This window comes from Sphingobium wenxiniae (genome assembly GCF_007830065.1).
GTDB classification, from domain to species: Bacteria; Pseudomonadota; Alphaproteobacteria; order Sphingomonadales; family Sphingomonadaceae; genus Sphingobium; species Sphingobium wenxiniae.
The window spans coordinates 56,746-172,088 of sequence record NZ_VLKK01000001.1 but is presented as its reverse complement, the minus strand read 5'-3'; the positions used below and the strand labels follow the sequence as shown (position 1 = coordinate 172,088).

The 115,343-nt window shown below is 64.1% G+C and carries 93 protein-coding genes and 2 tRNA genes (1 of these 95 running past the window's edge); 51 read left to right on the top strand and 44 right to left on the bottom strand.

Translation table 11 applies throughout. The features are described from left to right. Together dprA and topA are read left to right on the top strand one after the other, a co-directional pair. A protein-coding gene (gene dprA / locus IQ35_RS00750) for a DNA-processing protein DprA (protein WP_145071606.1) crosses the window boundary here: on the top strand, nucleotides 1–145 show its 3' end. Its footprint begins 938 nt before the window's first position; only the last 145 of its 1,083 coding nucleotides appear in the window; its start codon lies off the left edge, out of view; it ends in the stop codon at nucleotides 143–145. Between the two features lie 129 nt (nucleotides 146–274). Then, a complete protein-coding gene (gene topA, locus IQ35_RS00745) occupies nucleotides 275–2,839 on the top strand; it encodes a type I DNA topoisomerase (protein ID WP_145071603.1) in 2,565 nt (854 codons plus the stop codon). 116 nt (nucleotides 2,840–2,955) lie between these two features. Here topA and era read toward each other — a convergent pair whose 3' ends face one another. The 3 genes from era to lepB all read right to left on the bottom strand — a co-directional run bounded on the left by era (nucleotide 2,956) and on the right by lepB (nucleotide 5,430). Further along, nucleotides 2,956–3,864 carry a GTPase Era gene (era, locus tag IQ35_RS00740; RefSeq protein ID WP_021246508.1) on the bottom strand — a complete coding sequence of 303 codons (909 nt, stop codon included), beginning with the start codon at nucleotides 3,862–3,864 and terminating at the stop codon, nucleotides 2,956–2,958. A gap of 73 nt (nucleotides 3,865–3,937) precedes the next feature. Beyond that, nucleotides 3,938–4,633: a ribonuclease III gene (gene rnc, locus IQ35_RS00735; protein ID WP_145071857.1), complete on the bottom strand. Its 696-nt coding sequence runs from the start codon at nucleotides 4,631–4,633 to the stop codon at nucleotides 3,938–3,940. Next, on the bottom strand, nucleotides 4,606–5,430 hold the full coding sequence (gene lepB / locus IQ35_RS00730) for a signal peptidase I (RefSeq protein WP_021246510.1): 825 nt from the start codon (nucleotides 5,428–5,430) through the stop codon (nucleotides 4,606–4,608). Before lepB ends, rnc begins: the two co-directional genes overlap by 28 nt. A gap of 176 nt (nucleotides 5,431–5,606) precedes the next feature. Here lepB and pgi point away from each other — a divergent pair, with 176 nt between their 5' ends. Continuing rightward, nucleotides 5,607–7,112: a glucose-6-phosphate isomerase gene (gene pgi, locus IQ35_RS00725; RefSeq protein WP_021246511.1), complete on the top strand. Its 1,506-nt coding sequence runs from the start codon at nucleotides 5,607–5,609 to the stop codon at nucleotides 7,110–7,112. Between the two features lie 236 nt (nucleotides 7,113–7,348). Then, nucleotides 7,349–8,695, top strand: coding sequence for a glutathione-disulfide reductase (gene gor, locus IQ35_RS00720; protein ID WP_021246512.1), 1,347 nt, complete (start codon nucleotides 7,349–7,351; stop codon nucleotides 8,693–8,695). 2 nt (nucleotides 8,696–8,697) lie between these two features. On the opposite strand, the gene IQ35_RS00715 is transcribed toward gor, so the two are convergent. Next, nucleotides 8,698–9,408, bottom strand: a complete 711-nt coding sequence (locus IQ35_RS00715; protein WP_021246513.1) for a 2OG-Fe dioxygenase family protein — start codon at nucleotides 9,406–9,408, stop codon at nucleotides 8,698–8,700. Nucleotides 9,409–9,467: 59 nt separating this feature from the next. After that, nucleotides 9,468–10,883 carry a helix-turn-helix domain-containing protein gene (locus IQ35_RS00710; protein ID WP_021246514.1) on the bottom strand — a complete coding sequence of 472 codons (1,416 nt, stop codon included), beginning with the start codon at nucleotides 10,881–10,883 and terminating at the stop codon, nucleotides 9,468–9,470. A gap of 123 nt (nucleotides 10,884–11,006) precedes the next feature. On the opposite strand from IQ35_RS00710, the gene IQ35_RS00705 reads away from it, so the two are divergent. The 7 genes from IQ35_RS00705 (at nucleotide 11,007) to alr (ending at nucleotide 20,767) form a co-directional block, all read left to right on the top strand. Next, a complete protein-coding gene (locus IQ35_RS00705) occupies nucleotides 11,007–12,539 on the top strand; it encodes an acyl-CoA carboxylase subunit beta (protein ID WP_021246515.1) in 1,533 nt (510 codons plus the stop codon). A gap of 45 nt (nucleotides 12,540–12,584) precedes the next feature. After that, complete coding sequence (bktB, locus tag IQ35_RS00700) at nucleotides 12,585–13,775, top strand: beta-ketothiolase BktB (RefSeq protein WP_145071601.1); 1,191 nt, start codon at nucleotides 12,585–12,587, stop codon at nucleotides 13,773–13,775. Then, entirely contained in the window at nucleotides 13,772–14,209 is a 438-nt protein-coding gene (gene mce, locus IQ35_RS00695) for a methylmalonyl-CoA epimerase (protein WP_145071599.1), read from the top strand. Before bktB ends, mce begins: the two co-directional genes overlap by 4 nt. Nucleotides 14,210–14,256: 47 nt before the next feature. Further along, nucleotides 14,257–16,410, top strand: a complete 2,154-nt coding sequence (scpA, locus tag IQ35_RS00690) for a methylmalonyl-CoA mutase (protein ID WP_145071597.1) — start codon at nucleotides 14,257–14,259, stop codon at nucleotides 16,408–16,410. A 5-nt stretch (nucleotides 16,411–16,415) separates the two neighbouring features. After that, nucleotides 16,416–17,408, top strand: coding sequence for a biotin synthase BioB (gene bioB / locus IQ35_RS00685; protein WP_031292003.1), 993 nt, complete (start codon nucleotides 16,416–16,418; stop codon nucleotides 17,406–17,408). 187 nt (nucleotides 17,409–17,595) lie between these two features. Continuing rightward, complete coding sequence (locus tag IQ35_RS00680) at nucleotides 17,596–19,581, top strand: acetyl-CoA carboxylase biotin carboxylase subunit (protein WP_021246520.1); 1,986 nt, start codon at nucleotides 17,596–17,598, stop codon at nucleotides 19,579–19,581. Between the two features lie 139 nt (nucleotides 19,582–19,720). Further along, nucleotides 19,721–20,767, top strand: a complete 1,047-nt coding sequence (gene alr / locus IQ35_RS00675) for an alanine racemase (RefSeq protein ID WP_145071595.1) — start codon at nucleotides 19,721–19,723, stop codon at nucleotides 20,765–20,767. Nucleotides 20,768–20,817: 50 nt separating this feature from the next. Here alr and IQ35_RS00670 read toward each other — a convergent pair whose 3' ends face one another. Beyond that, nucleotides 20,818–21,990: an acetyl-CoA C-acetyltransferase gene (locus tag IQ35_RS00670; RefSeq protein ID WP_031292004.1), complete on the bottom strand. Its 1,173-nt coding sequence runs from the start codon at nucleotides 21,988–21,990 to the stop codon at nucleotides 20,818–20,820. 61 nt (nucleotides 21,991–22,051) lie between these two features. After that, nucleotides 22,052–23,140, bottom strand: a complete 1,089-nt coding sequence (locus IQ35_RS00665) for an alpha/beta hydrolase (protein ID WP_242003262.1) — start codon at nucleotides 23,138–23,140, stop codon at nucleotides 22,052–22,054. Here IQ35_RS00665 and phaR point away from each other — a divergent pair. Together phaR and proS are read left to right on the top strand one after the other, a co-directional pair. Beyond that, on the top strand, nucleotides 23,139–23,705 hold the full coding sequence (gene phaR, locus IQ35_RS00660) for a polyhydroxyalkanoate synthesis repressor PhaR (protein WP_145071593.1): 567 nt from the start codon (nucleotides 23,139–23,141) through the stop codon (nucleotides 23,703–23,705). The genes IQ35_RS00665 and phaR overlap by 2 nt on opposite strands. A gap of 95 nt (nucleotides 23,706–23,800) precedes the next feature. Further along, the gene (gene proS, locus IQ35_RS00655) at nucleotides 23,801–25,327 is read left to right on the top strand and encodes a proline--tRNA ligase (protein ID WP_031292007.1); all 1,527 of its coding nucleotides are present in this window, start codon (nucleotides 23,801–23,803) and stop codon (nucleotides 25,325–25,327) included. A gap of 38 nt (nucleotides 25,328–25,365) precedes the next feature. On the opposite strand, the gene ligD is transcribed toward proS, so the two are convergent. The 12 genes from ligD to IQ35_RS21355 form a co-directional block, all read right to left on the bottom strand. After that, entirely contained in the window at nucleotides 25,366–27,867 is a 2,502-nt protein-coding gene (ligD, locus tag IQ35_RS00650) for a DNA ligase D (RefSeq protein WP_145071591.1), read from the bottom strand. Beyond that, a complete protein-coding gene (locus IQ35_RS00645) occupies nucleotides 27,867–28,346 on the bottom strand; it encodes an MgtC/SapB family protein (protein WP_031292008.1) in 480 nt (159 codons plus the stop codon). Before IQ35_RS00645 ends, ligD begins: the two co-directional genes overlap by 1 nt. A gap of 106 nt (nucleotides 28,347–28,452) precedes the next feature. Then, nucleotides 28,453–29,856, bottom strand: coding sequence for a CapA family protein (locus tag IQ35_RS00640; RefSeq protein ID WP_242003261.1), 1,404 nt, complete (start codon nucleotides 29,854–29,856; stop codon nucleotides 28,453–28,455). Nucleotides 29,857–29,950: 94 nt separating this feature from the next. Further along, entirely contained in the window at nucleotides 29,951–31,465 is a 1,515-nt protein-coding gene (locus IQ35_RS00635) for a sensor histidine kinase (RefSeq protein WP_021246529.1), read from the bottom strand. Between the two features lie 3 nt (nucleotides 31,466–31,468). Continuing rightward, nucleotides 31,469–32,134 (bottom strand): response regulator, encoded by a 666-nt coding sequence (locus tag IQ35_RS00630; RefSeq protein WP_145071855.1) that lies wholly within the window; start codon nucleotides 32,132–32,134, stop codon nucleotides 31,469–31,471. A gap of 157 nt (nucleotides 32,135–32,291) precedes the next feature. Beyond that, complete coding sequence (locus IQ35_RS00625; protein ID WP_021246531.1) at nucleotides 32,292–35,003, bottom strand: TonB-dependent receptor domain-containing protein; 2,712 nt, start codon at nucleotides 35,001–35,003, stop codon at nucleotides 32,292–32,294. An 18-nt stretch (nucleotides 35,004–35,021) separates the two neighbouring features. Then, complete coding sequence (locus IQ35_RS00620; protein WP_021246532.1) at nucleotides 35,022–36,707, bottom strand: serine hydrolase domain-containing protein; 1,686 nt, start codon at nucleotides 36,705–36,707, stop codon at nucleotides 35,022–35,024. Between the two features lie 173 nt (nucleotides 36,708–36,880). After that, a complete protein-coding gene (locus IQ35_RS00615; RefSeq protein WP_021246533.1) occupies nucleotides 36,881–38,254 on the bottom strand; it encodes an efflux transporter outer membrane subunit in 1,374 nt (457 codons plus the stop codon). Then, nucleotides 38,254–39,429, bottom strand: coding sequence for an HlyD family secretion protein (locus IQ35_RS00610; RefSeq protein WP_242003260.1), 1,176 nt, complete (start codon nucleotides 39,427–39,429; stop codon nucleotides 38,254–38,256). Before IQ35_RS00610 ends, IQ35_RS00615 begins: the two co-directional genes overlap by 1 nt. Beyond that, the gene (locus IQ35_RS00605) at nucleotides 39,426–41,102 is read right to left on the bottom strand and encodes an MFS transporter (RefSeq protein ID WP_242003259.1); all 1,677 of its coding nucleotides are present in this window, start codon (nucleotides 41,100–41,102) and stop codon (nucleotides 39,426–39,428) included. The genes IQ35_RS00610 and IQ35_RS00605 overlap by 4 nt, the downstream gene beginning before the upstream one ends. Nucleotides 41,103–41,338: 236 nt before the next feature. Continuing rightward, entirely contained in the window at nucleotides 41,339–42,733 is a 1,395-nt protein-coding gene (locus tag IQ35_RS21360) for a TonB-dependent receptor (RefSeq protein WP_242003258.1), read from the bottom strand. Then, nucleotides 42,720–43,493: a TonB-dependent receptor plug domain-containing protein gene (locus IQ35_RS21355; RefSeq protein ID WP_242003257.1), complete on the bottom strand. Its 774-nt coding sequence runs from the start codon at nucleotides 43,491–43,493 to the stop codon at nucleotides 42,720–42,722. Before IQ35_RS21355 ends, IQ35_RS21360 begins: the two co-directional genes overlap by 14 nt. Nucleotides 43,494–43,568: 75 nt before the next feature. On the opposite strand from IQ35_RS21355, the gene IQ35_RS00595 reads away from it, so the two are divergent. Both IQ35_RS00595 and IQ35_RS00590 read left to right on the top strand, forming a co-directional pair. Further along, entirely contained in the window at nucleotides 43,569–44,099 is a 531-nt protein-coding gene (locus IQ35_RS00595; protein WP_145071587.1) for a hypothetical protein, read from the top strand. After that, nucleotides 44,096–45,076 (top strand): cytochrome-c peroxidase, encoded by a 981-nt coding sequence (locus IQ35_RS00590; RefSeq protein WP_184204852.1) that lies wholly within the window; start codon nucleotides 44,096–44,098, stop codon nucleotides 45,074–45,076. The genes IQ35_RS00595 and IQ35_RS00590 overlap by 4 nt, the downstream gene beginning before the upstream one ends. Here IQ35_RS00590 and IQ35_RS00585 read toward each other — a convergent pair. Next, entirely contained in the window at nucleotides 45,071–45,457 is a 387-nt protein-coding gene (locus IQ35_RS00585) for a winged helix-turn-helix domain-containing protein (RefSeq protein ID WP_031292019.1), read from the bottom strand. The two genes, IQ35_RS00590 and IQ35_RS00585, sit on opposite strands and share 6 nt — an antisense overlap. 135 nt (nucleotides 45,458–45,592) lie before the next feature. Here IQ35_RS00585 and IQ35_RS00580 point away from each other — a divergent pair, with 135 nt between their 5' ends. The 3 genes from IQ35_RS00580 to IQ35_RS00570 all read left to right on the top strand — a co-directional run bounded on the left by IQ35_RS00580 (nucleotide 45,593) and on the right by IQ35_RS00570 (nucleotide 50,858). Further along, complete coding sequence (locus IQ35_RS00580) at nucleotides 45,593–48,010, top strand: hypothetical protein (RefSeq protein ID WP_145071585.1); 2,418 nt, start codon at nucleotides 45,593–45,595, stop codon at nucleotides 48,008–48,010. A 137-nt stretch (nucleotides 48,011–48,147) separates the two neighbouring features. Beyond that, the gene (locus IQ35_RS00575) at nucleotides 48,148–49,905 is read left to right on the top strand and encodes a copper resistance system multicopper oxidase (RefSeq protein WP_145071583.1); all 1,758 of its coding nucleotides are present in this window, start codon (nucleotides 48,148–48,150) and stop codon (nucleotides 49,903–49,905) included. Continuing rightward, nucleotides 49,902–50,858 carry a copper resistance protein B gene (locus IQ35_RS00570; protein ID WP_145071581.1) on the top strand — a complete coding sequence of 319 codons (957 nt, stop codon included), beginning with the start codon at nucleotides 49,902–49,904 and terminating at the stop codon, nucleotides 50,856–50,858. The genes IQ35_RS00575 and IQ35_RS00570 overlap by 4 nt, the downstream gene beginning before the upstream one ends. A gap of 81 nt (nucleotides 50,859–50,939) precedes the next feature. On the opposite strand, the gene IQ35_RS00565 is transcribed toward IQ35_RS00570, so the two are convergent. Beyond that, the gene (locus IQ35_RS00565; RefSeq protein WP_199739892.1) at nucleotides 50,940–52,160 is read right to left on the bottom strand and encodes an MFS transporter; all 1,221 of its coding nucleotides are present in this window, start codon (nucleotides 52,158–52,160) and stop codon (nucleotides 50,940–50,942) included. Between the two features lie 368 nt (nucleotides 52,161–52,528). Next, nucleotides 52,529–53,131: a hypothetical protein gene (locus tag IQ35_RS00560; RefSeq protein ID WP_145071577.1), complete on the bottom strand. Its 603-nt coding sequence runs from the start codon at nucleotides 53,129–53,131 to the stop codon at nucleotides 52,529–52,531. Nucleotides 53,132–53,795: 664 nt separating this feature from the next. Here IQ35_RS00560 and IQ35_RS00555 point away from each other — a divergent pair. Then, a complete protein-coding gene (locus IQ35_RS00555) occupies nucleotides 53,796–54,596 on the top strand; it encodes a pseudouridine synthase (RefSeq protein WP_145071575.1) in 801 nt (266 codons plus the stop codon). Here IQ35_RS00555 and IQ35_RS00550 read toward each other — a convergent pair. Next, complete coding sequence (locus tag IQ35_RS00550) at nucleotides 54,505–55,305, bottom strand: spermine/spermidine synthase domain-containing protein (protein ID WP_145071851.1); 801 nt, start codon at nucleotides 55,303–55,305, stop codon at nucleotides 54,505–54,507. The genes IQ35_RS00555 and IQ35_RS00550 overlap by 92 nt on opposite strands. 327 nt (nucleotides 55,306–55,632) lie before the next feature. Between IQ35_RS00550 and IQ35_RS00545 the strand changes: the two genes are divergently transcribed. Beyond that, nucleotides 55,633–56,643, top strand: a complete 1,011-nt coding sequence (locus IQ35_RS00545; protein ID WP_242003256.1) for a rod shape-determining protein — start codon at nucleotides 55,633–55,635, stop codon at nucleotides 56,641–56,643. Between the two features lie 65 nt (nucleotides 56,644–56,708). On the opposite strand, the gene gdhA is transcribed toward IQ35_RS00545, so the two are convergent. Continuing rightward, entirely contained in the window at nucleotides 56,709–58,058 is a 1,350-nt protein-coding gene (gdhA, locus tag IQ35_RS00540; RefSeq protein ID WP_145071573.1) for an NADP-specific glutamate dehydrogenase, read from the bottom strand. 58 nt (nucleotides 58,059–58,116) lie between these two features. Then, a complete protein-coding gene (gene rnk / locus IQ35_RS00535) occupies nucleotides 58,117–58,530 on the bottom strand; it encodes a nucleoside diphosphate kinase regulator (protein WP_145071571.1) in 414 nt (137 codons plus the stop codon). Between the two features lie 460 nt (nucleotides 58,531–58,990). On the opposite strand from rnk, the gene IQ35_RS00530 reads away from it, so the two are divergent. The 6 genes from IQ35_RS00530 (at nucleotide 58,991) to IQ35_RS00505 (ending at nucleotide 66,407) form a co-directional block, all read left to right on the top strand. Beyond that, nucleotides 58,991–61,345 (top strand): membrane-bound PQQ-dependent dehydrogenase, glucose/quinate/shikimate family, encoded by a 2,355-nt coding sequence (locus IQ35_RS00530; protein ID WP_199739891.1) that lies wholly within the window; start codon nucleotides 58,991–58,993, stop codon nucleotides 61,343–61,345. 80 nt (nucleotides 61,346–61,425) lie between these two features. Then, a complete protein-coding gene (locus IQ35_RS00525; RefSeq protein ID WP_199739890.1) occupies nucleotides 61,426–61,683 on the top strand; it encodes a SemiSWEET family transporter in 258 nt (85 codons plus the stop codon). Between the two features lie 44 nt (nucleotides 61,684–61,727). Then, nucleotides 61,728–63,080 carry a TolC family protein gene (locus IQ35_RS00520; protein WP_242003255.1) on the top strand — a complete coding sequence of 451 codons (1,353 nt, stop codon included), beginning with the start codon at nucleotides 61,728–61,730 and terminating at the stop codon, nucleotides 63,078–63,080. Then, the gene (locus tag IQ35_RS00515) at nucleotides 63,077–64,108 is read left to right on the top strand and encodes an HlyD family secretion protein (RefSeq protein ID WP_021246555.1); all 1,032 of its coding nucleotides are present in this window, start codon (nucleotides 63,077–63,079) and stop codon (nucleotides 64,106–64,108) included. The genes IQ35_RS00520 and IQ35_RS00515 overlap by 4 nt, the downstream gene beginning before the upstream one ends. Continuing rightward, nucleotides 64,105–65,292 (top strand): ABC transporter permease, encoded by a 1,188-nt coding sequence (locus IQ35_RS00510; RefSeq protein ID WP_242003254.1) that lies wholly within the window; start codon nucleotides 64,105–64,107, stop codon nucleotides 65,290–65,292. The genes IQ35_RS00515 and IQ35_RS00510 overlap by 4 nt, the downstream gene beginning before the upstream one ends. Continuing rightward, complete coding sequence (locus IQ35_RS00505) at nucleotides 65,289–66,407, top strand: ABC transporter permease (RefSeq protein ID WP_021246557.1); 1,119 nt, start codon at nucleotides 65,289–65,291, stop codon at nucleotides 66,405–66,407. The genes IQ35_RS00510 and IQ35_RS00505 overlap by 4 nt, the downstream gene beginning before the upstream one ends. Here the strand turns inward: IQ35_RS00505 and IQ35_RS00500 are convergent. The 4 genes from IQ35_RS00500 to IQ35_RS00485 all read right to left on the bottom strand — a co-directional run bounded on the left by IQ35_RS00500 (nucleotide 66,391) and on the right by IQ35_RS00485 (nucleotide 69,638). Continuing rightward, a complete protein-coding gene (locus IQ35_RS00500; RefSeq protein ID WP_145071848.1) occupies nucleotides 66,391–67,911 on the bottom strand; it encodes an ABC1 kinase family protein in 1,521 nt (506 codons plus the stop codon). The two genes, IQ35_RS00505 and IQ35_RS00500, sit on opposite strands and share 17 nt — an antisense overlap. 158 nt (nucleotides 67,912–68,069) lie before the next feature. Then, on the bottom strand, nucleotides 68,070–68,657 hold the full coding sequence (locus IQ35_RS00495) for a Dps family protein (RefSeq protein WP_145071562.1): 588 nt from the start codon (nucleotides 68,655–68,657) through the stop codon (nucleotides 68,070–68,072). Nucleotides 68,658–69,123: 466 nt separating this feature from the next. Then, a tRNA-Pro gene (locus tag IQ35_RS00490) sits at nucleotides 69,124–69,200 on the bottom strand. Nucleotides 69,201–69,434: 234 nt separating this feature from the next. Further along, a complete protein-coding gene (locus IQ35_RS00485; RefSeq protein ID WP_145071560.1) occupies nucleotides 69,435–69,638 on the bottom strand; it encodes a hypothetical protein in 204 nt (67 codons plus the stop codon). Nucleotides 69,639–70,010: 372 nt separating this feature from the next. Between IQ35_RS00485 and ettA the strand changes: the two genes are divergently transcribed. Continuing rightward, nucleotides 70,011–71,690: an energy-dependent translational throttle protein EttA gene (gene ettA / locus IQ35_RS00480; RefSeq protein WP_021246561.1), complete on the top strand. Its 1,680-nt coding sequence runs from the start codon at nucleotides 70,011–70,013 to the stop codon at nucleotides 71,688–71,690. A 124-nt stretch (nucleotides 71,691–71,814) separates the two neighbouring features. Here the strand turns inward: ettA and IQ35_RS00475 are convergent, their stop codons facing one another. The 3 genes from IQ35_RS00475 to IQ35_RS00465 are packed head-to-tail and all read right to left on the bottom strand — an operon-like array spanning nucleotide 71,815 to nucleotide 73,498. Then, nucleotides 71,815–72,096, bottom strand: coding sequence for an acylphosphatase (locus tag IQ35_RS00475; protein WP_021246565.1), 282 nt, complete (start codon nucleotides 72,094–72,096; stop codon nucleotides 71,815–71,817). Further along, complete coding sequence (locus IQ35_RS00470; protein WP_145071558.1) at nucleotides 72,093–72,845, bottom strand: NYN domain-containing protein; 753 nt, start codon at nucleotides 72,843–72,845, stop codon at nucleotides 72,093–72,095. The genes IQ35_RS00475 and IQ35_RS00470 overlap by 4 nt, the downstream gene beginning before the upstream one ends. Then, nucleotides 72,845–73,498: a carbonic anhydrase gene (locus tag IQ35_RS00465; RefSeq protein WP_021246567.1), complete on the bottom strand. Its 654-nt coding sequence runs from the start codon at nucleotides 73,496–73,498 to the stop codon at nucleotides 72,845–72,847. Before IQ35_RS00465 ends, IQ35_RS00470 begins: the two co-directional genes overlap by 1 nt. Before the next feature lie 65 nt (nucleotides 73,499–73,563). Between IQ35_RS00465 and lipA the strand changes: the two genes are divergently transcribed. Both lipA and IQ35_RS00455 read left to right on the top strand, forming a co-directional pair. Then, nucleotides 73,564–74,499, top strand: coding sequence for a lipoyl synthase (gene lipA / locus IQ35_RS00460; RefSeq protein WP_040603215.1), 936 nt, complete (start codon nucleotides 73,564–73,566; stop codon nucleotides 74,497–74,499). A gap of 4 nt (nucleotides 74,500–74,503) precedes the next feature. Continuing rightward, nucleotides 74,504–74,980 (top strand): type II toxin-antitoxin system RatA family toxin, encoded by a 477-nt coding sequence (locus tag IQ35_RS00455; RefSeq protein ID WP_021246569.1) that lies wholly within the window; start codon nucleotides 74,504–74,506, stop codon nucleotides 74,978–74,980. Here IQ35_RS00455 and IQ35_RS00450 read toward each other — a convergent pair. Both IQ35_RS00450 and IQ35_RS00445 read right to left on the bottom strand, forming a co-directional pair. Then, complete coding sequence (locus IQ35_RS00450) at nucleotides 74,926–75,444, bottom strand: CinA family protein (protein WP_021246570.1); 519 nt, start codon at nucleotides 75,442–75,444, stop codon at nucleotides 74,926–74,928. The genes IQ35_RS00455 and IQ35_RS00450 overlap by 55 nt on opposite strands. Before the next feature lie 5 nt (nucleotides 75,445–75,449). Next, entirely contained in the window at nucleotides 75,450–76,637 is a 1,188-nt protein-coding gene (locus IQ35_RS00445; RefSeq protein WP_145071556.1) for a bifunctional 2-C-methyl-D-erythritol 4-phosphate cytidylyltransferase/2-C-methyl-D-erythritol 2,4-cyclodiphosphate synthase, read from the bottom strand. 90 nt (nucleotides 76,638–76,727) lie between these two features. Between IQ35_RS00445 and dusB the strand changes: the two genes are divergently transcribed. The 7 genes from dusB (at nucleotide 76,728) to hflX (ending at nucleotide 85,994) form a co-directional block, all read left to right on the top strand. Further along, a complete protein-coding gene (dusB, locus tag IQ35_RS00440) occupies nucleotides 76,728–77,747 on the top strand; it encodes a tRNA dihydrouridine synthase DusB (protein ID WP_031292049.1) in 1,020 nt (339 codons plus the stop codon). 2 nt (nucleotides 77,748–77,749) lie between these two features. Further along, nucleotides 77,750–78,850, top strand: coding sequence for a two-component system sensor histidine kinase NtrB (locus IQ35_RS00435; RefSeq protein ID WP_145071847.1), 1,101 nt, complete (start codon nucleotides 77,750–77,752; stop codon nucleotides 78,848–78,850). Then, the gene (ntrC, locus tag IQ35_RS00430; RefSeq protein ID WP_021246574.1) at nucleotides 78,850–80,289 is read left to right on the top strand and encodes a nitrogen regulation protein NR(I); all 1,440 of its coding nucleotides are present in this window, start codon (nucleotides 78,850–78,852) and stop codon (nucleotides 80,287–80,289) included. The genes IQ35_RS00435 and ntrC overlap by 1 nt, the downstream gene beginning before the upstream one ends. Before the next feature lie 99 nt (nucleotides 80,290–80,388). Beyond that, nucleotides 80,389–82,644 carry a sensor histidine kinase gene (locus tag IQ35_RS00425; protein ID WP_145071554.1) on the top strand — a complete coding sequence of 752 codons (2,256 nt, stop codon included), beginning with the start codon at nucleotides 80,389–80,391 and terminating at the stop codon, nucleotides 82,642–82,644. After that, on the top strand, nucleotides 82,634–84,007 hold the full coding sequence (gene ntrX / locus IQ35_RS00420; RefSeq protein ID WP_021246576.1) for a nitrogen assimilation response regulator NtrX: 1,374 nt from the start codon (nucleotides 82,634–82,636) through the stop codon (nucleotides 84,005–84,007). Before IQ35_RS00425 ends, ntrX begins: the two co-directional genes overlap by 11 nt. A 134-nt stretch (nucleotides 84,008–84,141) precedes the next feature. Beyond that, a complete protein-coding gene (gene hfq / locus IQ35_RS00415; RefSeq protein ID WP_145071552.1) occupies nucleotides 84,142–84,618 on the top strand; it encodes an RNA chaperone Hfq in 477 nt (158 codons plus the stop codon). Between the two features lie 53 nt (nucleotides 84,619–84,671). Then, nucleotides 84,672–85,994: a GTPase HflX gene (hflX, locus tag IQ35_RS00410; RefSeq protein ID WP_145071550.1), complete on the top strand. Its 1,323-nt coding sequence runs from the start codon at nucleotides 84,672–84,674 to the stop codon at nucleotides 85,992–85,994. Here hflX and mazG read toward each other — a convergent pair. From mazG to IQ35_RS00385, 5 genes are all read right to left on the bottom strand, one after another. Further along, the gene (gene mazG / locus IQ35_RS00405) at nucleotides 85,991–86,773 is read right to left on the bottom strand and encodes a nucleoside triphosphate pyrophosphohydrolase (RefSeq protein ID WP_021246579.1); all 783 of its coding nucleotides are present in this window, start codon (nucleotides 86,771–86,773) and stop codon (nucleotides 85,991–85,993) included. The two genes, hflX and mazG, sit on opposite strands and share 4 nt — an antisense overlap. 86 nt (nucleotides 86,774–86,859) lie before the next feature. Beyond that, on the bottom strand, nucleotides 86,860–87,501 hold the full coding sequence (locus IQ35_RS00400) for a DUF2238 domain-containing protein (protein ID WP_031292053.1): 642 nt from the start codon (nucleotides 87,499–87,501) through the stop codon (nucleotides 86,860–86,862). A gap of 11 nt (nucleotides 87,502–87,512) precedes the next feature. After that, nucleotides 87,513–88,538 carry an aspartate-semialdehyde dehydrogenase gene (locus tag IQ35_RS00395; RefSeq protein WP_021246581.1) on the bottom strand — a complete coding sequence of 342 codons (1,026 nt, stop codon included), beginning with the start codon at nucleotides 88,536–88,538 and terminating at the stop codon, nucleotides 87,513–87,515. A 284-nt stretch (nucleotides 88,539–88,822) separates the two neighbouring features. Continuing rightward, nucleotides 88,823–91,045: a S9 family peptidase gene (locus IQ35_RS00390; RefSeq protein ID WP_021246582.1), complete on the bottom strand. Its 2,223-nt coding sequence runs from the start codon at nucleotides 91,043–91,045 to the stop codon at nucleotides 88,823–88,825. 117 nt (nucleotides 91,046–91,162) lie between these two features. Continuing rightward, nucleotides 91,163–91,237 (bottom strand) — tRNA-Val (locus tag IQ35_RS00385). A 135-nt stretch (nucleotides 91,238–91,372) separates the two neighbouring features. On the opposite strand from IQ35_RS00385, the gene IQ35_RS00380 reads away from it, so the two are divergent. After that, nucleotides 91,373–91,501, top strand: coding sequence for an entericidin A/B family lipoprotein (locus IQ35_RS00380; protein WP_021246583.1), 129 nt, complete (start codon nucleotides 91,373–91,375; stop codon nucleotides 91,499–91,501). A gap of 33 nt (nucleotides 91,502–91,534) precedes the next feature. Here the strand turns inward: IQ35_RS00380 and IQ35_RS00375 are convergent, their stop codons facing one another. Further along, nucleotides 91,535–91,723 (bottom strand): hypothetical protein, encoded by a 189-nt coding sequence (locus IQ35_RS00375; protein ID WP_021246584.1) that lies wholly within the window; start codon nucleotides 91,721–91,723, stop codon nucleotides 91,535–91,537. 174 nt (nucleotides 91,724–91,897) lie between these two features. On the opposite strand from IQ35_RS00375, the gene hslV reads away from it, so the two are divergent. From hslV to IQ35_RS00350, 5 genes are read left to right on the top strand one after another with little or no spacing between them, the layout of a single operon-like run. After that, on the top strand, nucleotides 91,898–92,440 hold the full coding sequence (gene hslV, locus IQ35_RS00370) for an ATP-dependent protease subunit HslV (protein ID WP_031292055.1): 543 nt from the start codon (nucleotides 91,898–91,900) through the stop codon (nucleotides 92,438–92,440). A gap of 44 nt (nucleotides 92,441–92,484) precedes the next feature. After that, nucleotides 92,485–93,786, top strand: coding sequence for an ATP-dependent protease ATPase subunit HslU (hslU, locus tag IQ35_RS00365; RefSeq protein ID WP_145071548.1), 1,302 nt, complete (start codon nucleotides 92,485–92,487; stop codon nucleotides 93,784–93,786). A 53-nt stretch (nucleotides 93,787–93,839) separates the two neighbouring features. After that, nucleotides 93,840–94,580: an alpha/beta fold hydrolase gene (locus IQ35_RS00360; RefSeq protein ID WP_145071846.1), complete on the top strand. Its 741-nt coding sequence runs from the start codon at nucleotides 93,840–93,842 to the stop codon at nucleotides 94,578–94,580. A gap of 59 nt (nucleotides 94,581–94,639) precedes the next feature. Continuing rightward, entirely contained in the window at nucleotides 94,640–96,454 is a 1,815-nt protein-coding gene (locus IQ35_RS00355; protein WP_145071546.1) for a M2 family metallopeptidase, read from the top strand. 32 nt (nucleotides 96,455–96,486) lie between these two features. Beyond that, nucleotides 96,487–97,635: a GGDEF domain-containing protein gene (locus IQ35_RS00350; RefSeq protein ID WP_145071544.1), complete on the top strand. Its 1,149-nt coding sequence runs from the start codon at nucleotides 96,487–96,489 to the stop codon at nucleotides 97,633–97,635. Between the two features lie 12 nt (nucleotides 97,636–97,647). Here IQ35_RS00350 and IQ35_RS00345 read toward each other — a convergent pair whose 3' ends face one another. Both IQ35_RS00345 and IQ35_RS00340 read right to left on the bottom strand, forming a co-directional pair. Beyond that, on the bottom strand, nucleotides 97,648–99,102 hold the full coding sequence (locus IQ35_RS00345) for an AMP nucleosidase (RefSeq protein ID WP_021246590.1): 1,455 nt from the start codon (nucleotides 99,100–99,102) through the stop codon (nucleotides 97,648–97,650). A 22-nt stretch (nucleotides 99,103–99,124) separates the two neighbouring features. Further along, nucleotides 99,125–99,607 (bottom strand): peroxiredoxin, encoded by a 483-nt coding sequence (locus tag IQ35_RS00340; RefSeq protein ID WP_145071542.1) that lies wholly within the window; start codon nucleotides 99,605–99,607, stop codon nucleotides 99,125–99,127. 167 nt (nucleotides 99,608–99,774) lie between these two features. Between IQ35_RS00340 and IQ35_RS00335 the strand changes: the two genes are divergently transcribed. The 9 genes from IQ35_RS00335 to trxA all read left to right on the top strand — a co-directional run bounded on the left by IQ35_RS00335 (nucleotide 99,775) and on the right by trxA (nucleotide 113,260). Further along, complete coding sequence (locus IQ35_RS00335) at nucleotides 99,775–100,335, top strand: YqgE/AlgH family protein (protein WP_021246592.1); 561 nt, start codon at nucleotides 99,775–99,777, stop codon at nucleotides 100,333–100,335. A 128-nt stretch (nucleotides 100,336–100,463) separates the two neighbouring features. Continuing rightward, the gene (gene ahcY / locus IQ35_RS00330; RefSeq protein ID WP_021246593.1) at nucleotides 100,464–101,873 is read left to right on the top strand and encodes an adenosylhomocysteinase; all 1,410 of its coding nucleotides are present in this window, start codon (nucleotides 100,464–100,466) and stop codon (nucleotides 101,871–101,873) included. Nucleotides 101,874–102,024: 151 nt separating this feature from the next. Further along, a complete protein-coding gene (locus IQ35_RS00325; protein ID WP_021246594.1) occupies nucleotides 102,025–104,373 on the top strand; it encodes a sensor histidine kinase in 2,349 nt (782 codons plus the stop codon). After that, a complete protein-coding gene (gene tsaE / locus IQ35_RS00320; RefSeq protein WP_021246595.1) occupies nucleotides 104,366–104,824 on the top strand; it encodes a tRNA (adenosine(37)-N6)-threonylcarbamoyltransferase complex ATPase subunit type 1 TsaE in 459 nt (152 codons plus the stop codon). Before IQ35_RS00325 ends, tsaE begins: the two co-directional genes overlap by 8 nt. Next, nucleotides 104,821–105,807, top strand: coding sequence for an aminoglycoside phosphotransferase family protein (locus tag IQ35_RS00315; protein ID WP_021246596.1), 987 nt, complete (start codon nucleotides 104,821–104,823; stop codon nucleotides 105,805–105,807). Before tsaE ends, IQ35_RS00315 begins: the two co-directional genes overlap by 4 nt. Further along, nucleotides 105,804–106,514 carry a nucleotidyltransferase family protein gene (locus IQ35_RS00310; protein WP_145071538.1) on the top strand — a complete coding sequence of 237 codons (711 nt, stop codon included), beginning with the start codon at nucleotides 105,804–105,806 and terminating at the stop codon, nucleotides 106,512–106,514. Before IQ35_RS00315 ends, IQ35_RS00310 begins: the two co-directional genes overlap by 4 nt. Then, a complete protein-coding gene (gene addB, locus IQ35_RS00305; RefSeq protein ID WP_145071536.1) occupies nucleotides 106,507–109,482 on the top strand; it encodes a double-strand break repair protein AddB in 2,976 nt (991 codons plus the stop codon). The genes IQ35_RS00310 and addB overlap by 8 nt, the downstream gene beginning before the upstream one ends. Next, nucleotides 109,463–112,873, top strand: a complete 3,411-nt coding sequence (gene addA / locus IQ35_RS00300; RefSeq protein WP_145071534.1) for a double-strand break repair helicase AddA — start codon at nucleotides 109,463–109,465, stop codon at nucleotides 112,871–112,873. The genes addB and addA overlap by 20 nt, the downstream gene beginning before the upstream one ends. A 66-nt stretch (nucleotides 112,874–112,939) precedes the next feature. Then, nucleotides 112,940–113,260, top strand: a complete 321-nt coding sequence (trxA, locus tag IQ35_RS00295; protein ID WP_021246601.1) for a thioredoxin TrxA — start codon at nucleotides 112,940–112,942, stop codon at nucleotides 113,258–113,260. Between the two features lie 43 nt (nucleotides 113,261–113,303). On the opposite strand, the gene IQ35_RS00290 is transcribed toward trxA, so the two are convergent. Both IQ35_RS00290 and argJ read right to left on the bottom strand, forming a co-directional pair. Continuing rightward, entirely contained in the window at nucleotides 113,304–114,101 is a 798-nt protein-coding gene (locus IQ35_RS00290) for an inositol monophosphatase family protein (RefSeq protein ID WP_021246602.1), read from the bottom strand. Further along, a complete protein-coding gene (argJ, locus tag IQ35_RS00285; protein ID WP_145071532.1) occupies nucleotides 114,101–115,327 on the bottom strand; it encodes a bifunctional glutamate N-acetyltransferase/amino-acid acetyltransferase ArgJ in 1,227 nt (408 codons plus the stop codon). Before argJ ends, IQ35_RS00290 begins: the two co-directional genes overlap by 1 nt. Nucleotides 115,328–115,343: the final 16 nt, after the last annotated feature.

Below are 115,343 nucleotides of genomic sequence, written 5' to 3'. Positions count from 1 at the left end.
TCTGCTCGGCTCCGCGCCCGCGCCGGTGGATGAGATCGTGCGGCTGTCCGGTCTTGGCTCTGCGCTGGTGCAGACCGTGCTGCTGGAACTGGAACTGGCCGACCGTTTGGATCGTCATGCGGGCGGGCGCGTCAGCCTGCGTTGAACGTCCATGGAAGAAAGTCTTGCTGGCGCTTGAGCGACTTACCACTTAATCACCGCACCGCTTGACGCCAGCCGTCAGCGCCTTCCAGACTCGCGCGTACGTGTGAGAATATCCAGAACCGGGGCCTGAATGCAGCTAGTTATCGTCGAATCGCCCGCCAAGGCGAAGACAATCGAGAAATATCTGGGCGGCGATTTCCATGTGCTCGCCAGCTATGGTCATATCCGCGATCTGCCGGCCAAGGACGGCTCGGTGGACCCCGACGCCGGCTTTGCGATGAGCTGGGAAAATTATGGCGACAAGGGCAAGCAGCTCAAGGCCATCACCGATGAGGCCAAGAAAGCCGATCGCCTGATCCTGGCTACTGACCCCGATCGCGAGGGCGAAGCGATAAGCTGGCATGTCCAGGAAGTGCTGCGCGCGAAAAAGGCGCTTCCCGCGAAGGTCGACCGCGTCACCTTCAACGCGATCACCAAGCAGGCGGTGACGGAGGCCATGGCGCATCCCCGCGCGCTGGACGAGGATCTGATCGACGCTTACCGGGCGCGGCGGGCGCTCGACTATCTGGTGGGTTTCACGCTGTCGCCGGTGCTGTGGCGCAAGCTGCCGGGGGCAAAATCGGCGGGGCGTGTGCAATCGGTGGCGCTGCGTCTGGTGGTGGACCGCGAGCGCGAGATCGAGAGTTTCACCCCGCAGGAATATTGGTCCGTCGCCGCGGAGATGGAGCAGGGCGGACAAGGCTTCATCGCGCGCCTCGTCCGCTGGCGCGGCGAGAAGATCGATCGCCTGACCATCGGCAAGGAAGGCGACGCCATGGCCGCGAAGGCGGACGTGGAGGCAGGCCGCTTCACGGTCGAGAAGGTCGAGACGAAGCCGCTCACCCGTAATCCTCCGCCGCCTTTCACCACCTCGACCCTCCAGCAGGAAGCCGCGCGCAAGCTGGGCTTTTCCGCGAGCCACACGATGCGGATCGCGCAGCAGCTCTATGAGGACGGCGCGATCACCTATATGCGGACCGACGGCGTGCAGATGGACGGCAGCGCCATCTCCGCAGCGCGCAAGGCCATAGCGGAGCGCTATGACGGGGGATATCTGCCCGAAAAGCCGCGCCAATATCAGACCAAGGCCAAGAATGCGCAGGAAGCGCACGAAGCCATCCGTCCGACCGATTTCGGGCGGGACAAGGCGGGCGGCGGGGATCATGCGCGGCTTTACGACCTGATTTTCAAGCGCGCGCTGGCGAGCCAGATGGCATCGGCGCGGATGGAGCGCACGACCATCGACCTGCTCGACGGCACCGGCCAGCACGGGCTGCGCGCGACCGGGCAGGTGGTGATCTTCCCCGGTTTCCTCGCGCTCTATGAGGAAGGCCGCGACGATAGCGAGGATGAGGACGGCAAGCTCTTGCCCCGCATGGCGGCGGGCGATGCCCCGGCCAAGAAGAAAGTGACGGCGGAGCAGCATTTCACCCAGCCTCCGCCGCGCTATTCCGAAGCGAGCCTTGTGAAGAAGCTGGAGGAACTGGGGATCGGGCGGCCGTCCACCTATGCCTCGACGCTTCAGGTGCTCAAGGACCGCGACTATGTGCGGGTGGAGAAGAACCGCTTCTTCGCCGAGGAAAGCGGGCGGCTGGTGACGGCGTTCCTTGAGCGCTTCTTCGAGCGCTATGTCTCCTATGACTTCACGGCGGGCCTTGAGGACGAGCTGGACGAGATTTCCGGCGGCCGCGCCCAGTGGCAGGCGGTGCTGGAAGCCTTCTGGCGCGACTTCAAGCCCAAGACCGCCGAGGTCATGGAGCAGAAGCCGTCCGACATCACGGCGGAACTGGACAAGTTCCTCGAACCCATGCTCTTCCCCCCGAAGGCGGACGGCAGTAACCCGCGCGCCTGCCCGATGTGCGGCGACGGGCAATTGTCGCTGCGCGGTGGGCGTTTCGGCGCGTTCATTGCCTGCTCCAACTATCCGGAGTGCAAATATACGCGGAAGTTCGGCCAGCCCGGCGGCGCCGATGGCGGCCAGGATACGGGACCCGAAGTGCTGGGCCAGCACCCCGAAACCGGGCAGGATATCGTCAGGAAATCGGGCCGATTCGGTCCCTATATCGAAATGGGCGTGGGGAAGGAGGCGAAGCGCGGGTCGATCCCCAAGGACTTGCCGGATGGCGAACTGACGCTCGACTGGGCGGTGAAGCTGCTGAGCCTGCCTCGGGAAATCGGGATGCATCCCGAAACGGGCAAGCCCATCGTCGCCAATATCGGCCGCTTTGGTCCCTATTTGCTGCATGACGGCAAATATGGCCGCCTCTCCTCCACCGCCGAGATTTTCGAGGTCGGCATGAACAGCGCGGTCGCCAAGCTGGCAGACGCTGCCAATCGCGGCGGGCGTTCGGCGGGCGGGCGCGAGCCGCTCAAGGTGCTGGGCAAGCACCCGCGCACCGAGGCGGAGATCAAGCTGATGGCGGGCCGCTATGGCCCTTATGTCACGGACGGCACCACCAACGCCACCTTGCCCAAGACGATCGAGCAGGACGCCCTGACGCTGGAGGAGGCCGCGCAACTGATCGACGCGCGCGCGGCGGCGGCTCCGGCGAAGAAGGGCAGGAAGGCGGCTCCCAAAAAGGCGGCGGCCAAGAAAGCTCCGGTGAAGAAGGCGCCTGCAAAGAAAGCAACCGCGAAGAAGGCCGCGGCTGAATAATCATGCTCGGCGGGATCGCGCCCGGATCGATCCCGCCGCCATCATTGCTTCCCGTGTCCGACAAGCCCGCCGCGCCCTGACATGGTCGATGAGACTGGTTCCGCAGGTCCGGAAATTCAATCGACCCAGTCCAGCCCGATATCCCGGTAAATCCCGCGATCTTCCTCCCAATCCTCCTTCACCTTGACGTGGAGGTAGAGGTGGACCCGGCAGCCCAGCAGGGCGGACAACTCGGCCCGTGCCTTCGACCCGATTTCCTTGAGCCGCTGCCCGCCCTTGCCCAGCACGATGGCCCGCTGGGTGGGACGGCCGACGAGTATCTGCTGGTGGATTTCCACCGATCCATCCTCGCGCTCGGTATATTTCTCCGTATCGACGGCGGCTGCATAGGGCAATTCGGCGTGGAGCTGGTGATAGAGCTGCTCGCGTGTGATTTCGGCGGCCATCATGCGGTCGGTGGCGTCGGAAACCTGATCCTCCGGGAAGTGCCATGGCCCTTCCGGCATCGCGGCGGCGAAAGCGGACTTGAGTTCGGGCAGGCCGTCCCCGGTCGCGGCGCTGACGAAGAAAATCTCCTCGAAGCCCAGCGCGTCGTTCAGCTTCTGGGTATGGACCAGCAGCTTGTCCTTCGCGGCGATGTCGACCTTGTTGAGGATCAGCCATTTGCGTTCCGACCGGGCGGATAGGGCTTCGATGATCGGTTCGACCTTCGGTCCCAGTCCCGCCTTGCCATCGACGATCAGCGCGATCAGGTCCGCCCCCTGCGCGCCGCCCCATGCCGCCTGCACCATGGCGCGGTCCAGCCGCCGCCTGGGCTGGAAGATGCCGGGCGTGTCGACCAGCACGATCTGCGCGTCGCCCTCTATCGCGACGCCCATGACGCGGGTGCGGGTGGTCTGCGCCTTGGGACTGGTGATCGCCACCTTCTGCCCCACCAGCGCGTTGACGAGCGTGGACTTGCCCGCATTGGGAGCGCCAACAATGGCAACCACGCCGCAGCGCTGGTTATTGAGGTCAACCGTCAATCAAAACTCCATTCATCCGCATGTCGGCGCGGCTGTTTCTGCTTAATCCAAAAATTGCGACGACGACAGGCTTTCAGCCCATCAGCTTTTCCAGCAGCGCCTTTGCAGCGGCGGTTTCCGCCTCCTGCTTCGATCCGCCCGTGGCGCTCGCCTCGCCCGCGCCCTTGATCGAGACGGTGACGGTGAAGCGCAGCGCATGATGCGGGCCGGATCGGTCAGTCATCACATATTCGGGCGGCTTGCGCCGGTTGGCGGCGGCCCATTCCTGGAGCGTGGACTTGGGATGGCGGGGCGCGCTGGTCTGCGTGTCGACCCGGTTGCCCCAGAGCCGCCGCACCAGCGTGCGCGCTTCGTCCAGCCCGCCTTCCAGATAGAGCGCGCCGATCAGCGCCTCCATCACGTCGCCCAGCACATTGTCGCTGTCGTTCGCGCCGTCGTCGCGCGCCTGTTTGCCCAGCACGAGATGGGTGGGCACGCCCGCCCCACGCGCGATCTCGGCACAGGTTTCCCCGGACACCAGCGCATTGAACCGGCGGGATAGTTTCCCTTCCGGCTCGTCTGAAAAGCGGTCATAGAGCCATTCGGAAATCAGCAGCCCCAGCACCCGGTCGCCCAGGAACTCCAGCCGTTCATAATTGGCGGCATTGGCGCTGCCATGGGTCAGCGCCTGTCGAAACCGCCCCTCATCGCGCGGCGCGCGCCCAATGAGGGCGCTCAGCCACGCCGCCGTGTCGGGCTTGGTCAAAAGCCTTCCCCGATCCGGCTCCATCGTGCGGCGGTGAACCAGGTCCACGGCAGGAACCAGTTGGCGCTGCCGTCGGTCGAGAAGACGGAGATCATCGCCTTGCCCACCAGATTTTCCTCCGGGACCAGGCCGATGCCGCCGCCGTCGACCGCCGGAAAGCGGCTGTCGGCGCTACGGTCGCGATTGTCGCCCATCATGAACAGATGGCCTTCGGGCACGACCACCGTATCGCGATCGTCGGCCGCGCCATCGGGCACGAGATCCAGCACATTATAGCTTTTCCCGTTGGGCAGCGTCTCGCGATATTGCGGATAGCGGCACTGGCGTCCGCCGCCGGGCGCGGCTTCCTCGAATGTCGGGCGATAGCAGGGGGAGGGGCTGCCCTCCTTCTGCGCCGCGTCCACCATATTGGGCGTGACGGGGATCACCAGATCGGCGACACGCTTCTTCGGTATGGCCTGTCCGTTCAGGTAGACCGTGCCGCCGCGCACGGAAATCATGTCGCCGGGCAGGCCGATCACGCGCTTGATATAATCATTCTTCTGGCTGGGCGGCGCCTTGAACACCGCCACGTCGCCGCGTTCCGGCGTCGAGGCGAAGATGCGGCCGGGGATCAGCGGCACGCCGAAAGGCAGGGAATAGCGCGAATAGCCATAGGGCCATTTCGCCACCAGCAGGTAATCGCCGATCAGCAGGCGCGGCTGCATCGATTCCGATGGAATATTGAACGGCGAAACGATGAAGCTCCGCAGGACAAAGACGAACACCGCCAGCTTTGCGAGAAACCAGAGGAAATCCCGCGTTTCGGATTTTGCGCTCATGCTCGTTCGATGTGTCCCTTCGTGATGCCGGCAAAGCGGCCTGTCGCGGCTTTTGCGGGCTTGAATGAGCCGCGTCAAGCACGGGCACCGATGCAAATGGTCCCGTCTTTGACTAAAGAGGGAAAGAATCGACAGGCGCCGCGTCGGTATCGCCAACGTCACAAGAGGATTTCCCCATGCCGTCTCCTGCACAGGCCGCCATCGCGCGCCTTCCGCAAGCTGACCTCAAGTCCATCTTCACGGCCGATCCCGACCGGCTGTCCCGCTTCGTGCTGACGCAGGGGCCGATCCGGTTCGACTGGTCGAAGACGCATCTGACGGACGATCTGATGGATGCCTTCCTGACGCTGGCGCAGGAGCGGGATTTCACCGGCTGGCGCGAGGCATTGTTCGCCGGAAAGCCCGTCAACAACAGCGAAGGCCGCGCCGCCGAGCATCCCGCCGAGCGGGGCCAGGGCAATGCCGACAGCGTCGCGCGGGCGCGGATGTTCCATGCCCGGATGCGCGCCCTGATCGACGCCATAGAGGCGGAGGCGCTGGGTCCGATCCGCCATATCCTGCATATCGGGATCGGCGGTTCCGCGCTGGGACCCGACCTGATCGTCGATGCGCTGGGCGGCGACGGTCTGCGCTATGATGTCGCCATCGTCTCCAATGTGGATGGCACCGCGCTGGAGCGGGCGATCAGCAGCTTCGATCCGCACACGACATTGATCGCCATCGCGTCCAAGACCTTCACCACGACCGAAACCATGCTGAACGCGGCGAGCGCGATCAACTGGATGGTGGAAGCGGGCGTGGACGACCCCTATGGCCGTGTCGTGGCGCTGACCGCTTCGCCGGACAAGGCGATAGAATGGGGCGTCGACGAAACGCGCATCCTGCCTTTCTCCGAAAGCGTGGGCGGGCGCTATTCGCTCTGGTCCTCCATCGGTTTCCCGGCGGCGCTAGCACTGGGATGGGACGCCTTCGAAAGCCTGCTGGAAGGCGCGGCCGCCATGGATCGGCATTTCCGCCTCTCCGCCCCGCATGAGAATGCGCCGCTGATCGCTGCCTTCGCCGACCAATATTATACGCGGGTGATGGGTTGCCAGACCCGCGCGCTGTTCGCCTATGACGAGCGGCTGCGGCTGCTCCCCTCCTATCTCCAGCAGCTCGAGATGGAGAGCAACGGCAAGAGCGTCACGCGGGAAGGCGATCCGGTGGATGGTCCCACCGCGCCGATCACCTGGGGCGGCGTGGGGACAGACGCGCAACATGCCGTGTTCCAGCTTCTCCACCAGGGCACGATCCTGACGCCGGTCGAGTTCGTCGCCTCGATCGAGCCGGGCCATGCGCTCGATCCGGCGCATCACCGGGCGCTGCTGGTCAACTGCTTTGCGCAGGGAGCGGCGCTGATGCGCGGGCGCGACAATCCCGACGATCCCGCGCGGGCCTATCCAGGCAATCGCCCCTCCACGACCATTCTGATGGAGGACGTGACGCCGGAGGCGCTGGGCGCGCTCATCGCCTTTTACGAGCATCGCACATTCGCCAATGCCGTGCTGATGGGCATCAACCCTTTCGACCAGTTCGGCGTGGAGCTGGGCAAGGAAATCGCCAAATCCATCGAGGCGGATGGGCCGAAGGGTTTCGATCCGTCCACCATGGCGCTGATCGGCATCGCTTTGGGCGGCGGGTAGGGATTGCGGCGGGCTGATTGCGGCCGTTTTTCGCCATTCAATGTCCGTCATCCCAGCGAAAGCTGGGATTTCACTTAGGCTAGGTCGTGCCTACGAAGAAAAGAGATGCCCGCTTTCGTCGGCCTGGCGGAAGAAGGGAGGCTGCAACGTCCGCCTTCCACCCACAGCCACATAAAAGCTGTTTGTAACTCCGCCGGGGTGCCGTCATATGCGCGGCATACCCAGTGGAGGCTTGCATGAGCGACTATGATTTCGACCTTTTCGTCATTGGCGCGGGATCGGGCGGCGTGCGCGCCTCGCGGGTCGCCGCCGGTCATGGCGCGAAGGTCGCGGTGGCGGAGGAATATCGGGTCGGGGGCACCTGCGTCATCCGGGGCTGCGTGCCCAAGAAGCTGCTCGTCTATGGTGCGCATTTCGCCGAAGACTTGAAGGATGCGCGCCGTTTCGGCTGGAATGTGCCCGATTGCGGCTTCGAATGGCCGACGCTGCGCGACAATGTGCTGGCCGAAGTGGATCGGCTGGAGGGGCTATACAAGAACACGCTCGACAGCCATCAGGTCGAACTGATCCCCGAACGCGCCGCCATCACCGGCCCGCATTCGGTGCACCTCGCCAGCGGGCGCGAAGTCACGGCGAAACATATCCTGATCGCCACCGGCGCTTGGCCGGTCGTCCCGGAAATCGAAGGGGCGGAGCATGGCATCACCTCCAACGAAATGTTCCATCTGGAGGCGTGCCCCAGGCGTCTCGCCATCGTCGGCGGCGGCTATATCGCCAATGAGTTCGCGGGCATCTTCCACCAGTTCGGCAGTCAGGTGACGCTGGTAAACCGCTCCTCGACGCTGCTGCGCGGCTATGACGAAAGCGTCCGCGACCGGCTGATGCAGATTTCCATGGGGAAGGGCATCCAGTTCCGCTTCAACGCGCAGTTGGACAAGATCGAAAAGATGGATGACGGCACCCTCTGCGTCCATTTCAAGGACGGCGATCCGATCCCTTGCGATGTCGTTTTGTTCGCGGCCGGGCGACGGCCCCATACCGATGGGCTTGGCCTCGAAAATGCGGGCGTGGAAGTCAACGAAAAGGGCGCGATCAAGGTCGACGATCATAGCCGTACCAGTTGCGAGAGCATCTATGCGGTGGGCGACGTGACCGATCGGTTGCAACTCACCCCCGTCGCCATTCGCGAAGGCCATGCCTTTGCCGACACCGTGTTCGGCGGCAACCCTCGCACGGTCGATTATGACTGCGTGCCCTCCGCCGTGTTCAGCGATCCGCCGCTCGCGGGCGTGGGCCTGACCGAGGCGCAGGCGAAGAACAAGCTCGGCACGGTCAAGGTCTACACATCCGACTTCCGCCCGATGAAGAATGTGCTGGCGGGCCGGGAGGAAAGGGCGCTCTACAAGATGGTGGTGGACGCCACCACCGACCGCGTCGTCGGCCTCCACATGATCGGTCCCGATGCGCCCGAAATCCTGCAAGCCGCGGCCATCGCGGTCAAGGCGGGCCTTACCAAGCAGCAGTTCGACGATACGGTCGCCCTCCACCCAAGCATGGCAGAGGAGCTGGTGCTGCTGAAATAGGCTTATTCCGCCGCGAACGTCACGACCAGGGCATCCCGCCAGGCGGGCCGTTCGGGATCGACGGCATGGATTTCCGTGACGCCGTGCAGGATGCGGCGATCGTCGATCAGCACCGCGTCGCCCGGCAGGGCCAGCGTGAACTCGCCCAGCCCGGTTCCGTCCGGCGCGCCGATACGGGTAACGCCCTCGCGTACATTGCGGCGTTCGATCAGCATCACGAAGACCCAGTCTACGCCGTCCCGATGCAATCCTTCGGGCGTGGGCCTGCCTGTCTCATCCTTGCCGGTTTCGATACGGAACTGATGCGCCTCGACATGCCAGGACGGCGCGCCGCGCTCCGCAAATGCCCGCGCGCACAGCGCGAAGACGGCCTGCATCACGGCGCCGTCCGCCGTTGCGTCCGCTACTGGATCGAACCAGCGCTGCACGTCGCCGTTCAGCGGATTATAATCGCGGCTCTGGAAATGCGGCTGATGCGGCTTGCGGATGAAGACTCCGTCCTCGCAGCGGAAAGCCGCGTGACGGCGGCGGCGGTAGCGCCCTCCGTCCGCCATGTAGAGATCGGAGCCAAGATCGTTCCAGCTTGCCGCGAAACTCTCCCATGCATCCGACGCGACATTCAGCAGCGCCAGCGTCTGGGCGCTCTCCAGCCGCGCGTAGCCCCGTTCCGCAAGGTCATCGCGCAGGTCGGGAAGGGCGGCGTCATATGTCATCGCATCCCCTTTTAGGAAAGCCGATCCCCGCCTGGCAGGGCCAATTGGATCAAACTGGCTCAACCGATCCAGTAGGGCACGATCTGCCGGTTGTCGGGATCGACATGGATCGGCCGGTCGGCGGGCGGGAACGCGCGCTGGTCGCAGCTTTGGCGCGGGCAGAGGCGGCAGGTGATGCCGATGGGCGTCGCCGCGCCCTCGTCCTCCAGCCGCAGGCCGTCCGCATAGACGAAGTTCGCCGCATGGGCGACTTCGCATCCCAGCACCACGGCATAGCGGCGCGGCGTTCGGGCGTAGCTGCCGGACGGCTTCACCAGCCCCTTGGCCATGGACACATAGCGCACCCCGTCCGGCGTTTCGCCAAGCTGCACGTTGATGCGGTCTGGAATGGCGACTGCCTCATGCACGTTCCATAGCGGGCAGGCCCCGCCGAAGCGCGCGAATTGCAGCCGGGTGGCGCTGTGGCGCTTCGTGATATTCCCCGCCATGTCGACCCGGCAGAAAAAGAAGGGAATGCCGCGCAGCCCCGGCCTTTGCAGCGTCGAGAGGCGATGGCATGCCTGTTCGAAACTGACGCCGAAGCGCCGCGCCAGCTTGTCGATATCGTGCCGGCTTTCCCGCGCCGCCTCCCGGAACGGAGCATAGGGCATCAGCAATGCGCCCGCCGCATAATTGCCCAGGCCGACGGCCAGCAGCCGGTCCGCGCCCGCCACGGACAGGGCGGCCTTCGCCACTATGTCCGCGATCAGCGTCTGCCCCTCCAGGATCATCAACTGATGGCCCAACATGAACTTGCGGCTTTCGGTGGGCAGGGCGGCGTTGACGAACAGCCGCCTGTCGTTCGCGCTATAGGTGCGAAGCGATGAGTCCGGCGTGTCGGCGATCAGCGTTTCGATACCGTGCCGCCGCGCCAGCGCTTCCACCAGCATCCCTTCGTCCAGCGCCTGCCCCGCGGTGAAGCTGGCGGCCATATCCTCCGCCAGGCAATCGAGCGGATGGACGTAATTGCCCGCCTCATGGAACCAGTCGCGCGCCGCTTCCCATGGCAGGCGGGCTTGCACGGCATGATCGTTGGCGATGGCCTCCTCGATCATGTTGATCCGCTCATTGGCGCGCATATGGGCGTTGTAGAGATCGACATAGCGGGCTGCGAATTCGGGGAATTGGAGATGAAGCTTCTCGATCCGCTCCGGCTCCAGCAATGCGCCCGGCAATTCGGGGTGCGCCAGGGCGAAGGTGAACGCGCCCAGAAGCTGCTCCTCCTCCCGGCTGTCGAAACTCGCCCAGTCGGTCGGGAAGGCGCTGGCGAGTGCTGCCTTCACCTTGGCGGTGAGCGGCCGGTCGTCATTCTCCAACTGGCTAAGATAGGATACGGAAATCCCAAGCGCCTGCGCCATGGCGGCCTGGTCCATGCGATGATCGATCCGAAGCTGACGGAGCCTCTGACCGGCGAAGATGCGATTGCCGCGTGCCATGCTGCTCCGCATAATTTGCAAAGTCGTGATTTGCAAATTAGCAAATTTACATTTGCGAAAAAGCGCCAAAGGCTGGAAAGGGGCAGGCATACCCGTCCGTACCGACTGGAGAGATGCCTTATTATGTCCAAGCTCGCCATCATCGAACAGCTTGAAGCGAAGCGCGAAGCCGCCCGCCTCGGCGGCGGCCAGCGCCGCATCGACGCCCAGCACGCCAAGGGCAAGCTGACCGCGCGCGAGAGGCTGGAGGTGCTGCTGGACGAGGACAGCTTCGAAGAACTCGACATGTATGTCGAACATAACTGCGTCGATTTCGGCATGGATGAGCAGCATATTCCGGGCGATGGCGTCGTCACCGGCTCCGGCACCATCAACGGCCGGCTGGTCTATGTCTTCAGCCAGGACTTCACCGTTTACGGCGGGGCGCTATCCGAACGGCACGCGACCAAGATCTGCAAGATCATGGACATGGCGCTGAAGGTCGGCGCACCGGTCATCGGCCTCAACGATTCCGGCGGCGCGCGTATTCAGGAAGGCGTCGCCAGCCTCGCGGGCTATGCCGAGGTGTTCCAGCGCAATGTGCTGGCATCGGGCGTCGTGCCGCAGATCAGCGTCATCATGGGGCCGTGCGCGGGCGGCGCGGTCTATTCGCCCGCCATGACCGACTTCATCTTCATGGTGAAGGATTCAAGCTTCATGTTCGTGACGGGTCCCGACGTCGTGAAGACCGTCACCAACGAAGTCGTGACGCAGGAGGAACTGGGCGGGGCCGTGGCCCATACCACCAAGTCGGGCGTCGCCGACGTGGCGTTCGAGAACGATCTGGAAGCGCTGCTGTCGGTGCGCGATTTCGTGGATTTCCTGCCCGCCTCCAACCGCGAGCCTGTGCCGGAGCGCCCCAGCGCGGACCCCTGGGACCGGGCCGACGAAAGTCTCGATACGCTGGTTCCGGCTAACGCCAACCAGCCCTATGACATGCATGAATTGATCCGAAAGGTCGTGGACGAAGGCGACTTCTTTGAAGTGCAGCCCGCCCACGCGGGCAATATCCTCTGCGGTTTCGGCCGGATCGAAGGGCGGACCGTCGGCATCGTCGCCAATCAGCCGATGGTGCTGGCGGGGGTGCTGGACATCAACTCGTCCAAGAAGGCGGCCCGTTTCGTCCGCTTCTGCGACGCGTTCGAGATTCCCATCGTCACCTTCGTCGATGTGCCGGGCTTCCTGCCGGGCACCGCGCAGGAGCATAACGGCATCATCAAGCATGGCGCGAAGCTGCTCTTCGCCTATGCCGAAGCGACCGTGCCAAAGATCACCGTCATCACGCGCAAGGCCTATGGCGGGGCCTATGACGTCATGTCCTCCAAGCATCTGCGCGGCGACCTCAACTATGCCTGGCCGACCGCCGAGATCGCGGTGATGGGCGCGAAGGGCGCGGTCGAGATCATCTTTCGCGGCAAGACTCCCGAAGAGATCGCCGAGCGCACCAAGGAATATGAGGACCGCTTCGCCAATCCCTTCGTCGCCGCGAGCAAGGGCTTCATCGATGAGGTGATCCAGCCCCATTCCACCCGCAAGCGCATCGCGCTCGGCCTCCGCAAGCTCCGCAACAAGAGCCTGGAGAACCCCTGGAAGAAGCACGACAATATTCCGCTCTGACATATCGGTCAGGTGACGGATCGTTAAAGCAAAAAGGTATTGGTCATGGACGATCGGGACATTTTCATTGTCGGCGCGGCGCGCACCGCGATCGGTGATTTCGGAGGGGCGCTCAAGGATGTACAGCCCGACGAGCTGGGCCGCATCGTTGCGGTCGCCGCCATGGAACGGGCGGCCGTCGCGCCCGCCGATGTACAGCACGTCGTTATAGGACAGGTCATCCAGAGCGGCCCGCGCGATGCCTATATCGCGCGCGTCATCGGCGTGAACGCCGGTATTCCCGTTGAAGCGCCCGCGCTGACGCTCAATCGTTTGTGCGGATCGGGGTTGCAGGCGATCATTTCCGCCGCGCAGACGCTGAAGCTGGGCGAGGCCGATATCGCCCTGGCAGGCGGCACGGAAAGCATGAGCAATTCCCCGCATGTGGTGAAAGCCGCCCGCTTCGGCACCAAGATGGGCGACATCAAGATGATCGACGCCATGCTGGAGGTGCTTTCGGACCCGTTCGAGCATTTCCACATGGGCATCACCGCCGAGAATGTGGCTGAGAAATATCAGGTTTCCCGCGCCGCACAGGATGCGCTTGCGGTCGAAGGGCATAGCCGTGCCGCAAGAGCCATTGTGGAAGGCCGCTTCAAGGAACAGATCGTGCCGGTGGAAGTGAAGAGCCGCAAGGGCGTCGTCACTTTCGATACGGACGAGCATGTCCGCGCCGACGCCAGCCTGGAGGAGATGGCGAAGCTCAAGCCTGCCTTCCGGAAGGAGGGCGGCACCGTGACACCCGGCAACGCATCCGGCATCAACGATGGCGCGGGCGCCGTCGTGGTGGCAAGCGGTAAGGCGGTGGCGGAAAAGGGCTTGAAGCCGCTTGCGCGCATCCTGGGATGGGGCCATGCGGGCGTCGATCCGCGGATCATGGGCGTCGGGCCGATCAAGGCGGTCCCCATCGCTCTGGAGCGGGCTGGTGTGACGCTTGATCAGATCGACGTGATCGAGGCCAATGAGGCTTTTGCCGCGCAGGCCTGCGCCGTCGCCAAGGAACTGGGCTTCGATCCGGAAAAGGTCAATCCCAATGGCAGCGGCATCGCGCTGGGTCATCCGGTCGGCGCGACCGGCGCGATCCTGACGGTTAAGACGGCCTATGAACTCAAGCGCACGGGCGGTAAATATGGCCTTATCACCATGTGCATTGGCGGCGGTCAGGGGATCGCCATGGTCATCGAGAATGTGGCATGAAACTCGGACGGCTTAACCATATCGGCATTGCGACCCCCTCGCTGGAGGCCAGCATCGTTTATTATCGCGACGTGATGGGCGCGACGAAGATCCACGAATCTTTCGATATGCCTTCGCAGGGCGTGAAGGTCTGCTTCGTTGACACGCCGGGCGAAAATGGCACCAATGGCACACAGATCGAGCTGATCGAACCGCTGGGCGAAAACAGCCCCATTCACGGCTTCATCGCCAAGAACCCGGCGGGCGGACAGCATCATATGTGCTACGAAGTGCCCGATATCCATGAGGCGAAGGCATGGTTTGAAGGTCTGGGCAAGAAGGTGCTGGGTGAACCCCGCATCGGCGCGCATGGCACGCTGATCTTCTTCGTCCATCCCAAGGACATGAACGGTGTCCTGACCGAAATCATGGAAACGCCCAAAGAGGCGCACTGAACGGAATGAACGTCTCTCGACTGCACTCGGGACGAACGGAGATTGAAGTGACCGACAAGCCGACGCTGGATCAATGGGCCGCCGCCGCGACCAAGGAAGTGAAGGGCAAGGACCTTACCTGGCACACGCCGGAAGGGATCGACGTCAAGCCGCTTTACACGGCGCAGGATGTGCAGGTCGATCCGGGCTTTCCCGGCTTTGCGCCCTTCACCCGCGGCGTGAAGGCATCCATGTATGCGGGGCGTCCGTGGACCATCCGCCAATATGCGGGCTTTTCGACCGCCGAGGAATCCAACGCCTTCTATCGCCGCAACCTGGCGGCGGGGCAGAAGGGGCTTTCGGTCGCCTTCGACCTTGCCACCCATCGGGGATATGACAGCGACCATCCGCGCGTCGTGGGCGACGTGGGTAAGGCGGGCGTGGCGATCGACAGCGTCGAGGACATGAAGATCCTGTTCGACGGCATTCCGCTCGACCAGATGTCGGTCTCCATGACCATGAACGGTGCGGTCATCCCGATCCTCTCCTTCTTCATCGTGGCGGGCGAGGAGCAGGGCGTCGACCGCAAGCTGCTCGACGGGACCATTCAGAACGACATTCTGAAAGAGTTCATGGTCCGCAACACCTATATCTACCCGCCCGAACCCTCGATGCGGATCATCTCCGATATTTTCGGCTATACCAGCCGCGAGATGCCGAAATTCAACAGCATCTCCATCTCCGGCTATCACATGCAGGAAGCCGGTGCGACGCAGGTGCAGGAACTGGCCTTCACCATCGCGGACGGCATGGAATATGTGAAATATGGCGTGGCGTCGGGCCTCGACATCGACAAGTTCGCGGGACGGCTGAGCTTCTTCTTCGCCATCGGCATGAACTTCTTCATGGAAGTGGCGAAGCTGCGCGCCGCACGCGTCCTGTGGCACCGCGCCATGACGAAGCTGGGCGCGCAGGACGAGCGCTCCAAGATGCTGCGCACCCACTGCCAGACCAGCGGCGTGTCGCTGACCGAGCAGGACCCCTATAACAACGTCATGCGCACCACCATCGAGGCGATGGCCGCGATGCTGGGCGGCACCCAGTCGCTGCACACCAACGCGCTGGACGAAGCCATCGCGCTGCCGACGGATTTTTCGGCGCGCATCGCCCGTAATACGCAGATCATCATCCAGGAAGAGACGGGCATGTGCAATGTCGTCGATCCGTTGGGTGGCAGCTATTATGTCGAAGCGCTGACGCAGGAACTGGTCGACCGCGCGCAGGAGATCATCGACCGCGTCCAGAGCGAAGGCGGCATGGCCAAGGCGGTCGCGGCCGGCTGGCCCAAGGCGATGATCGAGGAAGCCGCCGCCGCCCGTCAGGCCCGCGTGGACCGGGGCGAGGACGTGATCGTCGGCGTCAACAAATATCGCCTTGCCAATGAAGACCTGCTTGAAACGCTGGAGGTCGACAACACCAAGGTCCGCGAAGCGCAGATCGCCCGCATCAACAAGATGAAGGCGGAGCGCGACGAGGCGAAGTGTCAGGCGGCTCTGGACGCCCTTCGTAAGGGCGCGGCCAGCCCGGCGAGCATCGAGAACAACCTGCTCGCGCTGGCGGTGGAGGCGGCACGCGCCCGCGCGACGCTGGGTGAAATCAGCTCCGCGATGGAGGAGAGATTCGACCGCTACGGCACCGTGCCGACGCCGGTGAAGGGCGTCTATGCCGCGCCTTACAAGGACGACAGCCGCTGGAAACAGGTTCTTGACGGTGTGCAGGCCGTCGAGCGGCGCCTTGGTCGCAAGCCGAAGATCCTTATCGCCAAGATGGGGCAGGACGGCCACGACCGGGGCGCCAATATCATCGCTTCCGCCTTCGGGGACATGGGTTTCGACGTCGTGTCGGGACCATTGTTCCAGACGCCGGAGGAAACCGTCGTGCTGGCGCTGGATAGCGGCGTGGACGTGGTCGGCGCATCGTCGCTCGCCGCCGGGCACAAGACGCTGATCCCCGACCTCATCCGCCAGCTTCGCGAAGCCGGGCGCAACGACATCAAGGTGATCGCGGGCGGGGTCATTCCGCCGCAGGATTATGACTATCTCCGTGACGCGGGCGTGCAGGGGATTTATGGCCCAGGCTCCAACGTCGTGGAATGCGCCGCCGATGTGCTGCGCCTTCTCGGCCACAACATGCCCCCGGCGGGGCTGGAGGAAGCCGCTTGAACCAGATGACGCCCCGCACCGACTGGACGCGCGACGAAATCGCCGCGCTGTTCGACCTGCCCTTCAACGACCTGATGTTCGAGGCGCAGTCGATCCACCGCGCGAACTTCCCGCGCAACGAGGTGCAGCTTTCGACCCTGTTGTCGATCAAGACCGGCGGTTGCCCCGAAGACTGCGGCTATTGCAGCCAGTCGACCGAAGCGGAAAGCGGCCTCAAGGCCACCAAGCTGATGGACGTGCAGGCTGTGCTCCAGGCGGCGGCGCAGGCCAAGGATCATGGGTCGGGCCGTTTCTGCATGGGCGCGGCATGGCGCAATCCCAAGGAACGGGACATGCCCAAGCTGGTCGAGATGGTGAAGGGCGTCCGTGCGATGGGCATGGAAACCTGCATGACGCTCGGCATGTTGAGCGAGGGGCAGGCCAGGCAACTCGCGGATGCGGGCCTCGATTATTATAACCACAATATCGATACCTCGCCGGAAAACTACGCCAACGTCATCACCACCCGGACCTTCGAGGACCGGATCGAGACGCTGGAAAATGTGCGTTCGGCGGGCATCAACGTGTGTTGCGGCGGCATCGTGGGCATGGGCGAGACGCGGAGCGACCGCATCGGTTTCCTCCACGCGCTTGCCACCATGCCGCATCCGGAAAGCGTGCCGATCAACGCGCTGGTGCCGGTCGCTGGCACGGTGCTGGGCGATATGCTCAAGGACACGCCGCTCGCGAAGATCGATGAGGTCGAGTTCGTCCGCACCGTGGCCGTGGCGCGGATCGTCATGCCGCAGTCCATGGTGCGCCTGAGCGCGGGCCGCGAGAGCATGAGCGAAGCCTGTCAGGCGCTCTGCTTCATGGCGGGCGCGAACAGCATCTTCACGGGCGACAAGCTACTGACGGCGGCCAATGCCGGGGACGACAAGGATGCGACGCTGCTGGGCAAGCTGGGGCTGACGCCGATGATGGCGCAGCCGCACGGGCATCTGGAGGCGGCGGAATAATATTTCCCTTCTTCGGTCATGCTGAACTTGTTTCAGCATCCATTGTGCCTTTCCGGCCTTTGGTTCGAGAGGAGAGATGGGCCCTGAACTGAAAGTCGGCGCAAGCCAAACATGTTCAGGGTGACGGTCGCGAGGGAACAGGATAGCCCGCAAGGGCGAGAAGAATAGGACTGGGCAAGGACTAAAGATGGCAATCACCAAGATCCTGATCGCGAACCGTGGCGAAATCGCGTGCCGCGTGATCCGCACCGCGCAGAAGATGGGCATCAAGACCGTGGCGGTCTATTCCGATGCCGATGCGCGCAGCCCCCATGTGCTGATGGCGGATGAAGCCGTGCACCTCGGCCCGCCGCCCGCCGCCCAGTCTTATCTGCTCGCGGACAAGATCATCGAGGCGTGCAAGGCGACCGGCGCCGATGCGGTTCACCCCGGCTATGGCTTCCTGTCGGAGCGCGAGAGCTTCCGCAAGGCGTTGGATGCAGAGGGCATCATCTTCGTCGGCCCGCCCGCCAACGCCATCGCCGCGATGGGCGACAAGATCGAATCCAAGAAGCTGGCGATGGAAGCGGGCGTCAATGTCGTCCCCGGCTATGTCGGCGTGATCGAGGATACCGAACATGCGGTGAAGATCTCCAACGAGATCGGCTATCCGGTGATGATGAAGGCGTCGGCCGGCGGCGGCGGCAAGGGGATGCGCCTTGCCTATTCCGAGCAGGACGTCCGCGAAGGCTTCGAGGCGACCAAGCGCGAGGGGCTGAACAGCTTCGGCGACGATCGCGTGTTCATCGAGAAGTTCATCGAAAGCCCGCGCCACATCGAAATCCAGATCCTGGGCGACCAGCACGGCAATATCGTCTACCTCAACGAGCGCGAATGCTCGATCCAGCGCCGCCACCAGAAGGTGGTGGAGGAAGCGCCTTCGCCCTTCGTATCCCCCGAAATGCGCAAGAAGATGGGCGAGCAGTGCGTCGCCCTGGCGCGCGCGGTCGGCTATTTCAGCGCGGGCACGGTGGAACTGATCGTGTCGGGCGCGGACAAGACGGGGGACGGTTTCTACTTCCTCGAAATGAACACCCGTTTGCAGGTCGAGCATCCTGTGACCGAAGAGATCACCGGCCTCGATCTGGTCGAGCAGATGATCCGCGTCGCCAATGGCGAGGAACTCTCCTTCCGTCAGGAGGATGTGAAGATCAACGGCTGGGCCATCGAAAACCGCGTCTATGCCGAAGATCCCTATCGTGGCTTCCTGCCCTCGACGGGTCGTCTGATCCGTTACACGCCGCCCGAAACCGGCGATGGCGTGCGCGTCGACGACGGCGTGCAGGAAGGCGGTGAGGTCAGCATGTTCTACGACCCGATGATCGCCAAGCTGATCACCTGGGCGCCGACGCGCCTGGAAGCCATCGACAAGCAGATCGTGGCGCTCGACCGCTTCGAGATCGAAGGGCCAGGCCATAATATCGATTTCCTGTCGGCGCTGATGCAGCATGAACGCTTCCGTTCGGGGGACATCACGACCGGCTTCATCGCGCAGGAATATCCGGAAGGTTTCGAAGGCGCGCCGGCGTCGGAGGAACTGCTTCGCAAGCTGGCGGCTATCGGCGCGTTCGCCGCCATGGCACAGGCCGACCGCGCCCGCCGCATCGATGGCCAGCTCGGCAAGAAGCTGAAGGCTCCGACCGGCTGGCAGGTCAGGATCGGGGAAGCGATCCATGATGTCGTCATCATGGGCGACGACGTGACCGTCGACGGCGAGCCGCTGGACATGAGCCTTGAATATACGCCCGGCGACCGCCTGATCGAGGCGGAGTTCGGCGATGAGCCGCTTTCGGTCAAGATCGCGCCGGTGCGCGCAGGCTTCGTGCTGACCGCGCATGGCGCGAGCCACAAGCTGCGTATCCTGCCCGCTCACGCCGCGCCTTATGCGAAGCACATGATCGAGAAGATTCCGCCCGATCTTTCGAGGTTCCTCATCTGCCCGATGCCGGGCCTGCTGGTGGCGCTCAATGTGAAGGAAGGCGACAAGGTCGAAATCGGCCAGCCGCTCGCGGTGATCGAGGCGATGAAGATGGAGAACATCCTGCGCGCGCAAAAGGCGGGCGTGGTGAAGAGCGTCTCGGCGGCGCAGGGCGAAAGCCTGCCGGTCGACGCGATCATTCTGGAACTGGAATAGCCGTTTTGCAGGACATGGGCGAGAACAGGTCTTGCGCCTGTTCCTGCCTTGGCCGCCCGGATATCCGTTGAAACGCGCGGAAAGAAACTCGATGCCTGAACGCTCGACCTGAGAGTGGGATGGGTCTATCGGCGGAGCCATGCGTTCCTTTCCCGCTCCGCTCCGCTTGCGCCTCGATAGCGATGCGCTGGTTTCGAACTGGCAATGGCTTGCAAGGCAAAGCGGCGCGGCCGCCTGTGGCGCCGCGATCAAGGCGGACGGCTATGGTCTGGGCGCTCGCGAGGTCATGCGCCGCTTGATAGCCGCGGGTTGCAGGGATTTCTTCGTCTCGAACTGGCATGAAGCGGAGCAACTGGAAACCCTGCTGGAAACGGGGACCTGCCTGTCGGTCCTGCATGGGGTGCGTGAAGAAGACATGCCCCATGCCCGGATTTCGCGCGCCATGCCTGTATTATGCTCGCCCGGCCAGATCGAACGATGGAAAGCCGCTGGCGGGGGCGAATGTCACGTCATGGTCGATACCGGCATGAACCGCCTGGGAATCGACTGGCGGGATGACGTCGCCGCGCTGGTCGAAGGACTGCCGATCGATACCCTGTTCAGCCATCTGGCCTCGGCGGACGAGGACACGCCGTTAAACGCGCTTCAACGCGAACGCTTCCTCGCGATCAAGGCCAGGGTCGCAGCCCGGCGCTATAGTCTCGCCAACAGCGCAGGCATTTGCCTGGGCCGCGATTATGCCTTCGATCTGACGCGTCCGGGAATCGCGCTCTATGGCGGCATCGTGCACGATCTGGCCGCCCGCCATATCCGTCAGGTGGTGTTTCCCGAAGCGCAGGTGCTGCAACGCCGCCGTGTCATCGCCGGCGACACCATCGGCTATAATGCAACCTTCCGCGCGCCCGCCGATATGGATATAGCGATATTGAACCTTGGTTATGCGGACGGATATTTGCGCAGCTTTTCCGGCTGCGGCGCGGTATTCGTGGAAGGTGAGAGGCTGCCGCTCGTCGGGCGCATCTCCATGGACTTGCTGGCGGTCGACGTGACAGGCAAGCCGGGCATCGGCGAAGGGCAATGGCTGGGCATCGATTATGCGTTATCGCGGGCCGCCGCCGCATCGGGCCTGTCGCAATATGAACTTCTCACCGGCCTTGGAAATCGTTTCGATCGAATCTGGGTATAAGGAAGGCCGCCGATCCATCGACCGGCGGCCGCATCTCCGACGCTGAAAAATCAGCGCTCGATGCACATGGCGACGCCCATGCCGCCGCCGACACACAATGTTGCCAGACCCTTTTTGGCGTCGCGCTTCTGCATTTCATAAAGCAGCGTGGTGAGCACGCGCGCGCCGGAAGCGCCTATCGGGTGGCCGAGGGCGATGGCCCCGCCATTGACGTTCACCTTCGCCGGATCCCAGCCCAGCTCCTGTCCCACGGCCAGGGACTGAGCGGCGAAAGCCTCATTGGCCTCGATCAGATCGATGTCGTCCAGCGACCAGCCGGCCTTCTCCAGCGCGATGCGGGTGGCCGGGGCGGGGCCTATGCCCATGATCGCCGGGTCCACGCCGCAGGTGGCGAAGGAGGCGATGCGTCCCAGCACCGGCGCAGTGCGCCTGGCTGCTTCCGTCCCGCTCATGACGACCAATGCCGCTGCGCCGTCGTTGATGCCGCTGGCGTTGCCGGCGGTGACGGTGCCGTCCTTCTTGAAGGCGGGCTTCAATGCCTGCATCGCCTCCAGCGTCGCGCCGGTGCGGATATATTCGTCGCTGTCGACCACCACATCGCCTTTGCGGCCCTTGATCGTGACGGGCGCGATTTCGTCCTTGAAGCGACCGGCTGCGCGCGCGGCCTCCGCCTTGTTCTGGCTCGCGACGGCGAACTGATCCTGCGCATCGCGGGAAATCTGGTATTTTTCGGCCAGGTTTTCAGCGGTTACGCCCATATGGTAATTGTGGAACGCGTCGGTCAGGCCGTCGAGGATCATGGTATCGACCAGCGACAAGGCGCCCATCTTGACGCCGTTGCGCAGATTTTGCGCATGAGGCGCCATGGACATATTTTCCTGACCGCCCGCGATCATGATGCGGGCGTCGCCGGCCTTGATCGCCTGCGCCGCCAGCGCCACGGCGCGCAGGCCCGAACCGCAAAGCTGATTAAGCCCGATGGCGGTCCGTTCGACCGGAATACCAGCGTTGACCGCCGCCTGCCGGGCGGGATTCTGTCCTTGTCCGGCAGTCAGTATCTGGCCCAGTATGACTTCGTCCACGTCTCCGGGCGAGACACCCGCCTGCGCCAGGGCGGCGACGATTGCCGTCCTGCCCAGTTCGTGCGCGGGCGTGTTGGCATACGCGCCCAGGAAACTCCCGACGGCGGTTCGCTTGGCTGCGGTGATGACGATGTCTGACACGTTCACATCCTTGTATTGGGAAATCCTTAGGCCGATCGGCCCCTAGCGCGTCCGCATATCATTATCCGCCATGTCCCGAAAGCCACCGGGATAAAGGATTCCATAGCAGGTCCGGTGCCCGACGCCCTACGATCATCCCCACATGCCCCATTTGCAGGGTCCGGCCTTCCGCAAGCCTTGGCGCGGCGGCCGCCGGAACGATCCGGTCCGTGGCGGAACGAATGGACAAGCCGGGACAGCGCAGGGATTCGATCTGCACGGCGCGGCCCCGCACCGTCCATTTCCCCGATCCGCTGATATTCCCGTGATAGAATGCCTCGAAGAGGTCGCGTCCCGCGGCAAAGGTCAAGTGCGCGCCGCCATTCGCCCAATCTTCCACCGCGAGGAAGGCGCGCTCATCGTCCGTTCCGTGCGGCGTGTCGGCAAAGGCCGCGAATTTCCGGATGGTTCGCGCGGGATCGAGGGCCCAGAAACCCGATTGAAGAACTTCCATCGGAACATAGCCAAGACGCTGGCATGTCGCCTTCGCGCCCCTCCATAGGCCGATGATCTGATCGAGGTCGGCTTGCGGGAAACCATCGAAATGCCAGGGGGCGGCGATGGTTGCGATGGCCCGCACCGGGTGCAGCATAGCCGCGCCCAGCGCCAGGCTGCCTCCAAGGCAATAGCCGACGAGGAGCGGGGGAGCGGGGAGCGCCGCCAGCATCGGAACCAGTCGCTCCGCTACATGGCCGTCCAGGCCGAGCGTCGAATCTTCTGCCGCAGGCGTTCCCCAGTCGACCAGATAGGCGTCATGTCCTTGTGCGGCCATGTGGCGCAGCATCGATCGGCTTTCCGATAGGTCGAGCACGGTGGGCGGATTGATGAGCGATGGCACGAAGACGACGGGATTACGCCCGCTCGCCTTGCCGTAACGCAGCAATCGGGCGTTTCCCGCCGCAGCAAAAACGGGGGCGGAAGGGGGCGGGTCGGGCCGCTCCGCCCACTGATATTTTTTCAGGCCTTCAAAAGCGCGGCGGCGCAATTCCGGGTCGCCCTCTGTTTCCCGCCATAAAATATCCAGGAAAAGCGGCAAGGGGCGGGGGCCATGTTGCGGCGCGGCATTGGCTTGTGCTAATGCGGAATGAGCAGGTGTGGGAGAGATGTCCATGGCGAAGTCCAAGACGGCAAACGAATCCGAGCCGGTGATTATCAAGAAATATGCTAACCGGCGGCTCTATAATACGGAAACATCGAGCTATATCACGCTCGATCTGTTGTCGCAGATGACTCGCGAGGGGCGCGAGTTCGTGGTGGTCGATGCAAAGACCGGCGAAGACATCACGCACAATGTCCTGACCCAGATCATCATGGAGGAAGAGCAGCGCGGCAAGAACATGCTGCCCGTCAACTTCCTGCGCCAGTTGATCGCGATGTATGGCGATTCCATGCAGTCGATGGTGCCGCAATATCTGGAGGCGTCCATGGATGCGTTCCGCAAGAACCAGCAGCAATTCCGGGAAGCGATGAAAGGCGCTTTCGGCGGCGGCCCCTTCGCGGAGATCGCCAAGCGGAACATGCAGATGTTCGAGGCCGCGGCCAGCGCCTTTGGCGGGAGCGTCGCTTCGCCGGCGGCGGCGGAGCCTGCGCGATCCGACGAAAGCAAGGATGACGAGATCGCCGACCTCAAGGCGCAGCTGGCGGCGCTCAACGCCAAGATCGACAAGCTGGGCTAAAGAGTCCCGCCCGCTCGCTTCGGGGGTCGACAGAGGCCGTGCGCGTGCCCTATGGCGCGCCATCATCCGCACTCAGGCAGCCTAAGGTCGACCCCGTGAAACACGCCCTTTCCGTAACCCGTGAACAGGATTTCGCCGCCTGGTATCAGGCGGTCATATCCGAAGCCGACATGGCCGAGGAAAGCGGCGTGCGCGGCTGCATGGTCATCCGCCCGTGGGGTTATGGAATCTGGGAACGCATCCAGAAGCTGCTGGACGACCGGATCAAGGCGACGGGCCACGAAAACTGCTATTTCCCGCTGTTCATTCCGCTTTCCTATTTCGAGAAGGAAGCGGAACATGTGGACGGCTTCGCCAAGGAAATGGCTGTCGTCACCCATCACCGCCTGATCCAGAAGGACGGCAAGCTGGTGCCGGACCCCGAAGCGAAGCTGGAAGAGCCGCTGGTGGTGCGTCCGACGTCCGAAACCGTGATCGGCGCGGCCTTTTCCCGCTGGGTGCAGAGCTGGCGCGACCTGCCCGTGCTCATCAACCAATGGGCCAATGTCGTGCGTTGGGAAATGCGGACGCGCATGTTCCTGCGCACCAGCGAGTTCCTTTGGCAGGAAGGACATACCGCCCATGCCACCGTCGATGAAGCGATGGACGAGACGATGAAGATGCTGGAAGTCTACCGCAGCTTTGCCGAGGAATGTGTCGCGCTTCCGGTCATCGCGGGCGAAAAGCCGGAGAATGAGCGCTTTCCCGGCGCGGTCGCGACTTATTCCATCGAAGCGATGATGCAGGACGGGAAGGCGCTTCAGGCCGGCACGTCGCATTTCCTGGGCACGACCTTCAGCCGGGCGCAGAACATCAAGTTCCAGAACGCCGAAGGGCAGCAGGAACTGGCGCAGACGACAAGCTGGGGCATGTCTACGCGCATGATCGGCGGACTCATCATGGTGCATGGCGACGACGATGGCCTGCGTGTCCCTCCGCGTGTCGCGCCTCACCAGATCGTCGTGGTGCCGATGCTGCGCGACACGGAGGAGGATGCCGCCATTCTCGACTATTGCTCGGCGCTGGTCGGCGCGCTGAACGGACAGGACGTGTTCCGCGAGCCGGTCCGCGCGCTGCTCGACAGGCGGCCTGCAAAGGCGGCCAACAAGCGCTGGGGCTGGATCAAGAAGGGCGCGCCGATCGTGATCGAGGTCGGCGGCCGCGATGTCGCCGGGGGGAATGTATCGGTATTGCGGCGCGACCGGCTCTATCGCGAGGATGGAAAGCTCGATAGTCGGATCATTGCCAAGGACGATTTCCTCGCGCAGGCCACGACAATGCTGGAGGGCGTCCAGCAGGCGCTTTTCGAGCAGGCACATGCCCGGCTGCACGACAATATCGACCGGACGATTGCGTCCCTGGATGATCTCAAGTCCCTTTTCGCAGCCAGTTCAAAGCCGGGCTGGGCGCTGGTGCAGTGGAGCAAGCCCACGGGCGCGGCGCTTGATAAGGTCGTGGAATGGCTGAAGGGGGAAAAGCTGACCCTCCGCAACATTCCCCTGGATGTGGAAGCCGCGGACGGGGCGTGCATCTTTACCGGGCAAGCCGCGGTGGAACGGGTTCTGGTGGGGCGCTCTTATTAAGCGGCGCATCAGATTGAGTCCCCTGACGCGAAGATGCTTTATATCGCCGGCAGTTTCTGGGCGGCAAAGCCCCAGCCTTTGAGTTTCGACGCACGCTCGATCAGGCGGTCGGCATCCTCGATCGTGAAGGGATGGGCATTTTCCACGCTTTCCAGTTCTTCCCAATCGACAGGCGCCGCGACGGGCGCTTGCGCCCGCGCCCGGGCGGAATAGGGGAGGATGGCCGTGCTCCCCCGCTGATTGCGCAGCCAATCGATGAAAATTCGTCCCTTGCGCTTGGCCTTGCTCATCGTCGCGACGAAGCGCTCCGGTTCCGCCAGGCTTAGCGCTTGCGCGAAGCGGGACGCGAAATCCTTGTGCGTGTCCCAGTCATGGCCGGGCGTGAGCGGAACGACCACATGCACGCCCTTGCCCCCGGACAGCATCGCGAAGGACATCAGCCCTATATCGCTCAACCGGTCGCGGATATCGCGGGCCGCACGCTTCACTTCCCCGAAATCCAGCCCCTCGTCGGGATCGAGGTCGAAGATCATCCGTTCGGGCTTTTCCACCGCATCGGCGCGGCTGGCCCAGCCATGGAACTCGATGGTCCCCATCTGCACGCAGGCGAGCAGGCCGTCGGCATCCTCGATGTAGATATAGTCTTCGCTGCTCCCGTCCTTTTCCCGGATCGGCACCTGCCGCACATGCTCGCCGAAGGCGCCGCTGTCATGCTTCTGGAAGAAGCATTTTTTCGCTCGTCCCTGAGGGCAGCGGACGAGGCTGATGGGACGATTCGCCGCAAAGGGAAGCATGAGCGGGGCGATGCGCGCATAGTAATCCGCCAGTTCGCCCTTGGTCTGGCCGCTTTCGGGGAACAGGACGCGGTCGGGGTTGCTGATCCTGATGCTGCTTTTGCTGACGGGGGCGGGTTCGCTCTTCTCGGGCTTTACGGTCCCGGCCTTCTTGTCGGCGCGCAGGCCCAGGAAGCTGCCATGGCGGATGCGCCCGTCGGCGGTGAATTCGGAAAAGGCGACCTCGGCCACCAACCGGGGTTCGATCCAATGCGCGCCCCGCGCTTCCGCCCTGTTGATCTCGACCGGGGCCTTGTCCCTTGCAAGCGGAGACATCGCCCTGGCCAGATCATCCATCGCCGTTGCATCGAAACCGGTGCCGACCTTGCCTTTGAAGACCAGCTTGCGACCTTCATGCTGCGCCAGGAACAGGGAGCGGAAGGGGCGTCCCTTCGCGCTGCTCGCGCCCCAGCCGACAATGACGAACTCCTGTCGCCGCGTGCATTTGACCTTCACCCAGCTTTTCGTCCGCGTGCCGCGATAAGGGGCGTCGACCCGCTTGGAAATAATGCCTTCCTGCCCGGCATCGCACATCGAACGATAGAGCGTTTCGCCCGCGCCGATGACATGGTCGGCGACATGAACGGGTGGCCTTGCATCATGCAGCAGTGCTTCCAGCCGCTCCTTGCGCTCGATCGTCCCCAAGGGTTTCAGGTCCATGCCGTCCAGCGCCAACAGGTCGAAGGCGAAGAAGCTGAACGGCGTTTCTTCCCTCTGCGCGCCGTGACCGCGTTTCAGCACGGCCTGAAGCGCGGAGAAGCTCGGATTGCCGTCCGCGCCGAAAGCCACGATCTCCCCATCGATCAAGGCCGGCGGGAGGTCGAGCGCGGCGATGCCGCGGGTCAGGGGGATGAATTTGTCGCTCCAGTCCAGGCCGCTGCGCGTGAAGACCTTCACCTGCTTTCCCGCGGCCGCGATCAGCGCGCGATAGCCATCGAACTTTATCTCATGCAGCCAGTCGTTGCCGGTGGGCACGCTGTCCACCAGGGTTGCGAGTTGCGGCGGGGAGAAGCGAGGCAGCGAACCGCTTCCCTTGCGGCCCCTGGGCTTCACCTGCGCATTGTGATCGCGCGCCGCCTGCATCTTTTGGGCGAAATCCTTGCCCTTGCTTCCCGCAAGGGATTGCGTTCCCGCCCGGTCCGCCGCGATTTCCGCCATGGACCGGCCGGTAAGAACGCTGGTCAACGCGCGGTCGACCAGCGGGGCGCCCGTGTCGGCCTCCTTGTCCTCGATCTTGCGGAGCAGCCAGTTCTCCCGCTTTTCGCCGGGCCTTCCCTTCATGCGGACAAGCAGCCATTCGCCCTTCATGCGCTCGCCATGCAGCACGAAATGGAGATGGCCGTCCTTCAGATCCGCGTCCTTGCCCGCAACCGGCTCCCATGTGCCCCGGTCCCACAGCATCACCGTGCCGCCGCCATATTCCCCCTTGGGAATAGTGCCCTCGAAATCGCCATAGCTGATCGGGTGATCCTCCGTCCGCACCGCCAGCCGCCGGTCGGCGGGATCGAGGCTGGGACCCTTGGTCACGGCCCAGCTCTTGAGCACGCCGTCCATCTCCAGCCGGAAGTCCCAGTGAAGGCGGGTGGCCTCGTGCTTCTGCACGACAAAGCCGTTGCCGCCCTTCGTCCGCATTTCGCCCTTCGGCTCGCGGGTGCGCGTGAAGTCGCGCTTGGCGTTGTAGGAGGCGAGGGCGTCGCGCGTGCCCATCAGTCTTCCCTGTCCCGCTTACGGGGGTCTAGCCAGCGCGTTTCGACGACGCGCAATGCCGTCAGCATCAGGACGGCGACGATCGCCGCGCTGATCACGAGCGGCCATTGCGCCGCCCCACAGGCAATGCCGATCATCCCCGCCAGCCATATATGGGCCGCGGTCGTCAGATTGTGGATTTCCCCTTTGTTGAACACGATCAGGCCCGCCGCGATAATGCCGGTGAAGGCGGCGGAGGCTTCGAACACGCGCAGGGGATCGATATTGCCCTCGCCCCGCAACTGTCTATGCAGCGTGATCGCGCTGATCGTCATCAGGGCGCAGGTGAAGCAGATGATGCCATGGGTGCGCATCCCGGCGGGGTGTCCCCGCAATTCCCGATCCAGGCCAAGAAGCAGCCCTAAACCCGCCGCCACGCCGAGCCGCGCCAGGATCGGTCCATCCACCAGATGCAAGGGCGTAGGCGCGTTCAGCTCCATGGTTCGCTCCTGCCTCGCCAATATGCACGCGCCATCGGAAACCCTCCCCGGACACAGCGCGCATGTGGAGGAGAAGTTCCCTCGATCTCCTTCAATGCGGCTTCGATCAGGGGCTGGGGCGTTGGCGCGCCGCGAGGCGGATGACGCCTATGCCCTTTTCGATCGCGATGTTCGTTCCGAACGGCGCTGACAGCCGTGCGAGGCGTTCGAGGATGCGCGCGCCGACCGCCGCATCGGCAAGATGCGGGACGCCGCGCTCCGCCCCCTTCGCCGTCACGCCCAGGTCAACGGGATACAGTCGGATTTCCGCAATCTGACCGTCGATGAAGCGGCTCTCCGCGATCACCGATTCATACAGGTTCGGGTCAGCGAAGATCGCCGCGCCGCGCGCCTGAAGGAACTCCGGCGCCGTCACCTTCGCCGGGTCGATGCCGAACTGGTCGTACATGTCCGCCGGGAGGTGATCGAGCGAGTTGTTCATCATCGCAAAGTTGCCGAGCGAATAGAAGATCGGCCGTCCCTTGTAGATCTCGATCCCGCGCAACTGGTGCGGGCCATGCGCGATGAAGGCGTCCGCGCCCTCGTCTATCGCACGGCGGGCGAAATCGACCGTGAAGGCGGGTGGCTGCTGCGTTTCCTCGTTCGGTTCGTGATTGTGGAAGGAAAAGATGACGAAATTGCCGTTCTGTTTCGCTTGCCGGATCGAGCGCAGATTGGCGGTCTCGTCCTTGCCGTTCGGCTCATATTCGATCGTCAGCGGCTGCTGGGGTGAGGGGGTGGCGCGATAGGTGCGTTCGCCCAGTGTCACCGGGGAACCGGGCTTCGCGCCCGCCAGCCTTCCCAGCACCGCGAGATCCGCGTCGGACACCAGCCCGATCTCGCGCGTGCGGATCACGTTCGCGCCCGGCCGTCCCGGCACCATGCCCAGCGGGTCGGAGGCCGGCGTCATCGGCGTGAAGGTGGAGGTAGCGGCCACCAATCCGATCCGGCCCGGCGGCGCGTCGAGATAATGCGGCGCGCGCGCTTCCGACATGGTGCGGCCCGTCCCGGCATTGACCAGTTTTGCCGCGTCGAGCCGCCGGATCGTTTCCAGCATGCCCTCCACGCCCCAGTCGGTCGCATGGTTGTTCGCGGTGCTGACGAGGTCGAATCCCATCGAGACGAGATCGTCGACCACCTTGGGATCGCCGAGCATCCATGTGCCGCCGGATTCGGCCTGCGGCGCGCCCTTGAAGGTGGAGAGGTCGAACACGACTTCCTCGAAATTGCCGTAAGTGACGTCGGCGCGGCGCAGAATGCGCAGCATCTCCGGCGACTTGCGTTCCATCGTCGCCAGCATGGGCCTGAGATAGATCAGGTCGCCGACCGCGGCGAGAGTGAACGCCCCGGCGACCGGCGTGCTGGGAACGGGGGTGATGGCAAGCGGCTCGCGCTCATTCGCCGCAGCCGGCGCTGCAAGGCCCGCCATCACCGCCACTATCGCAAGCGTCGCGCAGCGCGATCTTGCCATCCATCCGATGCGTCCAGCCCCCATCTGCCATTCTCCCGTTCAAACCGTGCCGAATTTGGGCAGAGGACTAGAATGTCTCGCTGTCATCAACCTGTCATGATCGGCGGTCCGGGTCATTCTTCGGCGCCGGGAAATCGACGATCGCGCGCAGGCCGCTGCCGCCCGTTCCATCCGCCAGCGCGACATGCGCGCCGATCCGCTCGGCCAGCGCGCGGACGATCGGCAGGCCAAGCCCGCTGCCGGGCGGCGCATTTTCCCGAGGGACGCGATAAAAACGGTCCCACACCTTTTCGCGCTCGGCTTCGGGAATGCCCGGCCCATCGTCTTCCACGATCAGCCGCACGCCCTTTTCCGCGCGCTCCACGATCACGCGAACGGTGCCGCCCGTGCGGTTGTAGCGTATCGCATTATCGACCAGATTGCTGGCCAGCTCTGCCGCCAGCGCCGGGTCGCCCAGCGCGGCGAGCGGAGCCTTCGCCTCGAACACTATGTCGACGCTGTCATTCTCACTCCGCGCGGCATGTTCGGCCGTCACGCGGCCAGCGAGCGCAGTGAGGTCAAACGACTGGGCCGGCAGGCTCTGCTGTTCATCGGTGCGCGCCAGTGCGATGAGTTGGAACAGCAGCCGTTCCAGCGTCTCCACGGCAAGGGTGATGTCGCGCATAGCCGCGCGCGCATCGGGCGTATGAGGACCCGCGCGGCGCAGCACGTCAAGATGCACGCGCGCCACCGCCAGCGGCGTGCGCATCTGGTGCGACGCATTGGAGGTGAACTGGCGGAGCGATGCGTTGATCTTCTCCAGCCTCGTCATCAGCCCGTTGAAGGATTCGACGAACGGCACCGCCTCGCGCGGCATGTCGGGCTGGAGATGGAGGCGGAATTGCGGTGACGGATCGGTCTGCGCCGCGCCGACCTGCCGGGTCAGCGCGGCGAAGGGCCGCAGGCCCCAGCCGATCGCCAGCCAGATCAGCAGCACCGCGACGATCAGCGTCGCCGCGCCTTCCCCCGCGATCTGGAGCGCGTAACGGCGGGTATAGGCTTGCTGGTCGTCGACATAATCGGCGATCTGGATCGCCACCAGATCGGGGCCGCCGTCCAGCCGGCGAATTTCGGTCGCTATCCTCGCCGGCCGGCCGTGCAGGGTTCCGTTGCGCAGATAGGCGGCCTGCGTCACACTGGCGGCATCTTGCGCGTGGACATAGCCGCGCACCATGGGGGTGCCGCGCGCCTGCTTGGGAAACTCGGTCGGCGGATGCCGATCGATCACGCCATCGTCGTCCAGGCGATAATCGGGGGGCGGGCGCAGGTCCGGATCGCCCATCAGCACCTTATTCCCCCGATAGACGCTGAAGTTGACCACAGGCCGGGCGCGGCGCTCCAGCAGGTGAATGACGATGGGGGCGATCTTCTCCCGCACGGCGGGCGGCTGACCGAAGGCGAGGCTGAGCGTGCGCACCGATCCGACCAGCACGCGATCGAGCGTTTCGGCTTCGGTGTTGCTCACCACCCAGCCGGCGATGCCGGTCAAAAGCGCGACGAGCAGCGCCACCGGCAGCATCACGGCCGCGATCAGCCGGGTCTGAAGCGACTTGTAGCGCCTGTGCGCCATCGTTCAGTGGGCCTCGATCATATAGCCCAGCCCGCGCACGGTGCGGATCGCAGGCCCCTTGTCGCCCAGCTTGCGGCGCAACCGCCCGATATAGACCTCCAGCGCGTTGATCCCGACATTGTCGTCGAAGCTGAACACCGAAGCGGAAAGCCGCTCCTTGCCCACCAGCCTGCCTGGCTGGGTCATCAGCATCTCCAGCACGGCCAGCTCCCGCGCGCGCAACGGCACGACCACGCCCTCCAGCAGCACGGTGCGGCTGGAACGGTCGAATTCCAGCGCGCCGAGCTTCAGCACCGGGGCCGGCGTGCCGTGCGCCCGGCGCATCAAGGCGCGGACGCGGGAATGCAGTTCGCGCGGGTCGAAGGGCTTGACCATGTAATCGTCGGCGCCGTGATCGAGGCCCGTGACGCGGTCGTCGATCCGGTCGCGGGCGGTCAGGATCAGGATCGGTGTCTTCACTCGCGACTGGCGCAGGCGGCGCAGCAGCTCGATCCCATCGAGGTCCGGCAGGCCAAGGTCGAGAATGATCGCGGCATAAGGCTCGCTCGGCGCGATCAGCAGCGCATCCTCGCCGCTGCCGACAATATCGACCGAGCATCCCTCGGACCCAAGGGAGGATGCGATCCCGCGGGCGAGCGCGGCGTCGTCCTCCACCAGCATGATGCGCATCCCGCTTTCCTTCGGTTGCATGCGTCCAATTCTTTCCGGAACTTCCTCGCACTCCCGCCAGCCACGTCAAGTGGAACGGCGCATTGAAAATGAAAAAGGGGGCGACCGCCGTGCGATCGCCCCCCTGTCCCTTTTCAGCGCCCTGTGCGACGCTGGATCAGAAGTGAACCTTCGCGCCGACATTCATGTAACGGCCGATCGCATCGTAGAAGATCGAGCCATAGGTGGTGAGCGGCGGCTTGCGGTCGAACAGGTTGTTGACGCTGGCGAACAGGGTCAGCCCGCCGATCGTCGCCTGACCGCCAAGATCGACATAGGTGCGGCTGCCGATCTTGTTGTTGGCAAGGTCGAGCAGGTGGTCATAATTGCCGCCGCCGACATAACGCACGCGCGCGTCGATGGAGAAGTCGCTGTTCGTGTAGGTGATCGAACCCGTGCCGCGCCACTTGGGCGTGCCGAAGTTGACGCCGTCGCCGACGTCGCCGGCGCGGTCCATGACCGTCACGCCGTTGTCGATCTCGACCTTGGGAACATAGGTCGCCAGGGCGCGGAAGCGCAGCGAGCCGGGCAGGTTGCCGATGCGGTCCAGCGGCAGGGTGTAGGACGCTTCCATGTCGATCCCGCGCGTCTTGTAGTGCGCCAGATTGATGTAGGTCGAATAGATCGTGGTCGGCGCACCGTTGGTATCGCGGACGATCTGGGCGCACAGCGTGGGATTGCCCCGGCCCTGATCGCAGCCGCTGATGATATCCTGCGCGCCGAGCGACACGATCGCATCCCGGATCTTGATCTGGTAATAATCGACCGAGAGGTTCAGGCCCGGCACGAAGGTCGGCGTGAACACCGCGCCCAGCGTCAGCGTGCTGCCGATTTCCGGCCGCAGGTTCGGGTTGCCGCCCGCATAGCGGGTGACGTTGTAGGTATTGCCACCCTCCGCGACCGAGAAGAAGCTGGTGGCGACCGTGGTGTACAGTTCCGTCAGGCTGCCTGAACGGATGTCGCGTGAACGTGATACGCGCAGCAGCAGATTGTCGAAGATACGGTCCGTCAGGCCCAGCTTCCATGACCAGATGCCGCCGCTGGTGCTGTAGTGGCTGTAACGCGCCGCGCCATTGACGTCGAGCTTGCTGAACGGCTGGTCGAGCAGCGGCACGGCCACTTCGGCGAAGCCTTCCTGCACGTTGAACCCACCGTTGAGCGGCGAGAAGTTGAAGCGGCTGAAGCCGCTCGCCGCCGACACCGGATCAAGGTTGCTGGTCGAGATGCTTTCCCAGCGCGCCTCGCCGCCGATGGCCACCGAAACCGGACCGGCCCAGGTGTCGAAGGCATCACCGCGCAGGCTGACGCCGGTCGAGTCCAGCTTGGTCGTGTAGGCGACATGCGCCTGGTTGCCGAACACATAGTTCACCGCCGCCGGATCGGCTGCGCCTTCGCCGAAGATGTTGAGTGGACGGCACGCGGTGCCGGGATCGGTGAGCGCAATGGCGCAGACGATGTTGTTATTGCCGTCGCGCACCGCATCCAGCGCGTTGGCAAGGTTCGTGCGGGTGATCTGGTTGTCGTAGCTCTGGGAATTTTTCAGTTCGCCATGGGAATAATAGGCGCTGTACTTCCAGTTGCCGTCGCCGATCACGCCGTCGACGCCGATCGCGCCTTCGATGTTGCGGCGGCTGAACCCGAAGGTGCGCATGCCGTAATCCTCGAACACGCGGCCGACCGTGATTTCCGTTTCCCCGGCTGCGGCGAGTTGGTTCTGCACGCCCTGGGTCAGGAACGGATTAGTAGCCGACAGCGTGTAGGTGCCGGTTTCCGCATAGAAGGGATATTTCGCCCAGATGCGGCTCACCGCGGCGTCGGCCCAGAAGGTCGCCTGCCCGACTTCATAGCTGAGGCGCGCATAGCTATTGTAGCGCTGGTAGGGGTTGGTCAGCGTATGCTCGCTGTTCGACGACACACCCTCGCCGCCGACCATGGAGCTGCCGCTCACCTGACCGAATTGGAACGGACGCAGCGAACCATCGGCATTGAAGGTCTGGCCCGCCAGGTCGCCCGAGGTGATCAGGCCGTTGGTGCCGAAATTGGAATAGAAAACATCGCGCGACAGGATCAGCTTATGCCCGTTGACGCCGCCGACCGGCGAAAACAGGTCGGTGCTGCCCACATTCGGACGCGAGAAGCGATCGAAGATGCCCATATCCTGCTGATATTCGCCGCCGATCATGAAGTGGCCGCGCCCTCCGGCGAAGCTGGTGCCGAACGAACCGTCGAAGCTGTAGCGGTGGCCGTCCCCGCGCGAGGAGATGCCGGTCTGCCCGCCGACCGTCAGCCCTTCGAGCTTGTCGTCGAGGATCAGGTTGACCACGCCGCCGACCGCGCCCGAACCCCAGGCCGCGCTGGCGCCGCCGGTGACGACCTCGACTCGCTTGATCATGTTCTGCGGAATCGTGTTCAGGTCGGCCGAGCCGGTGAAGCGGCGGTTGTTGAGCAGCGTCAGCGTGCGCGTCACGCCAAGCCCGCGCAGGTCCATCGCCGAGGACGAGGAATTGGTATTGGCGACCGTGCTGACCGGGGTCTGGGTCGCACGGAATTGCGGCAGGTCGTTGAGCGCCTGCGCAATGCTGGGACGCGCGCCCATGCGCAGGTCGACGTCGCTGACCACCGTGGTGGGGGTCGGTGCGTCGAACCCGGCCTTGTCGATGCGCGAACCGGTGACGATGATCTCGGGCTGCGCGTCCGCGTCGGCTGCGGCGTCGGTGGCCGGAGCGGTCTGCGCCAGCGCGGCGCCCGCCGCGAGCGAGGTCAGGAGGACGGCGGTGGCGGAGGTGCCCCTTAGAAGGACATGGCGCAGGCGATCACAATGAATTGACATGACTACTTCCCCTTTTGATTATCGGTCGACCGGAATGCCCGCGGTTTCGGGTCCGGTATCTTGTTGCTTGCTGTGCACGGGCGCGGTCGGACCGGCCCGGTTGAACAGAAAATCGAAGGCGCGGCCGTCCCCGGCGCGCAGCGTGTCGACGCGGCCGGCGGCGTCGCGCTGGAACTTCAGCACCAGCTCTGGCGCGACCGGCTCGGCGGCGCCGGTGAATACGTCGCGATAGGCCGGCACCAACGCCTGCCCACGCCAGCGCGGTCCGCTGAACACCAGCCGCCCGCCATCGGCCGCGACCGTGATGCATGAAAGATTATCGACGCCGCAGAAGCGGCCGAGATAGGGCGTCAGGTCATTGGCGGGCGGCGCGGCAAGGTCGGCGGGCAGGCGCTCACCCTCCCGGACTTCACGGACGAGCGTGTCGCTCTTGAAGGCGAACACATCCTCGCGCAGCCGCCAGCGTCCCGCGCCGACCGGCGCGAGCGCGCGGCCATTGACGGTCAGCCCGCCCTTGCCGTCCGCGGCAAAGCGATAGGGGAAGCCCGTCAGCCGGTCGGCCCACACGCCTTCCGGCAGAGGGCCGCGCGGTGCGTAAGGCTTTTCCGGGCGCGTCGGGAGGTAAAGATCCGCCACATCCCGGCCCAGTGCCGGCGTGTCCGCGTCGCCGCTATTGCACAGCAGCGACACCGTCAGTTTTTGCGCCGGATAGCGCGCCATCCATGCGCGATAGCCGCCGGTCGAACCGGAATGGCCGACCTCGAACACACCTTTGTAGTCGCCCGCCACCAGCGCGAGGCCATAGCTGATCCTGGTGCCGTCCTTCAGCATGGCGGGCTGCTGCATCTCGGCGGCGAAACCCTTGCCGAAAAAGTCGTTGTCCAGCGCCGTCTGCCATTTGACGAGATCGCCAACGGTGGTCAGCAGTCCGCCGTTGCCATATGCGTCCTCGATCACCTGTTCGTTGAGATAGCCCTGGGGCGAGGCCTCATAGGCTCCGGTCCGTCCGGCAACGATGCGATGATGGTCGTCGCGCCAGCTCGTGCGGGTCATGCCCAGCGGCACGAATATGCGATCACGGGTGAATGCGGCCAGCGACTGGCCGCTGACCCGCGCCACGATGATCGCGGCCAGATTATAATTGCTGTTGCTGTAGAGATAATGCGTGCGGGGCGCGAAGTTCAGTTCCTTCTGCCGCACGACCATATCGAGCACGTCCTGATTGTCGGCGGTGCGGCTGTTGCGCGGCCAGCCTTCGATGGCGGCGATCGATCCCCAATCGCGCAGCCCGCTGACATGGTGCAGCATGTCGCGCAGCGTGATGACCGCGCCGTAATCGGGCAGCTCAGGGAGATATTCGCGCACATCGTCGTCGAGCGACAGCTTGCCTTCGCGCGCGAGCATCAGCAGCGCGGCGGCGGTGAACTGCTTGGAGTCGGACCCTGCTTCATAGATCGAATCGACGGTGGCCGGGATGCCCTGCTCCAGATCGGCCATGCCATAGGCGCGCATCGCGACCGGCTGGCCGGCGCGCGATACGGCCACCGCGCAACCGGGGGTGTCCTTGCCCGCCCAGCGTGCGAAGATCGCGTCCAGCCGGTCAAGCGGCGCATCGGCCGCCCACGCGGGGTTTACGCCAAGAGCGGCGATGCCAAGCGTGACGGCGACTGGCAGCCCCGCTATTCGTCGTATAGCATCGCGCACCCGTTTCCTCCGATTTGCGCCCGCCGCCCCTAAGTCGGATTTGCGGCGGAGGCGATCCAACGGCAGGCCGATAACGCAGATCGCTGTCATCAACCTGTCACGGAAATCGGAAGACGGGATGTAGTCTGAAGCGCCGTGGGTAAGACCTGCGCCGCGCGGCGTAGCCGCTGAGGCTAAACGCCATCCTCCCGCCAGCCACCGCCCAGCGCCTGGTAGAGCGTCACGCGCGCGGTCAGTTCGTCGGTGCGCAACTGTACGAGGTTCAACTCTGCCGCGAGGAGCGCCCGTTCCGCGTCGATCCTCTCCAGCACACTGGCATAGCCCGCTTCGTAGCGGTCGGTTGCCTGCCGCACCGTCTGGCGCAAATTAGCGACCTGCGCCTCCTGGAGCGCGCGCTGGTCGGCGAGCCGGGCGATTGCGGTCAATGCGTCTTCCACATCGCGAAAGGCTGTAAGTGCCGCCTTCTGATAGGCATAGGCAGCCTGATCCCGCCGCGCTGCCGCCGTTTCGACGCCCGCGCGCAGCGACCCGCCCCGGAAAAGCGGCGCGAGGATGCTGCCGCCCACCGACCAGATGGTGACCGGATCGGGCAGCGCATTGTTGAAGACCGCTCCGGCCGAGGCGGAAAGGCGGAGGCTTGGAAGGAATTGCTTGCGTGCGGCGGACAGGGTGGCATCAGTCGCGGCGAGCGAATATTCCGCCTGCGCGATGTCCGGCCGCCGCCGAAGCAGTTCGGAGGGCAAGCCCGTCTCCGGCAGCAGGGGAGGCGTAATGGTCTCGATCTCTGCGGACGGCACCGGTCCCGGCGTGTCTCCGGTCAGCAGTCGCAAGGCATTTTCCTGTCGGCTGATAGCCAGTTCGACCTGCGGCGAGATCAGCGCGGCGCTCTGATATTCCACCTCCGCCTGCCGCACTTCAAGGGCGGAGATATAGCCCGCTTCGCCGCGCTGACGCGCGAGCCGCAGCGCCCATTGCCGGACTCGTACCGTATCCTGCGCCACCCGCAACCGGCTGTGCAATCCGGCGAGCGTCAGCCAACCCGACGCGGTGGCCGCGGCGACCGACAGCCGAACCGTGTCACGAGCCGCCTCGCTCGACAGCGCGGCATTGCGCGCGGCCGACACCTGATCGCTTATGCGTCCCCACAGGTCTGCCTCATAGGCTGCCTGAACGGCGGGCTGGGCTGTGCGTCCCTCTATACCCTGGCCGAGCGCATTGACCGTGCGCGTCTCGCTGGCGGAGGCGTTTGCGTCAAGCGTGGGGAAAAGCGCCGCGCGCGCCAGCCGTTCCTGCGCCCGCGCTTCGCGCACGCGGGCCATGGCGATCGCTATATCGGGATTATGGTCGAGCGCGCGCGCCACCAGCGCTTCCAGCGGCGGGCCGCCAAAGCCGCGCCACCATTCGCTGTCGACCGGCGCGGTTCCGGCAAGGTCGCTGCGCCATGCATCGGGCGCCACGACGGCCGCTCCTTCAGGGGGCGGCGTATCGCGCAAGGTGCAGCCGGTGAGCAGCAGCAGCCCGGTGCAGGGAAGAAGCAGCCTTCCCATCAACGCTGCCTGGGCACGGGGCCGTCCGTCGTATCGATCCGCGCGATCACCGACATGCCGGGCCGCATCCGCCGGTAGAGCGGGTCTGTCCGATCAAGCGCGATGCGGACGCTGATGCGCTGCGGCACCTTCACAAAATTGCCGGTGGCGTTGTCGGAACGAATGACCTGAAACTCGTTGCCCGCCGCCGGGGCGAGACGCTCGACCCGTCCCTTGATCTCGGCCCGGTCAAGTGCGTCGACGCTAAGCCTGACCGGTTGTCCCGGCGCCATGCGCGCTGTCTGCGCTTCCTTGTAATTTGCCGACACCCAGATGAGCGGGGGCACCAGGAAAGTGAGCTGGCTGCCCGCAGTCACATATTGGCCCAGTCTCACGCCCACCTCGCCCAGTTGTCCGTCCTGCGGCGCGCGGATGATCGTGTTGGCGAGATCGATCTCCGCGAGGCGGAGCGCGGCGCGAGCCGCCTCGACATTGGCGCGCAGGCCGCCCCGGCCGACCGTGACAGTCCGGACCTGCTCGCCCGCGACGGCGCGCTGTGCCTCCGCCTGGCGAACGGCGGCTTCCGCCTGCCGCAGCGCCGCCAGCGTTTGGTCCCGCTCGCGCACCGAAATGGAACCGCCGCCGAGCAGGTCGTTCACACGGCGCATGTCGGCCTGAGCGCGGGCAAGCTGGGCACGGGCGCTCGCCACATTGGCTTCCTGCCCGCCTAGCTGCGCCTCGCTGGATCGCTGGCTTTGCTGGCTGTTTTCAAGATTGGCGATCTGCGCGCTCACCTGCGCCTTCGCCTGGTCGACCCGCTGGCGGTATATGCGGTCATCGATGCGGGCGAGCACCTGTCCCTTTGTCACCCGATCATAGTCCTGCACCGCGACATCCACGACATAGCCGGATACTTGCGGCGCGATCACGGTCGTCTGCCCCCGCACATAAGCATTGTCCGTCGTCTGCACCGCCGAGGAGAAGGGAGGCAGGCCCCAGGCGTAGAGCACCAACGCCAGGCCGATAAGGATGAAGGCGACGGTCAGGATCGTGACTGTCCGTCCCGCACGCGGCGGCGCCCAACCGCGCTGCGGCTCGGGCGGGGGAGGGGCCGGCTCTATAATATCGGCGGGCACCTCGACCGGGTCGTTGAGCCGCTTGTCGTCCTGATCGGGGCGGGCCGGCGTGTCCATCATGCGGACGCAGCCCTTTCCCGCATTGCGGCCATCGCCGCCAGTTCATTCGCCAATGGATTGATCCCCTTGATCGTGAAATAAGTCCAGCGCCCCAGAAGATAGACGAGACCGATCGTCGCTATCGATCCGATGAGAAGGAAAACGTCGTTGAACGCCAATATGGCCGCTTCGCGCGACACTTGCTGGGAAAGGAGGACGGTGCCTTCCGCCTGGCGCAGTGCAGGGTCGCCCAGCGTGCGGCTGTAAGCGCCGCCAAGCTGTTGCAGGCGCAAAGCTACCTGCGGATCGGTGGGCAGGATCGACTGCGCCAGCATTTCCGAATGGAAGCGTTCGCGAACCGTCTGGAATGTGCCGAGCAGCGATGCGCCGCCAATGCCTCCCAACTGCTGGGAGATACCGAAAATCGCGGCGAAGCTCACGATATGGCTCGGACCCTTGGCCAAGGCGTGCAGCACGCCCGACAGCATGGTCGGACCCATGAAATAAATCGCCGCGAAGGCGATCATCGCCTGCGTCAGATAGAGTTGCGCCGGACGAGTCAAATTGCTGGAATCGGCGTCGAGAAAAGCCGCTACCGCAATGAGGCCGCAGGAAAAGGCGACGGGCCGCAACAGGTCCATCGGGTTGAGGAAGATCATGCTTGCTATCAAACCCAGCACAGTGGCTCCCGTCACGACCGCATAGAAAGGCACAAGTTGCTCCTGCCCCATGCCGACAACGGCGAGCAGCCCGCTGGCGCCAAAATTCTGCTCCGAGAGCAGCAGACGCATGCTCGCAGCGACGATAGCGAAGCGGACAACGTCCGCGCTGGCAAGCCATCGCGTGTTGAGAAGAGGATTGGCTCGATTATGTTCAATGATCAGGGCTATGCCGATCAGGACGATGGAAGCAGCCAGCGCATAGCCGATCCAGGGCGTTGACCACCAGACGATGCGTCCTTGAACAAGGATGGCGCACAACAGAGCGATGCCGGGCGCGAAGAAGGCGAAGGTCAGGAAGTCGATGGGTTCGAACGCCTCGATCCGTTCGCTGGGCGGAAGGCGAAGCAGCGACACGGCGGCAAGCGACAGCAGCGTCAGCCCGAGTTCGAAGAGGAACAGGTTCTGGATATCGCCGCTGATGAGCAGCGCGGGAGAAATGACGCGCGCGAGCGGCAGCGCCACCTGCGATACGCCGATGCCGAGCACCAGCCCCTTGAGCCGCCATTTGGCCGGCATGGCCTGCATGAAGTAGAAAAGCCCCAGCGTGGAAAGGCCGCTTGCCACCACTCCGCTCGCCGCACGCACGATCAACTCCGTGCCATAGTTATGGACGAACAGTTGCACCACGTTGAGAATGAGGAAAGCGAACAGAAAAATGCGCGTAAATCTCTGAATGCCGAATTGCTGGCGGAACTTGATGAGCAGCAGGCTCATGCAGACATTGGTCATGGAATAGGCAGCCGTCAGCCAGCCCGCCTCTTCGCTGGTCAGGCCCAGCGCGCCCTGGATCTGCGGCAGGTTGGCGGTGAGCAGGCCGTTGACGAAGCCGCCGGTCAACCCGATCAGAATGCCTGCGGCGAAATAGCCGACCCGGCGCCGCAGCGGATGATCCGGAGTGGCCGGCGATCCCGGCATCATCGGCCGCTCATGGGGCGCGAACCGATAATCGCTGGATGTATGCTGTTCTCTCACCACATCGCTGCCCTGCTCCGCCGACGGTCCGAACGCAAGTCCAGATCAAATCTTTTCGTCTGGTTCTAAACGAGGGTGGCGAGAGTGGGCAAGGCGTGCGTCCCGAACCTCAAAAATTCGACCGGGACGCCGCTGATTGAAGTGCTGAAAGGCTCCGCATGTGTTTCCGGGCGACTAGCGCAGCCGGACGCCTTCCTTGTCCCATCGAACGGCGGCGGCCGTCCGGCGCGTGATGTTCAATAGCGCATCCTGATATTCGCGAACAACGTCCGGCCTGGCTCCGGAAAGCCATCGGTCAGCATGTAATAATCGTCGAACAGGTTTCGTCCGCCTACTCCGATGTCGATATGGTCGGTCAGCGCATAGTCGATGCGCAGCCCCGCATTCACATAGGCGCCCGTGCGATAATAGACCTGCGGCGCCCCAGCCGGGGTGGCGGTGAACAGTGTCCAGCGGTTCGACGCCAGATCGATGCTAGGGATTATGTGCAGCCCTTCGACCGGCGCCCAATCGATATAGGCGAAACCCTTGTGCGTCGGCACGCCGGTTGGGCGAAAGGCAGGATTGGCATCATATTCGAGCTTCCGCTTGATGCCCGTATAGTTGATCCCCGCGTCGAGGCCGGGCAGGATCGTCGCGGAAACCGACAATTCCACCCCGTAATAATGGCCCTCGCCGACATTGCGGCTTTGCGTGAGGTTGGTGAGCGCGCAGCCCGGCGTGGGCACGGCCGGGGGCAGGGTCGATGCGGTGCAGGGATAGGCGGGCGTCGGCACGCCGAAGATGGCGCGCCGGACCCAACTGTAGAACAGCGCGCCTTCGACGCGGATGGGCCCATCGGTCCAGTTGGCGCCGATTTCCGCGTTGGTGGCGCGTTCGGCCTTGAGGTCGGGGTTGGGAATGGCCGTGTTGAAACGCTGGCTGAACCGCTCGAAGATGGTCGGAAAGCGGGCGCGGGACGACAGGCTGGCATGCAGGTTCAGTGCATCGCCGGCCTGCCAGTCGATCCGTCCCTGGAGATTCCATGCGTCCGCGTCGCGTCGCGGATATTGGAAGAGGACTTTGGGCGTGGTATTGGAATTGGTGCCCAGCGGCGCGCCATATTCCTCCGCCAGCTTGAGGTCGCGCCAATCGAAGCTGCCGCCGACGGTGAAGGTCAGGGCAGGAGACAGCTTCAGTTCGTTTTCCAGCGCCAGCGACCATGTATTTTTAGTCTGGGTCTGCCTCGGTTCGGTCGTCGGCACGCCCGCGCTGGAGAAGCCGGTCTGGAATTCGACATGCTTGTCATGGCGATAGTGGAAGGCGAGGCGCAGCGTATCCGCCTCGCTTGCCTGGAAATCGAGTTGCGCGGACCCGCCCCACGCCCGGTCCTCATAAGGGCTGTCAAAGGCATAGCCCCTGCTCTGCGTCGTTTGGGCACGGGTATCGAAGGACCGCAGGATGGAATCGAACCGATTGTAATAGGCCCGCGTCTTGAGCGTCGCCCGATCGCCGAGCGCCGTGGTGGAGAGGAAATAGACGCTGGTGATGTCCCAGGACGGCCAGTCCCAATAGCGCGGGTCGTTCACCGTGTCGCTGATGTGCAGCGGCGCGTTTTTCGCCCCTTCCTGATGCGTATTAGCTGATCGCATATTCATCCGTCGCGTTGGGGGTGAAGCCCAGCTTCACATTGGCGCGCCAGTCGCGTGTGCGCGAAAAATCGCGCGCGCCGCCATCTTCGAGCGCAGGTATGCGCGCGGTGAAATCGTTGGGCAGGTCCCAATGGTCGGTGAAGCTGCGGGCGTAGCTGGCCTGCGCATACCATTTGTCCTGCCGGGTGCCGACCATGGCGGATGTGGAATAGCCCGCATAATCGGCGTCATTATCGAAATTGACCGTGCCGCGCACATCGATGTCCAGTGCCTTCGTCGGCTTGCGCGTGACGAGATTGATCGCGCCGCCCATCGCGCCCGGCCCGTCGAGGACCGAGGCATAGCCCTTGGCGACCTGCACCTCCGCAATGTCGGTGGTGAGGAAGCGGCCATAGTCGAGCCGGTTGTCGGCGGGCAGGTAGACGCGGATGCCGTCGATCGACAGCGGCACCTGGAACCGGTCGAAACCCCGCACGAAGACGAGACGTTCGTTGCGGGTGCCGCCACTGTTCCCAGCCGCAATGCCGGGCATAAGGTTGACCGCATCGTCGAGCGCGGTGCGGCCGAAGGTGTAGATGGCATCCGACGATAGCGTGTTGCTGTCGATCTCGATGCCCTGCGTTCGCGGAGCGGTGACGATGATCTGGCCAAGCGAGAAGCGGTCGGACGCATCCGCATCCGGCGCGGCAGCGGCTTGGGCGCGCGCCTGCGTCGTGAAAATGGTGCCCGTCAATAACAGGACAGTCAGAGCAGCGCGCATGAATTCCCCTTTTCCAGTCGTTCGACTCACTATATCCGGTCGTATATAGCTTTGAGTCTGCGAAGGAAGACCTTCATGCGATTACGGTTCCGCACCGTTCTACCGTTATTGGACATGGTGTGCCTTGCCGGACCGGCACATGCCCGGATGGAACAGGCGCCATCGACCTGTGCCGTACCCGCCGAATTGCCCGCTCCTCTTGCATCGTGGCGCAATCCGGCAGCGTTAAAAGGCGCCACCGATCGCAAAGGCGCGGCGCGCTCCGTGCTGGAGCCAGGCAAGACGGTGACGATGGCGCTCAGTCCTACGCCCAAGATCGACTATCCGGTGCGGCCCGCCAAACCGAGCGGATCGGTCAGTTTTGGCGGGCTTGCCGGTTTCACCGTGCGGGAAGCGGGAACCTGGCGTGTGGCGCTCGGCTCGGGAGCTTGGGTCGATGTGGTGAAGGATGGCAAGGCAGCGCCTTCGGTTGCCCATGGCCACGGTCCCGACTGCAGCGGCATCCGCAAGATGGTGGACTATGACCTGAAGCCGGGGCGCTATACGCTCCAAATTGCCGCCAATGGCGAGGATCGGCTGACGCTGCTGGTGACGCGCTTGCCGTGAGGCGCTTGTTGCTGGCCGCCGCGCTGCTGCTTTCGGTCGCGGCGGGTCAGCCGTGGCGCTGGGACCTTCCGGCGGGGATCGCAGCGCCGCCGGTTCCAGCGGACAATCCGATGCGCGAAGCCAGGGTCGAATTGGGGCGGCGTCTGTTTTACGATGCCGACCTGTCGGCGAACGGCACCATGGCCTGCGCAACTTGTCATGAACAGAAGCGTGGCTTTGCCGATGGTAATGAGACCCGGCCCGGCGTGCATGGCGATCCGGGCCGGCGCAATGTGCCGGGCCTTGCCAATATCGGCTGGTTCTCGCATCTGACCTTCGCCGATCCGCATCTCACGACGCTCGAAGCACAGGTCCTGGTGCCGTTGCTCGGCGAGCATCCCGTTGAAATGGGGATGAAAGGGCTGGAGGCGGAACTGGAGCGGCGGCTGGGCGCGGATCGCTGCTATCGCCGCATGTTCGCACGCGCGTTTCCGGAGCGGCGAGGCAGGATCGATCTGCCCGCGGTGACGGCGGCGCTAGCCGCTTTCGAGCGGACGATGATTTCCTTCGGCAGTCCGTATGATCGCTTCACGGCGGGCGACCGCGTGGCGCTGACGCCGCTCGCCCGGCAGGGCGCAAGGCTGTTCGAGAAGGCTGGATGCGCGGCCTGCCATTCGGGCCGGCTGCTGACCGACATGGATTATCACAGGCTGGAACCGGCGAAGGCCGGCGACCCCGGCCTGATCGAACGCACGGGCAGGGCGGAGGATGCGGGGCGCTTTCGCACGCCGTCGCTGCGCAATATCGCGCTGACCGGGCCATGGTGGCATGATGGGACAGCGCGGACGCTGGAGGCGGCGGTTCAGCGCCATGGCATTGCGGTGGCGGACAAGGACATGCCTTCGCTCATCGCTTTTCTTGAGAGCCTGACCGACCCGCATTTCATCGCCGATCCGCGCCTGTCCATGCCGGATCGCGCCTGCGGGCGGCGGTTATGAGGATGCCGGACTTGCCTGCGGCAGCGGTTCGGTGCGGAGCAGGGATTGCAGCGGATCTTCCATCTGCGGCGCGACAGCGGCGCTGGCGGCGGCCTGCATGGCGCGATAGGCCGACAGGACAGCCTCTCCCTTTTGGGTGACATGCGCGCCGCGTTCGCGACCGCCCCCCGGCACCGTCTCGACGAGCTTCTCGCGCCAGCAGCGGTTCATCGCATCGACCAGCAGCCACGTACGGCGATAGCTCATGCCCAGCGCCCGCCCCGCCGCCGAGATCGATCCAAGTTCCCGGATCGCGTCGAGGAGATCGGCCTTGCCCGGTCCCATGGCGATCTCATCGCCGCAGAAGAGCTGGATCTTGATCTTGATAGGAGAGCCTTCCATCATAGCTGCCACGATAGCGGATGTTATGGCGCCTGCCCACGCCGTCATCGCCGCCAACCGGAGGGGCATTGGTCGCTTCGTCCGATTTTCTGCCGATGGCCTTGACGGATGCGATCAACCGGGCACCTTGGCCCGATGATCTGTCAACCTGTCCATGCGGTCTATGCCGCGTTTGCAGCCTTTGCTGCGCTCCTTTCGGTTTCCGCTGCCGGGGCGGCAGATCCGGCGCCATTCGACCTGGCTGGCCCCGGACTGTCGGTCAGCGTCACGCGGAGAGGGGAAAGCTTGCCGATCGGGCGGGTTCCGGCCCTTGCCGCAGGCGATGTGCTGGAGATCGAGGCCGATTTGCCCGCCGACCAGTCCGTGCGATATCTGCTTGTTTCGGCTTTTCTTCGCGGCGCGACCAACCCGCCGCCCAAAAAGTGGATCGCCAGCGCGCAAACCTGGAAGCGCAAGGACAAGGACAGGATATTGAAACTGACCGTGCCCGAAGACGCGCGGCAACTCGTCCTGTTCCTGGTGCCGGACACGGGCGGCGATTTCGGCACGATTTCGGATGTCGTGCGCGGCAAACCCGGTGAGTTTGTGCGGGTGACGCAAATCCTCGGCCAGGCCTCGCTCGACCGCGCGCGGCTCAATGCTTTCGTGGCCGGTATTCGGACACAGGAAAACAGCCATCCCGAATATCTGAAGACGGTCGCGCCTGTCCTGTCTTCCAGCCTTGCGGTCAAGCTGAATGCGGATTGCCTGGCGAAACTGGTCGAATCGCAAGCCGCCTGCCTCCTGGAAAATCGCGAAGCGCTCGTCCTGGTGGACGTCCACAGTAATTCGCTCACCGAAACCATCGTCGGGACGCCGGCTGATCTGGCATTTCAGATCAGCGCCACGCGGGAGGCCGGCTATGGATTTTACAGTCCCTATATCGGCGTGGTCCGCGACGTCGCCCGTATCTTCGGCGCATTCAACAATCCGGAATTTACCTACCTTCCTGCGCTCGGTATCCAGAACGGCACGGCCATGTCGCTGCTGCTGAACGCCGCGCCATCCTTCCGAAAGCCTAAATCTGTCCTCGTCGTTGCGATGCCCGCGATTGAAAAGGACGTGCCGCCGCCGCTTCGCGCCGCGAGCGACAGCGCGGTCTGCGCCGCGCGGGCCGGCGCGGTGTTCCGGGTGGAAGGCGCGCCGCTGATCTACGCGACGGACTACGCCCATGACATGACCGTGCGCCTGACGACGAAGGACGGGCGAACAATGGATGCGCCGGTGGCGCCCCGGGCGGACAAGGGCGGCTACGTCCTCGTATCTCCCTTGAGAGCGGCAGATTTTGCTCCCTCCACATCGGGACGCCTTCAAGGGGTCTGGGGCTTCAACCGGTTCGACGGTCCTGAATTTTCTGTCCAGTTCCCGCAGGACGCCGCTTGGCAGGTAGACCATATCGCACCGCGCCTGATCGTCGGCCGCGACAATATGCTGCCGCTCAAGGGGGCAGCGCCCGCCTGCGTGGAAAGCATAACGATGCAATTGCCGGGCAGGCCGAGTCAGCCTGTTAAATGGCAGGTTTCCGGTCCCGACAGCATCGCCATCGATGTACCGCTGACGGATGCGCGGGCTGGCGACGTTCAGTTCGCGGTCAAGCCGTTCGGCGCGTCGCAGGCGACGATGCTCACAATCCGCGCCTATGCCGAGGCAAGCCGGATCGACAATCTGCGGCTTCATGCGGGCGACGATGAAGCCGTGCTGACGGGCCTGCGGCTGGATGAGATTACCGGCCTGATGCTCGATGACCTGGCGTTCCGGCCGGGCGAGCTGTCGCGGGAAGGGGATGTCGATACGTTGCGGTTCCGCGCCGACACGCCGGACAAGGTCCGGTTGTTGGGGCAGGGGCATAATGCAAGGGCGCGGGTCACGCTGAAGGACGGACGCAGCATCGGCTTGCCGGTGACGATCACGGCCCCGCGCCCGGCCGTAACGCTCATAACTAAAAGCATCGATTACAAGGAGCCGTTGCCTGCCCTCGCGATTCATCTCGAAGGGCAGGACATGTTGCCTGACACGGCGCGCATGACGATGTCGGTTCGCGCCGCGGAGGGGATGCGGTTCGGCGCGCAGGACTCCCTTGAAATCGCAACCATTGATGAGGGCGCGCATGTGCGCCTGTCGGCGTCCAATGGATTGCGCCTTGAAAGCCCGCAGATCGCCATCGCCAGTTTCGATCCCGCGGCTCTCGGTTCGTCAGCCTTCGGTCCGTTGCGCTTTCGCAGGGTTCAGGCGGGGGTCGCCGGCGACTGGCAGCCGCTGGCGACTTTGGTTCGATTGCCAGCGGTCCAATCGGTGTCCTGCGACCCCGGCGCCAAGACATGCCGCCTGACGGGCAAGAATCTGTTCCTGATCGATTCCGTGGCTGACGACAGAACATTCGATCGCAGTGTTGCCGTGCCCAGCGGCTTTACCGGCAACGCCATTGATGTGCCTGCGCCGCAAGGAAGGACGCTCTATCTGAAATTGCGCGATGCGCCGGGCGCTGTTCAGGAAGTTGTATTGCCGGCGGCTTGAAGGATGGATTCCATGACGCAACTCGCCTGGCGGGGGACTTTATCGCGCGCGCCACAAATTGGCCGATATGTTAAGGAATGGCGGCGCTGATTGCGTATAGGGGGGAAGATATTCCTTTCAGCAGGCCCTTATTCTTCATGCCGATCCTCTCGCACTCCCCCATCGACCGCCGCAGCCTGATCCGGGGAGCGGCGGGCCTGACCGGCGCGCTGACCCTGGCCCGCGCCTTTCCCGGCTGGGCGCAGAGCGGCACGGCGGGTCTTGCCCCTGCGCGGGATGTGCTGAGCGGCGATCTGATCCAGCTAAGCGTGGGGGAGGGCCATTTTGCAACCGATGGGCGTTCTGCCCATGCGGTGATGGTCAACGGCATGGTGCCCGCGCCGCTCATTCGCCTGAAGGAAGGGCAGAATGTCCGGCTGGCCGTCACCAATGGGCTGAGGGAGGATACATCGATCCACTGGCATGGCCTGATCGTGCCGTTCCAGATGGATGGCGTGCCGGGGGTAAGCTTTCCCGGCATCCGGCCCGGCGAAACCTTCACCTATGAATTTCCCGTCCGTCAGTCGGGCACCTATTGGTATCACAGCCATTCGGGAATGCAGGAGGCGATGGGGCACTATGGACCCATTGTCATCGACCCTGCCGGCTCCGACCCCGTGCAGAGCGAGCGCGAGCATGTGATCGTGCTGTCCGACTGGAGTCCGGTCCATCCGCATGTGCTCTTGAAGCGGCTCAAGCAGATGGGCGGCTATTTCAACATGCAGAGGCAGACCCTGGCCGGGCTGCTCGCGGGGAAGGACCAGAGCGCGAAGGAACGCCGCGAATGGGGCGCGATGCGGATGGACCCCACCGATATTTCAGATGTGACGGGGGCCACTTACAGCTTTCTGGTGAACGGCCATGGCACGGCGGAGAATTGGACGGGGCTGTTCACGCCGGGCGAGCGGGTGCGGCTTCGCATCGTCAACGCGTCGGCGATGACCAATTTCAATGTCCGCCTGCCGGGGCTGGCCATGAGGGTGGTGCAGTGCGACGGGCAGGATGTGCAGCCGGTCGAAACCGACGAGTTCCAGATCGGTATTGCGGAAACCTACGATATCGTCGTGCAGCCGGGCGAAGCGAAGCCCTATGCGCTGGTGGCGGAGGCGATAGACCGATCCGGCCTTGTCCGTGCGACGCTGGCGCCGCGCATCGGCATGGCGGCGGAGATTCCGCCTGTACGGGAACGTCCGCTGCTGGGCATGAGGGACATGGGCATGGACATGCCGGGCAAGAACATGGGCCAGAGCGGCGTGGTCGACGTCCGCCAGACTATTAAGGAAAGCATGTCCGGTCATTCGATGAAAATGCGGGACAAGTCGGTCGCGCCGCAGGTGAAGATGGGACCGGGGGTCGCCACCCTGTCGCCCATGCCCGCCGACAGGATCGCCGACCGCCCGACCGGCCTTGAAGATGTGGAGCATCGGGTGTTGACCTATGCCGATCTCAAGTCCCTGCTGCCCAATAGCGACCGGCGGACACCGACGCGCATGCTCGACATCCATCTGACCGCGAACATGGAACGCTATATGTGGTCGTTCGATGGGGTGAAGCTGTCCGACAGGGCGGAGCCCATCGCGTTCCGTCATATGGAGCGGGTGCGGGTGAACCTCATCAACGACACGATGATGCCGCATCCCATCCATCTGCACGGCCATTTCTTTGAGCTGGTGACGGGGGCGGGCGCGTATAATCCGCGCAAGCATACGGTGAACGTCCTGCCGGGCGGGAAGGTGAGCTTTGACCTTACCGCCGATGCGCTGGGCGATTGGGCCTTCCATTGCCACATGCTGCTGCACATGCATTCAGGGATGATGCGGGTCGTCACGGTACGGCATGAGGGGGACGCGGCATGAAGGGCCTGGCTTCCGTTGCCGCCTTGCTGCTCGCTGCGGCTTCGCCGCCTGCGTTGGCGCAAATGGATCACAGCCAGATGGATCACAGCCAGATGGGTCATGGCCAGATGGAGCAGGCGCAAGGGCAGGATCATTCCGCTCACATGCCTGCCCAAGCAGCCTCGTCCGACAATCCCCATGCCGGCCATGGGCATGCCGCCACCGATGACGGCATCCCGCGAGGCGTTGTCCCCACGCCGCCCGCCGATCATGCGGCGGAGGTCTTCTACGATCGCGCCGTAATGGAGCGCGCGCGTGCGGCGATGCGTAAGGAAAGCGGGGGCATGACCTTCTCCCGGCTCATGCTCGACCGGCTGGAATATCAGGTGCGCAAAGGGGCGAACGGCTATCGCTGGGAGGGGGAAGGCTGGATCGGCGGCGATATCAACCGCTTCGCCTTCAAGACCGAAGGGGAAGGGGAAATCGGCGGCCCGCTGGAGCGTGCGGAAGTGCAGGCGCTCTACAGCCGGGCGATCGATCCCTGGTTCAATCTGGAAGCCGGCGTGCGCCATGACATCCGGCCGGAACCGCAGCGCACCTATGCCGTGCTGGGGATAGAGGGACTTGCTCCCTATTGGTTCGAAATTGGCGCGCAGGCTTTCCTGTCCGACAAGGGCGACGCGCATCTCCGGCTGGCGGGCAGTTACGACCAGCGCATCACGCAGCGCCTGATCCTGCAACCCGCGGCCGAAGTGAATATCGCTGCCCAGGACGTGCCGGAACTGGGCATCGGGTCGGGCCTGTCCGACATCGAACTGGGCCTGCGCCTGCGATACGAATTTGCCCGCGAATTTGCGCCCTATATCGGAGTCAACTGGGAACGCAGGCTGAGCGGCAGCGCAGCCTATGCCCGTGCGGCCGGAGAAAGCGTCTCTTCAACCAGCCTGGTCATGGGCGTGCGTTTCTGGTTCTGATACAGCCGCCGCATGATGACTGCCGCCCCGCTCATCGCGGCCTTGTCGCTGACCGACCAAGGACATGTGGCGGGCGTTCGCTCATGCGGGACGGCTGCGGAGAAGCAGCGCGACGACGGCGGCAAGGAGCATGGCCGCCGCGAGCGCCAATGATATGTGGACGCCGAACAGCGAGCCGATCAGGCCGACCGTGATGCCGGCGAAGGCGCGGCAGCCGAGCGATGCCATGCCGAACACGCCGAGCACCCGGCCGCGGATGTCGGCGGGCGCTTCCACCTGGACCACCGTCTGCGCCATGCTGCTGAAGGATAGCTCGAAAAAGCCCGCGCAGAACAGGAAGATCAGGGCCAGCGAATAGATCGGGGTGAGGGCGAAGCAGGCGAGCGCGCAGCACCAGCCCATCGCCAGCAGCAGGGCGGTGCGCGCGCCGGTCGTGAAGCCGCCCAGGGTTTCGAGCAGGAAGCCGGCGGTCAGCGCTCCGGCGGCATCGGCGGCCAACAGGATGCTGTAAGCGGCTCCCGGATCTCCATGACCCAGATCGATCGCGAAATTGGGCATCTGCGCCTGATAGCTGTTGCCGATGAAGGCCGCGGCCGCGGCGGCAAGGAGCGACATCGAGACGATTTGCGGACGGCTCGCGATTTCGCGCAGCGTGCGCACGATGTCCTGGAAGCCCCGGACAGCGGTGCGCCCGGTCGCTTCCCGGCGATAGTGGAGGAGCCAGAGCCAGAGGATCACCGGCACATAATAGCAGGCATTGAGGAACATGCCCTTGATCGGACCGAGCCAGACCAGCATGGCCCCGCCCACCGCAGGGCCGACCAATATACCGAGATAACGCGCCGTGGCATTGAGGCGCACCGCGCTTTGCAGTTCCTCCGGCTCCACGATCGCATGGAGCAGGAGCTGGCTCGGCGTTTGCCAGAACACGCCCGCGCAGCCATGCAGCACCAGCAGCAGCATCGCATGCCACATCTCAAGCGTGTCGGTTGCGAAGAAATAGCCCCAGCCGAGCGACACGCCGATGAACATGGCCATGCCGATCTGGATGAGACGGCGTGGATCGACCCGGTCCGCAAGCGCGCCCATGGGAAGCGAGAAGAACAGATAGGGCAGCCAGTGCGACAGCACGGCGAACCCGCCCAGCGCGGGCGAGTGGAACTTCTGGAAGATCATCCAGTAGCTGATGACGTGCTCGATATTATCGGCCATCATCGCCAGCAGATAGGTGAAGAAGAACCCTCGGAACCTCGGGTGCCGCATGGCGGCAAAAGAACGGCGCGTGGCTGTGGATGAACTCAAATCTTGCTCGCTCGACCTTAAGTGACTCGACTCTTGGTCACGCCTGCTACCCGGCGCACCGCGCCATCGCAATCGCGGATAGTTAGCTAATGCGCGTAGCCCATCAGGATCAAAGCCGTCATCAGAGCGACCGCAATTGCGGCGGATATCACCCATCCGAGGCGCGGACGCCGCGTACAAGCCAGAAAGACGCTGTAGACACCTACGACGCCGAGGAAGAAAATCAGATTGAGCATTGTCTCGTGACTTCGATTGGAGCGGACGGCGGGTCCGCACATCAGGTGAGCAGTTGGCATCCGGGCGAGGGCATTCAGCAGGCAGGCGCATGAGCCTGCACGCAAGCGCCAACCCGCATAGGCGTATCCCGCTTATCGCCGCGAGAGCGCCTTACCGGCGGCGCGATTGCCAACCATTGCATGGGAAGGCCGACTGGCCTCTTCACGGGCGTTGAGTATCGTCACCATGGCCAGCATGATTCGCCGCGCCGACGATGGAGCGCCAATCCGCGGATCGCACCAGAGGTTGGAATAGAGCGCCGCATAGGCGCCGAAACTGACTGACGGATCTTGGCCCATGGCGTCAAGGCGGCGCTCCAGCGCCGTCACGATTTCCGCCGCTTCATCGAGAGGCAAACCTTCCCCACCCATATCTTTCCAGATGGCCCGCCTCTGCGCCTCAATCATGATCCTGATCGATGGGGATTGAAATTTATCCGATAGCGCCCCCAATAACGAACCTTGCACAGTCCCGCTCCCGCCCAGGCGCAACGCGACCGCGAGCAGTTGATCCTCGGCGAAAGGCGATTCTTCCAGACGTGAGATTTCACTCATTCCATCGTCGGCGAGCGCGCGAATCCAGGCGGACTGGCCCGGCAAGGCCAGTATTGCTTCGGCATCGCGTGCGGCATCGCGGAGCAAGCGCATGAACAGCTCTTGCTGCTGAGCGGGTCGATCCATCGTGATTTCTACCAATTCAGTGTCATCGGGGACAGCGTCATGCCGCTTTAGGCGGCTCGGGAAACTCGGGCGGCTCAGTGCTGTGCGACGGTCGTCGTGGACGGACGAAGGGCAGCGTTCCGGGCCGATCCTTCCGTTCCTGTGCATCTTGTTCCGCGCGGTGAGCGGAATCGTCCTGTCTATCGCTGATCATGTCTGCTCCGGTCGGCCGGCCCATTCGTCCAGCCCTGCTCCATCGGGAAAGCAAGCACCCCGGCCCCGCCCTGCGCGGGTCCGGGGCCGCTAGCCTTCGAGCAGCCGGCCCGCGTGGTGCGCCGAGCACCTCAAGGAAACAGATTCGCACATGACGGCCAAAGCATGGCCCAAAGAAAGTTAAAGTCAACTCAGGGCACGAGCGAGAGGACATGGCGCTCCGCTGAACGGCTGCATCCGCGCAAGTAGCCGAGCGCCACTGGTTGACTATTCCTGCTCATGCGCCGATGAGCCCCATCATGACTTGCCGCAATTCCATCCGCGCCCAGCGCGCCGGCAGACTGATCGCCGGCATCTAGCCCCGGACATCGCCGCTGTAGCATGTCCGGGGCAGCAGGACTTTCAGCAGCGGCAACCGCTCCGATCTGCACTTTTTCAGTTTCTATCTTGCTCCGCTTCAGGCGGTCCGCGGAGCGTGAGCCATGCCATGTCACATCCTCGATGGCGAAATGCCAGGTCCGGCGGTTCATCGGTCGTCCGGAAACCGACGGCGCTTCCAGCCCATATCGTCAGCGTGCCGCGCGCACTGTCGAAACTGGGATATTGTTCGCGCACCGAGGCCATCAGGCTGATTGAGGAAGGGCGCGTTACGGTGGATGGCCGGCAGGTGCGCCACGCATCGCAGCGGGTCGATCTTGCACGGTCCGTGCTGGCGGTCGCGGGACGGGACATTGTGGCCGAGCGCCCCGTCTATCTGATGCTCAACAAACCGCGCGGCGTGGTGACGACCCGGCATGATCCGCAAGCGCGCGGGACCGTCTATGACTGCCTGCCGCGAAATCTGCCCTATCTTTCACCGGTCGGCCGTCTCGACAAGGCGAGCGAAGGCCTGTTGTTCATGACCAACGACACGGCCTGGGCGGAATATCTTCTCAACCCGGCGTCGGGCGTAGCCAAGACCTATCATGTGAAAATCGACCGGGTGGCGGACAGCGCCCTGCTTGCGGCACTGGCCGCGCCGGTAGCGGAGGGCGGCGAACTGTTGAGCGCGATCGCCGTCGAACCGCTTCGCTCATCGGCCCGGTCGAGCTGGATCGAAATCGTGCTGACCGAAGGCCGCAATCGTCAGGTTCGCCGCATGTTGGCGGCGCAGGATGCCGAAGTCCTGCGCCTGGTCCGTGTTGCAATCGGCGGTATCAGGCTCGGCGAACTCGCAAAAGGTGCGATCCGTCCTCTGGAGGCCGAGGAAGTGATGCGCCTGCGTTCCGCTCCGACATCGTGGTCATAGCGGTTGAGGCGCCGACCACGCGCGGATAGTGGAGATTCGCCGCATCCCGGCTTGCCAGATAGACATGGTGGAAGGCATCTACCCTGCCTCCCGAAAGAGGCACTGAATCGCAACGCCAGGTCCATGGCAGGACATCCAACCGTTTCTCGAACGCAGGGGATAGTTCCGATGACCAGAAGGCGGCGATCCCTCCCGGGGTGAGGGCGCGTTCGACGGCCCTGATCCCGCATTCCCGATAGATGTCGCCATTTTCCGTTCGGACGAGATGTTCAGGGCCATTGTCGGTGTCCATGAGCACGACGTCATAAGCCTCGCGCCCATTATCCAGCGTGTGCCTTACATCCTCCACGCGGACCTCGACGCGCGGATCGTCAAGTGGATTGCCCGCGAGATGGCCGAAATAGTGCCTGTTCCAGTGCACGATCTCAGGCACGATTTCCGAAACGACCACTTGGGCGTCGTCATCAAGGAAGTTAAGCACCATCCTCAACGTGTAGCCCAGACCCAGGCCGCCGATCAGAACCTTTCGGGCCGGGCGGCCAAGCAGGCGCAGCGCCTTCTCCGCGAGAAAATCCTCCGATTGATGACAGGAACTGCACATCAGTTCCATGCCGTTATATCGGATTTCATAGAGATCGTTTTTCCTAAGCAATATGATTTCGTCACCGGCGGAAATGCCGGTTCGTGCCACTTCGGTCCAGATGTACATGCCCATCCCTAACGATCGCGGCGCGGCTGGCGGCAACCGGCGCGTTTCAAATTCGCGTTAGATGATTTTCAGGGGTTGCCCGGCCTCAGAGCCGCGGCAACCCATGGGCATCGTCGGCCCTTGTCCCGATGATCAGCGGATAGATTGCCGAAATATTCACGGCCTGCATGGTCATTATCGCAATCGGCATCCAAGGCTGCTGGATAATCATCCATGCTTCGTCTGGACGGGATTGTCCAGTGGAGGGCCACAAGAACATCGGCGGGGCACCAAACTGTCGGTGCAGGCCGACGAGACAATTGCGATATTCCCCGCTAAGGCACATCCATGGCTAACATGATTTCCTGGAATGGCCGACGCGCCGATATCGCTATCGACCTTGGAACCGCCAATACGCGTGTCGCCGCCCGAGGCTCGGGCATGGTGTTCGACGAGCCGTCGCTGTGCTGCTTTTCAAACGGCGGCACACGGCCCAGGCTTGTGGCGGCGGGCGAGGCCGTCCGCGCCATGGTCGACAGGACTCCGGATTCGCTCAAGGTCACGCGCCCGCTCCGTCGAGGCGTTCTCCAGGACATCGACGCCACACGTGAGCTTCTCGCCTATGCCATGTCGTCGTCTCTTGGCCGTCGCCGTCTGAGAGCGCCGCGCGTCGCGATCGGGATTCCCGCCGATGCGACACAGGCTGAACGGAGCGCTTTGCTCACGGCGGCGTCGGACGCAGGGCTGGGACCTGTAAGCCTGATGAGCGAGCCTTTCGCCGCAGCGCTAGGCGCTGGCCTTGCGGTGCACCGCCCGGAAGGTTCGATGATCGTCGAATGCGGCGCTGGAACCACCGAAGTCGCCGTCATTTCGCTCGGCGGGATTTGCCTTACCCGATCGGTCCGCATCGGCGGCGCGGCGCTGGACACAGCGCTCGCCGATCACTTCCATTTCCGCAGAAAGTTCCTGATCGGCGAGATCACGACGGAGCGCTTGAAGTGCGATCTGGTGCGGTTGCTGGGCGCTCCCGACGGCGAGGAGAGCCAGATGATCGAGGCCAAGGGCCGGAGCCTGACGTCGGGCATCCCGGGCGTTCAACAGGTGCTTGTCAGCGAATTGCGGCCGGTCGTGGCCAAACATGTCGCACACATTGTGGAAGTCGTGCGCGACGTTCTCAACCAGACCCCGCCCGAACTCAGCCACGACATTCACGAAAAGGGGCTGACGCTGACCGGAGGCAGCGCCGCGATCCCCTGTATCGGTCAGGCGATCACGGCGGAAACCGGCCTGCGCGTCCATATTCCCGACCACCCGCATCAATGTGTCATGCTGGGCCTTGAGGCGATGCTGGCATCATGAATCTCGCCGTTCAGCCGGGCTTGTCAGAGGGCTGACTGCGGCCCGGCCACGCGGTGCGCGATGTTTTAAATAACCCCCATCGCCTGCATAGCTTCCGCGACCCGCACGAAGCCGGTGATATTTGCCCCCAGGACATAATTGCCCGGCGCGCCATAGGATTCGGCGGTTTCCGCGCAGCTATCGTGGATACGGCGCATGATCATCTCCAGACGCGCTTCGGTTTCCTCGAAAGTCCAACTGTCGCGGGACGCGTTTTGCTGCATTTCCAGAGCCGATGTCGCGACGCCGCCGGCATTGGCCGCCTTTGCAGGACCAAAGAGGATGCCCGCCGCCTGAAAGAGGCGGACGGCCTCCGGCGTGCAGGGCATGTTCGCTCCTTCGCCCACGGCGACGACGCCATTGCGGATCAACGCGGCCGCATCGCTGCCGTTGAGTTCGTTCTGGGTGGCCGAGGGCACGGCCACGTCGCACGGCACTTCCCACATCGAGCCTTGCTCGGAGAAACAGGCGCTGCCGCCCTTGAGGCACGGATAGTCCGAAATCCGCTCGCGACGGCTCAACTTGATCTCCTTGAGCAGTTCGAGATCGATCCCCGCCTCATCGACGATGAAACCGGAGGAATCCGAACAGGCGACCACCTTGCCGCCAAATGCGTTGACCTTCTCGATCGCGTAGATCGCGACATTGCCCGATCCCGACACGACGACCCGCTTGCCCTCCAGGCTTTCGCCCTTGGTCTTCATCATCTGGTCGATGAAATAAACCGCGCCATAGCCGGTGGCTTCCGTTCGGGCGCGGGAACCGCCGTAGATCAGTCCCTTGCCGGTCAGGACGCCCGCCTCATAGCGGTTGGTCAGGCGCTTATACTGGCCGAACAGATAGCCGATCTCGCGCGCGCCCACGCCAATATCGCCGGCGGGCACATCGGTATATTCGCCCAGATGACGGTAGAGTTCCGTCATGAGCGACTGGCAGAAACGCATGATCTCGCCATCGGAGCGGCCGCGCGGATTGAAATCGGACCCGCCCTTGCCGCCGCCGATGGGAAGACCGGTCAGGGCGTTCTTGAAAGTCTGTTCGAAGCCAAGAAACTTGATGATCCCGACATTGACCGACGGATGGAAGCGCAGGCCGCCCTTATATGGACCGAGCGCCGAATTGAACTGGACACGAAAGCCGCGGTTGATCTGGATCTGCCCCTTGTCGTCGACCCAGGGAACGCGGAAGATGATCTGCCTCTCCGGCTCGCAAATCCGTTCGATCAAGGCATTGTCGATATATTCCGGATGCTTGGCGACGACCGCGCCAAGACTTTCCAGCACCTCCTCGACGGCCTGATGAAATTCCGTCTCACCCGCATTTCTTCTCAGGACTTCTTCAAAAATCGGAACAAGTTTCTCGTCGATTCGGGACAAATTGCGGCTCCTTATGCTGTTGAGGGGAGGACGGACGCTGGCGGACGGATGCCGGTGACTATACGGTCCGTTCGGGCTGCGTGACTTTCAGGATGGTCAGCCGCCGTTCGCGGCCTTCGCGATCGGGCCAGCGAATGGAATGACCTTCGCGCAAGCCGATCAGGCCCGCGCCGACCGGCGTCAGAATCGAGATTCGTCCCGCCGATATATCCGCTTCGGCGGGGTAAACGAGCTGCACCGTGCGTTCAGCGCCGCTTGCCTCATCCTTGAACTGGACGGTGGAATACATCGTGACGATGTCGGAAGGCACACGCGCGGCGCTATGGATCGTGGCGCGCGCGATTTCGCGCAGCAGCAGTTCGCTGACCTGCGGCATGGTGTCGGCCACGCCCAACGCGAGATCGGTTAGATTATCGGCCTCGGTGCTGATGAAATGGACGGGAGGCCGTCCCGTATTGGTGCTTCTGGTCATGGTGCTGCTGGCTTTCGAGAGAGAGACTAGCCGCGCGCCTGTATCAGGACGCCCGTCATTCTTTCGATGTGCCCCGAGTTCGGGGCATAGCGCACGGAACCCGGGGCTAGATGCCCGCTAGAAGCTGCCCCCCTTGGTGGCGAAAGCGTGAATAATCAGCCCATAAGTGCATGGTTCATGCCTTGGCATGCGAAGACGTTCGAGTCAAACCTGATGGATGAGGCGGACTCCCAAACATGGTCGTCAGCCTGCCGCACGTACATGCTTCCAGTGCCCGATATCCCGGCAAGCGAGCCAGAAAGGCTTACACGCAATCCGCACCATGAAATGCCGGAACCAAATAGCTGAATAGAATCCGATTGACTTTGCCGGTTTGCGGGCCTGCTATGAAGCTCGCAGAAACTCGCCGGGGCAGTGTCGATCCATGAGCGCGTCGCCAAGAACTCGTTGGATTATCGCATTGGCACTGACCTTCGGGTTGATCGCCGCGATCCTTCTGGCAGGCGGTGTCTGGCTGGTCGTGCTGGGAGGAAGCTGGTTCTACGCGGTCGTCGGGGCGGCGCTGCTCGCGTCCGCCGCACTGCTGTGGAAGCGCAATCCGTTTGTCCTTCCCCTGTTCGCGCTGCTGGTGCTGGCCACCGTCATCTGGGCATGGGCGGAGATCGGTTTCGACTGGTGGCCGCTGGTGCCGCGCGGCGACCTGATCTTCTTGATGGGCGCGGCGTTGCTGCTGCCTGCGACAGTGCGGCGCTTGCGGCCCGGCGAGCGCTGGTGGCGGGCGACATGGCCACTGACCGTCAGTCTCGCAGTCGCGGCCGTTTATGGCGCCATTTCCCTATTCGCCACGACGCATGAATTGAGGGGTGAGATTTCGAGCGCGCCCATCGCCATCGATGCGGATTATGGCGGGGTTCCGGCGGGTGACTGGCCCGCCTATGCCCGCACATGGGGCGGGGAGCGCTGGTCGCCGCTGGGCGACATCACGCCTGCCAATGCCGACAAGCTGGAAGTCGCATGGCAGTTCCGCACTGGCGATCTGAAGCGGCCGACCGATCCGGCCGAGTTCACCTATGAGATGACCCCGATCAAGGTCGGCGGCCTCGTCTATCTTTGCACCCCGCATAATTGGGTGATCGCGCTCGACGCGGAGAGCGGGAAGGAACGCTGGCGGTTCGATCCGAAGATCCGCACCTCGCCGCGCGACATGCAGCATATGACCTGCCGCGGCGTCTCCTATTATGACGCCGCGCAGGCCGGGAAAGCCACCGCCGATTGCCCGCAGCGCATCCTGCTGGCGACCAACGATTCGCGCCTGATCGCGCTCGACGCGCATACGGGCAAGCTTTGTCCGGGCTTCGGCGCGGGCGGGACGGTCAGTCTGCTCGCGGGTCTGACCGACTATAATGGTGGCTGGTATCAGGCGACCTCCGCGCCCCTTGTGGCGCATGGCCTCGCGATCCTGGGCGGCGCGGTGTTCGACGATATCTCGACGCATGTGCCGTCGGGCGTGATCCGCGCCTATGACGCGGTGAGCGGCAAGCTGATGTGGAACTTCGATCCGGGCAATCCGGATGACACCACCCCGCTCGCGGAAGGCAAACATTATACGCCCTCCTCGCCCAATAGCTGGAGCACGCCCGCAGCGGATGAAAAGCTGGGCCTTGCCTATTTCCCGATGGGCATGGGCGCGGTCGATCAATGGGGCGGCAAGCGGCCGGAGACGACCGAGCGTTTCGCGACCACGATCCTCGCGCTCGACCTCGCGACCGGTAAGCCGCGCTGGCATTTCCAGACCGTCCATCATGACGTGTGGGACATGGATGTCCCCGCGCAGCCTGTGCTGGTCGACCTCACCCTGCCGGGGCGCGGCCGGGTGCCCGCGCTGATCCAGTCGACCAAGACCGGCAATATCTTCATACTCGACCGGCGGAGCGGCGCGCCGCTCTATCCGGTGACGGAACGCCCGGTGCCCGGCGGTCCTGCACCGGGGGACCGGCTGTCGCCGACCCAGCCCTTCTCCGCCGTTTCGCTGATGCCATGGAAGGCGAAGGAAAGCGAGATGTGGGGCGCGACAATGGTCGACCAGCTCTGGTGCCGCATCCGCTTCCGCTCGCTGCGCTATGACGGGCCGTTCACGCCGCCGTCGTTGAAGGGATCACTGGTGTTTCCCGGCAATTTCGGGGTGATGGACTGGGGTGGCATCTCGGTCGATCCCAGCCGCCAGATATTGTTCGCCCATCCCAATTACATGGCTTTCGTCGACCGGCTGATCCCCAAGGGGGAGGCGGGCGACCTCCGCCGCGCCACCGGGCTTGCCAGCGGGTCGGATCGTGGCGGCGCGAAGGAGAGCGGCTACAGCCCCAATCACGGCGCGCCCTTCGCGGTGGACATGAACCCGTTCCTGTCCTTCACCGGCATTCCCTGCCAGCAGCCGCCATGGGGCTATGTCGCGGGGATCGACCTCACCACCGGCAAGACGGTCTGGCAGCGCAAGAACGGGACGATCCGTGACGAGACGCCCCTGCCGCTTCCCTTCAAGCTTGGCGTGCCCTCGCTGGGCGGGCCGCTGACCACGGGGGGCGGTGTGGCCTTCATGTCCTCGGCGATCGACAATTATGTCCGGGCCTATGATGTGCGCACCGGCGCGGTGCTGTGGCGTGCGCGGCTGCCCGCTGGCGGGCAGGCTTCGCCGATGAGCTACCGCACGCCCGGCGGGCGGCAACTGGTCGTGGTGGTGGCAGGCGGGCATGGATCGCTGGGGACGAAGCCGGGCGATCATGTCATCGCTTATGGACTGCCATCGAAGCGGCCGTGAAGCAGAATGAACCATAATAAGGGCGATCGCGCGGTGGCGGTTGCGACAATGAAGGGGTGAAAATGGCAAGGCATTGGATAATGAGCGATCGCGGGCTGCACATCCTGGGCTGGATCGCATCCGCCACCGCGGTCGCCATGTATATGTCCTATCTCGATCAAATCCGCCTGAACCTGGCGGGCCAGAAGGGTTCGCTGATCCAGCCCGGCGCGACATTCATGAACTGCTCCTTATGGGTGGCCTATGGCTTTCTGCGCGAGAAAAAGGATTGGCCGATCGTGATCGCGAACGGGCCGGGTATCGTCCTGGGGGCAGTCGCCTTCGCCACCGCGCTTTGACCCTTGCCGCAAAGGACCAGGGGAGGCGGGCAATGCGAATCCGGTTGACGATAGCAGTCGCGGCAATCGCGGCGTCGGCGCCCGCCACGGCGCAGGACAATGCGGCCATCCCGCTCGACTATGCGGCGGCGCAACAGCGCCTGCTGGAGCGATCCGATGCTATCGCCGCATCCAGCGCCAATGTCCGCGGCAAGGAGGCCCAGGTCGGCGCGACCCGCTCTCTTGGCCGGCCCGAAGTCGAATTCGAGGCGCAGCTTCTCGATTACCAGAAGACCCTCTACCTGCCGCTGGGATCGCTGGCCCCGGTCGCGCAAGCCTATGGCATAGGCGATCCTCTGCGATTCCAGCGCCAGGAAACGGCCGTCCGCCCGATCGTGACGGCAACGCTGCCGCTCTATGCCGGGGGACAGATCGCGGGAACCAAGGCAGGCGCCCGGGCGCAGCTCGATCAGGCCCGGGCGGAACAGGAAGGCGCGATCAGCAAGCAACTGCTTCAACTGGTGCAGGCCTATTATGGCCAGCAGCTTGCCGAAAGGGCGCTTGACGTGCGGCGCGACGTGCTTGCCGGGCTGGATCGCCATGTCGCTGATGCGATCAAGCTGGAGCATGAACAGTTCATCAGCCGCGCACAGCGCCTTCAGGCACAGGTCGCGCGTGACGACGCTGCCCGCGATTTCGAGAAAGCGATCGCCGAGCTCGAAACCGCCAATGCCGCCCTTGCGGGCCTGCTGCGCGCGCCGCAGGGCGTGCGTCCCACCACGCCGCTCTTCGTCATTTCGCAGCGCCTCGAACCGCTGGAAACATACAAGGCCGAAGCGCTCGACGCGCATCCCGAACTGGGCCGCCTGCGCGCCCTGGAGGCTCAGGCCGAGGCGGGCGTGACGATCGAGAAATCGAAGCAGCGGCCGACCATCTACGGCTTTGGCCAGTATAATTTCGATCGGCGCGATTCCCTGCTCACCGATCCGGACTGGAGCTTCGGCATCGGGCTTCGCTACAAGCTGGCATCGGGTCTGGGACGCACCCAGGCGGTCGAGGCGGCACGCCAGACGGCCTTGCAAGCCAATTCCGGTTTGCAGGAAGCGCGCGCGCAGATCGAGATCGGCGTCACCAAGGCATGGAACGAGGCCGAAGCCGCACGCCGACGCTTCCTGCTGCTTGACAGTTCGATCGAGTCAGCGGGCGAGAATCTGCGGCTCCAGCGATTGTCCTACCGCGAACAGCAGGCGACTTCGCTCGACGTGATCGACGCGGAGCTTGGGTTTGCGCGCGCCCGCATCCAGCGTGCCCAGGCGGCGCACGACTATGTCATCGCGCTCGCGCAGCTTCTCGACCTGAGCGGGCAAGCCGAGCGCCTGCCCGATTATCTGGCCCGAGCCGACAAGGAGGTCCCGTGACCGAAACGAGCGTGGAAACGGCGGTGACCGGCGAACCGGCCCAGACGGACGGCAAGCGCCGGCGGTTGGCGATCATGGTGGCGGCCGGGATCGCGCTGCTGCTGGCGATCGGGCTGTGGCTGGCCTACCGCCCGGCGCCCGACCAGATCCAGGGGATGGTGGATGCGAATGAAGTGCGCATCACCAGCAAGGTTACGGGGCGCATCGCCGCTTTCCACGTCGAGGAGGGACAGGCCGTGCGCGCCGGTCAGCTCCTCTATACCCTGACCAGCCCCGAGGTTGCCGCGAAGTCGCAGCAGGCCGGTGGTGCGCTCGCCTCGGCGGAGGCGCTGGCGGACAAGGCGGACCATGGCGCGCGGCCCGAGGACATTCGCGCCGCAGAGGCGCAGTGGCGGCGGGCCGAAGCCGCCGCCGTCCTGGCAAGGACCACCTACCAGCGCACCGAGCGCCTCTATGAGCAGGGCGTGATCGCGGGACAGAAACGCGATGAGGCGCGCACCAATGCGGTCGCGTCCGAGGAAGCGGCCAAGGCGGCGCGCGCGCAATATGACCAGGCGCTGGCCGGTGCGCGGGGCGAGGACAAGGCGGCGGCGACCGGGCAGGTCCAGCAGGCGAAGGGCGCGGTCGCGGAAGTCCAGGCCGCGGCCGAGGAAACCCGCGTGACCGCGCCCATGGCTGGCGAGATCGGCCGGCGGCTGGCGCAGCCCGGCGAACTGGTGCCGCAGGGCTTTCCCGTCTTCATGCTCACCGATGTCGCGCATCCATGGGTCACGCTCAATGTGCGTGAGAATCAACTGCGTGGGCTGGCACGCGGTGCGGAGATCGGCGGGACGGTCCCGGCCCTGGACGGCCAGCGCGCGCGCTTTCGCGTCACCTATCTCGCCCCGGCGGGTGACTTCGCGACATGGCGGGCCACCCGCCAGTCGAGCGGGTTCGATATCAAGAGCTTCGAGGTCCGCGTGACGCCCATCGTCCCCTTGCGCGGCCTGCGGCCGGGCATGACCGTCCTGTTCGACTGGCCGCAATGATGCCCGGCCCGGGCGGTACGGCGGGAACGGCCTTCCGCGCGGGATGGTGCAGGGAAATCCGCTTTCTCCGGTCGAACTTCTGGGACTTTGCCCTCATCAGCTGGATACCGCTGGCGCTGATGACGCTGGTGGCGGTCCAGATCTCGGCGGGCGTGATGCGCGATCTGCCTATCGCGGTCGTCGACGAGGATGGCGGCGGCGTCGCCCGGGAGCTTGTCCGCCGGCTCGAGGCATCGCCGGGCCTGCATGTCGCGGTCCGGGCGGCGGACATGCGCACGGCGGAAACGGCCGTGCGCTCGAAGGCCGCCTATGCCGTTGTGCTGATCCCTCGCGATACCGAACGCACCGTCCTGCGGGGCCAGACCGCCAGCATCACCGTCTTCTACAATGCGAGCTATTCGACGGCGTCGGGTGCGGCGCTGCGCGAGATCGGCACCGTGGTGCAGGACTATGCGGGCCGGATCGCCAAGGACCGCACAGCCGCGATCCTACCGGGCAAGGTGCGTGCGCCGCCCATCGCCGCGCGGACCACGATCCTGTTCAATCCGCAAGGCAGCTATGAGCTGCAACTGGTGGCGCTGATCCATCCCGCGCTCCTCCATCTCATCTTCATGGTCGCGGTGGCGAGCGCACTCGGCCGTGAACTGCGCGATGGAACCATCGGGCCATGGCTTGCTGGCGCATCCCGGTTCGCGGCCGTGGCGGCCATCGCTGGCAAGGTCAGCGTCTATGTCGTCATCTTCATGGGCTGGGCCTTGCTGGCGACCAGCTATCTCGCCGGACTTCGCGGATGGCCGGTGCTCGGAAGCCCGGTCATGCTGCTTGCGGGCTATGCGGCCATGTATCTCGCCTATGTCGGCGTTACCCTGCTGGTGACCGGCCTCACCCTCTCGATGGGCAAGTCGCTGTCCATCGCGGGGCTTTATGCGGGGGCGTCGTTCGCCTTCGCCGGAGCCATCTTCCCGATCGAGTCCGCCTCGCTCTTCGCACAGGTCTGGAGCGCGATTCTGCCCTATACCGCCTTCGCCAAGCTGCTTGCCGAACAATGGATGATGGGATCGCCAGCCATGGTCTCGCTTCCCCATATCCTGGTCCTGTTGATCTTCCTGTTCGTCGGCTCGGGGATCGGACTGCCGCGCTACATCGCGGCGGCCACGACGCCCGGAGTCTGGGGGCGGCAATGATCGGGCGGGCATTCCTTGCAACCTTCCGGTTGATCCTGACCGACAGCACCGCGCTGATGCTGCTCATCGGATCGGCGATCCTCTATTCCTTCTTCTATCCCAGCGCCTATTCGGGCGAGGTGCCGACCCGCATTGCGATCGCCGTCGTCGACATGGACCATAGCGGCGCAAGCCGGTCGCTGGTGCACAAGCTCTCAGCGCTTCAGCAGGCCGAAGTCGTCGCGCGCACGGTCTCGCAGGACGCCGCGCTGGCTTGGATCGCGGATCGCCGCGCCAGCGCTGTAGTGGTCATCCCCGAAGGGTTCGAGCGGCACATCCTGCGGGGCGAGCAGGGGACAGTCGCGCTCTACGGGAACGGGGCCTATCTGCTGCGCAGCAGCACCGCGCTCGCTGGTGTCGGCGCGGCCCTGGGCGCTGTCGGCCGAGACTCGGCGACCAGCCAGGCCATGGCCCTGGGCGCGCCCGCACCGCCGCCGCTCGCCTTGATCCAGCGGCCGCTGTTCAATACGCGCGAAGGCTATGGCAGCACGGTGTTCCCGGGTGTCACCTTCCTCATCATCCATCAGACGCTGCTCATGGGGCTGGCCCTGCTCGCGGCGACCATGCGCGAGAGGCAGGGCGCGCTGGCCTTCAGTCCCGGCGGCTTGCTCGGCATCGGTCTTGCTTTCTTCGTCGTGGGCTGCGCGAACGTCGCCTATTATACCGGGTTCGTCTTCTGGTTCCAGGATATGCCGCGTGCGAGCGGCAGCATCGGCGCGCTGATGCTTGCCGCTGCACTGTTCGTCGCGGCCACGGTCGCGGCGGCGCTTGCCCTTGCGAGCGTTTTCGACCTGCGCGAGAGGCCGATCCAGCTCTGGATCATCACGTCGGTGCCGATCTACTTCCTCTCCGGCCTGTCCTGGCCGGTGGAAGCGACGCCCGGCTGGCTGGCAATGCTCGCCCGGCTGCTGCCCACGACACCGGGCATCCATCTCATGGTCGGGATCAACCAGATGGGCGCGAGCCTGGCCGAACAGAAGGGCGAGCTGTTCAATCTTTGCGGGCTGCTGCTGCTCTATGGAACGATCGCGTTCGTGCGTTACAGCGCGCCCGCCGCGCCTAGGAGAGCAGGATAGCGCCAGCGACCATCGCCGCTCCGACAAGCAGAGCGCCGGTGATCCAGCGGCTGGCCGATCGTAATGCCGCAATTTGCTCCTGCCGCATGGCATTGTTCGCAGGATCATCTTCGAGGCGACGGATCGCGACCCGCAACAAGCGCGGCGCATCATCGCGGAGCTTGCCGGCTTCCCATGCCAGCGCTCGCAGAATCGGCGCCCAATGGTCGGGAGAAAGGCGAGAGGCAGCGATCCGGATCGAGGCGCGCTGCATGGCCCGCGACAGATCGAAATCTGGCTCGATGCCGGAGAGGACGCCGTCGACCGTGACGAGGGCCTTGAAGATTAGTAGCAGGTCCGGCGGCATCGTCATGCCTTCGTCGCGCATCAGCGACAGGAAGTCGGCGACCATCGCGCTCAGCACGAGGCGTCCGCCACCATACCGCGCGGTCAGCCGCTCGGCGGCGCTTTGGATACGATCGCCCGGAACGCCGCTGCCTCGCGACCAGACGGCGAGGACATCGGCGAGACGCGCCGGATCGCCATTCGAGAGCGCCTGGACGAAGTCGATGAACTCCTCGCGCCGGCGGGGCGACACATGGCCGAGCATACCAAGGTCGAGCAAGGCGATCCGGTTGCCGGGCAGACACAGGAGGTTGCCCGGATGCGGATCGCCATGGAAACGGCCATTGATGAGTACCATGTCCAGCACGACATCGGCGCCCAGGTCGGCGATCGCGGTGGGATCGATGCCGGCGGCGCGGAGCGTTTGCGCGTCGCGCGGCGGCACGCCGTTGACATAATCCATGACCAGAAGGGTTTCGGAGGTCCAGGCCCAATGAATTTCCGGCACGACGACGCGCGGCTCGCGTGCGAAATCAGCGCGAAGCCGTTCGGCATTGCGCCCTTCGCTAGTGAAATCGAGTTCCTCCAGAATCGCCTCGGCAAGCTGCCGCATCATCGCGGCCGGCTCGAAACGCCGCGTCTCCGCGCTGGCGCGCTCGGCAAGTGCCGCGAGCTGCGCGATCAGACGGAGGTCGGCTTCCATCCGCGGACGAATGCCGGGACGTCTGATCTTGAGGACGACCGGCCGGCCATCGGCAAGGGTCGCGCGATGAACCTGCGCCATCGACGCCGCCGCGATAGGCTCCGGATCGAAACTGGCGAATGCGGATTCGGGCGGTTGGCCGAGCGCCTCCTCGACAGCAGGCCGCAAATCCTCGAAGGGCAGGGTAGGCGCCTGGCTGTGCAGCCGTTCGAACTCCGCAATCCATTCAGGCGGCAGCAGGTCGCCGCGTGTCGCGAGGATCTGGCCGAGTTTGACGAAGGTCGGACCGAGCGCCTCGAGCGCGAGCCTCGTCCGATGTGGCAGCCTCTGCGGCGCGCTGCCGACTCCTCCTGCGGCATCGCTGCTTTCGATACCTAGTTTCGCCAGCAGAACGCCCAGGCCGAAGCGTGAAGCGACCTGGATGATCTCATTGAGCCGATTTCGGTCCCGGGCGGCGACGAGGAGAGTCTTGAGCATGGTCGCCACCATAAGGGCGGCTGCCATGTTCAACCATCGAAGATATTCCCAGTCCGCTTCGCGGCGTCAAAGTTTTCGAGCGACGTCAACTCACGCAAGCCCTATCGGCGACGGCAACGGGGACCGGAACACTCTTGCCCGATCCCCCAGAACCCACGCTATTGTGCGAGGCTCGACCGCAGCATCCAAGCATTCTCCTCATGCACGCCGATGCGCGCGACCAGCATGTCATGGCTGAACAGATCGCCCGCTTCGTCCGCCAGTTCCGCGAACTCGCTCATCCGTCGCGCTACCGTCTCATTGTCGCGGGCGAGTTCGGCGATCATCTCGGGCGTGGGTTTGTGCGGAGCCTCGTTCTCGATCACCGTCAGCGCGCGGAAGGTCTCGTTGCCGGTGGGGGCGAGCTTGCCCAGCGCCCGAATCCGTTCGGCGATCGCATCGGCCGCCTGGTGCAGCTCATTATATTGCGCGTCGGTCAATTTGTGCAGGCCAAAGAAGCTAGGCCCTTGGACGTTCCAGTGCACGCCGAGCGTCTTGGCATAGAGCGTGTAGCTGTCAGCCACGGCCTTGGTCAGCGCTTCGGCGACCTTCTCTCGGACCCCGCTGTCGACGCTGGTGTTGAGCGTGCTGCCGTCGCCCTCGAGCTTTGGCGCAGCAGATCTGCGTGCCGATGCCTTGACCGACTTCGCTGCGGCTGGTGCTTTCGATACCGGCGGCTTCCTGGATGCTTGAGGTGCCTTGGCCATCACATTCTCCTTGATCGGATGAAGCTACTTCTGTGTAGCGGACAACACTCGATCAACCAAGTGGATGCGAGACTGCGTAGCATGACTGGCTGGCGCAGATATTTAGGCCGACATTGTAGGTGTCGATGAAGTGGAGGTGGCGGTCAGTTGGGCATGGCTGTCTTAAAGAGAGCGTTTTGACCGTTGCCTCCTTGATCGTGCGGTTTCATGCGCTCGACCGTTAGTTCGGGAGTGTTCCACCTTGGTCAGGCGATGCTCGATGCCATCGCCAGCTTGCGCGCTATCGTCGCGTGGGTTGAACAGGCACCCGGCGCGGCCTGCCGTCTTGAACGAATGGATTGCCGCTGAACGGCAATGGCGTTCCCGCAATTGGTGGAGTCGAGTGTCGCCGCTGCCGTTTGACGGTTATGCCAACATTGTCAATTTTTCGGCCTCATAATCTATTGAAATAAAACGATTTTTTAAATGGTCGGGGAGACAGGATTCGAACCTGCGACCCTCTGCTCCCAAAGCAGATGCGCTACCAGACTGCGCCACTCCCCGATATTTACCGCCTTAGCTCCCAAGGCTGCATTCCGTCAATTGCGCTCTCTTGACCAACTGTATCGCTCGACGGACTGCCTCCGTTGTTCAGATGCTCCCGCATAAATCCAGAATGCATCCTTCCACGCCTGCGCGCGTAATGCACCATCAAATCCCGTGACCAATATTAATCCGGAATCAAAAAGGGCGGCCCGCAAAAACGGCCCGCCCTTCCTGTTTTCGCTCTGGCGAAAATTACATCGCGTTCGCGGTGTTGTTCGCGGCGTTCGCAGCGTTGTCGGCGGCATTCGCAGCGTTGTCGGCAGCGTTCACCGCATTCTCAACAACGTTTTCGACAACAGCATTCGAAGCGTTCGCGGTCTCGTTGGCCGGCCTCTCACCGCAAGCGGCGAGGGCCATCAGGCCGGCCGAAGCGAAAACAACAGCGATCTTCTTCATTGTGTACGGCTCCCATAGCAATATGCCGCGTCAGGCGCGTCACAAATGTGGCCCTACGCGAGCGACCCGCATTAACGTGTGCGTTGCACAAATCAATGCTTTTCTGTGTCGGTGAAGCGCCAGAATCACGCGACGGAGCGTTCTCTACTATAAAAGTTCACAAAAACTTCATTATTTGTGAAGCCTTACCCGCCGGGAAAAGGTCCGCTGGCGAAACGAACGGAAGTTCAAGGGAGCGCAAGGCTGGCGGAGCGATATAGCGCAAGGCAACGGCATTTTTGCACGATCGGAAGGGCGCGGATTTGCCAAGGGGCGTTGCGTTCGCTAACCGCGTGCAGAATTCCTGCAAAGACATCGAAAGAGATTGACCCGATGGCCGTCCAGTACAGCTTCGTCATGAAGGGCCTTACCAAAACCTTCCCCGGCGCGAACAAACCGGTGTTCAACAACATCCACCTGCAATTCCTCCCCGGCACGAAGATCGCGATCATCGGCGTGAACGGCGCGGGCAAATCCACCTTGATGAAGGTGATGGCCGGCATGGATACCGATTTCCAGGGGGAAGCGTGGGCGGCCGAAGGGATCAACGTCGGCTATCTGGCGCAGGAGCCGCAGCTCGACAACAGCAAGAGCGTCATCGAGAACGTCAAGGACGGCGTCCGGGGTGTGGCCGACATGATCGACCGATTCAATGAAATCAGCATGATCATGGGCGATCCTCCCGAGGATGCCGATTTCGATGCGCTCATGACAGAGATGGGCGAGCTTCAGGAAAAGATCGATGCGGTCGACGGCTGGACGCTCGACAATCAGCTCGAAATCGCCATGGAGGCGCTTCGTTGCCCCCCCGGCGACTGGTCGGTCGAAAATCTATCGGGCGGTGAAAAGCGCCGCATCGCGTTGTGCCGCCTGCTGCTGGAAAAGCCCGATATCCTGCTGCTCGACGAGCCTACCAACCATCTGGATGCGGAAAGCGTGCAGTGGCTGGAGCAGCACCTCATCAACTATACCGGCAACGTCATCCTCGTCACCCACGACCGCTACTTCCTCGACAATGTCGTGGGCTGGGTGCTGGAATTGGACCGCGGCCGGGGCATTCCGTTCGAGGGCAATTATTCCAACTGGCTGGAGGCTAAGGCCAAGCGGATGGAGCAGGAGGACCGCGAGGAAGCCGGGCGTCAAAAGGCGATCAAGGAGGAGCTGGAATGGATTCGCCAGTCGCCCAAGGCGCGTCAGACCAAATCGAAAGCGCGTATCCGCGCATTCGACGAACTGGTGGAAAAACAGAATGAACGGGCGCCCGGCAAGGCGCAGATCGTCATCCAGACGCCCGAACGTCTGGGCGGCAAGGTGATCGAGGCGAAGGGGCTGACCAAATCTTATGGCGACAAGCTGTTGTTCGATGATCTGAACTTCATACTGCCGCCCGGCGGCATCGTGGGCGTCATCGGGCCGAACGGCGCGGGCAAGTCCACGCTGTTCCGGCTGATCACGGGCCAGGAACAACCTGATTCGGGCTCCATCGACGTCGGGCCGACCGTGAAACTGGGCTATGTCGACCAGAGCCGCGATGCGCTGAACCCCAATCATAATGTGTGGGAAGAAATTTCCGGCGGCCATGATCTCATGACCATCGGCAAGCATGAAATCCAGACTCGGGCCTATGTCGGCGCTTTCAACTTCAAGGGATCGGACCAGCAGAAGAAGGTCGGCCAGCTTTCCGGTGGTGAGCGCAATCGCGTCCACATGGCCAAGATGTTGAAGGAGGGCGGCAATGTTCTGCTGCTCGACGAACCGACCAACGATCTTGACGTCGAAACGCTGCGCGCGCTGGAGGATGCTCTAGAGAATTTCGCGGGATGCGCCGTGGTCATCAGCCACGACCGCTTCTTCCTCGATCGGCTGGCGACTCATATCCTTGCCTTTGAAGGCGACAGTCATGTCGAATGGTTCGAGGGCAATTTCGAGATGTATGAGGAGGATAAGCGCCGCCGCCTGGGGGATGCGGCCGACCGCCCGACCCGCCTGGCTTACAAGAAATTGACGCGTTGAGGGGGATCGCGGCGGCCTTTGCGTCGCCGCATTGAGAGTGCTTTAGGACATCCACGCCTGAAAACTTCCGGGCCAGCCTTGCGGCTGGTCCTTTCTTTTTAGGGCCAGCGTTTTTCCGTAGTCGCTATTCCGTTGGACGCTTCTCGAAATTCGAAAAGCCTTGTCCTTCGCTGTCCTCCGCCATGATTTGATCCACCTTTGCCGCAGGCGGTCCCTGACGCGCCAGGCGGAGCATGTCGCTCACTGCGTCCGGCGATCCTTCGATGAAGGTTTCGACCGTGCCATCCATCCGGTTGCGGACCCAACCGGTTATTCCCAGACGCCGCGCCGTCGTCACCATCCAGTTGCGATAGAACACGCCCTGGACATGGCCATGAATGACGAGATGGCGCGCGACACTGTTCATCGAATCCGCTTGATCCAGCTTTGGCCGTCGCGTGTTTCGACTTTGAAATTGCCCACCGATTTCACCAAGTCCGTGAGGCGCTTGAAGCCATAGTTGCGGACATCGAAGCTGGACCGGTTTCCTGCAAGCTGTCCCACTTCGCTCAACCGCGCAAATCCCTGTTCATCGCGTTTGACCGCGCCATAGGCGTCTATAAGCAGTTTCAGGACATCTTCCGAAACATGAGAATGGTCGTCCCCTTGGCTCCCAGCCATAGGCGCGCCTTCTTCCGGGAAAGGATTCGGCGGTATTTCCGCATCCTGGCTGCTGCCCAGCGCCTCGACGTCGATGAAGCGTGTGCAGGCGCTCCGGAAAGCCTGCGCCGTTTTTTCAGAGCCAAAGCCGTAGACGGGAATCCCTTCCTGCCGGATGCGCGTGACCAGCGGCGTGAAATCGCTGTCGCTGGACATCAGGCCAAAGCCGGTGACACGGCCGCTCGCCATCAGGTCCATGGCGTCGATGGTCATCTTCATGTCCGTGGCGTTCTTGCCCTTGGTCAAATCGAATTGCTGCTGGGTTTCGATCGCCTGGGCGACGGCATGGGATGCCCATCCTTTGAGCGCCGGCTTGCTCCAATTGCCATAGGCCCGGCGGATGTTGACCGTTCCAAGCTCGGCAAGGACGGTCAGCACCGGGTCGAAATAAGCGGCCGACGCATTGTCCGCATCGATCAGCAGCGCCACATTGCCCGTGCGGACGTCAGACGACATCAACGCGCCTCCAGCGGGGCAGGGCGGAATTCCCCCGTATTTTCGTCGAGAAGGTGCAGTTGGCCGTCGGCAATCGCGAAAAACGATCCGATCAGCTTCAATTCACCGGACCGTTCCTTCGCGCGGACACATGGGAACGTACGAAGATTCGCAAGGCTGACCTTCACGCCTTCCTGCTCCATCGCGCGATGGGCGTCGTGCCCCCGGTCGTCGCCGAAACGCGCAATGACATTGTCCCGCGCTTCATCCAGCATGTCGATCCAGTTGGCGATGAAGCCGCCTTCGCCGGGCGGCGCATCCTTCAATTCCTGGCTGAGCGCTGCCTTGCAGCCGCCGCATTTGCCATGACCCATCACGACGATTTCGCTGACTTTCAACACCTGCACTGCAAATTCCAGCGCGGCGGAAACGCCGTGATGGCCGGGATTGGTTTCGAAAGGAGGAACGAGAGCCGCGACATTGCGGACCACGAAGATTTGACCAGGACTGGTATCGAAAATCTGGGCCGGATCGACTCGGCTGTCCGAACAGGCAATGACCATCACGCTGGGGCTTTGCCCCTCGGCCAGTTCATCCCATCGTTCGCGCTGCTGTGTCCAACCGGTGTTGCGGAAGCGGCGATAGCCGTCGAGCATGTCGGCAAAGTCAGTCATGATTTGGTCTGTGCCGGACAAGTTGAGGGCTGGCAAGTCCGCGCTTGCATCGCTATCTGGAGCGCATGAACGACATGGCTCCCAATCCCTTGCCTGCCCCGTCCGGGCGTGTCCGCAAGCCTGACTGGATTCGCGTGAAGGCGCCGACCAGCCCCGGTTATCAGGAAACCCGCAAGCTGATGCGCGACAAGGGGCTGGCCACCGTTTGCGAAGAGGCCGCCTGCCCCAATATCGGGGAATGCTGGACCAAGAAGCACGCAACCGTCATGATTCTGGGCGATGTGTGCACGCGGGCCTGCGCATTCTGCAACGTGAAGACCGGTATGCCACGCAAGGTCGATCCCAATGAGCCGCAAAATCTAGCCGATGCCTGCGCCGAAATGGGATTGGAGCATATCGTCATCACCTCGGTCGATCGCGATGACTTGCCCGATGGCGGAGCCTCACAATTCGTGAAGGTGATCGAGGCGCTGCGCCGCACGACTCCGGACACGACGATCGAAATCCTGACGCCCGATTTCCGTAACAAGCATGAGCGCGCCGTCGAGATGATCGTCGCGGCCCGACCCGACGTCTATAATCACAATCTGGAAACCGTGCCGCGACTCTATCCGACGATCCGGCCCGGCGCGCGCTATTATGCCTCGCTGCGATTACTGGAATCGGTGAAAAGGCTCGATCCATCCATCTTTACCAAGTCCGGGATCATGCTGGGCCTGGGCGAGGAACGGTTGGAGGTTCATCAGGTGATGGACGACATGCGGTCGGCGGATATCGATTTTCTGACGATGGGACAATATCTCCAGCCGACCCCCAAGCACGCGAAAGTGATGGAGTTCGTGACGCCGGCGGCGTTCAACGCCTATGCCGCGATCGCAAGGGCGAAAGGCTTTTTGCAGGTTGCCTCCAGCCCGCTTACCCGGTCGAGCTATCACGCCGACAAGGATTTCGCGGAAATGAGGGCCGCACGGCAGGCGCAACTGGTGAAGGCGGGCAAGTAAGCCAATGCCCAGGCACAATGAAACGCGGGCGCTTCCCTATACGCGTGAACAGATGTTCGACCTGGTAGCGAACGTGGCGGCCTATCCCGAATTTCTTCCCTGGGTGAGCGCCATACGCGTCCGATCGGACAGCGCCACGGAGATGGTCGCGGATATGATCGTCGGGTTCAAAGGGATCAAAGAAAGCTTCACGTCCCGCGTAGAGAAGCATCGGCCCGATACCGTGCGGGTCGATTATCTGGACGGCCCCTTGAAGCATCTTCACAACCAGTGGCATTTTCGCGACGACGGCAATAACGGCGTGCTGGTCGATTTCGAGGTGGAGTTTGAATTCAAGAACAGACTGTTCGAAATGCTCGCCGGGCAGATGTTCGACAAGGCGCTGCGCAAGATGATCGGTGCTTTCGAGGCGCGGGCGGCGGCGCTTTACGGTTCGGACGAGTCGGGCAGCAGAAGCTCAAGCGCGCACAGCGCCGCCTGAAGGCGGACGCCGCCGCGGCCATTATCTTCGAAATGATGCATGTCGGCTACGATCTTGTCGGGATTGCCGGCGCGTTCGGCACGCGCGAAGACCACCGTGCCGACCGGTTTTTGTTCCGATCCGCCGCCCGGCCCAGCCACTCCGGTAATGGCGACCGCGACCTGCGCGTGGCTTTTGTTCAACGCGCCCTGCGCCATCGCCCATGCCGTTGCGATGGACACAGCTCCAAAGGTATCGAGGACATCGGGAGAAACCTTTAGAAGCTCGGTCTTCATCTCGTTGGAATAAGTGATGAATCCGGCTTCGAAAACATCCGATGATCCCGCGATTTCAGTCAGAGCCGCCGAAACCAGTCCTCCCGTGCAGCTTTCAGCGACGGCAACGGTGCGACCTGCGCGCCGGTTTGCCGCGATGACTCGCTCGGCCAATTCGACCAGTGAGGTGGGGAGGATATGATCGGGCATGGAACTCAGAATAGCGCGGGAAGGGAAAGCGTTGCAACCGCCTGCGCCGCTATGCCTTCGCGCCGGCCGGCAAAGCCGAGCCGTTCGGTGGTTGTGGCTTTCACGCTGACGCGTTCAACGGCGATTCCGGCGATCTCCGCTATCCGATACCGCATGGCTTCCCGATAGGGACCGATTTTCGGCGCTTCGCAAATGAGGGTTAGATCGACATGCTCGATTACGCCGCCACGCGCGGCGGCGCGTTCGCACGCATGGGCGAGGAAGCGGTCGGAGGACGCACCCTTCCATCGGGGATCGGATGGCGGAAAATGGCTGCCGATGTCGCCATCGGCCAAAGCCCCCAATATGGCGTCCACAATGGCATGGAGGGCGACATCCGCGTCGCTGTGCCCAGCGAGGCCGAACGCATGAGGGATGGCTACGCCGCCCAGCCATAACTCTTCTCCGACCATCAGGCGATGCACGTCATAGCCCATGCCCACGCACATCCTGCGTCCGCTTGCGAACAGCGTCTCGGCTTTCTGGAAGTCGTCCGGATAGGTCAATTTAAAGAGCCTCTCATCGCCCCGGACCAGCTTGACGTCATGACCGCGCACCTGGAGCATTTGCGCATCGTCCGTTGCCTCATGCGGGCTGTCCCACAGTTGATGGGCGGACCATATGGCTTCGAACCGAAAGCCTTGGGGCGTCTGCACGCGGCGGAGGCAGGATCGATCGACGGTCGCCCCCGCAACACCACCATCGTCCGTCACCAGCGTGTCGGCGATGGGAAGTACCGGGACGGCGCCCGCAGCCCCTTTCAAGGCCTCGACCAACCGCGCGACAATTCCGGGAGGAAGGAAGGGGCGCGCCGCGTCATGGATCAGCACTTCTCCTGCGCCGCCGATCTGCGCGATATGCTCCAGCCCCGCGCGGACCGATCCCCTGCGATCGGCGCCGCCAGCTATGAAGGCCGCGACGGGACGGTGGATAAGGAGACGGCGGGCTTCCTCCTCCTGTTCGGGACCGACGACCACGAATATCGCATCGATTTCATCGCACATCGCCAATGCGTCGAACGCATGGGCGAGAACGGCCTTTCCCGCCACGATGCGGAATTGCTTGGGAACGTTGCCCCCCGCGCGGCTGCCTTGCCCCGCAGCGACGAGCAGCGCCACCCTGTCCAGCCTTTCCGTTGTCATCGATCCGCGCATAGTCGAGCAGGAGAAGAACGCCTAGCCCCTTGCTTGCCGTGGACGGCATTTTAGGTTAGGGGCTTTGCCTGTTTTTTAGGCAGTAACCCCATGCGCAGACTTTCTCCTATCGCTGTCGGTCCGGTAACGATCGACATGCCCGTTATCCTCGCCCCGATGACGGGGGTTACGGACATGCCCTTTCGCACGCTGGTCCGCCGCTACGGCTCCGGGTTGAACGTGACGGAGATGATCGCATCGGCCGCGATGATCCGCGAAACGCGTCAATCCTTGCAAAAGGCGGCATGGCATCCTCTGGAAGAACCGGTGTCGATGCAGCTTGCCGGCTGCTCGCCCGTCGAAATGGCCGAAGCCGCGAAGCTGAATGCGGATCGAGGCGCAGCGATCATCGATATCAATATGGGCTGTCCGGTGAAGAAAGTCGTGAACGGCGATGCGGGCAGCGCGCTGATGCGCGATCTGCCGCTGGCCGCCGCCCTGATCGAAGCCACGGTGAAGGCCGTCGATGTACCTGTGACAGTCAAGATGCGGATGGGCTGGGATCATGCCAGCCTCAACGCACCGGAACTGGCCCGCATTGCCGAGGATCTGGGCGCGCGCATGATCACCGTTCACGGACGCACCCGCTGCCAGATGTACAAGGGCACGGCGGACTGGAGCTTCGTACACAGGGTGAAGGACGCCGTTTCCTTGCCTGTGATTGTGAACGGCGACATCTGTTCGATCGAGGATGCGGAAACGGCCCTTGAACAAAGCGGCGCCGATGGCGTCATGATCGGGCGAGGAGCGTATGGCCGTCCTTGGCTGATCGGGCAGGTCATGCACTTCTTCACCACTGGACAACGGCGTAGCGACCCCTCGATCTCAGAACAGTATCGGGTTATTACCGAGCATTATGCCGCGATGTTGAACCATTATGAAAAGACTACGGGCGTCAATATGGCCCGAAAGCATATCGGCTGGTATACCAAGGGCCTGCCCGGATCGGCGGAATTCCGCAACGCGGTGAATCAGGAGCCGGACGGCGAGAGGGTATTGGACATGCTTGCCCGCTTTTACGAACCGTTGATGGCCGCCCAGGGGGCTGATGAGGCGCGCAAGGCCGCGTGACCATGGTCATTGCGTCCAGCCCGCCGCAATGGATGCAGCAGGACGGTCCCGCCCTTTCCGAATTGATGACGGCTCTTCCAGTCGCCACCCTGGTCGTGCGTCCGGACAATAGCATCGCCGAGGCCAATATGCGGGCGGAAATCCTGCTTAATATGGGAAGGGCGGCCATCGTCGGCAGCGATATATCGCGCACCGTTCGAATGGGGACGGGGGCGCCCTTCGACATATGGCATGGCAACAAGCCCATCGCGGCCTATGATGTGAAGATTCATGCCGGCCGAACGGCGGAAATGGAGGTCGATCTGCTGATCGCCCCCATCGTCGATCATGAAGGCTGGAGGATCGTTTCCATCCATAGCCAGAGCCAGGCCCGAAAGATCGGCCATTATGCGACATCGGGCGGAGCACGGTCCGCCATGGGCGCGGCCGCCATTCTTGCTCATGAAATCAAGAATCCGCTTTCGGGCATCCGCGGGGCGGCGCAGCTGATCGAATCCGGGAATGAGGGCCGGGATTCGGCGCTCACGCAATTGATCTGCAATGAAGTGGATCGCATCGCCGCCCTGATTGATCGGATGCAGGATTTCACCTCCGACCGCCTTCTGGAATGCCGGCGTGGAAATATCTACCCGCTTCTGGATCGCGCCACGCAGATAGCGCGAGCGGGCTTTGCAGAAAAAATAGAGATTATAAAGCAGTACGATCCTTCTCTGCCTTTCGCCCAGATCAATGACGACGTGCTGGTTCAGATAATGCTGAATCTCCTGAAAAATGCGGCAGAAGCGCTGGAGCATGTCGACCGGCCCTGGATCAGGGTGGAAACCGCGTTCCGCCATGGCGTGTCCGTTGTCGTGGAAGGCGGCAAGGGCAGCGCCGCCCTTCCGATCGAAATATTGGTCGTGGACAATGGCCCGGGTGTCCCCGATCATATCCTGGACCATCTTTTCAATCCGTTCGTCACGAGCAAGCGCGACGGACAGGGCCTGGGTCTGGCGCTGGTCGACAAACTGGTCCGCGACATGAACGGCATCGTTCAATATTCGCGCAACCGTGAGGCTGGCGAATCCACCTTCCGTATCTTGTTGCCGATGGGAACGACGTGATGCGCAGGACGGGATCGATATTGGTGGTTGATGACGATCCGGCGATTTGCGTTGTGGTCGGGGAAGCGCTTCGCAGGCAAGGGCACAAGGTGGAGGCCGTGTCCTCCATTCGCCAGCGAAGCGAAATGCTGGAAAGCTTTGCGCCCGATGTGCTGATTACAGATGTCATGTTGCCCGACGGCGATGGTCTGGAAGACGTCGCCGGAATCCTCGGGCGATGGCCGGAACTGCACGTCATTATCCTTTCAGCGCAGAATACGCTGAACACCGCGATCCGGGCTACGGAAAAGGGCGCGTTCGAGTATTTGCCGAAACCCTTCGATCTGAATGAACTGACACGCGCTGTTTCCGATGCGTTGACGATGAAGGAAGGCGCCGACGCCGAAGAGGTCGGATTACCTCATGACGGGTTGCCTCTGGTGGGTCGGTCGCCTGCCATGCAAGAGGTTTACCGTACCATCGCACGCGTGCTTTCCAACGACCTCAGCATCCTTGTCCTGGGTGAATCGGGGACGGGCAAGGAACTAGTCGCAGAGGCCATACACAGCTTGGGCCAGCGGCGGACGAAACCGTTTGTGGCGATCAATATGGCGGCCATCCCCCGCGAACTGATCGAAGCGGAACTGTTTGGTTATGAAAAAGGCGCTTTCACGGGCGCTCATGCCCGCACTGCCGGCAAATTCGAGCAGGCGCAGGGTGGCACGCTGTTTCTCGATGAAATCGGCGACATGCCGATGGAGGCGCAGACGCGGCTGCTGCGAGTGTTGCAATCGGGCGAGGTCACGACGGTCGGCGGATCGAAACCTGTGCGTGTAAATGTTCGGATCGTTGCGGCGACCAACAAGGATCTACCGCAGTTGATCGAAGAAAACCGTTTCCGTCAGGATCTCTATTATCGGTTGAATGTCGTCCCCATTTCCCTGCCGCCTTTGCGTGAGCGGAGGGAGGACGTCATGATCCTGGCCCGCCATTTCCTTGACCAGGCCGCGCAGGAAGGACTGCCTCGCAAATCGCTGTCCGATGAGGCCGCGCAGCTGTTGATGCTTTACCATTGGCCCGGCAATGTCCGGGAGTTGCAGAACCTCATGCAACGGCTGGCGGTGCTGAGCCGGGAGACGGTGATCGCCGCCGACATATTGAGAAATGCGCTGCCGTTGGCGGCGGTTCCCGCCGATTTCACAGCGCCGAGCGAGCAATTGGCCCAGGCGGTGGGGGAATGGGCGAAGCGCCAATTGGGCATCGGAATTTCCGAACCGAACCGCAATCTTCATAACGATCTGCTCGCCGTGGTGGAGCCTGTTCTTTTCCAGGAGACGCTGGCGCGGGTCGACGGCAATCAACTCCGCGCCGCGGGGCTGCTGGGCATCAATCGCAACACGCTGCGCAAGAAGCTGACGGATTATGGCCTGGACCCGTCCCAGTTGCGCCTGAACGACTGACCGGGGGCAGGACGAACTGACGGCAGCGTTCGACCAGCGGCGGCTGAACGACCGAATCCTGTGTTTGATCGGGCACATTATTGTTGTAACAATGCCACTATGGATAGCGCGACGACCATGCCCTCCGGGGCTGCCAGGATGAAGAAACATCTTCGCCGGTTCGCGCGCAATGGCCGTCTGGCCTCGCTGGTCGAAATCGCGACGATGCTGCTGTTCGTTGCCGTGGCGGGGCTGACCTATCATCTCCTTTCAGGGCCAGGCCAATCCTATACGCTGTTGACGCCTCCCATCGTCGCCCTGCTACTTGTCGCCAACCTCGTGCCGGCGATCGCGCTGCTCGTGCTGCTGGGGCGAAGGGTCGCGAAACGGCGTGCCGCCCAATCGGCGATAGGCAGCGACGGGCAGTTGCATGTCCGGCTGGTCGCCATGTTCTCGATCGTCGCCAGCGTTCCGATGCTGCTGGTCGTGATCTTTGCCTCGCTCCTATTCCAATATGGCGTGCAGTTCTGGTTTTCGGACAGCGCACGCGGAATGCTTCAGAACGCCACGGATCTGGCGCGCGGATATTATGAGCAGAACCTGCGTGAAGTCGGTGATGAAACGGTCACCATGGCCGGGGATCTGCGCGACTATCTCGGCCAGTCCGAGGTTTCCAGTCCTCGCTTTGCCGAAGGTTATATCTATCAGGTCGTCACGCGAAAGCTGAACCGCTCCGCCATCATCGAGGTGGGAAAGGACGGCGTCGCCCGCACCGCGGCCACGGTCGATCCCGATAGCCGTCCCGCGGCCGAGATGCTGTCGCCCGACGTCGTGAAGCGGCTGGCGGCAGGCGAAAATGTGGCCGTGGACGCCAAACCCAATCAGATCGAAGCAGTGACCCTGCTCTATCCCGGCCGGCGCATCTATCTCTATGCGACACGCGATTCCGGTTCTTCGGCATTCAGCAACGTCGAGCGGGCGCAGAAGGTGCTGGCGGACTATGATCTTTTTGCGGCGCAGTCCCGCGCCCTTCAGCTTCGCTTCAACATGGCGCTGTTCGTAGGGTCGCTGCTGCTGGTGGGAGTCGCGGTGTATATCGCATTGGCTGTCGCCGACTGGATGGTCCGGCCCGTTAACGAGCTTGTCACGGCCGCCCGGCGGATCACCGCAGGCGACCTTTCCGCTCGCGTCACGAGTCCGTCCAGCCGGGACGAGATCGGGACGCTTGCATCGGCATTCAACCGCATGACGCAGAGGCTGGAGGCGCAGACGGGGGCGCTGGTCGCCGCAAACAGCCAGCTTGACGAGCGCCGCGCCTTTATCGAAGCCATTCTTTCCGGCGTGAGCGCGGGCGTCCTTTCCGTGGATCGGCAGGGTATCATCCAGTTGCTGAACAGTTCCGCCGGCGCGATCCTGGCACAGGATGACAACGATCCGGTGGGGCGGCCCCTGGTCGAACTGGCCCCGGAACTGGCCGAGATGATCGCGTCCGATGACGATGCCGGAATCGTGCAAGTGCGCGCCAATACGGACATCCGCACCTTGGCGGTGAAGGTATCCGCCGATGCCTCCAGCTACATCCTGACATTCGACGACATCACCCAGCAGCTGTCCGATCAGCGCCGGGCGGCATGGTCGGATGTCGCGCGCCGCATTGCGCATGAAATCAAGAACCCCCTGACCCCGATCCAACTTGCCGCCGAACGTCTCCAGCGCCGCTACGCCGATGAGATAAGCAGCGACAAGGCAACGTTTTCCCGCCTGACCGGAACGATCGTGCGTCAGGTGGGAGACCTCCGCCGCATCGTCGACGAATTTTCGTCCTTCGCGCGGATGCCCAAGCCGGTTTTCCGCAGGGAAGCCATAGGCGATATAGCCCGTCACGCCCTGTTCCTGCACGAGGTCGCGCATCCCGAAATCAGGTTCCGGTTCGAATCGGATGCGGAAGATGTCGAATTGGTATGCGACCGTCGGCAACTGGGACAGGCTTTGACGAATATCGTCAAGAATGCGGTCGAAGCTATTGAACCCAAAGCCTCTGCCGGTGATGGAAAGCTGCGAGGCCATATCGTCATGTTGTTGATACGGGACGGCGATAATCTCGTCGTGGAAGTCCGCGACGACGGCATCGGACTGCCGCCGGAGCGGGACCGGATATTGGAACCCTATATGACCACGCGTTCGAAGGGGACGGGTCTGGGGCTCGCGATCGTCAAGAAGATCGTCGAGGAGCATATGGGCGAAATCCGCTTCGACGACGCGGAAGGAGGAGGGGCGCGAGTCACGCTGCGCTTCCCGATCGCGGCACTGGAAAAACTGGAAGATGGACAGGCGGCAACCCCGCCTAAAGGAAAAGTAACAGCCAATGGCGCTTGATATTCTGATAGTCGACGATGAAGAGGACATTCGCGATCTGGTCGCGGGGGTTCTAGAAGACGAGGGGTTCACGACCCGGACCGCCGCCCATAGCGATGCGGCTATCGAGGCCCTGGATTCCCGGCGTCCTTCGCTCGTCCTGCTCGACGTCTGGCTGCAAGGCTCGCGAATGGACGGTCTTGACCTTCTGGATGAGGTCAAGCGCCGCGATCCTACCATTCCGGTCCTGATGATTTCCGGTCATGGCAATATCGACACGGCCGTCGCCGCGATCCGCAAGGGAGCAACGGATTTCATCGAAAAGCCCTTTGAGGCCGACCGGCTCTTGCACCTGGTATCGCGGGCCACCGAGACGGAACGGCTGCGTCGGGAAAATCAGGTCTTGAAAGCCCGCTTCGGTCAGGACGACGAATTGACCGGAAGCTCGGCCGCCATCAACGCCGTGCGCGCCACGATCAAGAAAGTGGCAGGCACGGGCAGCCGCGTCCTCATTTCCGGTCCGGCGGGCGTGGGCAAGGAAGTCGCTGCCCGCATGTTGCATAACTGGAGCGGGCGGGCCGATGCGCCCTTCATCATCGTGGCGGCCGCCCGCATGGACCCGGATCGCGTCGAGGAGGAACTGTTCGGCGTGGAGGATCCCAGCGGTCTGGTCCGGCCGGGTTATCTGGAACAGGCGCATGGCGGCACGCTCTATCTGGACGAGATCGCCGACATGCCGATCACGACGCAGGGCAAGATCCTGCGCGTTCTTACGGACCAGAGCTTCACGCGTGTCAGCGGGCAACGGCAGGTTAAGGTGGATGTGCGCGTCATATCGTCCACGGCGCGCGACCTTGCGGTTGAAATCGAGGAGCGGCGGTTTCGCGAGGACCTGTTCTACCGTCTGAACGTCGTGCCGCTTACGATTCCGCCCCTGGCGGAGCGTCGGGACGACATCCCGCCTCTGGTCGAACATTATCTCGCCCGGTTCGCCGCTGATCGGCGCGTACCATCGCCCGAGATCGCCAGCGATGCCATGGCCGCCTTGCAGGCGAATGAATGGCCGGGGAATGTCCGTCAATTGCGCAACGTGATCGAGCGCACGATGATTCTGGCGCCCGGCGATCGGATCGGCCGTATCGAACTGGACATGCTCCCAGCCGAGTTGACGAGCAACGGCGGAGAGGAGGGGATCGGACAATCCGCCATCATGGGTGCCCCGTTGCGCGAAGCGCGCGAGAGCTTTGAACGGGAATATCTGCGCATTCAGATCAGGCGCTTTTCGGGCAATATCTCCCGCACAGCAACCTTCATCGGGATGGAGCGCTCCGCTCTGCATCGCAAGCTGAAGCTCTTGGGTATCACGGAAGGCAAGGATAGCTGATCGGATGCCGGGTGGACGACCCTTCGCAATTGCGGTAATGTCCATCCGTTTCCGATTGGCGGAAGCAGGCAAGATATCCTGCCCAGGGATGCGCGTGCGGGTAACGTCCCGCCAATAAAGGACTGGCGAAGACCATGGCCGATAAAGTGAACAATCTACAGGATATTTTCCTGAACAGCCTGCGCAAGAGCAAGACCCCGGTAACCATGTTCCTGGTCAAGGGCGTCAAGCTGCAAGGCATCATCACCTGGTTCGACAATTTTTCCGTGCTGTTGCGTCGCGACGGTCAATCGCAGCTTGTCTACAAACATGCGATTTCGACGATCATGCCCGCGCAATCCATGGACCTGGCCGATATTCGCAAGGCGGGCGAGGGCAATGGCAAACCCCGGCTGCTGCAGGAGATTTTCCTCAACGCGGTGCGGACGTCAGGCAGTCCGGTGACGATGTTCCTTGTAAACGGCGTCATGTTGCAGGGAGAGATCGCAGCTTTCGATCTTTTCTGCATGTTGCTGGAACGCGACGGCATGGTTCAGTTTGTCTACAAGCACGCCATTTCCACGGTGCAACCGCTCCATTCGATCGATCTATCCGGCGAAGGGGAAGACTGATCCCATTGGTCTTCCTCGTTTGTTCATCTCAGGCCTGCGGCGGCTAGGTTCGCATGGCGACCTTCAACCGTGATTCCTCCGATGAGGTGAGCCGCGGCGCCCGGGCGGTCGTGGTGCGGGCGGAGACGCAGGGCGCGGAGCGACGGGACAGCGATGCGCGCCTTGAAGAGGCCAAGGGGCTTGCGCTGGCGATCGGCATCGACGTTTGCGCGGCCCAGGCCTTCCGCGTTCGCGACCGCAAGCCCGCGACATTGTTCGGCAGCGGACAGGTGGAAAGCATCGCGGCGCTGGTGGAGGCGGAAGAGGCCGAACTGGTCATCGTGGACAATGGCCTCAGCCCGGTCCAGCAAAGCAATCTTGAAAAGGCGACCTCCGCAAAGGTGATCGACCGCACCGGCCTGATCCTGGAAATATTCGGCGAACGTGCGGCCACCAATGAAGGGCGCTTGCAGGTCGAACTGGCCCATCTCGACTATCAGGCGGGCCGGCTGGTCCGCAGTTGGACTCACCTTGAACGGCAAAGGGGCGGGTTCGGCTTCCTGGGCGGTCCGGGCGAAACGCAGATCGAGGCCGACAGGCGCATGATCCGTGATCGCATGGCCAAGATCCGCCGCGAACTGGATCAGGTGACGCGCACGCGCGGCCTGCACCGCGCCCGGCGGCAGCGCGCGCCCTGGCCGGTGATCGCACTGGTCGGCTACACCAATGCGGGCAAGTCGACCCTGTTCAACCGCCTTACCGGCGCGGACGTCATGGCTCAGGACCTGCTGTTCGCGACGCTCGATCCGACGATGCGGCAGATCGCGCTGCCGGGACTGGACAAGGCGATCCTGTCCGACACGGTGGGCTTCGTTTCCGATCTTCCCACGCAGCTTATCGCAGCCTTTCGCGCCACGCTGGAGGAGGTGCTGTCGGCGGACATGATCGTGCACGTCCGCGATATCGCGCATCCCGACACGGAAGCGCAGCGGGATGATGTGATCGATGTGCTGCGCGAACTGGGCGTTGCGGGAGATGGCGGCGAAGCCGATAGCGCTTCACCTGCGATCATCGAGGCTTGGAACAAGCTGGACCTGCTGGACCCGGAAGCGGCGGCCTTGACGCACGAAGTCGCGGCGCGGCGGGATGACGTGGTGATCCTGTCTGCTCTGACAGGCGAAGGCATTGACGCGCTTCAACGGACGATCGGCGCGCGGCTGACGGCGGGGGCCATTGTTCATGCGTTGCATGTTTCGCTGGCCGACGGGGCGGCGGTTGCGTGGTTGCATGAGCATGGCGAGGTATTGTCCAGCCGCTCGGAGGCGGGCGAGATGATCGTGGAGGTGCGCCTGTCGGATTCGGCCATGGCGCGTTTCCTCAAGAGACGCGCGGATTAGGACTCCTTGCCCTTGGCGCGTTGCCAGAGGACTTCCTTTGCATCCAGCGGGAGAACGGAAAAGCGCTCTCCGGCCATGTCCTCCATCTGGCGGAAACGGCGTTCGAACTTGCTGTTGGCCGCGCGCAGGGCGACTTCGGGATCGACCTTCATATGGCGGGCGAGATTGACCACGGCGAAGAGAAGGTCGCCGATTTCCTCCTCCTGCTCCTGAGGGGAGGTGGCGGCTTCGACTTCGGCCAGCTCCTCCATGATCTTGGCTCGGACGCCCTGCGTGTCGGGCCAGTCGAAGCCGGTGCGGGCGGCGCGCTTCTGGAGCTTTTCGGCGCGGAGCAGGGCAGGAATGGCAACGGCGACGCCGGCAAGGGCGCTGGGGTCGGAGTCCTTCTCCGCCCGTTCGGCGGCCTTGATCGTTTCCCATTGGGCGTGACCGTCCTCGCGCCGGGCGGTATCGCCAAAGACATGGGGATGGCGGCGGATCATCTTGGCGGTGATGCCGTCGATCACCTCCTGCAAGCGGAAATGGCCCGCCTGTTCGGCCATGCGGCTGTGAAAGACGACCTGTAGCAGAAGGTCGCCCAGTTCATCGCGTAGCCCGGCCATATCATTGCGTTCGATCGCATCGGCGACTTCATAGGCTTCCTCGATGGTGTAGGGGGCGATGCTGGCGAAGTCCTGTTCGATGTCCCAGGGGCAACCGGTTTCGGGATCGCGGAGACGGGCCATCACGGTGGCGAGGGGCATGATGTCGGCGGGGCTGGCTTTGGAGTGGATGGGCATGGGATGGAGAATCCAAGAATGAAATAGCGAAGAGTTGAGATTTAAAAGTGCGGGGCGGCCCGGGGGCAAGGCGATTTTCCTATTTCCTATTTCCGGCGGAGAGGAAAGATCGCGGACAGGACAGTGAGGGCGCTGCCGATCTGGGCGGCGGCCATGTCCTTTTGCGGATCCCATATGTCCCCTTGCTGCCCGTTATAATAGTCCGCCGTCCCGCCTGCCGCGATCAGGGTCAGGAGCCATTCGAAGATTTCATAGAGCGCGCTGCCCAGGCCAATGGCGGCGAAGGCGAAAAGGACGCTCCAGACGCGGGTGAGGCCGCCATGGCGGCGGGCGGTTTCCGCCAGCGGGCCGGTGAGAAGCGCGCCGAAGGCGAAGTGGACGAGGCGGTCATAGCCGTTGCGGCGGAGGCCGAAGACCGTGGAAATATCCCGCCCGGCCAGCATCCGCGCCCAGTCGTCATAGGGGACGTAGGAATAGATGTACCGCGCGCCCAGCGTGTGCAGGAACAGGAACAGGGCGATGCACATCACGGCCCGGTCGGAGAGGGGCCAGCGGCGCAGGAGCCATGGCGCGGCGAGAAGGAGAAGAACGGTGGGACCGTGCTGGAGCGGAGCCAGATCGGGATAGGGCTGCGCGATGTTCGCGAGCGCGACGGCGACGAGCAGAAGCGCGATCATCCAGCGCTGCCGTAGTGGAAGAGCCTTCCAGACGGCAGCGCCGGGGATCATGGCGTTGGGCCTCAGCCCTTCTTGAGGTGGCGCCGGCCCAGCAGTTCGGCGATCTGCACGGCGTTCAGCGCAGCGCCCTTGCGAAGGTTGTCGCTGACGCACCAGAGGGAGAGGCCGTTGTCGACGGTCGAATCCTCGCGCACGCGGCTGACGAAGGTGGCATAGTCGCCCACGCATTCGACGGGGGTGACGTAGCCGCCGTCCTCACGCTTGTCGACGAGCATGATGCCGGGCGCTTCGCGCAGGATGTCCTGGGCTTCCTTGGCGGAAATCTCGTTCTCGAACTCGATGTTGAGCGCTTCGCTATGGCCGACGAAGACGGGCACGCGCACGCAGGTCGCCGTGACCTTGATCCTGGGATCGAGGATCTTCTTGGTTTCCGCGACCATCTTCCATTCTTCCTTGGTCGAGCCGTCGTCCAGGAAGACGTCGATGTGCGGGATCACGTTGAAGGCGATCTGCTTGGTGAACTTCTTCGCCTCCGCCGGATCGCCGACAAAGATGTTGCGCGACTGTTCGAACAGCTCATCCATGCCCGCCTTGCCCGCGCCCGACACCGACTGATAGGTGGCGACGACCACGCGCTTGATCTTCGCGGCGTCATGCAGGGGCTTCAGGGCCACGACCATCTGCGCGGTCGAGCAGTTGGGGTTGGCGATGATGTTCTTCTTCTTGTAGCCGTCGATCGCGTCCGGATTCACTTCGGGCACGATCAGGGGCACGTCCGGGTCCATGCGGTAGAGCGACGAATTGTCGATCACCACGCAGCCCGCCGCCGCCGCCCTGGGGGCATGTTCGGCCGTCGGCCCCGAACCTGCGGCAAACAGGGCGATGTCCCATCCGGTGAAGTCGAAATTTTCGATATTCTTGCATTTGAGCGTCTTGCCGGTGTCACCGAAATCGACATCGGTGCCATGCGACCGGGGCGATGCAACCGCCGCGACCTCGTCAATCGGGAACTCGCGTTCGGCGAGAATGGTCAGCATCTCGCGGCCCACATTACCGGTGGCACCAACGACGACGACCTTATAACCCATGACTAAACACTCCACTCCATGCAAAATTGCGGAGTGGGGGCCATAGCGCTGTGGCGCCATTTGTCCAGCGGGAAGCGGTTTATTGCGGGAAAGTCCCGCTTTCCCCGATGAACTTTGCGCAAAGGGGGGCTTGCATATTTACAGTCGGGCGATAGCGGTTTGCCGCCATTTTCCGCCATTCAGTTCCGTCATCCCAGCGAAAGCCGGGATGACGGAAGAAAGTTCGCTGGCATGATGGAAGAAAGAGGGCCTGCGCAACGTCTGCAAACCACCAGCAAGAGCGGTCATGGCTCGACCGGGCCGGTGCCGTGGCGGTCGAGGAAGTCCTCTATCGTGCGCCAGAGGTGGACGCTGATGCCGGGACCGCCGACGCGATGGGTCTGCCCCGGATAGGCCATCATCTCGAACGGGATGCCCGCGCCCTGCATCTTCGCCATGATCGCGGTGGCGTTGTCGAACACGACATTGTCGTCCGACATGCCGTGGATGAGGAGCAGGGGGTCCTTGATCTTCACGGACTCATCGACCGCATCGGAAGCCGGGTAGGCGCTGGGCTTGTCCTGCGGCTTGCCCAGATAGCGTTCGGTATAATGGGTGTCGTAAAGCTCCCATTTCGTGACCGGCGCGCCCGCGATGGCGGCGGAAAAGACGCCGGGGGCCTTTTCCAGCAGCTTCAACGACATATAGCCGCCATAGGACCAGCCATAGGTGGCGATCCTATGCGGGTCGACATAGGGCTGGCTTTTCAGCCATTCCACGCCCTTGAGCTGATCGTCCACTTCCACGGTGCCCATGGCGCGATGGATGTGATCCTCGAACGCCTTGCCACGGTCGGGCGTGCCGCGATTGTCGATGGCGAAGACGATCCAGCCCTTGCTCACCAGATATTGATAGATGGGCGCCCCCCACTGGTTCGTGACCTGCCGTCCGCCGCCGGGTCCGCCATAATGGAGCATGAAGACGGGGTAACGCTGGCCCGGCTTCAGCGGCGGGGTCATGATGCGGGCGTGGAGCGTCGTGCCGTCGGCGGCTTTCAGGGTGGAGAAGCGCGTCTTCGCATGGGCGGCGAGATAGGGCGCGTAGGGATGATCGCCCCGGACCGCATTCTCCTCCAGCCATTGCAGTTGCCTGCCTTCGGTATCGGCGAGGTAGACCTGTCTGGGCTGGTCGGCGTTGCTGCGGGAGACGACGATGCGGGTCGCCCTGGCGTCCATCACGGCGTCATTCCACCAGCCGTTCCGGGTGAGCTGGCGGAGCGGACCCGCCTTGGCGAGGGGAGCGGCGTAGAGCTGCTGTTCCAGCGGGGTTTCCCGGTTGGCCGTGAAGTAGACGAGGCCCTTCGCCTCATCGACGCCGACGATGTCGCGGACTTCCCAATCGCCGCTGGTGAGGGGCGTCCATCGGCCGCCCCGGACATGGTAGAGATGGCCATGGCCGGTCTTTTCCGACCACCAGAGGAAGCTGCCGTCCTTGAGCGAGGTGAAATTGTTGGAAAGGTTGATCCAGCTTTTCGCGGTTTCGGTAAGGATGATTTTCGCCTTGCCCGTCGCGGGATCGACGGCGAGGAGATCGAGGCGGGTCTGGCCGCGGTTTTCGCGCTGGACGTAGAGGGTCCTGCCGTCCTTCGACCAGTCGACGCGGGCGAGGTAGATGTCGCGGTCCGGGCCGAGATCGACTTTCTTCTGGCCGGTGCCGTCGGGTTTCATGACATAGAGGTCGACAAGGGCGTTGGGGGTGCCTGCCGCCGGGTAGCGCTGCTGGTAGACCTTCGTGCCTTCGCCGCCGATGGCGGTGCGGGTGACGATGCCGACCGGGCCTTCATCGACGCGGGCGACGGCGATGAGGGCATCGTCGGGCGACCACCAATAGCCGGTGCGGCGGTCCATTTCCTCTTGAGCCACAAATTCAGCCACGCCCCAGCTTATCGTGTCGCTCGCGCCCTGGGTCAGTTGGCGGGCCTGGCCGCCGATGGGCTGGACGAAGACATTGCCTTCGCGGACATAGGAGACATAGCCGCCCCTGGGGCTGACGACGCCGTTCAGTTCGCCTTCGGGCGTGTCGGTCAGGCGGGCGACGGTTCCGTCCAGCGCAGCGAGATAGAGGTCGCCGTCCACCGGGACGAGGATATGCTTGCCGTCGGGCGCCCAGTCATAGGTGGCGATGCCCGTGCTGCCCGCGACGGAGCGGTCGCGTTCGCGCTGCATCTTTTCCGCTTCCGAAAGGTCCGCGCCGGTGCCGGTCTTCTTCGAATCGACCAGCATCCGCTGCACGCCGGTGGCGGTGTCGACGGCCCAGAGGTCGAGGCGGTCCTTTTCATCCGCGCGCGGCTGGAGCAGGGTGACGAGCGTGCCGTCGGGCGAGAGCTTCAAGGCGCGGGGCTGGGGGCCGGAAAGATCGGGACTGGCGAAGACGCGCTCCAGCGTCAGCTTTTCCTGCGCTGTCGCGGGGAGGGCGGGAGTGGCCAGCAGGGCCGCCAGGGCGGCGGAGCGGGGAAGTTTGGAGGGCATCGTCGTCCTTTCGCCTCGGCGTTTCGCGGAAACGCCGGATCGGGCCGCAGGATTAGCGTGCCTTGGATGAAAAGATCAATGCCGGGACATATTATTCCAGCCATGGCGCCAAGGCCATGGTGGGCGCGACAGGGATTGAACCTGTGACCCCACCCGTGTGAAGGGTGTGCTCTACCGCTGAGCTACGCGCCCGCTGAGGGAGGAGCGCCATTGGCACCCGGCGCGCGGCCTGTCAAGCAGGGGAGCGGGACGGATGCACAAAATGGTTTATGCGCCGCGCGTCTCCGCGCTATAGTCGGCCCGTTATCGAAAAGGAGTGCTTATCCCATGCGTCAAACCGCCGCCCTTGTGATCGCGGGGCTTCTTCTTTCCACCCTGGCTGCCTGCAATACGGTCAAGGGGGCAGGCCGGGATATCGAATCCGTCGGCAGAGCCGGTGAAAAGGCCATCAACTGACCCGGACGGGGGATGCCGGAGCATCCCTCAAGTCTATTGGAGGACGCGGCCGGCGACGGGCGCGTCCTTGAGCAGGCGGACGCCATCGCACTCCGGCTCCCCGCAGTCGCACGGTTCGACCGTGTAGCGGTTGCCGCACATCACCAGCACATCCTGGTCGAAGGAATAGTTGGAAATTCCCGCGCGCTCGACCTTTTCGCGCGCCCTGGCCTTGAGGGACATGCACGTCCTTTCCCTGTTATTGCGATGCACAATGCCAGAGTCGGGGGGCTTGTTCCAGCGCCGCGCGGGGGATCGTCTCCAAAATGACACAATTGGGCGAGCGCCGGGCAATGCTTGCATGGCCGCGTTCTCCATCCCATATGCCGCGCCATGAACGACCAACGCAGCAACGCCATGCCGGTCTGGCATGGCACCACCATCATGTCGGTACGCAAGAACGGGAAAGTCGTCGTCGCCGGCGACGGGCAGGTTTCCATGGGCCAGACGGTGATGAAGCCCAATGCCCGCAAGGTCCGCCGCCTGCATGACGGGTCGGTGATCGGCGGCTTTGCCGGGGCGACGGCGGATGCCTTCACCCTGTTCGAGCGATTGGAGGGCAAGCTGGAGCGGCATAGCGGCCAGCTCATGCGCGCCGCCGTCGAACTGGCGAAGGATTGGCGGACGGACAAATATCTGCGCAATCTGGAAGCGATGATGATCGTCGCGGACAAGGACGTGACGCTGATCCTGACGGGCAATGGCGATGTGCTGGAGCCGCTGAACGGCGTGGCCGCGATCGGATCGGGGGGGAATTTCGCCCTGGCGGCGGCGCGGGCGCTGGTGGACTATGAAGAGGATGCCGAGGTCATCGCGCGCAAGGCGATGGCGGTGGCGGCGGACATCTGCGTCTACACCAACGATCAACTGACCATCGAGGAACTGGCGAGCGCGGCCTGACGCTTGCCTTCCTGCTTCTTTCCTGCGGATTTCAAGACACGATCATGAACGACAACCTGACCCCCAAAGCCATTGTTTCCGCGCTCGACGCGCATATCATCGGGCAGGCGGACGCCAAGCGCGCGGTCGCGGTGGCGCTGCGCAACCGCTGGCGGCGGCAGCGCCTGTCCGCCGAGCTGCGCGACGAGGTGACGCCCAAGAATATCCTGATGATCGGCCCCACCGGCTGCGGCAAGACGGAGATCAGCCGCCGCCTCGCGAAGCTGGCCGACGCGCCCTTCGTGAAGGTGGAGGCGACCAAGTTCACCGAGGTCGGCTATGTCGGCCGCGACGTGGAGCAGATCGTGCGCGATCTGGTCGAGGAAGCCGTGCGGCTGGAACGCGACCGCAGGCGCGAGGCGGTGCGGGAGGCGGCTTCGGAGGCCGCGATGCAGCGGCTGCTCGATGCCCTCACCGGCAAGGAAGCGAGCGAGGCGACGCGCCTGTCCTTCCGCCAGCGGATCGAAGGCGACCAGATGAACGAGGTGGAGGTCGAGGTGGAAGTCGCCGACAGCCCCTCCATGCCGATGGAAATCCCCGGCATGGGCGGGCAGATCGGCATGATCAACCTGTCCGACATGATGTCCAAGGCGTTCGGCCAGCAGCAGAAGAAGCGGCGCAAGATGCGCGTCGCCGAAGCCTGGGACAAGCTGGTCGAGGAAGAGCAGGACAAGCGGCTGGACCAGGACGATGTGGCGCGCGTCGCCATCGCCAGCGCGGAGCAGAACGGCATCGTCTTCCTGGACGAGATCGACAAGATCGCCGTCAGCGACGTGCGCGGCGGATCGGTGAGCCGCGAGGGCGTGCAGCGCGACCTGCTGCCGCTGATCGAGGGGACCACGGTTTCGACCAAATATGGGCCGCTCAAGACCGATCATATCCTGTTTATCGCGTCAGGGGCGTTTCATGTGGCCAAGCCCAGCGACCTGCTGCCGGAATTGCAGGGCCGCCTGCCGATCCGCGTCGAGTTGCAGGCGTTGACCGAGGATGACTTCGTGGCGATCCTGTCCGACACCAAGGCGAGCCTTGCCACGCAATATCGCGCCTTGCTGGCGACCGAGGGCGTGACCATCGACCTGACGCCGGACGGCATCCGCGCCATCGCGCGCATCGCGGCGGAGGTGAACAGCGAGGTCGAGAATATCGGCGCGCGCAGGCTCCAGACCGTCATGGAGAAGCTGCTGGAAGATGTGAGCTTCGAGGCGGAGGACCGGCGGGGCGAGACGCTGGTCGTCAACCAGGCCTATGTCGAGGGGCAGCTCAGCAGCATCGCGCGGGATACGGACCTGAGCAAATATGTGCTGTAAGGAACCTCACGGCCACGCGGAAGGATGACAATGTGAGCGGACCGCATATCCAAATGCTGGAGATCGAGGGTTTCGACGGCCTGCCCATCGCGGTGCATGTGATGGGCGAGGGGCGGGACGTGGTGCTGATCCACGGCTATTTTTCCAACGCCTATACCAATTGGATACGCTACGGTCATGCGGCGAAGCTGGCGGAGCAAGGCTTTCGCGTCATCATGCCGGACCTGCGGGGCCATGGCGAAAGCGGGAAGCCGCATGACGTCGCCGCCTATCCGCCCGATGCGCTGATGCGGGACGGCTTTGCGCTGGTCGAGCGGATGGGGCTGACGGACTATGATCTGGGGGGCTATTCGCTGGGCGCGCGCACGGCGGTCCGCATGGTCGTGAACGGGGCAGCGCCGCGCCGCCTGATCGTGGCGGGCATGGGCCTGGCAGGGCTGGTCGATACCCATGGCAAGGGCGGCTATTACCGCAATGTGCTGACCAACCCGGGCACGTTCGAGCGGGGCACGTCCGAATGGATGACCGAAGCCTTCCTCAAGACGACCAAGGGCGATCCGGTCGCGCTGCTGCATATATTGGAGACGTTCGTGGACACGGCGCGGGAGGAGGTGGCCGCCATTGCACAGCCCGCCGCCGTCATCTGCGGCAGCGAGGATCAGGATAACGGCATCGCGCGCGACCTGGCCGACGCGCTGGCGGACGGACGCTATATCGAAATCCCCGGCAACCATATGAACGCCGTCACGCGCAAGGAACTGGGGCAGGCCATGGCGGACTTCCTCTCCGCTTGACTGTATCGCTGCCCTAAGTCACTCTGGCCCCATAGAGACATCTGCAAGGGGCTGTTTCCATGAAAATGCTTGCTTCGATGGCCGCGCTCGCGGCCGCACTGGTCGTTTCCCCCGCCATGGCGCAACAGGGAACGGCGCCTTCGGCCGCCGACGCCAACGCCTTCCTCGACAAGGCGGAAAAGGCGATGTTCGACCAGTCGCTGATCCAGAACCGGGCGGATTGGATCAACGCCACCTACATCAATGACGACAGCGACGCGCTGGCCGCCTGGTTCGGGGCCATCCGCACGCGCATGACGGTGGATTACGCACTGGAGGCCGCGAAGTTCGCGGAAGCGAAGGGGCTGAGCGAGGAGACGAAGCGGCGGCTGCTGATGCTGCGGACGGCGCTGACGCTCCCTGCGTCGACCACGCCGGGCGCGGCGGATGAATTGAACGCGCTGTCCACGAAGCTGCAATCGGAATATGGTCGGGGCAAGGGGACGCTGCGCGGCCAGCCGATCAACGGCAGCGATATCGAAGCAGCCATGGGCACCAGCCGCAATCCCGACGAACTCAAGGAAATGTGGGTAAGCTGGCACGACAATGTCGGCGCGCCGATGCGGAAGGATTACAGCAGGCTGGTATCCATCGCCAATGCGGGCGCGAAGGAATTGGGCTTTGCCGATACAGGCGCGATGTGGCGGTCCCGCTATGACATGCCCGCCGACGACTTCGCCACGCTGACCGACCGGATCTGGGCGGAGGTGAAGCCGCTCTATGACGAACTGCATTGCTATACCCGCACCAAGCTCAACGAGAAATATGGCGATGCGGTCCAGCCGGACAAAGGACCGATCCGCGCGGACCTGCTGGGCAATATGTGGGCGCAGGAATGGGGCAATATCTACGATATCGTCGCGCCCCAGGGTGTCGGCGACCTTGGCTATGACATCGGCGACCTGCTGACGGCGAGGGGATATGACCCGGTCAAGATGGTGAAGGCCGGGGAAGGCTTCTACAGTTCGCTGGGCTTCACGCCGCTGCCGCAGACATTCTGGGACCGCTCGCAGATCGTGAAGCCGCGGGATCGCGACGTCGTTTGTCATGCGTCGGCCTGGGACCTCGACAACAAGGACGATATCCGCATCAAGATGTGCACGAAGGTCAACAGCGACGACTTCGTGACCATCCATCATGAGCTGGGCCATAATTATTACCAGCGGGCCTATCAGAACCATCCCTATCTGTATCTGGACGGGGCCAATGACGGATTCCACGAGGCGATCGGGGATTTCGTCGCGCTGTCGATCACGCCCGATTATCTGGTGAAGATCGGGCTGCTGGACCCCGCGAAGGTGCCGGGCGCGGACAAGGATATGGGCCTGCTGCTGCGGCAGGCGATGGACAAGGTGGCGTTCCTGCCCTTTGGCCTGCTGATCGACAAATGGCGCTGGGGCGTGTTCGACGGGTCGATCCCGGAAAGCCGCTATGAACAGGCGTGGGACGGCCTGCGGCGGCAATATCAGGGCATCGTCCCGCCGGTGTCCCGCGATGAAACGAAATTCGATGCCGGGGCCAAATTTCATATCCCCGGAAATACACCCTATACGCGCTATTTCCTGGCGCGGGTGCTGCAATTCCAGTTCTTCGAAGCCGCGTGCAGGCAGGCGGGATGGAAGGGGCCGCTGCACCGCTGTTCCTTCTATGGAAACAAGGCGGTAGGGCGGAAACTTGACGCCATGCTTGAAATGGGCGCGTCAAAGCCGTGGCCCGATGCGTTGCAGGCATTCACCGGCCAGCGCGATATGTCGGGCAAGGCGATGCTCGCCTATTTCGCGCCGTTGCAGAAATGGTTGAAAGATCAGAATAAAGGCAAATCCTGCGGCTGGTAATCGTGAAGTAAAGGCATTAATAGGCCGGTCCCGTGAACTCGGCCGCCATTATCCTTGCCCTGCTTTTCTTCACCAGTGCGATCATGGCGATCGCAATGGGTATCGCATGGGCGCAATTCGGGCGGCGGCGTCATGTGCTGAGCTGGATGATCGCCTATGGCATATCGGTCGTCCAATGGGCGCTGAACGGCGCGGGACTGTTTTTCGGCAGTCCATTCCTGATCGGCATGGCGGCGCTGGCGATCATGACCAGCGCGACCTTCACCCTGATCGGCGTGCGCCAGCGCGCGGGGAGAACGGTTCGCTGGGCCGGGCTGCTCATGGTAGGCATCCCGTGCGCCATTGCGGGCTTCCATGCGGCTCTTACAAAGAATGCGCCGCTTCAGGGCATCGCGATCCCGGGATATGCGGGCATATTGATGCTGAGTTCGGCCCTGTCGCTCTGGCCGCGCGGCCGGCGCTTCAGCGCGCCCGAGCTGGCGTTCTTTTCGCTGTTGCTGCTGTTCGCCGTCTTTGAAGGATGCCTGGTGGTGAGCGCGGCATTGAACTGGGGAGGACCGCGCGAAGGCATGGACAGCTATCGGGCGATCATGGCGCTCGGCCTGCCGTCGATCTATGTGGGCACCTGCGTTTCGGCCGTTCTGGTCGTCGCGGGCGATCTGGCCCATGAATTGCGGCGCAGGATGCAGCGCGACGTCCTGACCGATGCGCTCAACCGGCTGGGCCTGGAAGAAGCGGCCGTCCGCGCCATCGCCAACGCCAAGCGGCATGACCGTCCGCTGGCCCTCGTCATTTGCGATCTGGACGGTTTCAAGGTGCTGAACGACAGTTACGGCCATATCGCGGGCGACGCGGCCTTGCGCGGCTTTGCCCGGCTGGTGACGGCCGCGATCCGGCGGGGCGATATCGTGGGGCGGCTGGGAGGCGATGAATTCGGATTGCTGCTGGTGGACAGCGATTCCGCCGCCGCCGCCGACGTCATGGAGCGTATCCGCGCCGAAATCGGCTGCATGATATTGCCGCAGGCGCCCGGGGCGAAATTGCGCGCCAGCTTCGGGATCGCGGACCTGCATGAGGATGACGAATGCCTGGACGACATGGTCGCGCGGGCCGATAGCGCGCTCTACCGGGCCAAGAAGGACGGCAAGGATCGGATCAGCATCTGGCGCGCCGCCGCTTAGGCCATGGCCCGATCAGCGGAAGGGCGGTTCGTTAAAGGCCCTTAATTTGCGGCTGTGCAGTTTCGGCCCTTCCTGACGCAGCAGTTCGCAGGTTTCCAGACCGACGCGCAGATGCCCTGCAATCGCCTCTTCATAGAAACGGTTGGCCTGGCCGGGCAGTTTCAACTCGCCATGGATAGGCTTGTCGGACACGCATAGCAGCGTCCCGTAAGGCACGCGGAAACGATAGCCCTGCGCCGCGATGGTGGCCGATTCCATGTCTATGCCGACCGCCCGGGAAAGGCTGAAGCGCAGCGCGGAATGGGAATAGCGCAATTCCCAGTTGCGGTCGTCCGTGGTCACGACCGTGCCGGTGCGCAGCCGGCGCTTGAAATCTTCGGGCTTTCCGCTTCCCAGGACGGCTTCGGCGGCTTTCGCCAGCGCGACCTGCACCTCCGCGATGGCGGGCACCGGGATTTCGGGCGGCAGCATGGCGTCCAGCACATGATCGTCGCGGAGATAGGCATGGGCCAGAACATAGTCGCCGATCCGCTGGCTGGGACGCAAACCGCCGCAATGGCCGATCATCAGCCACGCTTCCGGCCGCAGGACCGCGAGATGGTCGCAGATCGTCTTGGCGTTGGATGGGCCGACGCCGATATTGACCAGCGTTATCCCGCTGCGGTCCGGGGCGATCAGGTGGTAAGCGGGCATCTGGTGCCTGCGCCATGCGCTGTCGGCTATCATCCGCGCCGGTTCGGCGGTTTCCGGCGTCACATAAACGCCGCCCGCCCCCGAAAGGGCGGTGAAGCGGCTGCCGGGCCGCTGCATTTCCTCGCACGCCCAGGATACGAATTCGTCCACATAGCGATGATAGTTGGTGAAGAGGATGTAGCGCTGGACATGCTCGGGCGGCGTGCCGGTATAATGTTTGAGGCGGGCAAGGGAGAAATCCGTCCGCAACCCGTCGAACAGGGCCAGCGGACGGTCGCCCTCCGCATCGGGCGCGAAGAGGCCGTCCGCGATCTCGTCGCCTATTTCGGCCAGTTCCGTCGCCGGGAAATGGCGCGCCAGTTCCGTCGGGGGCATGCCGTCCAGAGCGCTGGTGTCAAGACCGTCCAGCACATAGGGGAACGGGATCTGCTGGTCGCTGGCGCCGGTTTCCACCTCCACGCCATAGTCGCGCACCAGCAGGTCGATCTGTTCGGCCAGATAGGCCGCGAACATGGCCGGTCGGGTGACGGTCGTGACGTAACGGCCCGGCTTCGACAAGCGCGCGAAGGACCGCCCCGGCGGCGGCGCATCGGCATCGCCGCGATGGATGATCCGCAGTTCCGGATAGCAGAACCGCGTCGCTCCGCCGTCCCGCGCGGGCGGCGCTCGCCCGTCCAGGGTATAGCGGCGCATGGCTCCGCGCAGATCCTCAACCGATTTCCGGTAGATTTCGTCGAGGCGGGCGACGGCGATGCTGCCAATGCTTTGTGTCATCGACCGTCATCTACCGCAGGGATCAAAGCTGTCCGAGCATATGTTCGGCGGATGAAACCTTGAAATCTCCGGGGGATTCCACATTCAGCTCCTGCACGACGCCATCCTTGACGATCATCGAAAAGCGCTGGCCGCGCGTGCCCATGCCGAATTTGCTGCCGTCCATGACAAGGCCCACCGCCTTCGCGAAATCGCCATTGCCGTCGGCCAGCATCGTGACCTTGCCCTGCGCGCCGGCCGACTTGCCCCATGCGTCCATGACGAAAGCGTCGTTGACGGCGGTGCAGGCGATTTCATCGACGCCTTTCTGCTTCAACGCGTCGGCCTTTTCGATGAAACCGGGGAGATGCTTGGCGGAGCAGGTCGGGGTGAACGCGCCGGGCACGGAAAACAGCGCCACGGTCCTGCCCGCGAAAAAGGTGTCGGAATTGACCTGTTCCGGCCCGTTTTCCGTGATCTTCGCGAATGTCGCGGCGGGAAGGCGATCGCCTTTTGCTATGGTCATGCCGTTTTCTCCTGGCCCGTGAAAAGTGGGAGGTCGGCGCTGGCGCCCTCCATGTCAAGGGCCTCCCTGTCGAGGGGGACCGGCGGCGCGCGTCCTTTCGGGCGCGTCGCCTTTAAGCCGGGACGAAGGGCCTTTGGCGGCGGGGAAACAGTGGGTATAGTCGACTCATGTATGATGTGCGTTTCTATGGCGGGCAATTCCTGCTGGCCCTGCCCGCAATGACGGATAGCCGGTTCGACCATTCCGTCATCGCGCTGTGCGTTCACGATGAGAATGGCGCGCTGGGCATTGCGGTGGAGGAAGAGATGGAAGGGGTCGGCCTGCGCGATCTTCTCGAAAGTTTCGATATAGACGCGTCGGGCGTGCCGGATCGGCGCGTGCTGCGCGGCGGCCCCATCGAACCGCGCCGGGGCTTTGTGCTCCATTCGCTCGATTGGGCGGGGCAGGAAATGATCCAGGTCGGGCGCAAATGGGGCCTGTCCGGCTCGCTCGACATATTGAAGGCCATCGCCGCGGGAACAGGGCCGAGCCGCTATCTGGTGGCGCTGGGCTATGCGGGCTGGACGGCGGGCCAGTTGGAGAAGGAAATGACCGGCGATAGCTGGTTCCTCGCCGATGGCGATCCGGATATCCTGTTCGAAACCCCGGCGGAGAAGCGATGGTCCGCCAGTTTCGCGGCGGCGGGGATCGACGCATCCCATCTGGTGTGCGGCGCGGGGTCTGCCTGAAACGTCCCTACATAAAGAAAACTTTATATCGAGTTGCCACGACGCGCGCCGGTTGATAAAGCGGCGGGCATCTTCGGCGTCCGCCGCGCTGGCGGCGTCGGCCAATTCTAGTTCGATGGAGACTTCCCTTGGCAACCGCTCCCGCAGCCCAGGCGCAGGATTATGTGATCCGCGACATCAGCCTTGCCGATTTCGGCCGCAAGGAAATCGAGATCGCCGAAACCGAAATGCCCGGCCTCATGGCCCTGCGCGACGAGTTCGGCGCGGCCAAGCCGCTGAAGGGCGCGCGCATCACCGGGTCGCTGCACATGACGATCCAGACCGCCGTGCTGATCGAGACGCTGGCCGAACTGGGCGCGGAGATCCGCTGGGCATCGTGCAACATCTTTTCCACGCAGGACCATGCCGCCGCCGCCATCGCCGCGCGGGGCGTTCCCGTCTTCGCCGTGAAGGGCGAGACGCTGGAGGAATATTGGGACTATGTGATCCGCATCTTCGATTGGGGCGACACGACCTGCAACATGATCCTGGACGATGGCGGCGACGCCACCATGTTCGCCCTGTGGGGCGCGCGGGTCGAGGCGGGGGAAGAGCTGTTCGCGCCGACCAATGAGGAAGAGGAAATCTTCGTCGCGACGTTGAAGCGCTTCCTGGCGGAACGTCCGGGCTATCTGACGCAGACGGTGAAGGCCATCAAGGGCGTGTCGGAGGAAACCACCACCGGCGTCCACCGCCTTTACGAGCTGGCGAAGAAGGGCAAGCTGCCCTTCCCGGCGATCAACGTGAACGACAGCGTCACCAAGTCGAAATTCGACAATCTTTATGGCTGCAAGGAATCGCTGGTCGACGCGATCCGCCGTGCGACCGACGTGATGCTGGCGGGCAAGGTCGCCTGCGTCGCGGGATTCGGCGACGTCGGCAAGGGTTCGGCCGCATCGCTCCGCAACGGCGGCGCGCGCGTGCTCGTCACCGAAGTCGATCCGATCTGCGCGTTGCAGGCGGCGATGGAAGGCTATGAAGTTGTGACGATGGAGGAAGCGGCGACCCGCGCCGACATCTTCGTGACGGCCACCGGCAATGCCGACGTCATCACCGTCGACCATATGCGGGCGATGAAGAATATGGCGATCGTCTGCAATATCGGCCATTTCGACAGCGAGATACAGATCGCGGGCCTCAACAACATGAAGTGGACCGAGATCAAGCCGCAGGTCGACGAGGTCGAATTCGCCGACGGCAAGAAGATCATCGTGCTGGCCAAGGGCCGGCTGGTGAACCTGGGCTGCGCGACGGGCCATCCCAGCTTCGTCATGTCGTCCAGCTTCACCAATCAGGTGCTGGCGCAGATCGAACTGTGGACCAAGTCGGACGAATATAAGAACGAAGTCTACGTCCTGCCCAAGCATCTGGACGAAAAGGTCGCCGCGCTTCACCTCGAAAAGCTGGGCGTGAAGCTCAGCAAGCTGACGCAGAAGCAGGCCGACTATATCGGCGTCGGCGTCGAAGGGCCGTTCAAGCCCGATCACTACCGCTATTGACCGGGCAGGGGGAGGGCGTTGCCTTCCCCCTCCTTCCATTCTCCCCGCAAAAACTTTCCGCCCTCCGCTTCACCCCGCTCCCGAGTTGGGATAGTCCCGTGACGATCATGAGCAGGGTTTCCCACGTCCATATCAAGGCGAAGACGGCGCGATGACGCCTTTGACCCCGCTTGCGGCCGTCCTGTTGGGCGCCGTCCTCGCGGCCTGGCTGGCCGCGGCGATCTGGGCGCTGAGGAACGGCTATCATATGCGCCGGGAAGGGACGCAGGCGCAGGGGCAGTTCGATCGCCTGTCCGTGCTGCTGGCGTCCGCCCCCGCCGCGCCCGTCATCATCCACGCGGACGGCCATCTGGAAGCGTCCGACCGGCTGGCCAAATGGCTTGGCAAGGATCGTATCCCGGCCTTCCTGTCCGAACTGATTGCGGAAGACGGCGGATTGGAACCGGGCGATGCGGCGGCATTGGGGCGGGAAATCGCCGCGGCGCAGCGCGCGGGGAAAAGTTTCGCGCTTCCGATTCGCGGGGTGGGTTCGACGCGGCTCCTGCTTGTCAGGGGCGCTCCGGCCGGACCGGCGCTGGCGTCCAGCGGCGGGGTCGTCCTGTGGATATTCGACGCGACCGACAGCCAGACCGAGATCGAGACGCTGAAGGATACGGTCGAACAGCTCCGCGACGCCTTGCAGGCGATGGCGGGACTGGTGGAAGCCGCGCCGTTCCCCATGTGGCATCGCACGCCCGACATGCGGTTAAGCCTGGTCAACGCGGCCTATGTCCACGCCGTGGATGCGAGCAGCGCGCGGGACGTCATCGAAAACGGCACGGAACTGGTCGAGACGGCAGGGGGTATCACGCCGCAGGACGCCGCCGCCGAAGCCATGGCGGAAGGCGCGCCGGTCGCCCGCATGATCCCCGCCACCATCGACGGGGAACGCAGGACCATGCGGGTGGTCGACGTGCCGCTGGGCGCGGCGGGCGTCGCCGGCTTCGCCATGGACCAGCATGAACTGGAACAGGCCCGGGTCGAGCACCGGCGGCTGGAGGCGGCGCAACGCGATCTGCTGGACCGCCTGTCGGCAGGGGTCGCGCGGTTCGGGCCGGATCGCGCCCTGCGTTTCTGGAACCAGCCTTTCATCAGCCTGTTCGGTCTCGATCAGGATCGGCTGGGCGACGGTCCGTTGTTCGAACGGGTTCTCGACCAGATGCGCGATGCGCGGCGCGTGCCGGAACACCGGGATTTTCCCGCCTGGCGTTCAGAGCGGCGGGAATGGTTCCTGTCCCCCGATCCGCTGGAGGAAAACTGGCTGCTGGCCGACGGCACGCATTTGCGCGTCTACGCCCAGCCTCTGCCCGATGGCGGGTTGCTGCTGATCTTCGAGGACCGGACGGAACAGGTCCAGTTGTCGAGCGCGCGCGACACGCTGCTGCGGGTGCGGACCGCGACATTCGACAACCTGTTCGAATCGATCGGCGTGTTCTCGTCAGACGGGCGGCTGCGCCTGTGGAACAGCCGGTTCCAGACGACATGGGGATTGCCTGAGGAGATGCTGGCCGCCCATCCGCGCATCGACGAACTGATGCAGGCGGTCCAGTCGCGCCTGGCCAAGCCGCAGCAGGTGAACCTGGTCCGCGAACTGGTGCGGGCCGCCACGGTCGAGCGCAAGCAGCGCATGGGCCATGTGGGTTTCGCCGATGGCCATATATTCGAGTTCGCGGCGATTCCGCTGCCGGACGGCAATGCGCTGTTCACCATGCTGGATGTGACCGACAGCCGCCGGGTGGAGCAGATCCTGCGCGACCGCAACGAGGCGCTGGAGCAGGCGGACAAGGTCAAGACCGCCTTCGTCGCCAATATGAGCTATGAACTGCGCACCCCCCTTACCACCATATCCGGGTTCGCCCAGATGATGAGCGCGGGCTATGCCGGGGACCTTAGCGAAGCGGCGAAGGACTATGTCGACGGCATCCTCCAGAGCACGTCCCGCCTGTCGATGATGATCGACAATGTGCTGGACCTGACCCAGGGGGAAGCGGGAACGCTTTCCATCGAACAGGCGCCGGTGGACCTGACCGCGCTGGCGCGGGAAAGCGCGGAGCGAATCGGGCAGGCGGCAAGGGCCAAGGGGATAGACCTGGCGATTTCCCTCCAGGACACGTTGGGCACGGTGCAGGGCGACGCGCGCCGCATCGGGCAGGCGCTGGACCATCTGCTTGAAAATGCGGTGCTCTATTGCGGCAAGGGCGCGCGGGTCCTGCTGCACGGCGATGGCGGCGCGGACAAGGCGCGGCTGGTGGTGTCGGACAACGGACCCGGCATCGCCCCGAAGCGGCAGGCGACGATCTTCGATCCGGCGGCGCGATCCGAACAGGCGCGCAATGGCGGGAAGGCAGGCATCGGTCTGCCGCTCGCCAGGCAATTGACGGAAGCGCATGGCGGCACGTTCCAGCTTGTTTCCGAACCGGGGCAGGGCACCATGGCGGTCATGGAACTGCCCCGTGGCTGAGGAAGCCGTCACCCTGCCCGATGAGGACGCCATGCTGGAAATGGGCCGCGCCATAGCAGGCCAGGTCCGCATCGGCGACGTCATCGCGCTGGAAGGCGGGCTGGGGGCCGGCAAAACCACATTGGCGCGGGGCATATTGGAAGCGCTGGGACTGGAAGGGGAAGCGCCCAGCCCCAGTTTCGCGCTCGTCCAGCCCTATGACGTTCCCGAAGTGCGGCTGCCCGTCACGCATGTCGATCTCTACCGCATCGACGATCCGGCGGAGGCGGCGGAACTCGGGCTGGACGATTATCTGATGGACAGCCTGCTCATCATCGAATGGCCGGAGCGGCTGGGCGATGCGCTGTGGCCCCATGCCCTGCGGCTGCGTATAGAGGCGCGGGCCGATGGCGGACGGCGCTTGACAGCGGAGCTTCCCGACGATTGGAAAGAGCGATGGCCACAGATATGATCCCGCCCCCCGCCGCGCCCGGCTTCCTGAAGCGCGTGGGATGGGGCGGCGGCGCGATCGTGCCGCTTGCGGGCGACGCGTCCTTCCGGCGCTATTTCCGCGTGGTCGACGGTTCGCGCCGGGCCGTGCTGATGGATGCGCCGCCGCCGCATGAAGACCCGCGCCCCTTCATCGCCCTTGCCGAGCATCTGCTGGGAGAAGGGTTCGCCGCGCCCGCGATCCTTGCGCGCGATCTGGACGAAGGGCTGGTCCTGATCGAGGATTTCGGCGACGTCCGGGTCAAGGAATATGTGGAGGATCATCCCGGCGAGGAACGGGACGTCTATGCGCGCGCCATCGCGCTGCTCGCCGACCTGCACAAGCGGCCCGCCGCGTCCGTGCCGCCCTATGACCGGGCGGTGTATCAGCGGGAAGCGGGGCTGCTGACCGAATGGTATTGCCCGGCGGCGGGGATCGAGGCCGACGCGGCGGGCTATGCCCGCGCATGGGACGCGGTGCTGCCGCTGGTCGAAGGGGCGGCCAGCCCGGTCGTGACGGTCCTGCGGGACTATCATGCGGAAAACATCATGCTGATCGACCGGCCTTCGGCGCGGGGGCTGGGGCTGCTCGATTTCCAGGACGCGCTGGCGGGACATCCGGCCTATGACCTGGTGTCGCTGTTGCAGGACGCGCGGCGGGACGTGCCGCCGGAGCTGGAGGCGGATATGCTGGCGCTCTACCGCGACCTGGCCGCGCCGCCGGAGGATTTCGACGCCGCCTATGCGGTGCTGGGGGCGCAGCGGAACGCGAAGATCATCGGTATCTTCACGCGCCTGTGGAAACGGGACGGCAAGCCGCGCTACCTGTCCTTCCTGCCGCGCATGTGGGGATTGCTGGAGCGCGATCTGGCGCATCCCGCGCTGGCTCCGGTGGCGGAATGGTTCGCGGCCCATATTCCATCGGAAAAGCGCCATGATGCGCTGGCGGAGTTCTCGCCTGCATGATCGACACCGCGATGCTGATGGCGGCGGGGCTGGGCAAGCGGATGCGACCGCTGACCGCGACCCGTCCCAAGCCGCTGGTCAAGGTGGCGGGCAAGCCGCTGATGGACCACGCGCTCGACCGGCTGGAGGCGGGCGGGATCAGGAAGGTCGTGGTCAACGTCCACTATCTCGCCGACACGGTCGAGGCGCATCTGCGGGCGCGCAAGGGCGATGTGGAATATCTGATCTCCGACGAGCGCGGCCGTTTGCTGGAAACGGGCGGGGGATTGATGAAGGCCAAGCCGCTGCTGGGCGACAAGCCGTTCCTGTGCGCGAACAGCGACAATCTGTGGATCGACGGCCCGCAGGAAACGCTGGGCGCCATGCAGGCCATATGGGACCCCGCCCGCATGGATGCGCTGCTGCTGCTGGTGCCGCTCGCGCGGGCCAACTGCCATGGCGGACCGGGCGATTTCCACATGGATGCGACCGGACGGCTGACGCGGCGCAAGCCCGCCCATGTCGCGCCCTTTGTCTTCACCGGCGTGCAGATCATGTCGCCCGCCCTGCTGGCCGATCCGCCGTCCGATGTCTTTTCCACCAATATCTTCTGGAACCGCGCCATGGAGGCCGGGCGGCTCCATGGCGTTTCCCATCAGGGATTGTGGTTCGACGTCGGCACGCCGCGCGCCATCCCGATCGTGGAAGCGATGCTGGGCCATGGTTGAGCGCGGCAGGCCCGCGCTGTTCAACATACCCGCGCATCGTTCCTTTTCCGATGCGCTGGTCGCCGGCCTATTGGCCCGGCATGGCGACGACCCGGTCAAGCTGGCGCAGGGCATGGTCCTGTTGCCCGGCAACAGGGCGATCCGGTCGATCAGCGACGCCTTCGTCAGGAAATCGGGCGGCGGGTTGCTGCTGCCTCGGCTCGTCGCCCTGGGCGATGCGGAACTGGGCGAGCAGGTCGGCGGCGCGCTCGATCCGCTGGGGGAGCAGGACGCCATCCCGCCCGCCGTCGGTCCCATGCAGCGGCAGATGATCCTCGCGCGGCTGGTGCAGGACGTATCGCCCAGGCCGGTGGATGCCGGGCAGGCGCTGCAACTCGCCGGAACGCTGGCTTCGGTTCTGGACCAGATGCAGGTCGAGCGGCTTTCCGTCGCAGCCTTGCGGGACATCCAGCTTTCGGACGCGCTTTCCGCCCATTGGCAAAGATCGCTCGATCTGTTGACCGTCCTCCTCGATCGCTGGCCGCAGGAATTGAAGCGGCTGGGCTGCATCGACCTTGCCGAACGGAGGAACAGGCTGTTCGACCGCGTGGCGGAGCGATGGAAGGAAAGCCCGCCCCGGCATTTCGTCGTCGCGGCGGGCATTTCCACCACGGCCCCCGCCATTGCCGGACTTTTGCGGCGCATCGCCGCCATGCCGCACGGCATGGTCGTTTTCGCGGGTCTCGACCAGAATATGGACGCGGACGCATGGGAGGCCATCGGCCCCTTCGATCCCGATCCGGTCACGGGACGCATCCCGGCGGGGCATGAAACCCATCCGCAATATGGGTTGAAACGGCTGCTCGACCGCATGAGCGCCACGCGGGACGATGTGGCGCAATGGCGTTGGGGGAGCGAGCATGACGCGCGCGCGGTGCGGGGCCGCAACATTTCCAACGCCATGCTGCCGCCCCGCCTGACCACGCGCTGGCGCGACCTGAAGACCGCCGACCGATCCCTGGCGGGCGTGGAGGCGCTGGAAGTCGCGACGCCCGGCGAGGAAGCGCAGGCCATCGCCATCGCCTTGCGCGAGGCACTGGAAACCGCAGGAAAGACCGCCGCGCTGGTGACGCCCGACCGGCAACTGGCCACCCGCGTGTCGGCCCATCTGAAAAGATGGAACATAGAGGCGGACGATTCGGCCGGTCAGCCGCTGTCCCGCTTGCCGCCGGGCACCTTGCTGATCGCGATGGCGCAGGCGGTGGCGGAGCGTTTTGCCCCCGTGACGCTGCTTGCGCTGCTGAAACATCCGCTGGTCATGCGGGGCGAGGATCGCCTGCCCTGGCTTGAACGGGTCCGGGGACTCGATCTGTTGCTGCGAGGCCCCCGGCCGCAAGCGGGCCTGCTGGGCATAGACCTGCTGCTGGCCCCGCGCGAGGGCGAAGACAGGCAGCGGGACCTGCGCGCCCGGATCGGCGCGTGGTGGCCGCAGGCGCGGTCCCTGCTGGCGCCGCTGGAAGCGGCCTTTGCCGGCGCGCCCGATCTGTCCGCGCAGCTTGCCGCCATCCGTGAGCAGGCGGGGCTGCTGTCGCGCGAGGCCGTCTGGGCGGGGCATCAGGGTCGCGCGGCCGCCGAACTGTTCGCGGACATGGAAGACCATGCGGGCGATGGCCCGCGCGAGGCCGATATGCGGTCGCTGCCGATATTGCTGGATCACATGCTGGGCGGCGTGGCCGTGCGCCCGCCCCAGGGGGGGCATCCGCGCATCGCCATATTGGGCCTGATCGAAGCGCGGCTGATGCAGGCCGACATCATGATCCTGGGCGGGCTGAACGAAGGCGTGTGGCCGGGTATGCCCGCGCCGGACCCGTGGCTGGCGCCCAGCATCCGCAAGGATCTGGGACTGCCCGGACTGGAAAGCCGCATCGGATTGGCGGCGCACGATTTCGCGAGCGCGCTGGGCGCTCCGCAGGTCCTCATCACCCGTGCGCGGCGCGGGGCGGGCGGCCCGGCGGTCGCGTCCCGTTTCTGGCTGCGGTTGAAAGCCATGGCCGGGCCGCAATGGAAATCGGCGGACCGCTATGCCGATTTCGCCCGGGATATCGACCGTCCGGCGCTGTTCCGGCCCGCCGCGCGGCCACGGCCCGTCCCGCCCGCATCGGTAAGGCCCAAGCTGGTGCCCGTCACCGATGTCGACCGGCTGAAGGCCGATCCCTATGCCTTCTATGCCCGCCGCATCCTGCGCCTTGCGCGCCTCGATCCGGTGGACGCGGACGCCGGCCCTGCCTGGCGCGGGACGGCGGTGCACGAAATTCTCCAGCGCTGGGCGGAAGCGGCCACGCTCGACCCCGCCGATCTGGAGGATCGGGCAAGGGCGATGTTCGCGCGGCCGGACGTCCACCCCTTGCTGCGCGCGCTGTGGCAACCGCGGCTGATCGAGGCTATCCGCTGGATTGCCGCGGAGGTGACGAAGGACAAGGGGGAAGGCCGCTCCATCCTGGCGGTCGAAAGGGAGGGCCGGACGGAGATCGCAGGCATCACCCTGACCGGAAAGGCCGACCGCATCGACCGGATGACCGATGGAACGCTGGCCATCGTCGATTACAAGACGGGGAAACCGCCCAGCGCGCGGCAGGTCAGGGCAGGATTTGCGCTGCAACTCGGCCTGCTGGGGCTGATCGCGGAGCACGGAGGCTTTCCCGGCATCGAAGGGCGTGCCGTGGCCGGATGCTTCGAATATTGGTCGCTGGCGAAGAAGGGAGACGCCTTCGGCTATCGGGAAAGCCCGGTCGATCCGCTCGGCAAGAGGGACAAGATCGTGACGGCCGACTTCACCGCCTATGTCCATGACCTGTTCGAGCAGGCGGCGGCGGGCTATCTGAACGGAACCATGCCGTTCGAGGCCCAGGTCAATCCGGAAGTGGCCAGTTATGGCGATTATGACCAGCTCATGCGGCTGGAGGAATGGTATGGCCGCGACGATGGCTAGGAAGGCAAGCCCCCTTCAACCGCTGGCGGACAAACAGGCGCTGGCGGCGGCGCCCGACGCGCATGTCTGGCTGTCCGCTTCGGCGGGCACGGGCAAGACCCATGTGCTGACGGCCCGCGTTTTCCGCCTGCTGCTGCAAGGCGTCCGGCCGGAAAACATCCTCTGCCTCACCTTTACCAAGGCAGGCGCGGCGGAAATGGCCGACCGCATCCATGACCGGCTGGCGGCGTGGGTGCAGATGGAGGAGGGCGACCTTTTCAACGATCTGGAAGCCCTGGGCGAAGAGGCCGGTCCCGAAGCGCGCGACCGTGCCCGCCGGCTGTTCGCCGAGGTGCTGGAATCGACGGGCGGCGGCCTGCGCATCCAGACGATCCATGGTTTCTGCCAGCAGTTGCTGACCTCCTTTCCGCTGGAGGCGGGCCTGACGCCCGGTTTCCGGCCGCTCGACCAGCGCGAGCAGTCGGCGCTGGCGCGGCAGGTGCTGGCCGATCTGGCGGTGGAGGCGGATCAGAATGGAGACACCGCGCTGACCGGCGCCTTGCAGGCGCTCAGCCTGCGGCTGGGGGAGGCGGGGGCGGAGCAGTTCCTGCTGCGCGCCGCCGCCCGCCTGGATGCGCTGAACCGTCTGCCCGAGGCCATCGGTCCCTGGCTGAAGGATGAACTCGGGCTGCCCGCAGGGGATGTCGATGCCTGGCTGGCGGGGCAATGCGACGACGCCGTCTTCGATATGCGGACGCTGGCGGCCATTGCCCAGTCGAATGCGGACTGGGGTTCGGGGCGCGCGCTGGAACGCTGCGAGCGGATCGCGCGGTGGCGCGCGCTCACGCCCGACGGGCGGGCCGCCGCCTTGCGCGATCTTCATGCCGCATGGGCGAAGGCGGATGGCGGCTTTGTTTCCGCCAAAGGCTGGGTTCCCCCCGCCGACGGTTATCTGGAGATGGCGGCGCGCATGCACGAACGCTGCGCGGACCTGCTGGGCGTCAAGCTGCTGGCGGACTATGCGGACCTGCTCGCCAGGGCGCTGCACGCGGGCCGGGCCTATGCCCGCGCCTATGCCGGGGCGAAGGCGGTCGCGGGGGCAGTGGATTTCGACGATCTGATCGCCCGCACCGCCGCGCTCCTGCAACAGGACGGGATCGCGGACTGGATACGATACAAGCTGGACCAGCGCGTCGATCATGTGCTGGTCGATGAAGCGCAGGACACCAATGTCAGCCAATGGCAGATCATAGGCGCGCTGACCGCCGAATTTTTCGCGGGCGAGGGCGCGAAGGGGGACAAGGTCCGGACCATCTTCACGGTCGGCGATTTCAAGCAGGCGATCTTCGGCTTCCAGGGCACCAGCCCCCTTGCCTTCGCCGCCGCCCAAAGGGCCTTTCAGGGGCAGGCCGACAATGTGGCGCACCCTTTCCATGCGCTGTCGCTCGACCGCAGCTTTCGTTCGACGCCCGCCATATTGGATGTGGTGGACCGCACGATCGCGACCCTGCGCGCGCAGCGGCTGGGGCTGGAGGATCAGGATGTGCGCCATGTCAGCGCCAATCCCTTCCCCGGCGAAGTCCTGTTGTGGAAGCCGATCGTCGCGGGCCTGAACGAGGATGCGGAAGGGGAGGAGGACTGGGCGGCCGATCAGGAGCGCGCGCTTGCCGCCCGGATCGCGCGGCAGATCCGGCAATGGCTGGACGACGGATTGATGCTGGAAAGCAAGGGCAGGCCCGTGCGGCCCGGCGACATCATGATCCTGGTCCGCCGCCGCAGCGAACTGGCCCGCCTGATCGTCGCGCGCCTCTATGAGGAACAGGTCGCGGTCGCCGGGATAGACCGGCTGCGCCTCAATGCGCCGCTTGCCGTCCGCGATCTGCTGGCGGCGCTGCGCTTCGCGGTGCAGCCGGAGGACGAGCTGAACCTGGCGGCGCTGCTCGTGTCCCCGCTGATCGGCTGGAGCCAGGACGAGCTGATGACGCGGCTGATCGGGCGCGACCGCGCGGGCGGGTTATGGCGGCATCTGACCGGCAGCCTGGACGACGATCTGGTCCGGCCGCTGCGCGATCTGCTGGCCGGGGCGGACTTCACGACGCCCTACCGCTATCTGGAGGCGATCCTTTCCGGCCCGATGGATGGGCGGCGGCGCCTGATCGAGCGGCTCGGCCCGGAAGCCGCCGACCCGATCGAGGAACTGCTGAACGCCGCGCTGGCGTTCGAGACGGACGATTATCCTTCGCTCCAGCGCTTCATCGACTGGTTCGACCGCGGCGAGGTGGAAATCGTCCGCGATGCCGCCGCGCAGGGGGATGCGCTGCGGTTGCTGACCGTGCACGGCGCAAAGGGATTGCAGGCGCCCATCGTCATCCTGGCGGACGCCTGCCTCGACCCCGATGCCGGGCATCGGGCCGATACGCTGGAATGGAACGGATTGCCCATCCTGCCGCCCCGGAAAGAGGAAAGGAAGGGACCGGTCGGCCATGTTGCCGAAGCCGCCGCCGCCGCCGACCGGGAAGAACATTGGCGGCTGCTCTACGTCGCCTTGACCCGCGCGGAAGAAAGGCTGGTGGTGGCCGGGTCGCTGGGACCGCGCGCAAAGGGCGAGGTCAAGCCGGAAAGCTGGTTCGGCGCGGTGGAGAACGCCCTGATCTCGCTGGAGGCCGAATGGCAGGCCGATCCGCTGTGGGGCGCGCGGCGAAGCTGGCGCGGCGCGCAGATATTGCCGCCCCGGCCGTTGCAGGCCGCGCATCCGGAGGAAAAAGCCTCTCAGGATCGTCCCGACTGGCTGGATCGTCCCGCGCCGGTCGAAGCGCGCCCGCCTCGTCCGCTCGCGCCTTCGGCCTCGGTGGAGGACGACGTGCCCTATCCCCCGCCCGGTCCGGCGATGCGATCGGCCGCGGAAAGGGGGCGCTGGCTGCACGCCCTGTTCGAACGGCTCCCCGATATCGCCCCCGAACGCCGCCGCGAAAGCGCGGAACGCTGGCTGGAACAGCAGGGCGCGGCGGATATGGCGCTGCGGCGGGAGGTCGTGGACCATGCACTCGCCGTTATCGAGGCGCCGGGCTTTTCGACGCTTTTCGGGCCGGGTTCGCTGGCGGAGGCGCCCATCGCGGCCGTCGTCGGGGAAACGGTCATCGCGGGCACGGTGGACCGGCTGTGCGTCGGCGAGGACCTGATCCAACTGGTCGATTTCAAGACCGGCCGGATCGCGCCGCTGTCGATAGAAGAAGTGCCGGCGGCCCATATCCGGCAAATGGCCGCCTATGTCTCCGCGCTGCGGGTGATCTTTCCGCAACGGACGATTGAAGCCGGGCTGCTCTATACCAGCGCGCCGCGCCTCATCTCCCTTCCGCCGGAGGTGCTGGAAGCGAACAAGCCGGGCTTTGCCACGGCACAGGACAATTTATAGCGCGCACCCGTTGAGCCGATGGCGTCCCCACCCTAGATTGCCGGTGAATATAAGGAGAATCCCAAGATGGCCACCAAGGCGATAACCGACACCAGCTTCCAGAACGACGTATTGTCCTCCGACAAGCCGGTCCTTGTCGACTTCTGGGCGGAATGGTGCGGCCCGTGCAAGATGATCGGACCGGCTCTGGAGGAGATTTCCGAGGAACTGGCCGACAAGGTGACGATCGCGAAGATCAACATCGACGAGAATCCCGACGCGCCGGGCCGCTATGGCGTGCGCGGCATCCCGACCATGATCCTGTTCAAAAATGGCGAAGCGGCCGCGACCAAGGTAGGCGCGGCCCCGAAAAGCGCGCTCAAGGGCTGGATCGAAAGCGTTCTGTAGCTGTCCTCGCTGACGGCCTGCGCTCCCGTGGAAGCGCAGGCCGTCAGCTAAAGAGCAGGTCCGCCGCCTTGTCCCACAGCCGGGGCGACGACGCGCCGAGCAGCCCGCGCCGCTTGTCGCCCACGCGATAGGGCGATCCGTCATGGCGCTGGCAAAGCCCGCCGGCCTCGTTCAGGAACAGCGTCCCCGCCGCATGGTCCCAGGGGAGCGTCCGCGAAAATAGCGACAGATCGTTCTCGCCCAGCGCAAGCCGGGGATATTGCTCCGCCGCGCAGCGCGGAATGTCGACCAGCGTGAATCGGCCGGCGGAACGGTTCTGGATGCCGGCCCTTTCCTGCGGCGTCATGAAGTAGACCGCGAGCGCCGCGATGGGCATGGCCGCGCCGCTTTCCCGCGCGTGGATACGCTCCCCATTCACATAGCTGCCCGCGCCCAATACCGCATGGCAGAGCCGCCCGGTCAGCGGGTCCAATATCCATCCCGCCAGGGCGGCCCCGCCGTCGGCCAGTGCGACCATGATGCCGAAGGGCGGCTTTCCCGCGGCGAAATTGCCGGTGCCGTCGATGGGGTCGACGATCCAGTTCAGCCCATCGCCCGCGCGTTCCAATATGGCGGGGTCGGCGGCGCAGGCCTCCTCCCCGATGATGGCGGCTTCGGGGAGGATTGCGGCCAGCCCTTCGGCCAGGCGGATCTCGCTTTCCTTGTCGGCGATGGTGACGAAGTCGTCCGCCGCCTTCTCGCTGATATCCTCCGCCGCAAGGTTGCGGTAGCGCGGCATGACGATGTCGCGCGCCACTTCCCGCATGAGCGCGGCGACAGGCTCATGCAGTTCCATCGCCATCAGCTGCGATAGTCCGCGTTGATGGAGATATATCCATGCGTCAGGTCGCAGGTCCACACCGTCGCCCGCCCGTTGCCGAGGCCCAGGTCTACGCCGATCCGGATGTCCTGGCCTTTGAGGTGTGCGGCAACGGGCGCTTCGTCATAGCCCTCGACCGCGAGTCCGCCGGTGGCGACCTGCGTCGCGCCGAAGCGGATGGAAAGCCTGTCGCGGTCGGCAGGCTCCCCGGCCTTGCCCACGGCCATGACCACCCGGCCCCAATTCGCGTCCTCACCCGCTATGGCGGTCTTGACGAGGGGGGAGTTGGCGATGGACAGGGCGATCCGATGGGCGCTGGCGTCGCTTTCCGCGCCTTCGACCGTAATCTCGATGAATTTGGAGGCGCCTTCGCCGTCGCGCACGACCAGATGGGCAAGCTGGCGGCAGAGGTCGGTGAGCGCGGCCTGAAACGCATCCGCTCCCGCATCGTCCATGGAGGCGAGGGGGACATTCCCGGCCTTGCCGGTGGCGAAGGCGAGGACCGTGTCGCTGGTGGAGGTGTCGCTGTCCACGGTGATGCAGGAGAAGGTCTGCCGGTTGGCGGCGGACAGCATCTGCTGGAGCAGCGCAGGCTCTACCGCCGCGTTGGTGAAGACATAGCCCAGCATCGTCGCCATGTCGGGCGCGATCATGCCCGATCCCTTGACGATGCCCACCAGCTCCACGCGCCGGCCGCTGACCATGGCGGAGACATGCGCGCCCTTGGGATAGGTGTCCGTCGTGCCGATGGTGAGCGCCGCGTCTTCCCAGCCGCACGCCGGGGCGGCAAAGGCCGACTCAAGGCCCGCCTCCGCCTTGTCGATCGGCAGGGGGACGCCGATGACGCCGGTGGAGGAAATGAAGATATCCGACGGATTGCAGGCCAGATGGTTGGCGACCCTGGCGGCGATGGCCTCCACGGCGGCGCGGCCGCGATGGCCGGTGAAGGCGTTGGCGTTGCCCGCATTCACCACCAGCGCCCGCGCGGAGCCGAGCGGAATGGCATCGCGGCACCATTCGACTTCGGGCGAGGGGCATTTGCTCTGCGTCGTGACGCCCGCAACGGCCGTCCCTTCCGCCAGCTCGACATAGGTGAGGTCGCAACGGTCCCAATTCTTGTAGCGCGCGCAGGCCACACGCACGGTCACGCCGGGGATCGGCGGCAGGTCGGGAAAGGCGGACGGGGCAAGGGGAGAACGCTCGGTCATGCTCCGTCGCTTAACG

Bases quoted from the DNA above. Each gene is read 5' to 3' on its own strand.
- topA (WP_145071603.1), top strand. From the start codon at position 275: ATGCAGCTAGTTATCGTCGAATCGCCCGCCAAGGCGAAGACAATCGAG.
- rnc (WP_145071857.1), bottom strand. From the start codon at position 4,633: ATGGAGCCGGATCGGGGAAGGCTTTTGACCAAGCCCGACACGGCGGCG.
- lepB (WP_021246510.1), bottom strand. From the start codon at position 5,430: ATGAGCGCAAAATCCGAAACGCGGGATTTCCTCTGGTTTCTCGCAAAG.
- pgi (WP_021246511.1), top strand. From the start codon at position 5,607: ATGCCGTCTCCTGCACAGGCCGCCATCGCGCGCCTTCCGCAAGCTGAC.
- gor (WP_021246512.1), top strand. From the start codon at position 7,349: ATGAGCGACTATGATTTCGACCTTTTCGTCATTGGCGCGGGATCGGGC.
- IQ35_RS00715 (WP_021246513.1), bottom strand. From the start codon at position 9,408: ATGACATATGACGCCGCCCTTCCCGACCTGCGCGATGACCTTGCGGAA.
- IQ35_RS00710 (WP_021246514.1), bottom strand. From the start codon at position 10,883: ATGGCACGCGGCAATCGCATCTTCGCCGGTCAGAGGCTCCGTCAGCTT.
- IQ35_RS00705 (WP_021246515.1), top strand. From the start codon at position 11,007: ATGTCCAAGCTCGCCATCATCGAACAGCTTGAAGCGAAGCGCGAAGCC.
- bktB (WP_145071601.1), top strand. From the start codon at position 12,585: ATGGACGATCGGGACATTTTCATTGTCGGCGCGGCGCGCACCGCGATC.
- mce (WP_145071599.1), top strand. From the start codon at position 13,772: ATGAAACTCGGACGGCTTAACCATATCGGCATTGCGACCCCCTCGCTG.
- bioB (WP_031292003.1), top strand. From the start codon at position 16,416: ATGACGCCCCGCACCGACTGGACGCGCGACGAAATCGCCGCGCTGTTC.
- IQ35_RS00680 (WP_021246520.1), top strand. From the start codon at position 17,596: ATGGCAATCACCAAGATCCTGATCGCGAACCGTGGCGAAATCGCGTGC.
- alr (WP_145071595.1), top strand. From the start codon at position 19,721: ATGCGTTCCTTTCCCGCTCCGCTCCGCTTGCGCCTCGATAGCGATGCG.
- phaR (WP_145071593.1), top strand. From the start codon at position 23,139: ATGGCGAAGTCCAAGACGGCAAACGAATCCGAGCCGGTGATTATCAAG.
- IQ35_RS00665 (WP_242003262.1), bottom strand. From the start codon at position 23,140: ATGGACATCTCTCCCACACCTGCTCATTCCGCATTAGCACAAGCCAAT.
- ligD (WP_145071591.1), bottom strand. From the start codon at position 27,867: ATGGGCACGCGCGACGCCCTCGCCTCCTACAACGCCAAGCGCGACTTC.
- IQ35_RS00645 (WP_031292008.1), bottom strand. From the start codon at position 28,346: ATGGAGCTGAACGCGCCTACGCCCTTGCATCTGGTGGATGGACCGATC.
- IQ35_RS00640 (WP_242003261.1), bottom strand. From the start codon at position 29,856: ATGGCAAGATCGCGCTGCGCGACGCTTGCGATAGTGGCGGTGATGGCG.
- IQ35_RS00635 (WP_021246529.1), bottom strand. From the start codon at position 31,465: ATGGCGCACAGGCGCTACAAGTCGCTTCAGACCCGGCTGATCGCGGCC.
- IQ35_RS00630 (WP_145071855.1), bottom strand. From the start codon at position 32,134: ATGCGCATCATGCTGGTGGAGGACGACGCCGCGCTCGCCCGCGGGATC.
- IQ35_RS00625 (WP_021246531.1), bottom strand. From the start codon at position 35,003: ATGTCAATTCATTGTGATCGCCTGCGCCATGTCCTTCTAAGGGGCACC.
- IQ35_RS00615 (WP_021246533.1), bottom strand. From the start codon at position 38,254: ATGGGAAGGCTGCTTCTTCCCTGCACCGGGCTGCTGCTGCTCACCGGC.
- IQ35_RS00610 (WP_242003260.1), bottom strand. From the start codon at position 39,429: ATGATGGACACGCCGGCCCGCCCCGATCAGGACGACAAGCGGCTCAAC.
- IQ35_RS21360 (WP_242003258.1), bottom strand. From the start codon at position 42,733: ATGCGATCAGCTAATACGCATCAGGAAGGGGCGAAAAACGCGCCGCTG.
- IQ35_RS21355 (WP_242003257.1), bottom strand. From the start codon at position 43,493: ATGCGCGCTGCTCTGACTGTCCTGTTATTGACGGGCACCATTTTCACG.
- IQ35_RS00595 (WP_145071587.1), top strand. From the start codon at position 43,569: ATGCGATTACGGTTCCGCACCGTTCTACCGTTATTGGACATGGTGTGC.
- IQ35_RS00585 (WP_031292019.1), bottom strand. From the start codon at position 45,457: ATGGAAGGCTCTCCTATCAAGATCAAGATCCAGCTCTTCTGCGGCGAT.
- IQ35_RS00580 (WP_145071585.1), top strand. From the start codon at position 45,593: ATGATCTGTCAACCTGTCCATGCGGTCTATGCCGCGTTTGCAGCCTTT.
- IQ35_RS00575 (WP_145071583.1), top strand. From the start codon at position 48,148: ATGCCGATCCTCTCGCACTCCCCCATCGACCGCCGCAGCCTGATCCGG.
- IQ35_RS00570 (WP_145071581.1), top strand. From the start codon at position 49,902: ATGAAGGGCCTGGCTTCCGTTGCCGCCTTGCTGCTCGCTGCGGCTTCG.
- IQ35_RS00555 (WP_145071575.1), top strand. From the start codon at position 53,796: ATGTCACATCCTCGATGGCGAAATGCCAGGTCCGGCGGTTCATCGGTC.
- IQ35_RS00550 (WP_145071851.1), bottom strand. From the start codon at position 55,305: ATGTACATCTGGACCGAAGTGGCACGAACCGGCATTTCCGCCGGTGAC.
- IQ35_RS00545 (WP_242003256.1), top strand. From the start codon at position 55,633: ATGGCTAACATGATTTCCTGGAATGGCCGACGCGCCGATATCGCTATC.
- rnk (WP_145071571.1), bottom strand. From the start codon at position 58,530: ATGACCAGAAGCACCAATACGGGACGGCCTCCCGTCCATTTCATCAGC.
- IQ35_RS00525 (WP_199739890.1), top strand. From the start codon at position 61,426: ATGAGCGATCGCGGGCTGCACATCCTGGGCTGGATCGCATCCGCCACC.
- IQ35_RS00510 (WP_242003254.1), top strand. From the start codon at position 64,105: ATGATGCCCGGCCCGGGCGGTACGGCGGGAACGGCCTTCCGCGCGGGA.
- IQ35_RS00505 (WP_021246557.1), top strand. From the start codon at position 65,289: ATGATCGGGCGGGCATTCCTTGCAACCTTCCGGTTGATCCTGACCGAC.
- IQ35_RS00500 (WP_145071848.1), bottom strand. From the start codon at position 67,911: ATGCTCAAGACTCTCCTCGTCGCCGCCCGGGACCGAAATCGGCTCAAT.
- IQ35_RS00495 (WP_145071562.1), bottom strand. From the start codon at position 68,657: ATGGCCAAGGCACCTCAAGCATCCAGGAAGCCGCCGGTATCGAAAGCA.
- IQ35_RS00485 (WP_145071560.1), bottom strand. From the start codon at position 69,638: ATGAAGAAGATCGCTGTTGTTTTCGCTTCGGCCGGCCTGATGGCCCTC.
- ettA (WP_021246561.1), top strand. From the start codon at position 70,011: ATGGCCGTCCAGTACAGCTTCGTCATGAAGGGCCTTACCAAAACCTTC.
- IQ35_RS00475 (WP_021246565.1), bottom strand. From the start codon at position 72,096: ATGAACAGTGTCGCGCGCCATCTCGTCATTCATGGCCATGTCCAGGGC.
- IQ35_RS00470 (WP_145071558.1), bottom strand. From the start codon at position 72,845: ATGTCGTCTGACGTCCGCACGGGCAATGTGGCGCTGCTGATCGATGCG.
- IQ35_RS00465 (WP_021246567.1), bottom strand. From the start codon at position 73,498: ATGACTGACTTTGCCGACATGCTCGACGGCTATCGCCGCTTCCGCAAC.
- lipA (WP_040603215.1), top strand. From the start codon at position 73,564: ATGAACGACATGGCTCCCAATCCCTTGCCTGCCCCGTCCGGGCGTGTC.
- IQ35_RS00455 (WP_021246569.1), top strand. From the start codon at position 74,504: ATGCCCAGGCACAATGAAACGCGGGCGCTTCCCTATACGCGTGAACAG.
- IQ35_RS00450 (WP_021246570.1), bottom strand. From the start codon at position 75,444: ATGCCCGATCATATCCTCCCCACCTCACTGGTCGAATTGGCCGAGCGA.
- IQ35_RS00445 (WP_145071556.1), bottom strand. From the start codon at position 76,637: ATGCGCGGATCGATGACAACGGAAAGGCTGGACAGGGTGGCGCTGCTC.
- dusB (WP_031292049.1), top strand. From the start codon at position 76,728: ATGCGCAGACTTTCTCCTATCGCTGTCGGTCCGGTAACGATCGACATG.
- IQ35_RS00435 (WP_145071847.1), top strand. From the start codon at position 77,750: ATGGTCATTGCGTCCAGCCCGCCGCAATGGATGCAGCAGGACGGTCCC.
- ntrC (WP_021246574.1), top strand. From the start codon at position 78,850: ATGCGCAGGACGGGATCGATATTGGTGGTTGATGACGATCCGGCGATT.
- IQ35_RS00425 (WP_145071554.1), top strand. From the start codon at position 80,389: ATGGATAGCGCGACGACCATGCCCTCCGGGGCTGCCAGGATGAAGAAA.
- ntrX (WP_021246576.1), top strand. From the start codon at position 82,634: ATGGCGCTTGATATTCTGATAGTCGACGATGAAGAGGACATTCGCGAT.
- hfq (WP_145071552.1), top strand. From the start codon at position 84,142: ATGGCCGATAAAGTGAACAATCTACAGGATATTTTCCTGAACAGCCTG.
- hflX (WP_145071550.1), top strand. From the start codon at position 84,672: ATGGCGACCTTCAACCGTGATTCCTCCGATGAGGTGAGCCGCGGCGCC.
- mazG (WP_021246579.1), bottom strand. From the start codon at position 86,773: ATGCCCATCCACTCCAAAGCCAGCCCCGCCGACATCATGCCCCTCGCC.
- IQ35_RS00400 (WP_031292053.1), bottom strand. From the start codon at position 87,501: ATGATCCCCGGCGCTGCCGTCTGGAAGGCTCTTCCACTACGGCAGCGC.
- IQ35_RS00395 (WP_021246581.1), bottom strand. From the start codon at position 88,538: ATGGGTTATAAGGTCGTCGTCGTTGGTGCCACCGGTAATGTGGGCCGC.
- IQ35_RS00390 (WP_021246582.1), bottom strand. From the start codon at position 91,045: ATGCCCTCCAAACTTCCCCGCTCCGCCGCCCTGGCGGCCCTGCTGGCC.
- IQ35_RS00380 (WP_021246583.1), top strand. From the start codon at position 91,373: ATGCGTCAAACCGCCGCCCTTGTGATCGCGGGGCTTCTTCTTTCCACC.
- IQ35_RS00375 (WP_021246584.1), bottom strand. From the start codon at position 91,723: ATGTCCCTCAAGGCCAGGGCGCGCGAAAAGGTCGAGCGCGCGGGAATT.
- hslV (WP_031292055.1), top strand. From the start codon at position 91,898: ATGCCGGTCTGGCATGGCACCACCATCATGTCGGTACGCAAGAACGGG.
- hslU (WP_145071548.1), top strand. From the start codon at position 92,485: ATGAACGACAACCTGACCCCCAAAGCCATTGTTTCCGCGCTCGACGCG.
- IQ35_RS00360 (WP_145071846.1), top strand. From the start codon at position 93,840: ATGCTGGAGATCGAGGGTTTCGACGGCCTGCCCATCGCGGTGCATGTG.
- IQ35_RS00355 (WP_145071546.1), top strand. From the start codon at position 94,640: ATGAAAATGCTTGCTTCGATGGCCGCGCTCGCGGCCGCACTGGTCGTT.
- IQ35_RS00345 (WP_021246590.1), bottom strand. From the start codon at position 99,102: ATGACACAAAGCATTGGCAGCATCGCCGTCGCCCGCCTCGACGAAATC.
- IQ35_RS00340 (WP_145071542.1), bottom strand. From the start codon at position 99,607: ATGACCATAGCAAAAGGCGATCGCCTTCCCGCCGCGACATTCGCGAAG.
- IQ35_RS00335 (WP_021246592.1), top strand. From the start codon at position 99,775: ATGTATGATGTGCGTTTCTATGGCGGGCAATTCCTGCTGGCCCTGCCC.
- IQ35_RS00325 (WP_021246594.1), top strand. From the start codon at position 102,025: ATGACGCCTTTGACCCCGCTTGCGGCCGTCCTGTTGGGCGCCGTCCTC.
- IQ35_RS00315 (WP_021246596.1), top strand. From the start codon at position 104,821: ATGATCCCGCCCCCCGCCGCGCCCGGCTTCCTGAAGCGCGTGGGATGG.
- IQ35_RS00310 (WP_145071538.1), top strand. From the start codon at position 105,804: ATGATCGACACCGCGATGCTGATGGCGGCGGGGCTGGGCAAGCGGATG.
- addB (WP_145071536.1), top strand. From the start codon at position 106,507: ATGGTTGAGCGCGGCAGGCCCGCGCTGTTCAACATACCCGCGCATCGT.
- addA (WP_145071534.1), top strand. From the start codon at position 109,463: ATGGCCGCGACGATGGCTAGGAAGGCAAGCCCCCTTCAACCGCTGGCG.
- trxA (WP_021246601.1), top strand. From the start codon at position 112,940: ATGGCCACCAAGGCGATAACCGACACCAGCTTCCAGAACGACGTATTG.
- IQ35_RS00290 (WP_021246602.1), bottom strand. From the start codon at position 114,101: ATGGCGATGGAACTGCATGAGCCTGTCGCCGCGCTCATGCGGGAAGTG.
- argJ (WP_145071532.1), bottom strand. From the start codon at position 115,327: ATGACCGAGCGTTCTCCCCTTGCCCCGTCCGCCTTTCCCGACCTGCCG.